Origin of the sequence: Arthrobacter sp. UNCCL28 (genome assembly GCF_900102805.1) — a bacterium.
Classification (GTDB): domain Bacteria; phylum Actinomycetota; class Actinomycetes; order Actinomycetales; family Micrococcaceae; genus Arthrobacter; species Arthrobacter nicotinovorans_A.
Map to the genome: position 1 here is coordinate 56,354 of NZ_FMWE01000003.1, position 115,343 is coordinate 171,696.

The 115,343-nt window shown below is 60.4% G+C and carries 92 protein-coding genes and 1 pseudogene (1 of these 93 cut by a window edge); 54 read left to right on the forward strand and 39 right to left on the reverse strand.

All coding sequences use genetic code 11. The annotated features are described in order from the left end of the window. Window positions 1-102 carry the end of a C40 family peptidase gene (locus BLQ01_RS22630; protein WP_139183462.1) on the forward strand. Its footprint begins 426 nt before the window's first position, so 102 of the gene's 528 nt are visible here — the last part of the coding sequence; its start codon lies off the left edge, out of view; the stop codon is at window positions 100-102. A gap of 114 nt (window positions 103-216) precedes the next feature. On the opposite strand, the gene BLQ01_RS08935 is transcribed toward BLQ01_RS22630, so the two are convergent. From BLQ01_RS08935 to BLQ01_RS08950, 3 genes are all read right to left on the reverse strand, one after another. Continuing rightward, the gene (locus BLQ01_RS08935; protein ID WP_139183463.1) at window positions 217-771 is read right to left on the reverse strand and encodes a hypothetical protein; all 555 of its coding nucleotides are present in this window, start codon (window positions 769-771) and stop codon (window positions 217-219) included. Next, window positions 761-2,068, reverse strand: coding sequence for a reverse transcriptase domain-containing protein (locus BLQ01_RS08940; protein ID WP_175493392.1), 1,308 nt, complete (start codon window positions 2,066-2,068; stop codon window positions 761-763). The genes BLQ01_RS08935 and BLQ01_RS08940 overlap by 11 nt, the downstream gene beginning before the upstream one ends. A 698-nt stretch (window positions 2,069-2,766) precedes the next feature. Then, a complete protein-coding gene (locus BLQ01_RS08950; protein WP_091551243.1) occupies window positions 2,767-4,479 on the reverse strand; it encodes an ATP-dependent nuclease in 1,713 nt (570 codons plus the stop codon). A gap of 256 nt (window positions 4,480-4,735) precedes the next feature. Between BLQ01_RS08950 and BLQ01_RS08955 the strand changes: the two genes are divergently transcribed. From BLQ01_RS08955 to BLQ01_RS08990, 8 genes are all read left to right on the forward strand, one after another. Beyond that, entirely contained in the window at window positions 4,736-5,035 is a 300-nt protein-coding gene (locus BLQ01_RS08955; protein ID WP_050684098.1) for a hypothetical protein, read from the forward strand. A gap of 12 nt (window positions 5,036-5,047) precedes the next feature. Beyond that, window positions 5,048-6,466: a type IV secretion system protein gene (locus tag BLQ01_RS08960; RefSeq protein WP_091551246.1), complete on the forward strand. Its 1,419-nt coding sequence runs from the start codon at window positions 5,048-5,050 to the stop codon at window positions 6,464-6,466. Continuing rightward, window positions 6,459-7,949, forward strand: coding sequence for an SCO6880 family protein (locus tag BLQ01_RS08965; protein ID WP_091551248.1), 1,491 nt, complete (start codon window positions 6,459-6,461; stop codon window positions 7,947-7,949). The genes BLQ01_RS08960 and BLQ01_RS08965 overlap by 8 nt, the downstream gene beginning before the upstream one ends. Further along, window positions 7,946-9,406: an ATP-binding protein gene (locus BLQ01_RS08970; protein ID WP_139183466.1), complete on the forward strand. Its 1,461-nt coding sequence runs from the start codon at window positions 7,946-7,948 to the stop codon at window positions 9,404-9,406. The genes BLQ01_RS08965 and BLQ01_RS08970 overlap by 4 nt, the downstream gene beginning before the upstream one ends. Window positions 9,407-9,894: 488 nt before the next feature. Next, window positions 9,895-11,205, forward strand: a complete 1,311-nt coding sequence (locus BLQ01_RS08975) for a type IV secretory system conjugative DNA transfer family protein (RefSeq protein ID WP_175493393.1) — start codon at window positions 9,895-9,897, stop codon at window positions 11,203-11,205. Then, window positions 11,202-11,702, forward strand: coding sequence for a hypothetical protein (locus BLQ01_RS08980; protein WP_091551253.1), 501 nt, complete (start codon window positions 11,202-11,204; stop codon window positions 11,700-11,702). Before BLQ01_RS08975 ends, BLQ01_RS08980 begins: the two co-directional genes overlap by 4 nt. 84 nt (window positions 11,703-11,786) lie before the next feature. Beyond that, on the forward strand, window positions 11,787-12,944 hold the full coding sequence (locus BLQ01_RS08985) for an ArdC-like ssDNA-binding domain-containing protein (RefSeq protein ID WP_175493394.1): 1,158 nt from the start codon (window positions 11,787-11,789) through the stop codon (window positions 12,942-12,944). A 52-nt stretch (window positions 12,945-12,996) separates the two neighbouring features. Further along, window positions 12,997-13,500, forward strand: coding sequence for a single-stranded DNA-binding protein (locus BLQ01_RS08990; RefSeq protein WP_091551256.1), 504 nt, complete (start codon window positions 12,997-12,999; stop codon window positions 13,498-13,500). A gap of 981 nt (window positions 13,501-14,481) precedes the next feature. Here BLQ01_RS08990 and mobF read toward each other — a convergent pair. After that, entirely contained in the window at window positions 14,482-18,048 is a 3,567-nt protein-coding gene (mobF, locus tag BLQ01_RS09005) for a MobF family relaxase (protein ID WP_091551261.1), read from the reverse strand. Continuing rightward, window positions 18,045-18,380, reverse strand: coding sequence for a hypothetical protein (locus BLQ01_RS09010; protein ID WP_091551262.1), 336 nt, complete (start codon window positions 18,378-18,380; stop codon window positions 18,045-18,047). Before BLQ01_RS09010 ends, mobF begins: the two co-directional genes overlap by 4 nt. An 801-nt stretch (window positions 18,381-19,181) precedes the next feature. On the opposite strand from BLQ01_RS09010, the gene BLQ01_RS09015 reads away from it, so the two are divergent. The 11 genes from BLQ01_RS09015 (at window position 19,182) to BLQ01_RS09065 (ending at window position 31,327) form a co-directional block, all read left to right on the forward strand. Next, window positions 19,182-20,246: a zinc-dependent alcohol dehydrogenase family protein gene (locus BLQ01_RS09015; protein ID WP_254779310.1), complete on the forward strand. Its 1,065-nt coding sequence runs from the start codon at window positions 19,182-19,184 to the stop codon at window positions 20,244-20,246. Window positions 20,247-20,295: 49 nt separating this feature from the next. After that, a complete protein-coding gene (locus tag BLQ01_RS09020; RefSeq protein WP_091551264.1) occupies window positions 20,296-21,780 on the forward strand; it encodes an aldehyde dehydrogenase family protein in 1,485 nt (494 codons plus the stop codon). A gap of 549 nt (window positions 21,781-22,329) precedes the next feature. Further along, window positions 22,330-22,857 (forward strand): nuclear transport factor 2 family protein, encoded by a 528-nt coding sequence (locus tag BLQ01_RS09025; protein WP_091551266.1) that lies wholly within the window; start codon window positions 22,330-22,332, stop codon window positions 22,855-22,857. A gap of 89 nt (window positions 22,858-22,946) precedes the next feature. After that, on the forward strand, window positions 22,947-24,080 hold the full coding sequence (locus tag BLQ01_RS09030; RefSeq protein ID WP_091551267.1) for a substrate-binding domain-containing protein: 1,134 nt from the start codon (window positions 22,947-22,949) through the stop codon (window positions 24,078-24,080). Window positions 24,081-24,121: 41 nt separating this feature from the next. Beyond that, entirely contained in the window at window positions 24,122-26,668 is a 2,547-nt protein-coding gene (locus tag BLQ01_RS09035; RefSeq protein ID WP_217638358.1) for an ATP-binding cassette domain-containing protein, read from the forward strand. Between the two features lie 4 nt (window positions 26,669-26,672). Continuing rightward, window positions 26,673-27,701 carry an ABC transporter permease gene (locus BLQ01_RS09040; RefSeq protein WP_254779312.1) on the forward strand — a complete coding sequence of 343 codons (1,029 nt, stop codon included), beginning with the start codon at window positions 26,673-26,675 and terminating at the stop codon, window positions 27,699-27,701. A 62-nt stretch (window positions 27,702-27,763) separates the two neighbouring features. Further along, window positions 27,764-28,117, forward strand: coding sequence for an EthD family reductase (locus tag BLQ01_RS09045; protein WP_091551269.1), 354 nt, complete (start codon window positions 27,764-27,766; stop codon window positions 28,115-28,117). Window positions 28,118-28,149: 32 nt separating this feature from the next. Further along, window positions 28,150-29,010 carry an LLM class F420-dependent oxidoreductase gene (locus BLQ01_RS09050; protein ID WP_091551270.1) on the forward strand — a complete coding sequence of 287 codons (861 nt, stop codon included), beginning with the start codon at window positions 28,150-28,152 and terminating at the stop codon, window positions 29,008-29,010. A 119-nt stretch (window positions 29,011-29,129) separates the two neighbouring features. After that, window positions 29,130-29,831 (forward strand): NADPH-dependent F420 reductase, encoded by a 702-nt coding sequence (npdG, locus tag BLQ01_RS09055; RefSeq protein WP_091551272.1) that lies wholly within the window; start codon window positions 29,130-29,132, stop codon window positions 29,829-29,831. After that, complete coding sequence (locus tag BLQ01_RS09060; RefSeq protein WP_091551273.1) at window positions 29,818-30,564, forward strand: SDR family oxidoreductase; 747 nt, start codon at window positions 29,818-29,820, stop codon at window positions 30,562-30,564. The genes npdG and BLQ01_RS09060 overlap by 14 nt, the downstream gene beginning before the upstream one ends. A gap of 136 nt (window positions 30,565-30,700) precedes the next feature. Beyond that, window positions 30,701-31,327 (forward strand): TetR/AcrR family transcriptional regulator, encoded by a 627-nt coding sequence (locus BLQ01_RS09065; protein WP_091551275.1) that lies wholly within the window; start codon window positions 30,701-30,703, stop codon window positions 31,325-31,327. A 3-nt stretch (window positions 31,328-31,330) separates the two neighbouring features. Here BLQ01_RS09065 and BLQ01_RS09070 read toward each other — a convergent pair whose 3' ends face one another. From BLQ01_RS09070 to BLQ01_RS09090, 5 genes are all read right to left on the reverse strand, one after another. Beyond that, entirely contained in the window at window positions 31,331-32,179 is an 849-nt protein-coding gene (locus tag BLQ01_RS09070) for a coenzyme F420-0:L-glutamate ligase (protein ID WP_302846717.1), read from the reverse strand. After that, complete coding sequence (gene cofC, locus BLQ01_RS09075) at window positions 32,175-32,915, reverse strand: 2-phospho-L-lactate guanylyltransferase (RefSeq protein WP_091551278.1); 741 nt, start codon at window positions 32,913-32,915, stop codon at window positions 32,175-32,177. The genes BLQ01_RS09070 and cofC overlap by 5 nt, the downstream gene beginning before the upstream one ends. Window positions 32,916-32,937: 22 nt before the next feature. Continuing rightward, the gene (locus tag BLQ01_RS09080; RefSeq protein WP_091551279.1) at window positions 32,938-35,562 is read right to left on the reverse strand and encodes a bifunctional FO biosynthesis protein CofGH; all 2,625 of its coding nucleotides are present in this window, start codon (window positions 35,560-35,562) and stop codon (window positions 32,938-32,940) included. Window positions 35,563-35,564: 2 nt separating this feature from the next. Then, a complete protein-coding gene (gene cofD, locus BLQ01_RS09085) occupies window positions 35,565-36,653 on the reverse strand; it encodes a 2-phospho-L-lactate transferase (RefSeq protein ID WP_091551281.1) in 1,089 nt (362 codons plus the stop codon). A gap of 157 nt (window positions 36,654-36,810) precedes the next feature. Beyond that, the gene (locus BLQ01_RS09090; RefSeq protein WP_091551282.1) at window positions 36,811-37,290 is read right to left on the reverse strand and encodes a nuclear transport factor 2 family protein; all 480 of its coding nucleotides are present in this window, start codon (window positions 37,288-37,290) and stop codon (window positions 36,811-36,813) included. Window positions 37,291-37,536: 246 nt separating this feature from the next. On the opposite strand from BLQ01_RS09090, the gene BLQ01_RS09095 reads away from it, so the two are divergent. The 4 genes from BLQ01_RS09095 to BLQ01_RS09110 all read left to right on the forward strand — a co-directional run bounded on the left by BLQ01_RS09095 (window position 37,537) and on the right by BLQ01_RS09110 (window position 40,822). Next, window positions 37,537-38,565: an MsnO8 family LLM class oxidoreductase gene (locus BLQ01_RS09095; protein ID WP_217638359.1), complete on the forward strand. Its 1,029-nt coding sequence runs from the start codon at window positions 37,537-37,539 to the stop codon at window positions 38,563-38,565. A 98-nt stretch (window positions 38,566-38,663) separates the two neighbouring features. Beyond that, on the forward strand, window positions 38,664-39,308 hold the full coding sequence (locus BLQ01_RS09100; protein ID WP_139183467.1) for a hypothetical protein: 645 nt from the start codon (window positions 38,664-38,666) through the stop codon (window positions 39,306-39,308). Beyond that, window positions 39,305-39,871: a flavin reductase family protein gene (locus tag BLQ01_RS09105; RefSeq protein WP_217638360.1), complete on the forward strand. Its 567-nt coding sequence runs from the start codon at window positions 39,305-39,307 to the stop codon at window positions 39,869-39,871. The genes BLQ01_RS09100 and BLQ01_RS09105 overlap by 4 nt, the downstream gene beginning before the upstream one ends. A gap of 24 nt (window positions 39,872-39,895) precedes the next feature. Continuing rightward, a complete protein-coding gene (locus BLQ01_RS09110; RefSeq protein ID WP_091551286.1) occupies window positions 39,896-40,822 on the forward strand; it encodes a nuclear transport factor 2 family protein in 927 nt (308 codons plus the stop codon). On the opposite strand, the gene BLQ01_RS09115 is transcribed toward BLQ01_RS09110, so the two are convergent. Further along, window positions 40,819-41,172, reverse strand: coding sequence for a MerR family transcriptional regulator (locus tag BLQ01_RS09115; RefSeq protein ID WP_091551287.1), 354 nt, complete (start codon window positions 41,170-41,172; stop codon window positions 40,819-40,821). The two genes, BLQ01_RS09110 and BLQ01_RS09115, sit on opposite strands and share 4 nt — an antisense overlap. Window positions 41,173-41,385: 213 nt before the next feature. Here BLQ01_RS09115 and BLQ01_RS09120 point away from each other — a divergent pair, with 213 nt between their 5' ends. The 4 genes from BLQ01_RS09120 to ribA all read left to right on the forward strand — a co-directional run bounded on the left by BLQ01_RS09120 (window position 41,386) and on the right by ribA (window position 44,745). Further along, window positions 41,386-41,835 (forward strand): cupin domain-containing protein, encoded by a 450-nt coding sequence (locus BLQ01_RS09120; protein WP_091551289.1) that lies wholly within the window; start codon window positions 41,386-41,388, stop codon window positions 41,833-41,835. 173 nt (window positions 41,836-42,008) lie between these two features. Beyond that, window positions 42,009-43,589, forward strand: coding sequence for an acyl-CoA carboxylase subunit beta (locus BLQ01_RS09125; RefSeq protein ID WP_217638361.1), 1,581 nt, complete (start codon window positions 42,009-42,011; stop codon window positions 43,587-43,589). 11 nt (window positions 43,590-43,600) lie between these two features. Further along, window positions 43,601-43,918, forward strand: a complete 318-nt coding sequence (locus tag BLQ01_RS09130) for an EthD family reductase (protein WP_091551291.1) — start codon at window positions 43,601-43,603, stop codon at window positions 43,916-43,918. A 155-nt stretch (window positions 43,919-44,073) separates the two neighbouring features. Next, a complete protein-coding gene (ribA, locus tag BLQ01_RS09135) occupies window positions 44,074-44,745 on the forward strand; it encodes a GTP cyclohydrolase II (RefSeq protein ID WP_091551293.1) in 672 nt (223 codons plus the stop codon). A 50-nt stretch (window positions 44,746-44,795) separates the two neighbouring features. On the opposite strand, the gene BLQ01_RS22870 is transcribed toward ribA, so the two are convergent. Genes BLQ01_RS22870 through BLQ01_RS09155 form a run of 4 tightly spaced genes read right to left on the reverse strand, consistent with a single transcriptional unit; the run spans window position 44,796 to window position 48,097 of the window. Continuing rightward, the gene (locus BLQ01_RS22870) at window positions 44,796-45,110 is read right to left on the reverse strand and encodes an EthD domain-containing protein (RefSeq protein ID WP_091551295.1); all 315 of its coding nucleotides are present in this window, start codon (window positions 45,108-45,110) and stop codon (window positions 44,796-44,798) included. 11 nt (window positions 45,111-45,121) lie between these two features. After that, complete coding sequence (locus BLQ01_RS09145) at window positions 45,122-46,171, reverse strand: MBL fold metallo-hydrolase (RefSeq protein WP_254779314.1); 1,050 nt, start codon at window positions 46,169-46,171, stop codon at window positions 45,122-45,124. Between the two features lie 2 nt (window positions 46,172-46,173). Further along, the gene (locus BLQ01_RS09150; RefSeq protein ID WP_091551296.1) at window positions 46,174-46,971 is read right to left on the reverse strand and encodes an SDR family NAD(P)-dependent oxidoreductase; all 798 of its coding nucleotides are present in this window, start codon (window positions 46,969-46,971) and stop codon (window positions 46,174-46,176) included. Between the two features lie 13 nt (window positions 46,972-46,984). After that, entirely contained in the window at window positions 46,985-48,097 is a 1,113-nt protein-coding gene (locus BLQ01_RS09155; RefSeq protein ID WP_254779315.1) for an alkene reductase, read from the reverse strand. A gap of 102 nt (window positions 48,098-48,199) precedes the next feature. Here BLQ01_RS09155 and BLQ01_RS09160 point away from each other — a divergent pair, with 102 nt between their 5' ends. The 7 genes from BLQ01_RS09160 (at window position 48,200) to BLQ01_RS09190 (ending at window position 56,010) form a co-directional block, all read left to right on the forward strand. Further along, window positions 48,200-48,856 carry a TetR/AcrR family transcriptional regulator gene (locus tag BLQ01_RS09160; RefSeq protein ID WP_254779317.1) on the forward strand — a complete coding sequence of 219 codons (657 nt, stop codon included), beginning with the start codon at window positions 48,200-48,202 and terminating at the stop codon, window positions 48,854-48,856. A 122-nt stretch (window positions 48,857-48,978) separates the two neighbouring features. Further along, a complete protein-coding gene (locus BLQ01_RS09165) occupies window positions 48,979-50,514 on the forward strand; it encodes a class I adenylate-forming enzyme family protein (protein ID WP_091551301.1) in 1,536 nt (511 codons plus the stop codon). Beyond that, entirely contained in the window at window positions 50,511-51,332 is an 822-nt protein-coding gene (locus tag BLQ01_RS09170) for a fumarylacetoacetate hydrolase family protein (RefSeq protein ID WP_091551957.1), read from the forward strand. The genes BLQ01_RS09165 and BLQ01_RS09170 overlap by 4 nt, the downstream gene beginning before the upstream one ends. Window positions 51,333-51,378: 46 nt before the next feature. Next, complete coding sequence (locus BLQ01_RS09175) at window positions 51,379-53,142, forward strand: acetyl/propionyl/methylcrotonyl-CoA carboxylase subunit alpha (protein ID WP_091551302.1); 1,764 nt, start codon at window positions 51,379-51,381, stop codon at window positions 53,140-53,142. Further along, window positions 53,142-54,011, forward strand: coding sequence for an HpcH/HpaI aldolase/citrate lyase family protein (locus BLQ01_RS09180; protein ID WP_091551304.1), 870 nt, complete (start codon window positions 53,142-53,144; stop codon window positions 54,009-54,011). Before BLQ01_RS09175 ends, BLQ01_RS09180 begins: the two co-directional genes overlap by 1 nt. Before the next feature lie 29 nt (window positions 54,012-54,040). Further along, window positions 54,041-54,520 (forward strand): MaoC family dehydratase, encoded by a 480-nt coding sequence (locus tag BLQ01_RS09185; protein WP_091551306.1) that lies wholly within the window; start codon window positions 54,041-54,043, stop codon window positions 54,518-54,520. A gap of 98 nt (window positions 54,521-54,618) precedes the next feature. Next, window positions 54,619-56,010 carry a class I adenylate-forming enzyme family protein gene (locus BLQ01_RS09190; RefSeq protein WP_091551307.1) on the forward strand — a complete coding sequence of 464 codons (1,392 nt, stop codon included), beginning with the start codon at window positions 54,619-54,621 and terminating at the stop codon, window positions 56,008-56,010. Between the two features lie 34 nt (window positions 56,011-56,044). On the opposite strand, the gene BLQ01_RS09195 is transcribed toward BLQ01_RS09190, so the two are convergent. Together BLQ01_RS09195 and BLQ01_RS09200 are read right to left on the reverse strand one after the other, a co-directional pair. Next, window positions 56,045-57,238, reverse strand: coding sequence for an acyl-CoA dehydrogenase family protein (locus BLQ01_RS09195; protein ID WP_091551309.1), 1,194 nt, complete (start codon window positions 57,236-57,238; stop codon window positions 56,045-56,047). A gap of 44 nt (window positions 57,239-57,282) precedes the next feature. Continuing rightward, window positions 57,283-57,759, reverse strand: coding sequence for a MaoC/PaaZ C-terminal domain-containing protein (locus tag BLQ01_RS09200; protein ID WP_091551310.1), 477 nt, complete (start codon window positions 57,757-57,759; stop codon window positions 57,283-57,285). 380 nt (window positions 57,760-58,139) lie between these two features. Between BLQ01_RS09200 and BLQ01_RS09205 the strand changes: the two genes are divergently transcribed. After that, window positions 58,140-59,402 (forward strand): MFS transporter, encoded by a 1,263-nt coding sequence (locus BLQ01_RS09205; protein ID WP_175493396.1) that lies wholly within the window; start codon window positions 58,140-58,142, stop codon window positions 59,400-59,402. 118 nt (window positions 59,403-59,520) lie between these two features. Here the strand turns inward: BLQ01_RS09205 and BLQ01_RS09210 are convergent, their stop codons facing one another. The 4 genes from BLQ01_RS09210 to BLQ01_RS09225 are packed head-to-tail and all read right to left on the reverse strand — an operon-like array spanning window position 59,521 to window position 67,131. Beyond that, window positions 59,521-60,969 carry an NAD-dependent epimerase/dehydratase family protein gene (locus BLQ01_RS09210; RefSeq protein ID WP_091551313.1) on the reverse strand — a complete coding sequence of 483 codons (1,449 nt, stop codon included), beginning with the start codon at window positions 60,967-60,969 and terminating at the stop codon, window positions 59,521-59,523. Beyond that, on the reverse strand, window positions 60,966-63,254 hold the full coding sequence (locus BLQ01_RS09215; RefSeq protein WP_091551314.1) for a glycoside hydrolase family 3 C-terminal domain-containing protein: 2,289 nt from the start codon (window positions 63,252-63,254) through the stop codon (window positions 60,966-60,968). Before BLQ01_RS09215 ends, BLQ01_RS09210 begins: the two co-directional genes overlap by 4 nt. Beyond that, a complete protein-coding gene (locus tag BLQ01_RS09220; protein WP_091551316.1) occupies window positions 63,251-65,767 on the reverse strand; it encodes a glycoside hydrolase family 78 protein in 2,517 nt (838 codons plus the stop codon). Before BLQ01_RS09220 ends, BLQ01_RS09215 begins: the two co-directional genes overlap by 4 nt. A 17-nt stretch (window positions 65,768-65,784) precedes the next feature. Next, a complete protein-coding gene (locus BLQ01_RS09225; protein ID WP_091551317.1) occupies window positions 65,785-67,131 on the reverse strand; it encodes an MFS transporter in 1,347 nt (448 codons plus the stop codon). 127 nt (window positions 67,132-67,258) lie between these two features. Here BLQ01_RS09225 and BLQ01_RS22095 point away from each other — a divergent pair, with 127 nt between their 5' ends. Both BLQ01_RS22095 and BLQ01_RS09240 read left to right on the forward strand, forming a co-directional pair. Further along, window positions 67,259-68,260 (forward strand): LacI family DNA-binding transcriptional regulator, encoded by a 1,002-nt coding sequence (locus BLQ01_RS22095; protein WP_175493397.1) that lies wholly within the window; start codon window positions 67,259-67,261, stop codon window positions 68,258-68,260. A gap of 146 nt (window positions 68,261-68,406) precedes the next feature. Continuing rightward, window positions 68,407-69,318, forward strand: coding sequence for an alpha/beta hydrolase (locus tag BLQ01_RS09240; RefSeq protein ID WP_254779319.1), 912 nt, complete (start codon window positions 68,407-68,409; stop codon window positions 69,316-69,318). Between the two features lie 210 nt (window positions 69,319-69,528). Here the strand turns inward: BLQ01_RS09240 and BLQ01_RS09245 are convergent, their stop codons facing one another. After that, on the reverse strand, window positions 69,529-70,560 hold the full coding sequence (locus BLQ01_RS09245) for a DUF4192 domain-containing protein (protein ID WP_091551320.1): 1,032 nt from the start codon (window positions 70,558-70,560) through the stop codon (window positions 69,529-69,531). Between the two features lie 453 nt (window positions 70,561-71,013). On the opposite strand from BLQ01_RS09245, the gene BLQ01_RS22785 reads away from it, so the two are divergent. The 6 genes and pseudogenes from BLQ01_RS22785 to BLQ01_RS09270 all read left to right on the forward strand — a co-directional run bounded on the left by BLQ01_RS22785 (window position 71,014) and on the right by BLQ01_RS09270 (window position 78,189). Beyond that, window positions 71,014-71,145, forward strand: coding sequence for a hypothetical protein (locus BLQ01_RS22785; RefSeq protein WP_302846716.1), 132 nt, complete (start codon window positions 71,014-71,016; stop codon window positions 71,143-71,145). 523 nt (window positions 71,146-71,668) lie between these two features. After that, entirely contained in the window at window positions 71,669-72,256 is a 588-nt protein-coding gene (locus BLQ01_RS09250; RefSeq protein ID WP_254779321.1) for an MFS transporter, read from the forward strand. 340 nt (window positions 72,257-72,596) lie between these two features. After that, window positions 72,597-73,745 (forward strand): alpha/beta hydrolase, encoded by a 1,149-nt coding sequence (locus tag BLQ01_RS09255; RefSeq protein WP_217638363.1) that lies wholly within the window; start codon window positions 72,597-72,599, stop codon window positions 73,743-73,745. A 408-nt stretch (window positions 73,746-74,153) separates the two neighbouring features. Then, the gene (locus BLQ01_RS09260) at window positions 74,154-75,047 is read left to right on the forward strand and encodes an aldo/keto reductase (RefSeq protein ID WP_302846718.1); all 894 of its coding nucleotides are present in this window, start codon (window positions 74,154-74,156) and stop codon (window positions 75,045-75,047) included. Between the two features lie 51 nt (window positions 75,048-75,098). Further along, entirely contained in the window at window positions 75,099-76,067 is a 969-nt protein-coding gene (locus BLQ01_RS09265) for an alpha/beta hydrolase (RefSeq protein ID WP_091551325.1), read from the forward strand. Window positions 76,068-76,074: 7 nt separating this feature from the next. Continuing rightward, window positions 76,075-78,189, forward strand: a pseudogene (locus BLQ01_RS09270) (glycoside hydrolase family 3 C-terminal domain-containing protein). A 253-nt stretch (window positions 78,190-78,442) separates the two neighbouring features. On the opposite strand, the gene BLQ01_RS22100 reads toward BLQ01_RS09270, so the two are convergent. From BLQ01_RS22100 to BLQ01_RS09330, 12 genes are all read right to left on the reverse strand, one after another. After that, window positions 78,443-78,631 carry a hypothetical protein gene (locus BLQ01_RS22100; RefSeq protein ID WP_254779323.1) on the reverse strand — a complete coding sequence of 63 codons (189 nt, stop codon included), beginning with the start codon at window positions 78,629-78,631 and terminating at the stop codon, window positions 78,443-78,445. A gap of 142 nt (window positions 78,632-78,773) precedes the next feature. Then, window positions 78,774-79,268 carry a DUF6644 family protein gene (locus BLQ01_RS09280; protein WP_091551328.1) on the reverse strand — a complete coding sequence of 165 codons (495 nt, stop codon included), beginning with the start codon at window positions 79,266-79,268 and terminating at the stop codon, window positions 78,774-78,776. Beyond that, complete coding sequence (locus tag BLQ01_RS09285) at window positions 79,261-80,031, reverse strand: hypothetical protein (protein WP_217638364.1); 771 nt, start codon at window positions 80,029-80,031, stop codon at window positions 79,261-79,263. Before BLQ01_RS09285 ends, BLQ01_RS09280 begins: the two co-directional genes overlap by 8 nt. Before the next feature lie 70 nt (window positions 80,032-80,101). Then, entirely contained in the window at window positions 80,102-81,121 is a 1,020-nt protein-coding gene (locus BLQ01_RS09290; protein WP_175493399.1) for an SDR family NAD(P)-dependent oxidoreductase, read from the reverse strand. A gap of 18 nt (window positions 81,122-81,139) precedes the next feature. After that, complete coding sequence (locus BLQ01_RS09295; RefSeq protein ID WP_091551331.1) at window positions 81,140-81,691, reverse strand: cyclophilin-like fold protein; 552 nt, start codon at window positions 81,689-81,691, stop codon at window positions 81,140-81,142. 763 nt (window positions 81,692-82,454) lie between these two features. Then, window positions 82,455-83,717 carry an IS110 family RNA-guided transposase gene (locus BLQ01_RS09300; RefSeq protein ID WP_091551333.1) on the reverse strand — a complete coding sequence of 421 codons (1,263 nt, stop codon included), beginning with the start codon at window positions 83,715-83,717 and terminating at the stop codon, window positions 82,455-82,457. A gap of 595 nt (window positions 83,718-84,312) precedes the next feature. Beyond that, a complete protein-coding gene (locus BLQ01_RS09305; RefSeq protein WP_175493400.1) occupies window positions 84,313-84,954 on the reverse strand; it encodes a GntR family transcriptional regulator in 642 nt (213 codons plus the stop codon). Between the two features lie 150 nt (window positions 84,955-85,104). After that, complete coding sequence (locus BLQ01_RS09310; RefSeq protein WP_091551336.1) at window positions 85,105-86,385, reverse strand: MFS transporter; 1,281 nt, start codon at window positions 86,383-86,385, stop codon at window positions 85,105-85,107. 558 nt (window positions 86,386-86,943) lie between these two features. Continuing rightward, window positions 86,944-87,930 carry a ketopantoate reductase family protein gene (locus BLQ01_RS09315; RefSeq protein ID WP_091551337.1) on the reverse strand — a complete coding sequence of 329 codons (987 nt, stop codon included), beginning with the start codon at window positions 87,928-87,930 and terminating at the stop codon, window positions 86,944-86,946. A gap of 28 nt (window positions 87,931-87,958) precedes the next feature. Next, window positions 87,959-88,750: an HpcH/HpaI aldolase family protein gene (locus tag BLQ01_RS09320; protein ID WP_091551339.1), complete on the reverse strand. Its 792-nt coding sequence runs from the start codon at window positions 88,748-88,750 to the stop codon at window positions 87,959-87,961. Then, complete coding sequence (locus tag BLQ01_RS09325) at window positions 88,747-90,237, reverse strand: aldehyde dehydrogenase family protein (protein WP_091551340.1); 1,491 nt, start codon at window positions 90,235-90,237, stop codon at window positions 88,747-88,749. Before BLQ01_RS09325 ends, BLQ01_RS09320 begins: the two co-directional genes overlap by 4 nt. A gap of 40 nt (window positions 90,238-90,277) precedes the next feature. Next, the gene (locus BLQ01_RS09330; RefSeq protein ID WP_091551342.1) at window positions 90,278-91,102 is read right to left on the reverse strand and encodes an SDR family NAD(P)-dependent oxidoreductase; all 825 of its coding nucleotides are present in this window, start codon (window positions 91,100-91,102) and stop codon (window positions 90,278-90,280) included. Between the two features lie 613 nt (window positions 91,103-91,715). Here BLQ01_RS09330 and BLQ01_RS09335 point away from each other — a divergent pair. From BLQ01_RS09335 to BLQ01_RS09345, 3 genes are all read left to right on the forward strand, one after another. Next, window positions 91,716-93,203 (forward strand): MFS transporter, encoded by a 1,488-nt coding sequence (locus tag BLQ01_RS09335; protein ID WP_091551344.1) that lies wholly within the window; start codon window positions 91,716-91,718, stop codon window positions 93,201-93,203. 62 nt (window positions 93,204-93,265) lie between these two features. After that, complete coding sequence (locus BLQ01_RS09340) at window positions 93,266-94,354, forward strand: zinc-dependent alcohol dehydrogenase family protein (RefSeq protein ID WP_254779325.1); 1,089 nt, start codon at window positions 93,266-93,268, stop codon at window positions 94,352-94,354. Window positions 94,355-94,387: 33 nt separating this feature from the next. Beyond that, the gene (locus BLQ01_RS09345; protein WP_091551345.1) at window positions 94,388-95,887 is read left to right on the forward strand and encodes an aldehyde dehydrogenase family protein; all 1,500 of its coding nucleotides are present in this window, start codon (window positions 94,388-94,390) and stop codon (window positions 95,885-95,887) included. A gap of 944 nt (window positions 95,888-96,831) precedes the next feature. Here the strand turns inward: BLQ01_RS09345 and BLQ01_RS09350 are convergent. Further along, entirely contained in the window at window positions 96,832-99,003 is a 2,172-nt protein-coding gene (locus BLQ01_RS09350) for a cytochrome P450/oxidoreductase (protein ID WP_091551347.1), read from the reverse strand. 356 nt (window positions 99,004-99,359) lie between these two features. Further along, window positions 99,360-100,172, reverse strand: a complete 813-nt coding sequence (locus BLQ01_RS09355; protein ID WP_091551348.1) for an IclR family transcriptional regulator — start codon at window positions 100,170-100,172, stop codon at window positions 99,360-99,362. A gap of 248 nt (window positions 100,173-100,420) precedes the next feature. Between BLQ01_RS09355 and BLQ01_RS09360 the strand changes: the two genes are divergently transcribed. From BLQ01_RS09360 to BLQ01_RS09375, 4 genes are all read left to right on the forward strand, one after another. After that, a complete protein-coding gene (locus tag BLQ01_RS09360) occupies window positions 100,421-101,260 on the forward strand; it encodes a hypothetical protein (protein ID WP_091551350.1) in 840 nt (279 codons plus the stop codon). 79 nt (window positions 101,261-101,339) lie between these two features. Further along, window positions 101,340-104,408: an FAD-binding and (Fe-S)-binding domain-containing protein gene (locus BLQ01_RS09365; RefSeq protein ID WP_091551351.1), complete on the forward strand. Its 3,069-nt coding sequence runs from the start codon at window positions 101,340-101,342 to the stop codon at window positions 104,406-104,408. Beyond that, entirely contained in the window at window positions 104,405-105,895 is a 1,491-nt protein-coding gene (locus BLQ01_RS09370; protein WP_091551353.1) for an NAD-dependent succinate-semialdehyde dehydrogenase, read from the forward strand. The genes BLQ01_RS09365 and BLQ01_RS09370 overlap by 4 nt, the downstream gene beginning before the upstream one ends. Window positions 105,896-106,873: 978 nt before the next feature. Then, window positions 106,874-107,239: a transposase gene (locus BLQ01_RS09375; RefSeq protein ID WP_091551355.1), complete on the forward strand. Its 366-nt coding sequence runs from the start codon at window positions 106,874-106,876 to the stop codon at window positions 107,237-107,239. Between the two features lie 510 nt (window positions 107,240-107,749). On the opposite strand, the gene BLQ01_RS09380 is transcribed toward BLQ01_RS09375, so the two are convergent. The 3 genes from BLQ01_RS09380 to BLQ01_RS09390 are packed head-to-tail and all read right to left on the reverse strand — an operon-like array spanning window position 107,750 to window position 111,693. After that, window positions 107,750-108,733, reverse strand: coding sequence for an extracellular solute-binding protein (locus BLQ01_RS09380; protein ID WP_091551356.1), 984 nt, complete (start codon window positions 108,731-108,733; stop codon window positions 107,750-107,752). A 30-nt stretch (window positions 108,734-108,763) separates the two neighbouring features. Next, a complete protein-coding gene (locus tag BLQ01_RS09385) occupies window positions 108,764-110,482 on the reverse strand; it encodes an ABC transporter permease (RefSeq protein ID WP_091551358.1) in 1,719 nt (572 codons plus the stop codon). Then, the gene (locus BLQ01_RS09390; RefSeq protein WP_091551359.1) at window positions 110,479-111,693 is read right to left on the reverse strand and encodes an ABC transporter ATP-binding protein; all 1,215 of its coding nucleotides are present in this window, start codon (window positions 111,691-111,693) and stop codon (window positions 110,479-110,481) included. The genes BLQ01_RS09385 and BLQ01_RS09390 overlap by 4 nt, the downstream gene beginning before the upstream one ends. A 734-nt stretch (window positions 111,694-112,427) precedes the next feature. Between BLQ01_RS09390 and BLQ01_RS09395 the strand changes: the two genes are divergently transcribed. From BLQ01_RS09395 to BLQ01_RS09405, 3 genes are all read left to right on the forward strand, one after another. Then, entirely contained in the window at window positions 112,428-113,186 is a 759-nt protein-coding gene (locus tag BLQ01_RS09395; protein WP_091551361.1) for an IclR family transcriptional regulator, read from the forward strand. 38 nt (window positions 113,187-113,224) lie between these two features. Then, a complete protein-coding gene (locus BLQ01_RS09400; RefSeq protein WP_091551362.1) occupies window positions 113,225-113,719 on the forward strand; it encodes an HtaA domain-containing protein in 495 nt (164 codons plus the stop codon). Window positions 113,720-114,113: 394 nt separating this feature from the next. Next, window positions 114,114-115,301 carry an MFS transporter gene (locus tag BLQ01_RS09405; RefSeq protein WP_091551364.1) on the forward strand — a complete coding sequence of 396 codons (1,188 nt, stop codon included), beginning with the start codon at window positions 114,114-114,116 and terminating at the stop codon, window positions 115,299-115,301. Window positions 115,302-115,343: the final 42 nt, after the last annotated feature.

A 115,343-nucleotide genomic window follows, 5' to 3' on the forward strand; every position in this document is an offset into this window, starting at 1 on the left:
GGCAACGGCATGATGTATAGCGCGCTCAACCCGTCCGCTGGGACGTTACTGCATCCGATTGACTGGAACCAGGGAAGCGCCTTCTTCAATTTGTTGGAATAGATGGAATGATGGAACACCGTGATACTTCCAACGCGGCCATGTGCGAGAGCCTCGAATTTTCGACGCTCTACCCCGAGAAAGACTCACCCTGGTGTGGCTTAGGCGCGCTAGATCTCAAGGGTCGAGAGCTGGCCTGACTGATGACACCGCCGCATCTGCAGCCAGTACGAACTTCACTCCGATTTCTGCACTGAGGGAACCAGATTCAGGACTCAGGCGGACAACCCTGCCCTGAATTTCTGAATGTAAAACCTTGGCAACCCTTTTTCGCATGTTGATCAAGGAAGCGATGTCCTTCGCCTGTCGATCAGTCAGGTTGCCATCCCCGTGAACGATGGCATTCCTAATATCGATTACAAGGTCCATATCTGCCCACATCGGCATGCTGGCCAGTTGGACATCAAAGCCATTCTTCAACACTGCATTTCTGGCGGGCCATGATTGGTGGAAAGCACCATTATTCTCCTTTAGGAGCGCCCTTCCAAGCGGAGTTGAGTCCACTTGGGACTCGGAAACGAGTAAATCTATGAAGCGATCCACCAATGCCTCGACCCGAGAAGCAACAGCGACAATCTGGCCGCTCACATCATTATTCCAATTTGTTCGGATCAAATTTAGTGATCTAATGGTATCTTCCGTAAGCTTATAGACGGAAGCATCAATCAGCATATGAGCTTCCCCAGTTATATGCGGCTTTCGAAAGCGCTGAGTCACCCTTAACGGCTTTACCAATCTTGGTCTCATTGGCTCCGTCGATCGACCCCACACAAGCGGCGATGCCTGCCCGGGTGACATCAGAAGCCTGCATGTAAAGATCAGTGAGTTCGTCCAAAGTTATCGCCTTTCTCCGTGACAGGAACCATGCAGCTTCCGCTCGAACCGTCTCGTGTCGGTCTCCCAGGAGTGGTTTGACCCAACTCATGAATTGCTCTTGCTGGTCGGTTTCGCCGGGTTCCAGCTGTTCGGCTAGGGCGATCATCCACAACTTTGCCCATGGGCTTTGCCGAGGAAGGTCGGAAAGGCGTTTCAGCGTGGACCAGTTTTGAACCATTTCCGACCGGCGGCGCAAATAGGAAATTGTCTCATAAAGGCGGATTGGCTCTCGTTCAACTATTGCAATGAGCCAATCATCGTTGACTCGCTCTGCAGCAGAGCGAAGACGCTTAAGAGCTCCCGGGCCGAAGTGGGCGTGCACACCTCGCATAGGTTTTTCCCCTCTGCTCCAGTCCTCAATCACGCGGCTGAGAGAGACAAAGTCAACGTCGTCTTCGTCGGGCTCGATGGAGTCGTCATCATCAATGAACGGTGTGTCATCGTATCCCATATGTTCGGTCTCAATTGCCCGGAGCTCTTCTTCAGCCTGGCTCCTAAATTCGCCGAAAGCAAGATTAATCTCTTCAATCTCATGAACCACACGTGACTTTGGACGTAGCTTGGTCTTCCCCTCGGCGAGTACTAAGCCAATGTCCCTGGCCATATCTACCGCGTATTCGATGGCATCGTGAGCCGAGCTTTGACTGTTAGCAATTATGCGAAAATCATCTACATATCTGTGCACGACGAAGCCCTTCCTAGCGAGTTGGCGCTCGAGCCTCTCGATGTAGACATCAGATAAGCGGTGGCTGGGCTGCATTGCTTGAGGTAGTCCTGATTTGCGAGGAAACATCTCGCACAACAGGTCTCTTAGCGCCGTTACTGCACTTGAATCCATAGTCTGAACTAGAAGCTCATCGGCTAAGATCTCATGGTCGACGTACTCATAGAATGCTGCGATATCAAAGTCTACAATGTAATGTTCTGCCTCTACGGCATCGGCAGTGCCGAACTTCCGGTGTACATCTATGTCGACGTCCCGTGATGAAGGGGGAAAGTGTGGTTCGAGTCGCCGAACTAGAGCCTCATAAAGAACGCGTGCCTCTGGTGGAAGTATTGTTATCGGCCTGGGACCATGACCCCTTTTCGGCATGGTGATTGTTTCGACGATTGGTGAGTAACTGGATGTAACTTGAGCGCTCGTGTGGCGCGCCAGTTCGACAGTTGCGTCACTAAGACAACGCTGCGAAATAAGTAAGGGCATCTGAGAGCCTGGCGGATTCACTGACCGTACTGCCGCTTCTTCTAGTGCTAGTTTGTCGACTAGTTGGCTTGGCAATTTCACGCGTTGTCATCCTCCATATTCAGTGCATTCTCGACGGTGACGCACTGTAGTCGGTGCCGACTCGAAGGCGGAGCCGAGCGGCTGTAGTGCGTCCACCGTATCCGTGGAACGTAGTCCGAAGCGCGGGGACACACGATTTGTCAAAAATCAGGGGTGGATCGGTGACTGGACATAGCCGCTTGCGAATAATCTTGACTGAGCGAACGTTCGATTGATCGCTTGCAGAGCTAAAAGTGGCCAGACTGGCGGAGCATGCACGTTAGGAGAAGCGCCAGCATGGTGTTTCGGCTGGCGAGGGAGTTCGGCAACCTGGTACCTGAGCAGCGTCGAGTACACCACTTCGCCGTTACGCGTTCCGAACTCAAGCAGAACAAAGACTTCGTGGTGAATACTAACCGGGCAGTGATCGGTCCCAGGCATGTTCCTTTGGGCGGAGGGGCGAAGGTGTTAGACCGCGGTGCGTAGCCGGTGGGCTCCGCACGAATCCACCAATCACTGGGTATGACTTAGTCTGTTGCCAGCTCGCTAGCTCGGTCCTGCTCCAAACGCTGCCGTTGGATAGCCAGCGCCTTTTCTAGTCCCATTAAGAAGTTTGTCCAAGGACCGGCCCAGGATTGGCTATTATCGAGTTCAGCGCGCTTACAAAGAGCGTTGATAACTGATGTCTTGTGGGACGATTTGACCTTGAAGGGCTCCAGGCCGCCCTGAGAGTCTTCCGAGAAAATCTCAAACCATGAGGGGTGCTCCTGATGAAGATCCTGAACCCAGGGATCCGGAAATAGACCCTCAATAGCAAACCGGTCGCGGACGGATAAGTAGTCCTGATTAGATTGGAAGGGGATCTGCTTCTGGCCAAAGTACTGCTGCAACTCGCGCCTTTCCTTTATTCCAGCTTCATCGCCATCAAATACAGGAACGGCTACTCGTTCGCGCCTGATAAACCCATAGTTAGCTCTTAGGAATCCCGAAAGGTGTTTGACCCCACCGAAATCCAAAAATTCGGCCATGAACAATAGTGGCAGTTCTGCGTCTGATATCGCATCTATAGTCTTCATTGCCCAAGGAATTAGATCTTTATCCGACTGACCTTCAACTAGAACATTAATGTCACTAAGATTGAAATAGTCGCTAAAGGCCACGCCCAAGGCCTGGCTGAGGTTCTCGGTTGCCTCACGGTAGTTACGGAACGCATCCACTCTTGTAGTGCCATCGACTAAAGATACGCCGCTGATGCGGTGAACATTGCGCGGAACAAACGCGAGGGCATGGGTGGTGATCAGGACCGTGGAATCTTTCCTCAACTGTTCGACAAGATCGAGCGCCGAGCGGGAAAGTTCAGGGTGGAGATATGACTCAGGTTCTTCCAGAAGCCAAATTGGGCTTGCACCTTGAGATCGTAGTTGTTCGGAGATCCAGATCAAGCTGGCGAGGAGGGCTACTGACTGCACACCTTGCCCCTTGTGCTGGATCGATGTCCTCGTGGGATCTCCTAGGGCAAAGTCGAATCCGGTTAGAAGCCCTTCAAGTGAGTTGTTGGGGAATCCAAATGATGCAACGAAATGAGCCAGCCCTGCCTTCATGAGAGCAGAATTGATTGTTCCGGCTACGGTTTCAAGTGAGCTTTCGATCTCTGAGACGTAGGGTGATATTGTTTCAGCTACCTTCTTCACCATGAAAGGCATCAATAGTTCCGCATTCAGCTGATCCATTGTTTTGGCGGCTGGAACGTACTGAACGGAGAAAAGTCCCAGGAGATCAGCCACTAGTTTTGACTGGAGTCGACTGAAGGCCGTTTGCTCGGCAGGTGTCCCTGTCTTCTTCGCATTCGGGAAAAACTGGTAGACAGGGTTATCACTCGGAGACATAACCAGGGAGAGTGTGAATTCCGCACTATCGCGCACTCTTACGTCCACAAACTCTGAAAGCCGGTCGTAAGCCGAGAAGATGGCACAATCGGGGTGATCTTCCTCGTCCACGCCGGCGAAGGTAGCTACGAGGCTTGTTTTGCCGGACCCGGCAACGAACGAAAGATCGCGGGCTTTGGTAAACCCAAATTTGTTGTCAGGGCCCGTGAAGAACAGCTCGACTGCGTGTAGGAGATTCGTCTTACCGGTGTTGTTTGGACCGACGAGCGTTGTACCTCCTTCGCCAATTGTGAGGGTTTGATCAGTCGGGCCGACTGTACGGAAGTTTCTTACACGCAGCGCCTTGAGCTTCAACGACTTGTTCCCCAGTTTCGGACGGGCAGATCTAAGACAACTTAGCACTTGGCGTCACATTGTTAGACCAGCGTCCGGAGCTGGCTCATCGAACCAGAGGCGCGGGAGCATTCTTCCGCTAAGGAGCGCTCCGTCCTTGCTAGAAGGCTATGAACTCTGGGGGCGCCGACGATGGCCTCGGAAATCATGTCGTTGCCTCCCTCCATCTCCATGAAGTCGTGAGCCCAATCAGCTCATTCCATTGGAAGACGACTGGATGGAGCACCAGATGGTACTGGCAGCGGTGGATCCTGGGATCACACCAAACGCGAACTTTCCTTTTCTTGAGTCCCTCAAGCAGATCGGCGGCGGCATCCTCGTCGGCGCCTTCATCGTCATTGCAATCGTGGCGATCATCGGAGCGGCGATGTTGTTGGCCGGCAAACTGAGTCAATCCTCGAGACTGGCCTCAGGCGGTGGGGTGATCCTGCTGTGGACAGGCCCAGTCGCGGCAATCCTCGGCGGCATCAACGGATACATACTCTGGTCTCAGACGGCCTTTCCGTTGGGCTTCTAGCCGCGCGCGATCATGCCTATCGAATGTGACCTCAATGGGTGGTGGCCGCCGGGCTGCGGACTGGTTTCACAAGCCAACGACGGCGTCCAAGGTTCCATCACTTCAATCTTCGCCACCGTCCTTCAGAACATCGCCTCCTGGATGTGGGGGTTCATCACTGGGGCTTTCCGCGTCTCCGAAGTCGACGATTCACAATGGGCTGCCATCGGCGGACTCACCAATTGGTGGGTCATAGTAATGATGACTCCGCTGGTGGTTGTGATGATCCTTCAACTCCTCTCCGGATTGATCAGCCAGCAACCACGCCGCCTGATTAGGGCGCTCGTCGGGGGAGCCGCTGCGGTACCTTTGGTTGCCGCAGCGGTTTACCTAGTGCAGCAGCTCACCCGAGTGACTGACTCTGCTTCGACCGCTCTTCTGGAGTCCATCGGGACAGATCCGTATGTCGTTTTCATGCGGCTCTTCGGCTTCGAACGAGCTCCCGAAGGCTCCGAGCGCGAATGGAACGTCATCTCCCTTGCGCCGGGCAATCAAGGCGGAGCCGTCGGTGGCGCGATAGTGACCGTAATGGCTGTCATCGTCGTTTGGATTCTGGCGTTCATCCTCATGTGCTCGATGATCTTCAGGACGTTCGCCCTCGCCGTCCTCGCGGCTGTCGCGCCGGTCGCCCTGATGATGATGCCTTGGGAGAAGTCAAAGGCTTGGGCCGGGCGGTGGTGCGAAGTCGTCGTCGCGCTCTTGCTGGCGAAGCCACTGGCGGCGACAGTACTGGCCGCGGCGATCAAACTATTTGCGGATTCGACGTCCTTTGCCGGGCTGGCGGCCGGCACTGTCGGTATGGTTCTTGCCTGCGGAGCGCCACTGATGGCGCTGAGGCTGGTGAGCTTTGCGGGTGGCGAACTCGCAGCCGCGGCTCAAACGGCAGGCGGCGGCCACCTTCTTGCTCGCAGCAGCAGCGTCGTCTCCAGGCAGTTCAGCCGACAACTCGGCGGCCGCATGACGATCGCATCAATGTTGGGCAGATCGTCACTAGCTAGACCAATTCCCTCAAGTCGCAGAGACATCCCCACGCGCGCGCTGGCACCTTCAGTGCCCCTGCCGCGAAGCCTGACGAGTACGACGCCGAAACTCACCTCAGGTGTAAACGCTTCGGCATCCTACGGAGCAACCTCTGCCCGCGGAGGCGCCGCAAGGAAGGACAACGTGGTGAGGGGAGAAGTCGTCACCGAGCAGAGTAAGCAGGCGTCGTCTGCGACACCTTCGCCGACGGGCCGGAACCCGGCCGCCGGACCGCCTAGGGCAAACGCCCCCACAACCCCTCGGCAGCCCGAAGTGCGAAGTCCCGGCAGCGCGCTGCCCACATCCCAATTGCCGCCCATCATGCCCAAGGCTTCTGAGGGGCACTTCCCTCCGGAGAAACCCCATGACTGAAGACACGCGCGCCCTTGAGGCCGTCAAATTTCCCCGATACGAGCGCCGTGGCATTTTCATGGGGCTCAAGTGGTACCAGCTCTTGTTGCTAGCCCTCGGTATCCTGACCGCGATTATTGCCTCTGCGGCGGGAGGTCCTGTCGGACTGACAATGATGAGTCCCATCTGGTTGCTACTCATGCTCATGGGAGTGCTCCAGCACGCTCGAATTCCTTATCCCATCTGGGTCAGCCTCATCACACTGTTCTTCGTTCGAGTGATCCTGGGGCAGACCCGCTACCTCGCCCGCCCCGAGAAGGCGCTGAAAGCGGGAAAGCTTGCGCTGCCAGGCGGACTCGGCAGCCTCAAGCTCCAGATGACCAGCCGTGGAGAGTGCTTCATCGTCGACCCTCAGGGTAAGGAAGCGACCGTCGTCTTGCGTTGTACCACCAGGTCCTTCGCTCTCCTCGACGACGATGACAAAGCGTGGGCCGCCCAGGCATGGTCGCGTGTGCAGGCGGGACTCGCGCAACGCTCGGACATAGCAAGAATCGCCGTGCAGGACTACACGGTTCCGTATCCATCGTCGGCCCTCCAAGATTTCTATGACCACACCATCGTGCAAAACGGCGGCCGAACTGGTGGCAGTTCGTGGGGCGAGTTGGCGTATCAAGACTTGATAGCTGCAGCTGGATCCGCCATGAGCCACGACGTCTTGTTGTCCGTTGTTGTGGATACGGCTAAGTCGAGGAGGCGCATCAAGGAATCGGGCGGAGGGGTAGCCGGACTCGAACGTGTTCTGCGCTTGGAAGTACAGGCAATCACTACATCCTTGGCAACTCATGGAGTGCGGGTAGACGAGTGGCTTTCGGAGTCCCGGTTACTTGAAGTGTTCAGGGGTTCCTTTGATCCTGAAACGGTCTCGCGAGGGTCGGCGAAGAATGACAGCGAGCCGCAGCATGACCAGCGGACTGGGAGGCGGCGACTGAGTTCGAGCCCCATGGCCGTAGAGGAGCACTGGACTTATCTCCGTACGGACTCTGGATTCCACCAGACTTTCTGGGTCGCAGAGTGGCCCCGGCAAAAGGTGTATCCCGGATTCCTGCACCCGCTGGTTTATGTCGGCGACTTCCGGCACACCGTCACTCAGGTGATTCGCGCTGTGCCCACCTTGGAGGCGCTGCGGGACATCCGATCGGCCCAGGAAGCTCATGAAACCCGTCGCAGGATCAATGCCCGGTTCGACCGGCCCACGACCAGGGAGCAGCGAGCCGAGGAAGAAGAGGTCTCGCAACGCGAAGAAGAAATTGTGGCTGGTCATGGCGATGTTCGTCCGACCGCCTTCGTGACGATCACCGCGGCGTCCTTGGAGGATCTTGCCCGACACCGCCATGAACTCGAGTCCGCAGCAGCCGGTGCTTTCGTTGAACTTCGCTTGCTTGCAGGGCAGCAGTGGGCAGCATTCATTGCGGGCGGACTGCCTCTGGGAAGGGGATTGCGATGAGCCTCAAGAACCAAGAGGTGACCTATACGCCGTCGGGCACTCGCGCCGAACGCAAGAGTCTCAGAAAGGCGACAGCCGCTGAGTCATTGCCACAGAGGCGCAAACTCGGACAGCGGATCGATGAAGCCTTGGAACGGCGCGGTGAACGCGAGCGCCTTGTCGGTGATTGGGGGAGCAGGGAACGGCAGTCACTATGGGGACCGCATCGACTGCGGCCGGCACCTCACCGCGCCTCGACAATGACCTTCGCGGCGGCCTACCCCTTCATCACGGAGTCAGGACTTGGCCACGAGGGAACGTACATGGGAACTGACGTCTTTGGTTCGGGAGCCTTTTCTTACGATCCGTGGATCCTGTACGACAAAGGAATCATCAGCGGTCCATCGATCGTCGTGATTGGCACTGTAGGCACAGGCAAGTCAATGTGTGGGAAGTCGCTGGTTGCGCGCTCCATAACGCTGGGACGGAAAGCGGCTGTCGCATCGGACCCCAAAGGCGAATGGGTCTCGGTGGCCAAGGCGGTGGGCGGCAAGGTCATTTCCGTAGGTCCTGGGCGCACGGCACGGGTGAATCCTCTGGATGCTGGTCCACGGCCCAGGTCGCTGTCCGACACCCAGTGGAAGGCTGTCGTCCGGCAGCGGCGTCGGCAACTGATAGTGGCCCTGGTATCTCTCATGCGTCAGGGCACACCGTTGCATCCCGTTGAGCACACCGCCCTCGACATGGCCCTCATGGAAACCACCGCGGAAAACTCGACGCCGACCCTTCCTATGGTGCTGGACCACCTCTTGAGTCCTTCCGCAGAAACGCTCGCGCTTGTCGGTAAAGACGGCGGCGCATCGGTCAGTCACTCGCTGCGGCGCACGGTATCCGGCGACTTGGAAGGCATGTTCGATGCGCCGTCCACGGTGGCCTTCGACGCCGACGCGCCAATGATGGTCATGGACACGTCCGCACTCATCGGTGCGTCCGAACAGGCGTTATCCCTTGCCGCAGCCTGTAGCGCGACGTGGCTGGAAGCAGCAGTGACAAACCCCGACGGCGGCAAGCGGCTTGTGGTGTATGACGAGGGTTGGCGGATGCTCGCAGATCCATACATGTTGGCCAAGATGAGCGAGCAATGGCGCCTTGCGCGAACCTACGGGATTGCCAACCTCCTCATCATGCACAAAGTGGCTGACCTCAACGAGATCGGGGACAGCACCAGCGGTCACCGTCAGAAAGCCCTGGGGCTGCTGACAGAAGCGGACACACGCATCATCTATCGCCAGAAGCATGACGCCATGCGCCTGACCAAGGAAGCCCTGGGCCTGACCGAAGCTGAGTGCGAGCATGTTGAGAACCTGCCCAAGGGCGTCGGGCTCTGGAAGGTCGGAAACCGGTCATTCATCGTTGCCAACAGAGTGACCACCGACGAGCTGGAAGTCTTTGGCACTGATGACCGGATGCACCTGTGAGGAGTCGGCCGGGAAGCAGCAGTCCCTTGGTCGCGGCAGGACTCTGGGCGTTGACCGGCTATATGGCCTTCTGCCTGTTGGTCCAAGCAGCTGCACAGCTTGCTGGCGCTGTGCGTTGTGGCGGCAGGCCGCCGTCGTTCTTTAGCCCCGCTGCAGGCATTGGTCTGATTGCCGGCCGTTCGGACTGGATTCTAGGTACCTCCCGAAACTGCACCTTGGACATGGCTGCAGTCTGGTGGATTGTGGGAGTCGTCCTCACGTTGCTTGCGGCGCTCGCCGCTGCGTCGGCCCTCGCGTGGAGAACCTGGAAACAGTCCGGCGCGTGGCTACGGCAGGACATCCTGAGCAGGGATGGCGTGGCTGGCCGGGCAGAGATACTTCGGGACTTCGGAGCCAGAGCGGTTCGCAAGCGTGGGCGATACACTCGCCCGGGCCTCAGCAAGCCGAGCATTCACGATGTTTCGTGGACACTTGGGCGCTCCCGCGGGGTGACCATCCATGTTTCCACCGAAGAGTCGATGGTCATTCAGGGGGCTCCTCGCTCGGGCAAGGGCCTATACGTGGTCATCAATGCGATTCTCGATGCGCCCGGTGCTGTTGTCACCACATCAACGCGAGCTGACAACCTGGTGGTCACGATGCGAGCGCGGATGTCTGATGGGCGGCCGGTTACAGTCTTTGATCCTCAGGGCATGTCGGGTCTGCCAACGACGCTGCGCTGGTCGCCGGTACGTGGTTGCGGTGACCCCGATATCGCAACCCGACGGGCTCTTGTGATCACTGCAGATACAGAGATGAAGGGCGAGAACGCCGCGTGGCAAAAGCGCTCGCTGATCGTGCTCCAGTGCCTGCTCCATGCGGCAGCGCTGTCAGGGGAGGGCATCGCAGCATTCCGCAGATGGTCGTCCAGTCCGGTGTTGGCCAGGGAAGCGCTGGATATCCTGGGGCGTCCCGGCGCGGCACTGGGGTGGCAGGCAGATCTGATGGGGATCTTGGAAGACGACCCCCGGAACACTTCCAACTCTTGGATTGGTGTCTCAGCAGCCGTGGCTCCGCTTTCATCTCCGAGGGTGTTGGCGGCACTGAACCCAGAGGACGAAGCTCAAGAGTTTGACCCCAAGGACTTCATTAGGCAGCGGGGGACTCTCTACCTGATTGGCACACGCTCTGGAGCGGCGGCCGCTGGCCCCTACCTGTCCGCTCTGATCGACGACATCGACAACGCCGCGCGAGAGCTGGCCTTCGTCGCATCTGGAGGCCGACTCGATCCACCGCTTTCCCTGATTCTCGACGAAATAGCGAATCTGTCGCCGTGGCCCGGTCTGCCTGTGGTGCTCTCTGATGGTGGTGGTATCGGCATCTCGACGCTGGTGGTTCTGCAATCCCTTTCACAGGCGCGGAGTGGATGGTCGATCGAGGAGGCGGCCACCATCTGGGATTCCGCGATTATCAAGGTGATTTTTGGCGGAGGTTCGGATGAGCGTGACCTGCGCTCGCTGGCGGGTCTGCTGGGGGAGCGGAGCCTGATCCTAAACACTCGTTCCTGGTCCTCTCAAGGACGACAGGACGGCGAGCAGATTCGAGAGAGTCCGGTGATCCGTCTGGATGAGATCCGGCGTCTTCCTGTTGGCACGGCGCTCATGCTTGGTCGCCGCACGAGGCCGATTCTCTTGGACCTGCGTGACTGGCATAGGCGGAAGGATGCCGCTGAGCTAGGGCGATCGAAGTTGGAGACCGAGAGAGAGCTAGCCGCCGGCCACCTGAGTCGGCAGGAAGCGAACAACGAGGCTGACTCATGAGTACCCAGGCGGACGATTCTGACTTCGAGGTGGGGCGCGTATCTGACTTGGATGATGAACTCACGGCGGAACTGTTCCGTTCCTCGTTCCAGCCCTCGCCGCGCAGCGTCGGGGTGACCCATCGGTGGCGGGATATGTCATCTACGCAGGCGGAGGTGGTGTGGCAGGGCCTCTTCGATTGGGTTCGGTGGCTTGTTGCCACTTATCAGCTGACGACGTCAGTGGTGCCGGACTGTTGGTGGCGGCACTCAGAGATAGTGGCGGAGCTGTATGCGCTTCAACGGGCGGAAGCGGCGTCCTTCACGTCAGATGACTCGGGATTCGGTCCACTGGCGTTCCACGAGAGGCTGCCCCACGGCGTCGAACGTCTCCGATCCCACACTCGGACCGCCGGGTGCGTCGGGCTGCAGGCCCATAAGGAACCGGTCGCGAGGATTGTGCCGGCCGAGCCGGACTTCGACGACTGGAAGCTGGGCACCCACCAGACCCGCATCTGATTTCGTCATGCCGTTGCCAACTTCCATCGACATGAACAGGTGATCCCTTTCTAGGGCTGTCTAGAAGCACGAAGGATGGCTGTCGTGGCCTCTGCATCTGAACTGAATGCTGACGCAAGCGGGGCTGAAGAAGCCGCCGCGCCGCCGTCGATCGCACGCCTGTCACCCGAGGAACGCATAGCCGAACTGACCAGGGGACTCCATACAGCCCTTGAGGAAGCCATTGATTCGCCCATGCGCTGGCAAGTTCTGCTCGACGCGTCCGCAACCCTGTGGCGGTACTCCGGAGGTAACGTCGCCCTGCTGATGATGCAGATGGCACAGCGCGGTACACAAGAGCCGACGCTGGTGGCCGGCTACAAAGAGTGGGCCCGGCATGGGCGAACGGTTCTGCGGGGAGAGCACGCGCTCTGGGTGATCGCGCCCCGGACGGCCTCGATGCAGGAACTGATTTTGCCTGACGGAAAGCGCAAGCTCCTGCCAGCGAATCAGGCTGCACCTGATGATGCTGTCAGCAGGGGCAAGAAGAACGTGATCACGGGTTGGCGCGGGCAGGCGGTCTTTGACGTCACCCAAACGGAGGGCACGCCGCTGCTGGTGCCTCGTGCTGATGCTCACGGTGGGGCGGACGTGGGTGACCTGTGGAGTTCCCTGCGGGAGGTTGCGAAGGAACACAGCTTCCGGGTTGAGGTGTCGGGATTTCAACACGGCTACACCAGTGGTTATACCGACTTTGAGGCTCGTCGAATTCAAGTCGGTGCCTGGATGAACGACGAGGAGCGGGTAGCGGTTCTTGCCCACGAGCTCGGTCACGTCCTTCTGCACGGACCGGACGACCGTCTGGGGCGACTGTATGGCAGCAGCGCGAACCATCGCGGCCTGGCAGAAGTGGAAGCCGAATCAGTTGCCTATACCGTCCTGCGGGCCCACGGCATCGATCGTGGACCGCAATCAGCGTCCTATCTCGCTGGCTGGGCAGACGCAGTGATAAGAGCGGAGAAGGACTTGAAGCACGGTTCCGCAGATGGCTGGGTGCCGACGTCTCGAGTCGACATCGCGAAGTCCGTGCTGGGGAGGGTGACCGGGGCTGCCAAGGGGATCCTGGCGGTCTCGGATCCTCCCGGGTTCGGGGGGAAGTTCGCTGCCGCCAGTGCTGACCGGACCGTTGCGGACAATCCGACGTATGCCGGCGTCCCTGGACCGAACGCGTCATTGAATGGTCCCGAGATTGCTGGTCCTTGAACGCACAGGTGTCCGTCGGGAGAGGCCCGTGGACTAAGGAAGGTAACCCATCATGAATACAAAGATCCCCATCACTATCACGGGGAACCTGGTCGCAGATCCCGAACTGACCATCGGGGAATCCGGCACTCCGCACGCGAAACTCCGCGTTGCCGTGAACCAGCGGATTCAGAACCCAGATGGCACCTGGCGAGACGGCGAACCGGTCTTCCACAACGTGTCTGCGTTCCGGATGCTCGCGGAGAACGCTTCTACTTCTCTGAAGAAGGGTGACCCTGTGACGGTATCGGGAGAGCTTGAGTTCCGGTCGTACGACAAGGACGGGGAACGACGTGAAGCTCGGCGGATCATAGCCGACACCATTGGGCCGGACCTTCGCTTTGGCACTGCGACGTATCAACGCTCGGCCCGAGCGGTCGCCGAGCCCGAAGCCGCTGTGGAGGCTGCAGGGCCACAAGCGACGACGGCGACTGGCTGGCCCGCGTACAACGTGACGACGAAGGGGCCGGTGGCGTCCCCTTTAGACGGAGCTCCGGTGAATGACATGACGGTCTGACCCATCTTCGCCGTTTCAGGCCCACGCCTCCCTCGGGGAGGCGTGGGCTCTTTTTATGGGCGGGAGCCGCGTTCGAACATATGTTCTAATCTTGTTTGTATGAGACCAAAGCAAGACTCCATCGCTTTCGCCCGCATGATGGCACAAATAGACGCCGACAATAGCCACCCCAAGCCTGACGACGGCAAGATCATCGAGCTGGAACCTGGTAGTCAGCCTCTCGTTCGCGTGGGGGAGATATATGGTCGGGCGATCAAATACACGAGGACGTTTGGGCTGGTCGAGTGGGTGGATGACCGCCGGATCTATCACGTTGAGTGGTTCCCGGCGGGGCAGGTTAGGCGCGTGGACGAAGAAACGTGGAGGGGGCGGCCGCTGTAGGTTCTTGGTATCGGCTTCCTCTGGCACAGGTCGGTAAGCGAGTGTTAAATGACAGCCGGAGTTGGCGAAAGTGACTACACGAGTGGCGCCCACGCCAAGACATGGTCGCCGCTGATGCGATACGTCTCGGGCCAGGGAGCTCCCGGTTGCACCTGCGCTGGATCTGGTCGAATCAGCAGAACAGTTCCGGGCCAGATGGGCTCGGGGAGGGCTTCGATCCATGCTGGTTGGATGTAGTCGAAGTGATTCCACCTGATGGTGATCCAAGAGCCGGTCGGCTGCAGAGCGTCTACGGTAAGAACTGTAACCTCGGTTGTGGTCCCACCGGCCGTCTTCAAGCTCTCGATCCGCTTCCATTGTGCAGCGGTTTCGTCCTGCCACTGCCGTTGGCTGCGAAGCCGTTGGGCCCAGAAGAGCACGACGACTACACAAGGAGTCGTGAGGGCGACTAGCACCCAGGCCGTCCCGGAAATCGTGAGGCTTAGAGCCGTCAGGATTACGGCAAGCACCAGCGTCACTGCGCTCGCCACGATCAGAGCGGATGTTGCTACTCTCGGCCTGAGGACTGGGTTCATCTGCATACTTGCTCCAGCTTCCAGTTTAAAGCTGCCACCCCGCGCTTGTCAGGCTTATTGGGGAGTCGAACCCATACAAGTTACCGGCATCTTTCAGCCCTGACTCTGGTGTGGCGGCTTGGGTGATTTCTTGCCGTAGGTGGTCCCACTGCGCTCGCTGTTCCCATTCCCAGTCCGCCGGAGTCGGACCAAGGGCGAGCGCCGCGCTATTCACGCCCCACCGATCCCGGTACACGGCCACATCACGGAGCATTGCGGCCGACTCGAACGGATCTGCACCCGCCTCGATGTCTTTTCGCAATAGTTTGGCCCATTCAGGATCATCGAGTAGAACCGCGTTGGCGACGTGCTCCGCACGGTTCCCAATCCGCCGTCGTACTTGGGCCAGCAAGACTGCAAGGTCTGCGCGGTCTATCGGCAGCTGCTCAGTCAACGGATCGATGGGCGATGGGGGCATCGCCGAGCAGAACCTGCCAAGCCGGGCGTGGGCAACGGCGGTCAGGTCCAGCGCATTGGCTTCTGAGCCCAGAGTCTCGTTCAAGGCGCGATGGGCTCCAAGGCGACTGATGTTGTTGGCACGTCGCCAGGCAGCGACGGCGGCGCCCCAGGCCGGCGACTCGCGCATCTCCTCAGCGCGACCGGGCATGAGGGAGTCGATAGCCTTTACGAGATCCATACCCGCAGCGATTTGAGCCAAGTAGTCGTACTCGCGGCTCAGACGCTCGAGGCTGTCGGCGTGCTGCCGTTCGAAGTCCCGTACCTCGTGAGCCGTTCGCTCCGCACCTTCAGCAGCAAGGACCTCGCCAAGGATCACCCGCCAGCTCGAACGGGCAGTCGGGTCCAGGATTTCGTCCTCGTCCGGGTCGTTCTCGCTGACGTAGGCCGTGTTGGAGTGCCGGCCCCGGGTCATGCTGACGTACAGCAGTTCCCGCGTGAGACGGCCAGGGGTCACTACGGTGTGGCCGGTGTCGACAGTGAGGCCCTGACTGCGATGGGCCGTTGTGGCGTAGCCCAGCTCCAAGGATGACTCCACATAACTGCTCTGCAAGAGTAGGGCAGCTCCGGTGTCTTTGCGTATCGCGTTTAGAACGCCGTGGCGTCTATCGACTCCCGTGACTTCGAGCAGCGCCCCATTGCGAAGGAACTCACCACGATCGTCGCGAACGGACCTGTCATTTCGACGCGCAATGACGATGTCGCCGAAACCGGCTCTCAGCCCGTCCCGAAGGACCACGGTACGTTCCGCGTCCACGGCGCCCAGTCTGACCCGGTCGGCCTGGGCCCGTTCATTGAGCATTTGGACGGTCTCGTTATCAGGAGCTATCAAGACCGAAACTCGGCCAGCCAGAATGTCCGCATGCCAAGCGGAGTAGGCACGGTCGACCATGTCCGAGTAATGGCCATGCAGTATGCGATCGTGTTCCTCGTACTCTGCGAGCACAGACGGACGTCCCTCACGAAGCCCGAGGGAGGCTGACCGTTCCCACGGATCCTTGAAACGCCAGATCGTGCTCAACTGGGCAGCCTTCCCCTGCCGATCAAGCCAACCAAGCACACCGCCGGCATCGATGGAATCGAGCTGGGCCGGATCGCCAACCAAGAGGAGCTTGGCGCCGGCTTCCGTGGCTTGGCGGACCAGGGACGCGAGTTGGAGCGTTGAGACCATGGAAGCTTCGTCGACTATTACCAGCTGGTTAGGCCGGAACAGCCATTGGTTCTGTTCGGCGGCCAGACGGGCGACCTCCTGTTGAAGGCGGCCAACGATTGGGCCCCTGGTGGCCGCTGCCACACGGAGTCGATCGTCCGCTCGGAAGAACCGCCCTGCCCGCTCGGCCGCACCGGCCCCCACAGATTCATGCAGCCACTTGGCGACGTTCTCAGTGACCATTCGCAGCTCCGAGCCGAGAACCTCGGCGCTCGCAGCAGCCGGTGCCAAGCCAACAACGCTGCCCAGCCCATACGATGCCTCCCATGCTGCTTTGACTGCGCCAAGGGTGGTCGTCTTTCCAGTCCCGGCCGGACCGACGATAGCGTCGAGCCTGCTGGAGCTCAGCAGGACCTCCGACGCTGCTGTCAGCTGATCATCGTGCAGGGGGGACCCTTCGCCTTTTCTGTAGGAGGTGAGCGTCTGGAAGGCGAGCTCGACCGGCACGGTCGGACCGCCGCCGTCGTTCTTCGCCGCCAGGATTTCGTCCTCAAAGGCGAGCGTCGATTCATCGGTGTAGAGGCGTGACCCGTGGAAATCGAAGACGCTGCGTCCGGCGAATCGCAGATCATCGGCCGCATCCGCTGGGACGCCGTAGCGGTACCGGTTGAGGGGTACAGATTGAAGCTCGGCCGCTGTGGCCACGGCCTCGATCAGCGCGTTGCGGTCGGCGGGGGACGCGCATCGGATCTCAGCGCACACGCGCTCACCCTCGGCGATCAGGTTCCAACGATTCCAGGTTGAGCGCTTGGCCGCCACACGTTGTCGGGTGACAAGCCCGACGGCTGCTATCCAGTCGTGTGCAAAGTCGCCAAGGCGAAAAGGACGTGAGCGGGAACGCTGGATGGTGGCAGCCACGACTGACTCGGGATCGAAGTCCTTGTTCTTTGCTCTGTCGCGCCACTGTGCGGACAGAGTTCGTAACGGTGACGGCTCAACGTCTTTGGGAGTTCGCGTCGAGAGAGTCGCTTGCTGGCGCAATTTCACGATGGTTGTCGCTGTCGGGCGAGCTCCGTGCTCCGTGGTCCACTGTTTGACCAAGCGATCGGTTTCGATGTCGATGAGCCTTGAACGGTTGGAGAATTCGCGGACAAGGGCTTCAGAGATGCCAGTGAGTTGCTGGCTTGGATTATGTGTGTTTTGCGCTGGGACTCGGATGTCGGTGTCCGTGCCGAGGCTGGTGTGCAAGGCATCGAAGAGCAGCCCGTTGTAGTGTTCGCTGGCGGCGACGACGGCTTTGTATAGGGAGCGGGAGTCCAAGGTGACCCATGCACCGTCCGTGACGCGCTGGACTCGGTTCGCGATGACCAGGTGGGTGTGGAGCTGAGGGTCGCCGGCGCGGGATTCCCAATGGTCGAAGGCTGCGGCCATCACTCCTCTAGTGCCGACGTGAGCAACTCCGTTTCGCCCGGATCTGGTGTTGATGACCTGATCTTCCATCCAGGCCAGTGTTGCTTCGATGGCTTTGTGGTGGGTCTGAAGGATCTGCTCTTGGAGGTCTCGTGGGCTGAGCGCCCACAGCGTGGAGACTGACTTCGGGACGCTGAAGGTGAGGTCGAAGCCGGCGACGGCGTGCTTCGTCGAGTTGTGATTGCTGGGCTGTTGGTTGATCGGCGGCTGCCCGTGGGGTCTCCCTAGCGGTTCCTTGCTGTCGGGGTGGGTTGCGTTTTGGAAGATGGAACGCCCGTCAGCTTCAGTTACTTTTTCGCCTGATGTCCGGGCAATGCCGCGGAGTCCGCTACCCAGCCAAAGACCCTGAGGTGTTCCGGTTTTCACGTAATAGCTGATGGTGTCCGGGGGAGTAGGGGAGACGTCGTCCAGCATCGTGGACTTGAACAGGTACTTGAGCCCTGAACGTACGGAGAGCCTGGCAATGGACATTGTCATGGCCGTGTTCCCGAGCGAGTCTTGGATGGCAGCCAGCCTCGCCGACGGAGGAGGTCGAGTGTCACGGGGTCGAGGGCGATGCCCTTAGCACGCGAAATTTGGAGCAAAACGGCGGCTACACGGGCGAGGTCTTGGACGTTCGTTCGCTGGGCTCGCTTCAGGCGCAGGACTTCGTTGTGCAGGAGGCCGTTCTTGGTTTCCAGTTCGTCGTAGATGGCATGCAAGCGTTCCAGTTCGGAGGACTGCGATCGCAGCTCTGTTAGGAGCCGGTCAACGTTTTCGTTGTATTCGGATTCGGAACGCGTCTGCTGTTTGGAGTTCTGCCTGTTCACACCAGTTCATGTAGTCCGTACCCACACCCCGCATGATTTAACGGTCCGCTTGCCTTGGATGCCAGAGGTGTGAGAACGGGTGTGAGAACGGGTGTGAGCAATGATGATGTGCGGTGGGGCCAGGAAGATCACTCACGAGCGAGTCTGTTTGGGGCGTGACCTGTTGGACTGGCCAAAGAAACTGAAGCGCCAAGCGAGCAGGCTGTGGCGCGGTTTTTGTACGCGCGGAGGGGACCTGTTGGAGTGGCCAAAGAGACTGAGATGTCGGCGAGCTTCTGCCTCGGGTCCGCCGGAGTCAACTTCGCCAGGGCTAGTCCAGACAATCGGGCCATAGTTCCTGTGCCTCGGACCACGTAAATGAATCCGAGCTCGGGGTGGCCGGCCGGCGGGTCTCGCAACGCGCGCCAGATACGGTGGGGCCGTTCGCAGGCATTAGGGACTGGGTGAGCGTTGTCGCAGGCGACTGCATACCTTTGAGCGGCCATCGGCCCCTGGGAGTGCTGCATGATTCTATGCGCTTCATGATCTGACACCATCCTTGGTTCGAACCTGCGATAGCCTTCAGCGATTTCGCCAACAGATATGAACGAACGCTTGTTCATATCTTAGAATTTTGCTTCATGGCCGTCAACCCCCTGAGTGATGGCTGTCGGCTCGAAGGCGCGGTTCTGCCTGGTGTGCCAAATACCGCCGACAACCCTATTCCAATTGACACCGTGTGAGACGCAGGTAACAATATCTATAGCAAACAAGCGATTGTTCGCCCTTGTGATCAAAGGTGATCTGGCCCTAGGGGCCAAGATGGAGAAGAAGATGAAAGCACTAGTACTCACCGGCTTCGGCCAGGACCTTGAAGTGTTGGACGTGCCGGTGCCTGAGGTGACGCCCAAGGGCGCATTGATTCGCGTCGAAGCGAATGGCATTTGTCGCAGTGACTGGCACCTGTGGATGGGGGACTGGGACTGGCTCGGTCTAAATCTCGAATTGCCTCACGTCATGGGACATGAGTTCGCCGGGGTCGTTGAAGAGGTCGGTGGCGAAGTCGGCCGCTACAAGAAGGGCGACCGAGTGGTCGTCCCTCATGCTCACGGCTGCGGTGCTTGTGAGTATTGCTTGGCGGGCCACAACAACATCTGCGAAAACGTATCCTTTGCCGGAACCAATTACTGGGGCGGCTACGGCGAGTACGTACAGGTCCCGGACGCCGACCGGAATTTGGTAGCACTTCCCGACAATGTCGACTTTGACGCTGCCGCCGGCCTCGGATGCCGCTTCATGACCGCCTTCCATGGCGTAGTTGACCAGGTGCAAGTGAAACCGGGCGAATGGGTGGCCGTCCACGGGTGCGGTGGCCTCGGCCTGTCGGCCATCCACATTGCGGCCGCCATGGGGGCCAATGTCATCGCTGTAGACATCAACGAAGACTCACTCGCTCTCGCGAAGTCGTTGGGTGCGGTGGCCACCGTCAATGGACGTAACGAGGACCCGGTTACGGCAATCCGCGAAATTACTCAAGGAGGCGCCCATGTGGCGGTGGATGCCTTGGGCATCTCCATCACCTGCCAGGCGGCCGTCAACAGTCTGCGAAAGCGCGGCCGCATGCTTCAGGTCGGTCTGACCTCCAAAGAGGAGAAGGGCATGATTGCTTTGCCCATCGACAGCATCGTGCTTCAAGAACTGTCCATCGTCGGGTCTGCGAACATGCCAGTCTCCCGGTATCCGGACATGATGCGCATGGTCGAGCGGGGAATCCTTAACCCGGGCGCGATGATCACCAATCGGGTGGGGCTTGAGGAAGCTGCAGGCATTATCACCTCCATGGGTGAGTTCAAGGGTACGGGCGTCAGTGTCCTTAACCGCTGGTAAATACGAGTCTCACGGCAACAAACAACGGCATCACTGAAAGGCTGCAGCAATGAAGATGATCATCAACGGAGAGAGGCGGGACGCCCGAGACGGCGCCTTCTCTGAAACACTCAACGTCGCGACCAACGAAGTCATCGACACGATTCCATCGTCAACTGTGGAGGACATCCAGGAAGCGCTGGAGCACGCCCAAGAAGGTGCGAGGGTTTGGTCGGAAACACCCGCGCACCGACGATCCGAGATCCTCACCAAGTTCGTCGCTGCACTTCGGGAGAACATGGATGAACTTGCCGTCTTGCTGGCCGGCGAAAGCGGCAAGGTTCTCGCCCACTCTAGGAATGAGCTGGAAACGGCCGCTCGAATATTCGAAGGATTTGCGGAAGAGTCCAAGCGCATATTTGGCCAGTCGATTCCGTTGGACATCCAGCCTGGCCTCGAGGGTGACCTCCTCATCACCAAGCGTGAACCACTGGGTGTCATTGCTGCGATTCTTGCCTTCAACTTCCCTGCAGAGCTTTATGCGCAGAAGGTTGGCGCTGCTCTCGCTGGAGGCAATGCTGTGATCGTCAAGCCGCCCCAGGATGATTCGCTCACGTGTATCCGAATGACGGAGCTGCTTCTGGACGCCGGCGTACCGGGGTCCACGCTGCAGATTGTCACCGGATCAGGCTCCGTTTCTGGCGACTACTTGTCCCGAAGCCCCTTGATCAACGGGCTAAGCTTCACCGGAAGCACAGCGGTCGGAGAGCGGATTGCTGAGAACACCGCCCGCAACGTGGTCCGCACTTTCTTGGAGCTCAACGGCAACGACGCGTTCATTGTGTGCGACGACGCAGACATCGACTTGGCGGTGCAGCACGCGGCCATCGGTCGCCTTTACGGCAACGGCCAGGTATGTGTGGCCACCAAAAGGATCTTGGTGGAAGAATCCAGGTACAAGGAGTTCCTCGAAAAGCTCACGGCCCAAATCCAAGGCAAGAAGGCCGGAGATCCCACCGACCCTTCGACTGAAATAGGGCCCCTTATTAACGAGCGGGCAGCGAAGGATGTCGAAAGTCAGATCCAGCAAGCCATCTCTGAAGGTGCGACTCTCCGCCTCGGAGGCAAGCGTGACGGCGCATTCGTCGAACCCACCATCCTTGAAATCACGAGGGAAGTCGGTATCGCAACCGATGACGAGATCTTCGGACCAGTTTTCTCGCTCCTACCGTTCCGCGGTATCGACGAGGCAATTGAGATTGCGAACTCTTCTTCGTTCGGGCTGGGCGGCGCGGTCTTCTCAGCTGACTTCCACAAGGCCTTCTACGCTGCCGGAAAGATGCAGACAGGAATGGTTTCCATCAATGGTGGCAACTGCTACCGCCCGGATGGCAGCGCCTTTGGTGGCTACAAGAAGAGTGGCATCGGCCGGGAAGGCTTCCTCTATACACTTGAGGAGTTGACGCAGATCAAGAGCATCATCATGCGGGGAATTCTTACGAGTCCGTTGTCTCAAAATTCTGCAACTGGGACGGAAATTATTACCGGCGATTAAGCCGGGCAGGCTGGCTGGCCCTCGGGCCAGCCAGCCTGGAACTTAATTCTCTGGCTCATAAACAATTTATCGATGAATTAATGTCCTATGAGATCTGTGCGGGATCGCAGTTTTAGGCACCTTTGATTCATGGACGTGTTTAACTACTTCATATTCACTGGTGTGCCTTCAGCGACTTGAACTTAGGCTCACTCAAATCCTGCCCGACACGCCCATTCCGTACGAGTTCGTCGTCTGGCTTCGATCATGCGGCTACGGGCAGAAGCTTGTCCTGGCCGTGGTGAAAATCCTCTATTTTGGACCCTGAGATGACCATGAAATGATCATTTCAGAGGTCCATTTGCTATTTAACGACCGTTGGCTTCGATCTCTTCTGTTGTAGAAATTTTCCTCAATTTGAGCATTGACAAAGTGGCTTGTATCACAGCAAACTAGTGTATGTTCGTATCGAGTCAGCCTGCTGGATTGTTCTGCCAAGGCAAATATGAGGCGTGCAATGGAGCAGCCTGAGACGCAAAGTCTGCATCTCAATTAGAAGAGGCACTGAAAATGTCAACCGAAGTAAATGAAAACCGCACTACGAGTCCGTCCATTGAGGAGCTCACTCGACGGCTCGTTCGACTTGAAGATGTTCAGGCAATCGAGAAGCTGAAGTACACGTACGCCGGCTACTGCGATGATTCCTATAACCCCGAGGGCATCGCCGCCCTTTTCGTTGAGGACGGGCGTTGGATCGTAGACGGCGAAGGTGCAACCCTAGTCGGACACGACGCAATCCGCGGCCACTTCACAGCCCTTTCCGAGCGAATTCCGTGGGCCCTTCACTTCGTAATGGCCCCCAACATTGTCGTGGCCGAGGACGGACTGAGCGCCAAAGGTACCTTCTACCTGCTGTGCCTGTGCACGATCGAACAGACAGAGGATCCCTCGAAGAAAGACGCAGTCGTCCTCACTGTCACGTACTCGGACAAGTTCGTCAAACGAGACGGCACCTGGTTCTTCGAGGAGCTGATTGGCCGCACCCACCAAGTGTCCAACTGGGACAAGGGCTGGGTTGAGCAGCAGTTCCGGGACTAGTCCTGCGGAAGTTCCGCCGCGCTATACGCGCACGACGTCGACGCAATGGTGCGTCGTCGCCTAACCACTCTTTTGTCAAAGGAACCATCATGAAGAGCTCACGAAATTCACGGCGCACGGGCGTTGTGGCCGCAGCGGCAATGACCGCCCTGCTTTTTTCTGGCTGCACAGTCGAAGGCCCGAACGCAGCAGCACCTGGCGCAGCTGGCACCCCAGGTGCTGCGAGCTCCGGAGGCGCTCCAATTCCGGTCGACCAGATGTGTGGAGACCGACCGATCAAGATCGCACACGTTGCCGGTTTCGGCGCCAACTCTTGGCGTAAGATCACGGAGGCGGAGCTCCGGGATGAACTTTCCGCATGTAAGAACGTGACTGTGGACTACTCACAGGCTGACGGTGATTTGCAGAAATACATCACTGCCATCAACTCCTATTCCGCCCAGGGGTACGACGCCATTGTCACCTATGATGACTTCGGCAGCCAGGCGCTCAGTGCACTCTCCAACGCCAAGAAGGCCGGTGTGGTCGTCGTCCCCTACATCGCCGATCCGGGCGGAGAGGTAGGTGTCGACTACGACGGTTACGTCGCCTACGATTTCAAGACCGAGGGCGACACCATGGCCAAGTGGCTGGCGAAGCAAGTCCCGGCAGGCGGCAACGTCATCTTCACAGGCGGACTTCCCAGCGGCAGCCCATCCACGGTTGAACTCCTCAAAGGCATTGAGGCCACAAACGAACAGCTGGGCGCATTCAAGATCGCAACCCCGGAACCTATTGCCTCCAGCTGGGATCCTGCGTTCATGCAGCGTGCAATGTCAGGCGTGCTGACAAAGTTCGAAAAGATCGACGGCTGGGCCTCTGACTATGGCGTCGCTGATCTGGGTGGCCTTCGTGCCATGGTCAACGCCAACCGTCCCATTCCTCCACTGGCGACTTCGGCGACCGACAACGAGCTCGGATGCTTCTGGCTGGAAAATAAGGACAAGAACCCGAACTTCCAGCTTCTCACACTGGACGGCACCACAACGGTAGTGCGAATTGCCGGACGCAAGGCCTTGGCTGCTCTGAACAAACTCCCGGACAACGAACCCGAACTCTTCCAGCTGCCGACTTTCGTGGACACTGCCAACGGCAAGCTGCCGACCTGCAATAAGGACCTGCCGCCGGACGCAGACCTGTCTTCCGCCCTGACACCTGAGAAGTTGAAGGCAGTCTTCCAGTGACCTCCTCACTCCATGGAACCGCGAGAAGGGGGACCACCGTGATGCCACAGGATCCGCAAAAGCTGATCGGGAAAGAACCTGATGCCACCACCATGGCAAACGATTCGGTCGTCTTGAGGCTGGAAGGCGTCGACAAACGATACCCCGGTGTTCATGCTCTCAAGAATGTCTCTCTTGAGGTAAGCAAGGGGGAGGTTCATGCCCTTGTCGGAGAAAACGGTGCTGGCAAGTCCACCTTGGTCGGCGTAGCTGCGGGGGCCGTTTCACCGGATCTGGGCTCTGTCCAGATCGGCGGTGCGTCCACGGACGCCCCCAATCCTCAGTGGAGTCGGGAACAAGGGCTCGCGATTGTGTACCAGGAACCTGCGTTGCTGCCGCATCTGACAGTGGCGGAGAACATGCGATTGGGGATGCCTAAGAACCTGCGCCCGACAGTAAGGGGCCAGGTTGCCTGGGCTGAGGAAGTTCTCAGCAGTTGGAAGAACGTCGCTTCGATTGATCCGCGGGACCTGGTCAGTAGTCTTAGGCCCGATGCCAGGTTCGTTGTCGAAATCGCCAGAGCCATGGCAGAGGATCCCAAAGTCATCATTCTGGACGAACCAACTGAACATCTCCTCCCCGCGGCAGTCGACGAGCTGTTTCACCTCATTGACGCCGTGGTTCAGCGCGGCGGGTCTGTCGTCTATATCTCGCACAAGATCAACGAGGTGAAGAAGGTCGCGAACACCATTTCGGTACTCCGGGATGGTGCACTGGAAGGGACCTTCCCCGCACAGGACATGACCGAGCAGGACATCGTGAACCTTGTCGTGGGCCATCAGAAGTCCCGCGAGTCCGCCAGCGTGTCGTCGCTGGACGCGTCAGCACCCACGCAGTTGAAGGTCGAGGACCTCAGTGGGCACGGCTTTTCCGGCCTCAATCTGGAAGTTCGGAAAGGCGAAATCGTGGGGTTCGCCGGTATCGAAGGCCAGGGCCAGCGGGACGCATTGCGCGCCCTCGCGGGGCTGTCCCGCAGCAAAGGGTCGGTGACTGTTAACGGGGTCAATGTGAGGTTGGGCAGTACGACCAACGCGATGCGCGATGGGATTGTCTACCTTCCCCATGACCGGCACAACGAAGGCATTTTCTCGCGGCTCAGCCTTCGCGAGAATTCGTCTATTGGCTCGATTGCACAGCTCGCCCGCGTGGGAGTGGTGAGCTCCCGTCGTGAACAGAATTCGGTCATCAAACAGTTCGCTGCCCTGAGGGTCAAGGCCCCGTCTGCCGAAGTGGACATTGACACGCTCTCAGGCGGCAACCAACAGAAGGTGGTTCTCAGTCGCGTGTTGCTGGGAGGCTCGCCGATCCTGTTGGCCGACGAACCAACTCAAGGTGTGGACGTCGGAGCCCGCGGAGAGATTTATCAGATTCTACGCACGGCGGCGGCAGAGGGGGCGTCCATCATCGTTCTGTCGTCGTCGGCCGCCGAACTCGAAGAACTGTGTGATCGTGTTGTCGTCTTCTCTCGAGGACATGCAGCGAAAGAGCTGGTTGGTGAAGAGGTTTCCGAACGTCGGATCACGGAGGCTGCCCTCACAGCGAGCCAGCACCGCAGCACAGTCCCCCGGGGCAATCAGCCTGTGAAGAAATGGAAACGAAAACTCGCCGAGAACGATCTCATGCCGGGCGGCGTCCTTCTCCTCGCTACTATCGTGCTCGGAATCGTCGCCGCCTCTCAGAGCAGCTTCTACATGACGCCCAGAAACTTCGGGCTTGTCCTGCCTTTGGTCGCTATTCTCGCTTTCTTTGCCATCGCACAACAATTGGTAATGATGGTCGGTGCCATCGACCTATCAGTCGGGCCTTTGGCTGGTTTCCTCGTGGTTCTGGGGTCCTTTGTTCTGTCAGAGTTCCGGTCGCCAGTAGGAATCGGACTCGGGATACTCATTGTCACGCTCGCGGCCGCAGCCGTAGGGGTGGTCAATTGGTTCCTGACCACGGTCGTGAAAATCACCCCTCTGATCGCCACGTTGGTGACGTTCACTGCACTCCAAGGATTCGCGTATTTACTGCGGCCACTTCCCGGCGGTCGAATGGACCCGATGTTCACCGGCTGGGTTACCTCAGCCTGGGGTTTCATCCCATGGATGCTCATCCTGGCCATAGCAATAGCCCTCGTCCTAGAATTCACCCTGCACAAGAGCCTCTTTGGTATCCGTTTGAGGGCCGTTGGCTCAAACGCAGCAACGGCCAAGAAAGTTGGTGTTAAGTCCAACCTGGTGGTCCTGGCAGCATACGTCGGTTGCTCGGTGCTCGTGGTCCCTGCATCGCTCCTGCTCATGGCCCAGGCGGGAACGGGAAATGCCAGTATCGGCGACAGCTACACGCTGGCGAGCATCGGAGCCGTCGTTCTGGGCGGCGCCAGTATTTTCGGAGGCCGTGGTTCGTTCCTGGGTGCCATCATGGGGGCCATTCTTGTGATCCAGGCGAACACGGTTGTTCAGTTCCTGGGACTTCAAATGTACTGGCAGCAGTGGTTCATCGGTGGACTCACTCTTGCCGCAGCGGCCTTCTACTCCAAGACTCGCGCTCTTTCGGAACGGATATAGAGCTATGACAATCACGGTCGATTCCGCGCCAGCGCGGACATTCTCAGGCACACTTCGTTCCGGTGCGGGGCAGGTCATGCGCTCACCGATCCTCATTGCAACGGTCGCTCTATTCCTGCTGAGTTGGTTGTTTGCACCCGGAAGCGTATCGAGGAGCTCCATTGACTCGCTGCTGCCTTTCGCGGCCATCTTAGCGATCACCGCCATTGGGCAGACATTGGTAGTGATGCTCAAAGGCATCGACCTGTCGGTTCCGGGCATGATGACCATGGGTGCGTTGGTCAGTACCCAATTTGCAGCCAAGAATTCGGACAATGTGGTCCTCGCCCTAGTGGTCGTCGCTCTTATTGCGGTGGCAGTGGGTGTCATCAACGGACTCGTTATCGCCGTGTTTTCCGTGACGCCCCTGGTTGCGACACTCGCCATGAACGCTATCCTGTTGGGCGCCGCGCTGGCGTACTCAGGTGGCACACCGACGCGCGCTCCTCAATCCGTTTCCGACTTCGCACTGGATAAAACGCTCGGAGTGTCGAATACGGTGTGGCTTTCGGTCCTTCTGGTCATCGTCGTCGCTCTAGCTACGAGACGCACCGTCTGGGGCCGGCGGCTGGTAGCCGTTGGCGCCAACGAGTCGGCTGCCAGGATCGCAGGGGTGAGGGTCATCACCTTAAAGGTCAGCGGATATGTCGCGGCCGCGCTCTGCTACAGCGGTGCCGGTGTCCTTCTGGCGGGGTACATCAGCACGCCAAACACGAATGTCGGCAATCAATACTTGTTGCCGGCCATCGCTGCCGTCGTCGTTGGCGGTACGGCCCTCAACGGCGGTCGCGGAAGGATCCTGGGCACAGCGATAGGAGCGCTTTTCCTCAGCCAGTTGACCCAGCTGGTCCTGTCGCTGGGCGCGCCATCGTCAACTCAGCTACTCATCCAAGCGGCAGTCATCGCGGTGGCTGTCGGCCTTCAGTCCGTAAGGGGCAAGACCCTCTTGGGCGGCCTGTTCCCTCAGTGGCAGGCGCGAAGCAAGCTGACTTAGCAAAACTCCACAGCTAGAGCCGACTCATTGGCGAGGAAAGTTCACAAACGAAAGGAATAGCAATGTCTGAAAACGGCCACCCGATTAGGACGATGGCCCTGCTTGGCCGCAAGCCGGGGATGTCATTCGAGCAGTTCGGCACTTATTGGCGGGATACGCACGCTCCCTTGGCGTCGAAAGTTCCAGGTGTGACGCGCTACATCCAGCGCCATATTGTTCCGGACACCGGCAACGGTGAACCTGACAACGAATTCGGCATAGATGGAATCGCCATCCTCGAGTACGAGAGCGCTGAAGCGATGGAAAAGGGGTGGGCCACAGATGCCGGACAGGCTGCGCTTGCTGATGTACCCAACTTCCTTGGCAAACACTCGGTGATCGTACTGAGCGACAACACCGTCGTCGACGAACTCTGAGACCAACCCCTTTAGAGAAAGAACTGATCGCAATGGATATTGGTGGAGTCTATTTCTTCACGGACGAAGGCCCGGACCCCGTGAAATTCGCACAGGAGATGGAGGCGTTCGGCTTCGAATCCCTGTATGTCCCAGAGCACACCCACTTTCCCACCTCGAGGAAGACGCCCTATCCGGCTGCCTACGGGGGTGGGGAACTGCCCAACTTTTATCTGCGTACCTACGATCAAGTGGTCACGCTTTCCTACATCGCTGCCACAACCAAACTCAACATCGGCACGGGCGCATGCCTTATCGCGCAGCACGACCCCATTTCAAAGGCGAAGCAGCTTGCAACTCTGGACCATTTGTCTGGAGGGCGGCTAACGGTTGCCGTGGGCTTGGGCTGGAACGCGGATGAAGCAGAAGCCCACGGTGTTATATGGAAGCAGAGGTTCAGTATCGTCAAAGAGAAAGTCGCAGCAATGCGGGCGCTGTGGACTGAGGATGAAGCCAGTTATGAGGGCAAACATGTTCACTTGGCGCCGAGCTGGTCATGGCCCAAACCGCAGCAAACAGGTGGTCCAGCTGTGTTCATCGGAGGTGCCGGACCCACTACGTTCAAGCACGCTGCAGAGTGGGCGGATGGCCTCTACATCGTCCCGCCGCCAGATGACCCCACGCTTGAAAAAACACTCCCCAAGTTTTGGGAGGTCGTCGAGGAATCCGGGCGCGACCCCAAGACTATGCGCGTAGCAGTAGCATCTGCACCGCCGGATCCAAAGGTTCTTGAGAAGTATGCCGAACTAGGTATCGAAAGGGCCGTTCTCTGGATCGACCCGACCGACCCTGGCCAGGCCTTCCAGAATCTGGAAACCGCGGCTAAAGCCATGCAGGAATTCCGCCAACAATAAAACAGCGCGCACTTCAGCGCCTGTTAGCGGCACCTGCTCACGTCTAGATCCGGTCATCTCGTTTCCGACCGTCAAGGGTGTGAGTAGGTGCCCCATACCAACGAGCTTCTAGGAACATCATGCAACTCGAAAATGCACCATTGCTTAGGATCGGGATCCTCGGCGGAACTGGCGCCCTCGGCGGCGGCCTCGCCTTCCGATGGGCTGCGGCGGGCCTCCCGGTAACTATCGGTTCCAGGAACGAACAACGTGCTGCAGAGGCGGTGTCCAGAATCACCACCGTCTTAGACCGGCCGCATTCCCTGGAAAGCGCCGGACTCGGCGAGTGTGCGTCCACTGCGGACGTCATAGTGATCGCCGTACCGTGGGACGCTCACGAGGAAACACTGACCCAAATCCGCGACCAAGCCCGGGGAAAGATCGTCATCGACGTCGTGAACCCTCTGGCTTTTGATAAAGCCGGCGCCTATGCACCCGCGGTTCCCGAGGGCAGTGCCGCCCAGCAGGCGCAGGCTCTGCTGCCGGATTCACACGTCGTCGCGGCCTTTCACCACGTTTCGGCAGTCCTTCTCGCCGATCACACAGTAGAAACCGTGGACACAGACGTCATGGTTTTGGGCAACGACCTCGAGAGCACCAAGGCTGTACAGGAGCTGGTTGACCTGATCCCGGGCATGCGGGGAATTTTTGCTGGAAAACTCCGGACAGCGGCCGCCGTTGAGGGGCTTACGGCGAACCTCATCGCGGTAAACCGTCGCTACAAGACACATGCCGGCATCGGGCTGACCAACGTGGGGGTGGCGGCACATGCCACGGCTTGAAGGGAAAGTAGCACTGATAAGTGGCGCTGCCCAAGGCATGGGCGCCAGCCATGCACAGGCCATTGTTCAGCACGGTGGCAGCGTGGTAATCGGCGATGTGGACGACGAACGCGGCAAATTACTTGCCGATTCGCTGGGTCCACAGGCCCGCTTTGTTCACCTCGACGTCCGGAGCAATGCAGACTGGGATGACGCCGTCGCTTTCGCGGTCAGGGAATTCGGACGCTTGAACGTCCTGGTCAATAATGCCGGGGTGCTGAGGCACAGCGGCATTCAATCGTGTACGGATGATGAGTGGGACCTGGTGATCAGCATCAATCTCACCGGCGCATTCAAAGGGATCCGTGCCGCCTCTGACGAGCTCACGCGGTCGTCGCCTTCATCAGTCATCAATATTTCCTCGACGGCAGGGCTCAAAGGGTTCGCAGGCTTTGCCGCCTACGGCAGCTCCAAATGGGGTCTGCGCGGTCTGACCAAGAATGCTGCCATAGAATTGGCACCCCACGGCATCCGAGTCAACTCGGTCCACCCTGGAAACATCAAGACACAGATGATCGATGGCCTGTATATGGACTTCAGTCATGTGCCTCAAGGACGGGCAGGCAGTGCAGAGGAGATCAGCAATCTGGTGATCCTTCTGGCCAGCGACGAAACGTCCTTCTCTACGGGCAGTGAGTTCGTGGCTGACGGTGGAGAGACCACCGGGCTGCCGGCAATCGCTACTGCCGACTAGAGTGAAACCCGGCGTCCCCTCGTTGAGTGCCGAAACAGGACGCCGGGTTTCTGACACACGAGCGATCGCTTGACAGATCCAAAACTAGTGTTTGTGCGTTAAAATTGGGAAATCGACGAGACGATAGGGTGGGTCAATGGTTGCAACGGCGGAACGCGGAACGGCTCAAGCTATCCGCGAAGAGGCAGCAAAGCTCTTCTTCGAACGTGGGTATGATGCGACGAGCCTGCGGCAGGTGGCCTCGGCCGTGGGCCTAATGGTCGGCAGCCTCTACAACCACATCGACAGCAAAGAACACTTGCTGCTCCAGATCATGGGCGGGATCATTGATGACCTGCTGGACAGTGCCCGCAAAGCTGTGATGATCGACGGCGATGAAATCGATAAGCTTGAAGCCGCTCTCGCCGCCCATTTGACCTTCCACGCCGAACGCGCCCAGGAAGTATTCATCGGGAATGCAGAACTGCGCTCTCTATCAGAGGGCGCACGGCAAGTGGTTATCGAAAAACGCCATGAGTACGAACTTTTCCTCCAAGAACTGGTTGAGGCCGCTGGACGGGCCGGACTGGCTGACGTTATTGACGCGAAAATACACGTCTATAGCTTCGTCGCCCAAGCGACGCACATCGCCAGCTGGTTTAAACCTGGCGGCCGAATGAACCTGGACGAGATAGTCGCTATCTACACCAAACTAGCTCTCCGTGAACTTAGCGTTCCCGACGCCGACGCCAGGGTTGATAACCGGAGCCGACTCGCTGGCTGAGGCCTAGCCTTGGATCCCGGGCATGTCGGTCTCTACCTTCATCCTTGAGCGAACGCCGTCTTCATAACCATTCGAATAGGCCTCATCGCTGCCGAGCCGGAACATGTCCTGATTGGCGGACCGAATTAGACTTCGTGCCGATCCTGCGTCTACATCCATGTCTTCCAAAACAAGGTGAGCAAGACCACGCACGAGGGCGACAGGACATCCTTTTGACTTTCCCTTAACCAGGTCCGCTGCGCCAGCGATTTCATCGGCAACGGCTGCGGCAGATGCGAGCAGCAGGTTTCCGTGTGAGTCCTTGGTACCTCGGTAGTCGTCAAGCACGCGTAGACCGGACGCTCCAATGGCTGCGTCTGTTTGCCCTTCTCGCCATGGCCTGCCGAGTGTGTCACTGATGATCACCCCGAGGGTGACGCCGAACAACTGCCGCAGTTCGGTGCAAAGGCGTCGTGCTGAGGCGTCAGGATCCAGAGGAAGTAGCAGAACGGTGCCTTCGGGAGTGTTGCTGTTGTCGACTCCGGCCGCCGCCAGGACGAGTCCTTGTCGATTCTCGACTATTCGGGTTATGCCTCCGGGGTAGGGGCGGCTGGCTACGAGTCGAACAGTCTCGGCGGTGATGGCGGCCTCCCGATCATCGGCGGGCACTAGGCGCCCTTCGGCTTTGGACACGATTTTGCTGGTGACAACAAGGATGTCGCCGTTTTGAAGACCCTCGGTTGTGCTGACCACCGCATCGCCAATGATTTGGGCGAGGTTGTCACTCTTGGATATCTCGGGGATTCCTTCGAGGGCAGTAACTAGTAAACCGGGCATGGCTTCCTTTCTGTGCTGATTTCTGAGATTCTCAATGCGTTCCGCGGTTGCATGCGGTTCCCATCTGTTCGAACAGCCCCGATGTGAGAAGTGCGGCCTTGGTGTGCCGGCCCACGCCGATTTCGGCAGCGGTCGCCAGATCGTCGATGGTGTCGACATCTGCCCGGAGCGTGGACTCGTCGGGGATGGCTAGCAAGTGGTGGCCCGCCAGCAGGTGTTCGCGGAGGGAGTCACCACCGAACATGGCGCGGACGCGCATTCCCGGCAAGGCTGTGATCATTGTGGAACCGGTGCCTTGCCTATCCGAAACGACGGATCGTCCGAGCATCGCTGCGCTCTGGAGCGCATCGTCGAGGTCTTCGGCGGTGAGGCTCGGCAGATCTGCTGTCAATGCGGCTACTGGCCCCTCACTGCCCAGCAGCCGGGCAAAGGCGAAGCCGGCTTCAACGGCTGCATTGAGACCAAGTCCAGGGTCTGCGAACATCCTGACCTTGGAATTTGCGACTACGGCGGCCGGATCCGACGAGACGATAATGACACGCCTGACGTTTACTGCCGCTGTCGCTGCTTCCACCGTATCGTCAAGAAAACCAAGTGCGAGCTCGCGTTGAAGGGAAGGGCTGACCTTCCTTGACCCCGTCTGGGCCCGTATTCGGCTCTTGGCCTGGGGGCCGCCTTTGAAGGGCACTATGAGTGTCCATTCGCCGCTCCATTTGGCTGGTGCCGCGTGGAAACTGTCGGGAGAGGCCGCCGAGGCTGTGCCGATGGTCATGATTCGGGTCCTTCCGGAAGGGCTATTTCAGAGAGACCGGCAACAGTCGAAGACTCTTGCCGGTAGCCGCGAATCCCTTATGGGCGTTTTGTCGGGCTACGGCGAGGCGTTCCTGTGACGGTGTTCCGTAGGTTGTGGTGCGTTGAACGGGAACTCTGCCAATCGCTCGGATCATGTCCTCAAGTTCGGACACAGTCTTCTCGGAACCATTGTCAGCACCAGCCATGCGGCTGATGGTTTCTTCCATTAAGGTCCCGCCGAGATCGTTAGCCCCTCCCTGGAGCATGTGCTGGGTCCCGGTGGTACCGAGCTTCACCCACGACGTTTGGATGTGGTCTATGCGACCATGCAACATCAAGCGGGCGACGGCGTGAACAGCCCTGTTTTCCTGCATGGTCGGCCCAGGTCGGGCGATGCCTGCCAGATAGACAGGTGCATTTGTGTGGATGAACGGGAGAAGCACGAATTCCGTGAACCCGCCCGTCTCGTCCTGGATGCGGGAGAGTGTTCGCAGGTGCCCTACCCAGTGGCTGGGGTTGTCAACATGCCCGTACATCATCGTCGAACTGCTGCGGATACCGAGCCGGTGTGCAGTGCTGATGATTTCGATCCATGTGGCTGCGGGAAGCTTTCCCTTAGTCAGCAACCAACGGACCTCGTCATCAAGAATTTCCGCGGCGGTGCCGGGAATGCTGTCAACACCGGCAGCACGGGCCTCGAGCAGGAAGTCCTCGAAGGACATCCCAAGCCTGGTGGCGCCGTTCACAATCTCCATGGGGCTGAAGGCATGCAAGTGAATGTCTGGCTGGCGCTTCTTCACCTCGCGCGCGAGGTCGAAGTACGCTGTCCCGGGCAAATCCGGATGGATGCCGCCCTGCATGCAGATTTCAGTGGCGCCGATCGCCCACGCTTCATCGACGCGGTCGCCTACCTGTTGCATTGACAGGGTGTACGCGTCGGCATCTGTGCGGCGTTGCGCGAAGGCGCAGAAGCGGCAGCCGGTGTAACAGACGTTCGTGAAATTGATGTTCCGGTTGACGACGTAACGCACCTCATCGCCTACGGTCTGCGCTCGAACATGGTCGGCCAGGGCGGCAAGGGCTTCCAGCTCGGGTCCGTCGGACGACAGTAGTCGGAGGTAGTCGGCGTCGGATAGTCCGGCCGGGTTGTTTTCAGCCCTGGCGAGAGCCTGGCGGATCTCTTTGGTTTCCCTCCGGGTAGGGGAGTGGACTGGCTGGTGATTGCTCGCGGCGTCGTCGCGGATCGCCGACCAGTCGCCGTAGATGCCATCGAAATCGCTCCTCCGGTCGCCGGTGCGTCCGATCGTGTCAATTTCGGTGTGGAGGTTGACCCTGCCTTGGCCGACGGTAGTCCACTGAACGTCGGGATCCTGCCACGGGTGGCCTTCAGGACTGAGTCCTTCAACAGCCAGGCCGTCAGGGCCGGCAAGGGCTCGAACGTGGGGGAGGACGCGCGGATCAAGCCAAGGATCTTCTTCTCTGACGTAACGCGGGTGGGCGGTGAGCCGTTCGCGGAGTGTGAATCCGCTGGCCGCCGTCAGCCGTGCAAGGTCGTCCAGGTGTGGCCACGGGCGTTCCGGATTGACGTGGTCAGGGGTGAGTGGGCTCACCCCGCCCCAGTCGTCGATTCCTGCGTTGATGAGGAGTGCCAACTCGTCGGCGTCCGTGAGGTTTGGTGGTGCTTGGAGCCTTAGCTTGGGGCCCAGAATCAGGCGCGCGACGGCGACGGCCGCCACGTACTCTTCGGTGCCGAGGTCCGGCGTCGACATCATTGCCGTCGCGTCTTTGGCGCGGAAGTTTTGGACTATAACTTCTTGTACGTTGCCGTAGCGGCGGTGCGCGGCCCGGATGGCGAAGATTGCGTCGACTCGCTCGGCGTAGTTTTCGCCGATTCCGAGCAGCACACCCGTAGTAAACGGGACACTGGAGCGACCCGCATCTTCCAGAACCCTGAGCCTGAGTGCCGGTTCCTTATCAGGGGACCCATAATGGGGCCCGGTCTTTTCGGACCAGAGCCTTGTGGCCGTGGTCTCCAGCATCATGCCCATCGAGGGGGCAACCGGCTTTAGTCTTTGAATTTCTTCCCATGTCATGACTCCGGGGTTCAGATGAGGCAGTAGTCCTGTCTCTTCCAGAACTCTGACCGCCATTGCCCGTACGTAATCCAGCGTCGAATCGTAGCCATGGGAGTCGAGCCATTCGCGCGCCGCGGGCCAACGATCCTCAGGGCGGTCGCCGAGGGTGAACAAGGCTTCTTTACATCCGACTTCGGCGCCCTTCCTAGCGACATCGATGATTTCGTCGGGAGACATGAAGAGGCCCTTCCCGGCCTTCTTGAGTTTGCCGGGAGTGCTGACGAACGTGCAGTAGTGGCAGCGATCCCGGCACAAATGGGTTACGGGGATGAAGACTTTCCTTGAATACGTGATGATGCCGACTTGACCGGCCTGCTCCAACCCAGCATCGCGCACCCGCGATGCAGCCGCCATGAGTCGCTTTAGATTTTCTCCCCGGGCGTGAAGTAGTGTTTCTGCCTCGTCGGCGTTCAACGTGACTCCGTCATCGGCCCTGCGGAGCGCACGTCGCAGGGCGCTTTCGGAGGGGACAAACGTTTCCATCGCGGTCATGATCAGACTCCAAAGCTGGGGAGAGGGGTCTTGCGGTCCGGCTGGCCAGCAAGGGATTTGATGCGGGATTTCCGGGCACGTGGGAGTGGTAGAGATGCGGCCAGGGCCAATGTTTCGGCAGCCATGGTCGCGGTGGTTTCTCTGTTGGTCATCCACAGAGGAACTGCCGCGCCGCGTATACCGTGGTCGTCAAGTTGAGGGAGAAATACGGCGTCGGCCTCGTCGACGAGCCATCCATCGAGAAGCCCGCCGTTGCTCCGGGCTCCGTAGGAGGCCGCGACGCCAAATGCTGTGGGGTCAACACCGTTTGATTCCAGGCATTGCACAGCCATTCCACGCACTGCTGATCCGCCGATGATCGGGGATATTCCAATGACCGGGGCTGCCGCGTTGCCCAAGGCCTCGTGAACGCCCGGCACGGCCACGATCGTGCCGACCGAAACTACGGGGTTCGACGGTGGGAGAATGATGATGTCTGCCGTCTCGATGGCGTCGACGACTTCGGGCGTAGCTCGCGCTTGCTCCAGCCCCACCTGAACGAATTCCGACACAGGAATGCCAGCGCGGTATCGAACCCACCATTCCTCGAAATGGATCAGGTCCCCAACCGCATGCTCTGCCGTCGCTTTGGCCAGGCGGACATTCGTCTCGACTGGCTGATTGCTCATGGGAAGTAGCCTGACGCCGGGATTCCAGCGGCGACAGAGTGTTTCCGTTACCTCGGTAAGTGTTGCACCCTCGCGCAACATGTCCGTGCGAATGATGTGCGTCGCAAGGTCCAGATCGCCCAGGGTAAACCAATCCCAGCCGCGACCGTATGCGCTGATTTCGGTCGCTGTCCGATCGCTTTCGTCACCTCGTCCCCACCCTTGGGCTTCGTCGACACCGTTGCCGAGCGTGTACATCATGGTGTCCAGATCGGGACAAATTCGGAGTCCGTTCAACCACATATCGTCGCCGGTGTTGCCGATGACTGATACGACGGGCAGCTCCGTACGGCGTTCATGGGAGACGGCACTCAGGTGCGCCAACAACCCGCGGACGAACCGGGCACCCCCCACACCGCCAGCCAGTACCGTGACTCTCTCCATCGAAGCACCTCTCACCCGAAACACCCCGGGACGTCAGTGTCACCAGGGACGAACAATCGCTTGTTCATTCTCGATAATGTTACCTGCGTCTCACGGGGTGTCAATCGGCGGGTATCCAAAGGAAGGTCGCGGACCAGTGGGCTGTCGGCGTCTCGGCCTACTGCCGAGAAGGGAGCTCGAGTTGATCACCCGGTAGGCCGCCGCCGGACGTCCGTGTTGGCCAAGTGATATCGAGTTGAGTGCGGCTGATGCGCCAGGTTCCATCCTCATGGCGATATTCATCGGCGTAGGTACCAAGCAGGATCCAGCGATCCTGGGCCGGGTCGGTCTGGAGATCCACCAGGTATGCCCGCCCTTGGGCCGTGTCCCTTCCCGTGAATTCGATCCAGTGATTGGTAATTACGTGATGGAACGGATACGTCCCCGTTTTCGCTGTGTCGTATTCGGTAAATGCTGAGCGCATGCCTTCTGCTATTGCCGACCGCCCGCGCCAGGCGCCCCGCCCGGCGTCGCAAATACCATCGACGGTAAACAGCTCGCCGAGGAACTCCACATTGTTGGTGTCGAGCAAATGCGCGTACTTGATCCGAAGGTTTCTAATCTCCTCGATGGCCAGAAGCCTTTCAATGTTTTCCATGTAGCCCTCTACTCGTTTCAGCTGCCGGCACTGGGTTGCAGTGCGCGGTTTCGGGATGTCCTTCGCTGGTGAACGGTATCCCTTCACATCAATGTGAAGGTCAAGATCGCGGGGCTGTAGGTAGTCGCCCCCAACCTTTCCCGGTGGGAGTGGGGCATGTCAGTCCAGCGTCGATTTGACCTTCACATGGATGGCAAGGTTTAGCGTGGTGAGCAACGCAAATGAGACACGCAGGAACTGGAGAATATGGTGAAACTAGGCGTTTTGGATTACGCACCAATCGATGAGGGGGCGACGGCCTGGTCCGCACTACAGGCTTCGACACGGCTAGTGCAGGCTGCAGATCGGCTAAACTATTCGCGCTTTTGGGTCTCGGAGCACCACGGCATCGAGGCAATGGCGAGCGTGTCGCCCGAGGTCCTCATCGCCCATCTGGCGGGCGCTACATCTCGAATCCGCGTCGGCTCGGGGGGCGTGATGCTCCCGCATTACAGCAGCGTGAAAGTGGCGGAAAATTTCAAGACCCTCGAAACCCTGAACCCGGGCCGTATCGATCTAGGATTCGGTCGTGCACCTGGAGCAAACGGACAGTTGAGCGCTGCCCTGAACGACGAGAAGTCTGGGCTGCGGCCATATCCAAAAAAGGTTGCCGATCTACTGGGATTCGTCACAGGCCACCATGCCTCGTCCTCCCAGTACGCAGGAGTCGCTGCTACACCGGATGGTGGGACGCTGCCGCTCCCGTGGGTGCTCGGTGCAAGCGGGTCGACGGCGGAACTCGCCGCCGCGAACGGAATTGGGTTCACGTTCGCGCATTTCATTAACCCCAGTGGTCGCGGTGTGAAAGCCGTTGAACAATACAAGAGAGAGTTTCGCCCCAGTGCCTTCCTGACCGAACCTGCGGTGATTGCCGCAGTTTTTGTGGCCGTCGGGCAAAACGAAGCGGAAGCCAAAGACCTTGAGGATGCTTTCCATCTTTGGCTTGCACGCGCCGAAAGCGCTTTTCCGTTTCCTCGGATACCCTCCTTGGAGCGCACCCGCCATCACTCATGGAGTGCGGCAGAACTGGCCGCCCGCGAACGCAATCAAGGCCGCGTATTGGCAGGCACCGCAACGCAGGTTGCTGAGGCGATACGGGCACTCGCCCACAATTACGGGACGGAAGAAATCATGGTCAACCCCATGATGCCGGGCGAGAACCGGAGGCTTGCGGCTTTGGAATCTCTCGCCGCTGAGCTGGCCCTCCAGGAGTCGGCGGTGTTCTCGCAGCCATGACAAGCACGCCACATAAGTTCCACGTCGCACTCTCGCTCGCTCACCGCTGGTTCTCATTCCTTGAGACTCCCGCCGGGCGTGTTGAGCAGCATCTTGACTTGTTTGCCAATGACGTCCAATTAACCGGCCGCCGTGGGTCGATTCGATTTGCCCGTGGGTCCAAAGAACTCGAGCAATGGTTCCGGGATGTACCCGACGAGTTCAGTTCGCACCGCATCATCCATTCCTCGTGGAAAGCCGGAGACGGCCATAATGGCAAACTCGACTTTATCGTCGCCTATCAATCACCGGCACAAGATGGAACTGTGAGCGGATCCATCATCAGCTACGAAACGATCATCTCCTTCGCAGATGACCGGCCGCGTTTTCTGTCCCTCGACAAAACGCCGATCCTTCCCAACCCACGAATGCAGTATTCCCCAACTTGGGCCGAACACCGGGTTCTCGGATTTGTGCATGCCGTACTAGGCAGGCAAATTGCGTGCCAGTCAGCAGCAGAGGCCTTGTCAACCGGAGCGTCTGCCAATTCAAGGGTGGACGTGTGGGCCCCGGTGCCGGAACTGTCCAGCGAGATTGATGCTTTCCTGACGATCGGAACGCCAGAAGGAAACCTCCTTGGGGCGGAATGGAGGTTTCAAGATGACGGCGATTCCGACTTCCCGGCACCGCTGCGGATTGAACCGCTCCGCCGCATGACAACCCGGGGCGAAGAGGCGAACGACGTTTCGAGGAGGATTTTTTGAACCAACGACTCGAACTGACCCATGCCGACTACTCTTGCCATCGTCCGAGGCCGCATGCTGAAGACGTCCAGTCAATCGGGGCAGGGCACCGCTATGTCTCAGCCGACAGCTTCAGGGCAGCCATGGGCCGTGTAGCAACACCAGTGTCCGTTGTAACAACCTTCCGTGCCGGCAAGGCCTACGGCAGCACCGTCAGCGCGTTCTTGTCTCTCTCACTTGACCCTCCCATGGCCCTGGTCTCTTTGGATGCCGCATCAAGTCTTTTGTCATCCCTCGAAGTCGGCAGTCCTGTCGGCCTCAACGTACTGGCATCCAACCAGGGCGAGTGCGCCATGCGGTTCGCCGTAAAGGGCCCGGACAAGTTCAAGGGCGTCGAATGGAAGCTGACCGCCGGCGCCCCGCGCCTCCCGGGCTTGCATGTCTGGATGGCAGGCCGCGTTTCGGAGATCGGACCGGCAGGTGATCACGTGCTTGTCCATGTGGGCGTTGAAGTGGCTGAGCCAGGGCAGGGCTCGCCGTTGACATATTGGCAAGGTGCATTCGGTACCCATGCCGCGTTCTAAATCATCCAAAAAAGGAGCTTGACCATGAGCCTTAGGGCCGACGTGTTAACCGTCTTGGAGTCGTTCGTCAGGGCATGGGATTCCGGTGACGGGGAGCTGCTGGGCAATGCCTTTCACCCCGCTGCGTCGCTCCGCAGCAGCGCACACGGAAACGTCATCGGGGGCCGGGGTATCGCAGACGCTCTTGCGGCCGATCGTGGCGCTGCCTTGCCGCTTGGGCTGACCACAACGAACGTCTACCTGGCCGGCAAGCCGAACCATGTCATACTCACCGCCTATGTCTTCGGCCATGCGACTGATGACCCTTCGAACACGCCGCGTGTTTTCGGATCGACGCTCCTGGGCGAACTCAGCCCAACGGAACATGGCTGGAAGTTCGATGAACTGAAACTGTCCATACCGTGGACGGATGGCGATAAGGGCAGGTTCGCGCATTGGCGGATACCTTCCAGTCAAGGATGGAAGCTCGGCGACCCCAGCCCCACCATCGTCAGTGAATTGGACTCACCTTGGGCCAAGGGAATGCCGGCCCTTCCTTCCTCCGACCCCGTTCAGCAAGTCGCGGACGCATACACACGCTACGCGTGGGCCATCGATCAGGGAGACATCCACCTCCTGCAGGGTTGCTATACCGAAGACGCCTTTGGCGAGTTCCCGCCCATGGGCCACCGCGACGGACGCCACGAAATCATTGGGCAACAGAAGGAATTTCGTCGCACGTGGCCATGGATGCAACACTTCGGCCGTCCACTGAGCATTGAACTCTCCCAGGACGAATCAACGGCCCAAATGATCATTGGCCGGGTCATGCCGCAACGGCCGCGGACACCGGAGGGGCGTGACCTTTACGGAGCCCACTACAAACTCGACCTACGCCGCGACATGGCCGGATGGAGAATCTCGTACTTTGACTATCGGCCGGGCTGGATTGTGCCGGGTGAGGAGCACTAGGCCGCCGACGACAGGAACTTCTCAATCCTGTCACGGTGTCGCGACAAGGAGTCGATTCTTTCGTCGATGCTCGCCAGCTCTTTGCGGAGTCGGGTTGCCAAGGGGCCGTTGGGTTCCGCGGAAACATCAATGTCCTGACCGTCGAGGCAAGGAAGAGCGCACCGAATGACTTCGGTAGGCAGCCCGGCATGAAGTAGCGAGCGAATCTGCCTAACAACTTCTACAGCGGTGTCCGGATAACAGCGGTAGCCGTTCGAGGCCCTCGAAGGGTGGAGTAGATCCTGCTCTTCGTAGTAACGAAGAAGTCTCGTCGAAACACCGGTGGCCTCGGACAGATCACCAATCTTCATGACGTTTCCTTTCAGGGACGCTCAGGTTACCTTCACATGCATGTGAGGCATGCCCTTGTCAGGATACAGCAAGGCAATGCGATGATCACGGTAAACGAACAAACGCTTGTATTGACCGAGTGGGCGTTCGGCTGGATACTTGCCTAAAGGACGTTCGACGCTAGCGAGGACGATCCAAGACCGTGCCACCGATGCCACTTGAAAGGACGAGCGATGACAGACGTCGCCTTCGATATCAACAAGAACACGGACATCTTCCGTGTTCACCGATCTGCAGATCTCCAGGCCGCTCCGGGACAAACCCAGAACGCGCGCCGCATCTCCGGCGTCAGCAAGGAAAACAGTGCTGCGGACAAACTGTGGTTTGGCAAGGTGTACACCGGACCCGGCGAGATCTCGGATCCGCACCACCATGGCGAAGCCCAAACCGGAGGCTACGTGTTCAAGGGCCGTGGCTTCATCCGCTACGGCGAGCGTTACAGCGAAATTGTCTACCTTGAGGAAGGGGACTTCGTCTTTGTGCCCCCGTTCATGCCCCACATTGAAGGGAATGCGAGCCAAACCGAGGAGCTCATCTGGATGACGACCCGAACGCCTGACAATATCGTGGTCAACCTCCCCGACCAGGACGTTGCTGACTTGGCGATTGACTACAAGTCCTGAGGAAGAATCTCTCACCACAGGAAGGGCCGCTCCGTATCTTCGGGGCGGCCCTTCCTGCTAGCCATTGTCGTGTAGCCATGGCAGATTTCTGCGGTTGAGACTAGACGAGCGAGCGCTTGTTCGTATACTAGTAGGACGTAAGTATTTATCTGCTGTTTCAACTGGAGGCCCATATGAGCACCACCACGATCACGGAAGCCGAGGCGCCGACGGCGGCTCTCGAAGCACCGACCGTGCACGAACTTCTCCAGGAGAAGCTTGCCGAGGCGAAACTCGGTGGTTCAGAGAAGAACCGAAAGAAGATCGTCGATTCCGGCAAGCTCTTGGTCCGCGACCGTCTCGCCCTGCTTTTCGACGATAACGAGTTCATCGAGGACGGGCTCCTGGCCCGCTTCGAGGACGGTCTCCCGGGCGACGCGGTCGTCATCGCCTTTGGCCGGGTCGATGGCCGTCAGGTTTGTGTCATTGCAAACGACTTCAGCGTCAAGGCGGGTACCTGGGGAAACAGGACTTTCGAAAAGATCACTGCAGCCCAGGAAAAATCGAATGCGGCCGGAATCCCGCTCATCTACCTGTTCGATTCCGCAGGTGCCCGCATCGACGAGCAGTTCGAGAGCTTCGCGGGCCGCCACGCATGGGGCAATATTTTCTACAATCAGGTCCAGATCTCTGGCCGGGTACCCCAAATCTGTGCCCTTTTCGGCCCATCTCCGGCTGGGTCAGCCTACGTTCCAGCGCTTTGCGACATGACCATCATGGTTCGTGGCCACGCGACAGCCTACTTGGGCTCTCCCCGGCTGGCTGAAATGGTAACTGGGGAAAAGGTAACCCTGGAGGAAATGGGTGGGGCCGAAATGCACTGCACGGTTTCCGGACTTGGCGATGTTCTCGTCGAAGACGACGCAGAAGCCATTGCCGCCATTCGCGTTTGGCTCAGTTTCCTGCCGGCCAACTGGGAGCAGGCGGCTCCGGTTGCTCCAGCTGTGGAACCGCGGCCCGGACGCACACTGCAGGAGATCGTTCCGCTTCGCGAGGCGGAGGTGTTCGACATGGAAGAGTTCGTCGAGTCCCTGGTCGACGAGGGTAGTTGGTTCCCGTACAAGGAACTGTTTGCTCCCGAGATGCTGACGGGGTTCGCACGGATCGGGGGACGCCCTGTTGGCCTCGTTGGAAATCAGCCCAAACACATGGGCGGTTCCATCTTCCCTGACTCGTCCGATAAAGCCGCACGCTTTATCTGGATCTGCAACGCCTACAACATTCCAATTCTCTTCCTGGTGGACATTGCCGGGTACATGATCGGATCTGCCGTCGAGCGACAGGGCATCATCCGCCATGGCGCAAAGATGATCTTTGCAGTCTCCGAGTGCCGCGTTCCGCGAATCACCGTCTTGGTACGCAAGGCGTATGGAGGCGGTTACCTGGCCATGTCCGGTGCCCCGATGAACCCGGATGCGGTTATTGCCCTTCCCACGGCCCGCCCTGCGCTCATGGGACCGGATGCAGCAGTCAACGGTATCTACTACAACCAGATCCACGAGATTGACGACCCTGAAGAGCGGCAGAAGTTCATCACGGAGAAGCACAACGAATACGCCGAAGGCATCGACGTATTCAAGATCGCCAATGCGAATGCTGTGGAGGCCGTTGTTCCGGCCAATGACCTGCGGGCAGATCTGATGGTTCGCCTGGACCTGTACGGTCGGCGCAAGGCCGTCCCCGTCGAGCGGCGTCAAGCCGTAACACCCGTGTAAGGAGGGCGAAGATGATCAAAGTCGTGGCAGTGCTCACCTCTAAAGCAGGCATGAGCCGGGAGGATTTCCTCCACAAGTGGAATGTCGAACATCCGGTCTTGGTCCGAAAGCTTCCTGGGCTTAGGCGGTACAGGCAAAACCCCGCGATCGAGCATGCCAAGGAGTGGCCCTTCAGCGGAATGGCGGAACTCTGGTTCGACAGCGTGGCCGATGTCAAGAAGGCTTACGCCGGCGACGAAGCCAAGGTGCTTTTTGAGCATGAGCACGGATTCCTCGATGACATGCGTTGGTTCCTGGCTGAGGAGCACGAAATCGACCTCGGCGTATGAAAAACGGAAGGACTGGGTCCCTCGACCCGGTCCTTCCGTTTCCAGCGTTGCAGGTTCCAGTTAAGTGGCCCTGCAGCCCGCCCAGAATTCTTGATCGACGAGGATCAGGCTGTTGCGCAAATCTTCCTGTTCCCCTTACTGAAATGAGGAAGCCAATGTCGGCTTTGGAAGTAAGTACTGATTCGCCGTCTGCGCGCGAACGATACCCAGTTCACGGTGGACCGGTCGTCGCCCTGCCCACCGCTTTCGGATCCTTCAAGGCTCAGGCCTGGACAGACGGCGTCACCGGCACCGAACACTTGGCAGTAAGCTCCCTGAGGCGGGGAAAAAGGGGAGCCCCTCTAGTAAGGCTTCACTCGGAATGCCTCACCGGTGACGTCTTTGGATCTTATCGGTGCGACTGCGGAGAACAACTGGACCTGGCTCTCGGCATGATCAGCGAGCATGGGGGCACGCTGCTCTACCTACGGGGCCAGGAAGGGCGTGGCATAGGCCTGGCCAACAAGATGAGGGCCTATGCACTGCAGGAGGCCGGATTTGACACCGTGGAAGCCAACGAACGACTCGGCCTTCCTGTGGATGCGCGCCAATACGAAGCAGCAGCGCAGATCCTCATGGCAATGGGCCTCCGAAAAATCCGGCTCCTCAGCAACAACCCAGACAAGCAAAAACGGTTAACTAGCGCGGGACTTGTGGTGCTGGAAATGGTGCCCACGGAGGTCCCGTTCAGGGATCAGAACATTCGCTATCTGAAAACAAAGAGGGAGCGGATGGCCCACCGCCTCGCGCTCGAGCCCGTTTCCGCCTCCCCGCAGGCGAAGGCCTGAGTGAAGGCGGCACGAAGGAAGCTAAGACCCGGTGACTACCGGAACGCTCGTCACCGACGAAACGACCATGGCAGAAATGAATTTCTTCGCATCCTCGAGAACCCGCCGTCCCGGGGGCCCGAATAGGCTTCCGAAACTTCCGCCAGGCCAGCAAACACGAATTCCACGACGCCGTCGACCTCTATGTCTGGAGTGGGGTAGTCCTGTCGTCCGGATACTGCAGTCACATGATGCTGGGTGTAGGAAATGATGTGCGGTATTTGCCTCACCATCGGGGCGTGGACATTCAGCCAGTATCGTTGGAACTCTTCCCGCGACATGCCGGGCTTCTTCTGCAAAAGCGTAATTTGCCGAATATGTGTCATCTGTTCTTCCTCTAGATCTGACTCGCTGATGGCCGCGGGCTAATTAGAGGTAATCCCTCCACCCCATGTGAGTTGCCAGTCGTGCGGAGATACTGGAGATGGGCGGCTGTCTCACTCAAGGCAAGCCGAAGTTGGAGGCCGCCCAATGACTCGAACCCCCTCGACCAACGCAGTCTCTTGGCAATGCTCCATACGGAGGGCTGCCGCTGCGCTTGGATCAAGGCCGCAACTTCGTCAGATCTGGCTAAAGCAAGGGACCTAAGCTCTTGAACCCGTTGCGCCAGGCCCTTGAAGCGGTATTCATGCGCCGGAAGCACCTCTAACTCGTTGTCCCCTTCGAATCGATCAAGTGACTCCAGACAGCTTCGCAGAGGGTCGGGATCACCGCGCATTTCCAGCGAGACATTCGGCGATATCCGGGGAAGGACGTGATCTCCGCTCATGACCACGCGGCGATTGTCGTATTTTAGGCAGATGTGGCCGGGCGTGTGGCCGGGGGTTTCCACAACGGTGATCTTCTTTCCGGTTCCCGGTACGAAATCCCCGTCACCGACCCGCAGGTCAGCGTCCGCCAGCATTTTCAAATGCATTAATCCGTCTACGTCCAAGGCAGCTTCGTGAATCCGGTCTTCCGGGACGCCCCATGTGCGCATCCGGGCGCAATCCGCTGCGCTCTCTCGACCAGGATCTTCAAAGGCTGAGATATACCGTCTTTCAGCCCTGCCCAGAATCACTCCCGCTCCGGATGCCTGCCTAAGCCAGCTAGCCATTCCCAAATGGTCGGTGTGGAAATGGGTGGCCAGAATTCCGGTGATGTCCCGTACTCCGACTCCGGCCGACTTTAGGCCTACCTGGAGGTCCAAACGGCCCTGGGGGCTGTCGAAGCCGGGGTCAACGACAAGGCAAGCATCGCCGTCGACAATGATGTACGCGAGCGTGTACCGCATTGGGTTATTCGGGAAAGTGACTGGCACGGACCAAAGGTCCTCCGCCAGCCGCTCCACGGGGGGAATGACTTTGTCGAGCCATGCCTCGCGCTGGACGGTTCCAGTGATTTCCACCGCTAGCCCTGAGCTGGGTCAAACAGTCGGAATACCTGCGTGGCACCGCCGTCAATGATAAGGTCGGCACCGTTGATGCTCCGCGCGTCTTCCGTTAGGAGGAAAGCAATCAGGGCGCCGATTTCATCCGGCTCGACAATCCTGCCCGTAGGAACTTTCGAAGGAACCTGATCGCGTACTTCTTGAATGACCATGGGAGTGTCAACGACGCCGGGACACACAGAATTCACGGTAATGCCCGTGCCCCAAAAGTCCATGAGCAGCGACCGGGTAAGGTTCGAGAGCCCTGCCTTGGATGATGCGTAACTCGGATATGGGTAGCCCGTGGTTCCCGCGATGGACGAGACATTCACGATTCGGCCCCAGTTTGCTGCCAACAGGTCTTCCGCAAATGCTCGGATGAGGGCAAACGGGCCCACTAAATTGATGTCGATGGCACGGGAGAAGGACTCTACGTCATGGTCCAGGAGCATCTTCCTGTCCAGGATTCCCGCAGCGTTGATGAGTGCATGGATCTCACCCACGGTGTCTTTGACTTCCCGCCGGAGCAGTTCGACGTCGTCCTGCTGCGTGACGTCCGCGGCGAACGCATAGGCTGTGAATCCTTCGGCGCGAAGCTCGTCTACTGCTGCCCTGCAGCGTTCCAGATCCAAGTCAACGCACACAAGGGTGTGCCCCGCCGCGGCTAAGCGTTTGTTGATTCCGAGGCACATGCCTCCGGCCGCCCCTGTTATCAGAACATTGAGTCCTGTTCGGGAGGCGGGCGGCACGGGCAGGTTGGGCTTCACGTCTTGATTCATCTTTTCGTCAGGTTCAGTTTGAGGAGTGCAGCTCGGGGTAGTCGGTGTAGCCAACAGGGCCGCCGGCGTACAGGCCTTCTTCACGAAGTCCGCTGAGGTTGGCGCCCACTTTGATCCGGCTTGGCAGGTCTGGATTCGCAATAAACAGGCGGCCGAAGCCAACCAAGTCTGCTTTCCCGGAACCCAGTACGGAGGCTGCGCTCTGGGGAGTATGCCCTCCGGTGACAATGACGGGACCGTCAAAGAGTTCACTCAGCTCGGCGCTCTGCAGAAAGTCTCCGTCGGTGGGTGCATCCGTTGCGCCCGCGATTCCTGGTTCAACCAAGTGTAGGTAGGCAAGTCCTCGGTCGTTGACGCCACGCACCAGAGTGGAATAGAGGGTTCGCTTGTCAGGGTCGGATACATCCATCCAGTCTGACGCAGGAGAAATCCGCACCCCGATGCGATTTACAGGGATGACCTTGCTGACGGCTTCAATGACCTCGAACAGGAATCGAAGCCTGTTCTCAACGGATCCGCCGTACTGGTCTGTGCGCTGGTTGGAACTGGAATTGAAGAACTGGTCAAACAGGTATCCGTTGGCTGCGTGGAGTTCCACGCCGTCAAAGCCTGCCGCCACAGCGTTGCGCGCAGCGGCAGCGAACTGCCCGACGATTTCGGCAATACCTTCGTGTGTGAGCTCCCGAGGAACCTCGAAGGGAACGGGGCCATCCGGGCTGCGGTACTCCCAGCCGGAAATGGCTATGGGGGAGGGCCCCAACGGAGGGTATCCATCAGGCTGCACGCAGGAATGTGCCTGACGGCCAACATGCCAGAGCTGAGCGTATACGACTGCACCCTTCGACCCGGCGGCGGCGACAACCGGCCGCCATGCTTCCACCTGTGCATCGGTGTAGAGGCCTGGGACCTGCGCATACGCGGATCCCTGAGGTGAGACGACGGTTCCCTCGCTGATGACCAGGCCTGCGCCGGCCCGTTGGCGGTAGTACTCGGCCATGATCGGCGTGGGGACGCCGTCAGCTTGAGCACGACTCCGGGTGAGCGGAGGAAGAACGAATCGGTTAGGAAGTGTTTGGCCGCCGAGGACCACAGGTTCAAATAGTTGATCGAGCAAGACACACCTCATTGTGAAGGAGTACGATCGTTCGTACGTTCATAACAGTGAACGAGGTTGTGGGACGAAAGTCAACACCCGCTCGACCGGATCGCGACGAGTCCGGTCCGGCGATTGGCCGACCTGGCCGATAAAGCAGAAGGGCGGAAACTAGTGACAGCAGTGAGTGAACGGAACAGTGCTGAGGTAATCCGGGCAGAAGCGGCCAAGCTGTTCTTTGACAGAGGCTACGACGCCACCAGCCTGCGCCAGGTCGCTGCGGCAGCCGGCCTGAAGGTGGGCAGCCTCTATAACCACATCGATAGCAAGGAACATCTTTTGCTGCAGATCATGGGCGGGATCATGGACGATCTGATGGATTCGATACGTCGGGCTGTCAGGGTGGACGGTGATGCCGTGGATAAGATGCAGGCTGCACTGGCTGCCCATCTAAAGTTTCACGCCGAGCATGCCAGGGAAGTCTTTATTGGCAATGCCGAGCTGCGATCCCTGTCTGACGCCGCCCGCGAGGTTGTGATAGCCAAGCGGAGTGAGTATGAACTACTCCTCCAGAAGCTGGTCGAAGAAGCGGGTTGGGCGGGACTCGCTGATGTGAGTGACGCGAGGATCCATGTCTACAGCTTTGTTGCTCAGGCTACCCATATCGCTGGCTGGTTCAAACCTGGAGGCAGGATGTCCTTGGATGAGATCGTCGCCATCTACACCAAACTTGCCTTGCGGGAACTGCGCGTGGAAAATGCCGATGCCCGCGTTGATCTCACGCCTAAATGAACCTTCAAATAAGCTCGGGGCGTTGCCAGAACAATCTTTCGGACGTACGCTTGTTCGTATTAGCGAAGTTGCCAGTGTGGGCGCTTCCGTGATCTGCAGAATTTCGTTCCAGAGAGGCAACGATGCGAACTATTGGAGACTGGATTCGCCTGAACAGTCGACGCAATCCCGCGAGGGAGGCTTTCGTCGGCGTCGATGGCAGAGTCACATTTGGTGAGGCAGCTGAGAGGGCTTGGCAGCTGGCAAGAGGGTTGCGGGCTTCCGGCGTTCGGGCCGGGTCCGGCGTCGGCGTCTTGGCCGGCAATTCGGTGTTCAACGCTGAGGCGTTCTTCGGGGTCGCCGCCGCAGGAGGGGTCTACATCGCCTACAACTGGCGGTGGGCGCCAGCCGAACTCGCAGCCGGGATTCTTGAGACCGAAGCAGAAGTCATCCTGGTGGAAGAGGCACATCTTCCACTCCTCGAGCAAGCGCTGGAGATCGTTGCAGAAAGTTCCGGCAACCCACCGCTCATTATTCGCCAAGGCCTCGAAATCGATTCCCTCCGCGTTGGTACAGGGCCGGTGGACGACGTTGTCACCCCGGAGTCCCCTTTGTGCATCATTTACACGGGCGGAAGTACGGGCACGCCGAAGGGTGTGGTTCTCTCGCACAGGTCAGCTTTGGCAAACGCGATCAACGAAATGTACGACTGCGGTGTGGGAAGCCGTGAGAACGAGCGCGGCTTGATTGTCACACCGCTTTTCCACTCGGCGGCTCTCTTATGCTGGCTCGTTCCGCACTTCATTGCAGGGGCTACGAGCGTCATTGCGGAGAAGTTCAGTGACGAATCGGTAGTTGACCTCGTGGGGCGTGAAGCCATCACCAACACGTTCATGATCCCCAATATGATGCGTCGTTTGATGGACGGCGGAGTGCTCCAGGATCCTGCCATCCGCAAGAACCTCAAAAGCGTCCACACCGGAGCGGGGCTCCTCCGAATGCCTGACAAGGAACTCTTTACCGAGATGCTTCCCGGCGCCGAACTCTATTTCCGGTATGGACTCACCGAAGCAGGGCCCATGGTCACCCGTCTCAAGCCGTCCAGCATGCTGGATCCAACCGTGGACGGTTCCATCGGTACTGAGTATCTGCTAGTGGAGGCCCAGTTGCAGGATTCTGACGGCAACGAAGTGAGGGCGGGCGAACTTGGGGAAATCTGCGTGAGGGGTCCGGGCCTAATGACTGGGTACTACGGACGCCCTGAGGCCACCGCCGACGCCATGCGCGGCGGGTGGCTCCATACTGGCGACCTTGCCACGCGTGATGATCGTGGCTTTTTCTACTTCCGAGACAGGTTAAAGGAAATGATCAAAACCGGTGGCGAGAATGTCTATTCGGCAGAGATCGAACAGATCCTTCACCTCCACCCGTCCGTCTTGGAAGCGGTGGTGGTCGGCGTACCTGACCCGAAGTGGGACGAGGAAGTCCGGGCTGTCGTCGTGCTGCGAAGCGGTGTCCAAGCCGACGCGTCTGAGCTCTCCGGTTTCCTTCGCCAGCACCTCGCCGGCTACAAGATTCCAAAGAAGATGGTGTTCGTGCGACCCGAAGACCTGCCCCGGTCGGCCGCAGGAAAGTTGGTCAAGAGCCAGCTCAAGGCGAACTTGGGGTGGAGCGCATGAAGATTGCAACTATCCGTACAGAGGACGGAACACGCGCCGCAGTACTCGACGGCGGAAAATTGGTACCGCTTGAATTCGAGGACGTTGGATCCTGGCTGCAGGCCGGCTCTCCGGATTGGTCGGATCACGTTGCCGGAACACCGCTTAGCACTGAGGAAGCGGATTTCGCGCCAGTCGTTCCACGTCCCGGCAAGATCATCTGCGTGGGCCTGAACTACCGCGACCATATCTTGGAGATGGGCCGCGAACTGCCCGAATACCCCACACTCTTCGCGAAATTTTCCGACTCACTTATCGGCGCCCACGACGACATTGTGCTTCCGCCAGGTTCATCGAGCATCGACTGGGAAGGCGAATTGGCGGTCTTCATTGGCACAAGCGTCAGCCGCGCCGACGAGGCTCAGGCGCGTAACGCCGTCGCAGGTTTCGCCGTGGCGAATGATGTCTCGGCACGCGACTTCCAGCGGCGAACGCCGGAATGGCTCCAAGGCAAGACCTTTGATCGTACGACTCCTCTGGGGCCGTACCTCGTCACTGTCGACGAAACCGGAACAGAGCCGGACCTGGACATCAGTTGCGCCGTGGATGGCATTACGAAACAACATTCACGTACCTCAGAACTCGTTTTTGGTCCTCTGGCACTCATTCAATACATCTCTGCGATCACCACCCTGCGCCCCGGAGACGTCATCCTCACTGGAACTCCCGGCGGAGTTGGAGACGGACGAAACCCCAAGGAATTCCTTGACCGTGGTTCCGTGCTTGAAACAAGCATCAACACGCTGGGCGCTACTGCCAACCGCTGCATCGTCGAGTAATGCCCGGCCGACGCTTCCGACTACTTACCCATGACAAGGAACACCCATGTTTAGTAAAATCCTGATCGCCAACCGAGGCGAAATCGCAGTCCGTGTCATCCGGAGCTGCCGGTCCCTCGAAATTCAGTCTGTAGCCGTGCATTCCGAGGCCGACTCCGGATCCCTTCATGTGCGCGAGGCCGATCAAGCGGTGGACCTCGGCCCGGGGCCGGCAAGTGAAAACTACTTGAACATCGAGCGCATCATCGCTGCCGCACTCGAGACCGGAGCGGAAGCCATCCACCCGGGATACGGATTCCTCTCCGAGAATGCCACGTTCGCCAAAGCCGTGGTGGATGCCGGTTTGGCCTTCATCGGCCCCAGTCCCGACGCGATTTCGACGATGGGCGAGAAAGTCGCCGCGAGGGCAGTGGCCATTGCCGCGGAAGTTCCGCTCGCCCCTGGATCCAAGGAAGCCATCACAGATGCCGCGGACGTCATCAGCTTCGGCGCCGCCCACGGTTACCCGGTCCTCGTCAAGGCATCAGCCGGTGGCGGTGGCCGAGGCATGCGACTGGTCGAATCCGAGGAGCAGGCAGAGGAGGCTGTGGCGGCAGCCGTGCGCGAGGCTACGGCGGCCTTCGGCAACGGCGAGGTCTACTTGGAGCGGTATCTCACCACTGCTCGGCACGTTGAAGTGCAGGTGTTCGCGGACAAGTTGGGCAACACGGTTTACGTCGGTGACAGAGACTGCTCCGTGCAGCGCCGTCACCAGAAACTTATTGAAGAGTCACCCGCGCCAGGCCTCTCCGCGGAACTCCGGGCAGCCATGGGGGCGGCGGCCGTGAGGCTGGCCGAATACGTCGGCTACGCCGGGGCCGGCACTGTGGAGTTCCTGGTGGAGGGCGAAAACTTCTACTTCCTGGAAATGAACACGCGCATCCAGGTGGAGCACCCGGTCACCGAGATGGTGCACGGTGTGGATCTCATCGCCGAGCAGATCCGGGTAGCAGCAGGCGAGGAGCTAAGCATCCGCGACCGGCTCACCCCGCATGGAGCGGCTATAGAAGCACGCATCAACGCCGAGGATGTGGCCGGTGGGCTCTTCCTGCCGTCCCCGGGCCTTATCGAAGAGCTCACCGCTCCTGAGGGTGAAGGCCTTCGCTTTGATAGCGGTTACAACAGTGGCGACGAGGTGCTGCCGTACTACGACAGTCTCATCGGCAAGCTCATTGCCTATGGGCCGGATCGCGAGACCGCACTATCCAGGCTCGAAGACGGTCTTGAGAGGCTTCTTGTTCGAGGAGTTTCCACCACGGTCCCGGCTTCCCTCAAGGTCGTGCGACATGAGGATTTCCAGGCTGCACGTTTCACTACCCGCTGGCTCGAAGAGTCGGTGGATTTCTCGGAGGAACCTGAGGACGAGCCTTTGGCGCGCAACGAGGTGGAAGTTGGCGGAAGGTTTTACATCATTCCGCAGTTCTCCGACCGCCCTGGCTCGGTAAACAATGGCAGCCCCGCTTGGTCCGCACCAGCCGCAGAAGCCGCTGGAGGCAGCCAACGCCCGCGAAATATTCGCGCCCGTGGCAAGGGAAAGGCCTCAGACGGAAGCGTCAAGGCACCCATGCAGGGAACCATCATCAAGGTCAACGTCGAGGAAGGCCAAGCAGTCGCAACCGGCGATGTCCTGTTCGTCCTTGAAGCCATGAAGATGGAGAACCCCATCCAGGCACCCGCGGCCGGAATAGTAGGCCCCATCCACGCAGCCGTGGGTGACTCGATGGCAGCCGGAACCTTGCTCACGCAGCTCGTCCTGGAAGGAGCCAACTAATGAAGCCCTACCGCTCTATCCTGTTCGTCCCTGGCCACAAGCGAAGCTGGATCGACAAAGCCTTGGCCTCCGAAGCCGACGCCATCATCATCGACTTGGAGGACTCTGTTCCGGAACCGGACAAAGCTCTGGCAAGAGCCAACGCGCGGGACGCCCTGGGCTCCCACGTCGCAGACAAAGGCATCCTTATACGCCCCAATGCCTTGGATACGCTCCACTTTGGGCAGGACATCGCAGAAACGACACACCGAAACCTGACCGGCTTCCTGCTGCCCAAGCTCTTCTCACGCGATGATGTGGTGCGCTTCGATGCCTTGGTCACGGCCGCCGAAATTCAGCACAACGTGCCCAAGGGAACTGTGGAATTGATCCCATCCTTGGAAACGGCTGCTTCCATCAACAAGGTCGATGAGATCCTGGCCGGTCCACGGGTGGGCGGCGTCATGGCCGCGGCCGCCAAGGATGCAGACGTGTCCCGCGAGGTGGGCTTCAGCTGGACAGCGGAAGGAACCGAAACCCTCTACCTGCGCAGCAAGGTAGTCCTGGCTGCCCGGGCCGCAGGGCTGCGCAGTATCGTTCTCGGACTCTGGCAGGAAGTCAGCAACATTGACGGGCTCAGGCGCTTCGCGGAGGCCAACAACGGACTTGGCTACACGGGCCAAGTGCTCATCCATCCGACACATGCTCCCGTGGCCAATGAGTCCTACGGCTTGTCACCAGCAATGCGCGGATACTACGAGGGCCTCGTAGAGGCCTTCGAGGAAGGCCAACGCCATGGGCACGGCGCCGTCTCCTACCGCGGAGATCACATCGACCTCGCCCACGCCAACCACGCCCGCCAGGCCCTCGCCTTCGCTGGCCAAAACTAACAACCCCACACCTTCAAAGGAGACACATCATGGCCGGAATGTATTTCGAAGACTTCCAGGTAGGCGAAGTAATACGCCACGAGGTCACCAGGACCGTCACGGAGACTGACAACCTGCTGATCACCGCGTTGACCATGAACGTACAGCCATTGCACCTTGATGCCGAATTTGCCGCAAAGAGCATGTACGGCAAGCAGATCGTCAACAGCATCTTCACACTGGGCCTGGTTACCGGCATCCCCGTCCAAGACACGACACTGGGCACAACCTTGGGCAATCTCGGGTTCCGCGACATCGAATTCCCTAAGCCTGTTTTCTTCGGCGACACCCTGCGGGTTGAAACAGAAGCATTGGACAAGCGCGTGTCCAACTCCAGGCCCGAAACCGGAATCGTGGGCATCGAACACCGCGGCTACAACCAGAACGGCGACGTAGTCTGCGTGGTTCGCCGCACGGCACTGATGAAGAGGCGGGAAACGGCAGACGCAGAGGTCTCAGCCAGCGCGTAGCTCCTCCACTCCATTCCACCCTTCATAATGAAGTGCAGGCCGGTCAGCAGAAATGCGGCCGGCCTGCACTTGTCCTAGCCGGAAGCAATATCTAACAAATGCCTTTTCTGAACCGACTCCAGAAGTGGGCCGACCTCTGTCCTGATGGCACGGCCGTCGCTGTCGACGGCCGTGGATTCACTTGGTCGGAGCTTCGTGGAGCAGCAGAAGAACTCGTCCCTGACACCCCTGAAACATACGTCTTGGCGGAACCGAACACCGCTGAGTTCGCCGCACTCTACTGTGCTGGCATTGCCGGAAGCCGACGGGTTGCCGTTGTGGATCCGGCATGGACAGCACAAACGCTGGAGGAGATCGCGGGAAAGCTTCCGGGACCAACATGCGTTGAAGACACCGTGTTGGAAGACGGCGACGCGGAGTCGACGTTCCTCATTGGCTTCACGGCCGGCACCACAGGAACACCGAAGGCTTTCACGCGTTCACGCCGGTCTTGGCAGGCTTCCTTCGACTCTTCCATTAGGTTCTTCAACCTCAGGGAGGATGACAGGACACTCGCACCCGGCCCGTTGTCAGCCAGTTTGAACCTTTACGCCCTTTCGGAGTGCCTTTATGCGGGTGCTGAATTCCACACTTTGCGAAACTTTGATGTGGGGGAGGCGCATGAGGTCATCGTGCATCACGGCATTACGCGGTTGGTAGTCGTCCCCACTACGCTCCGACTCATCAGCGAGCGAGGCCTCATGGCTTCGGTGGATGGCTCCGCCATCAGGACGATCATCTGTGCCGGTTCCAAACTCGACGCCCGGACACTGGAAGCCGCGAGACGTTGGGCACCCAACGCCACAATCTTCGAGTACTACGGTGCCGCCGAACTCAGCTTCGTGTCTGGCCGCGGCATTGGGTCAGGGACAGCCCTCGATGCGGCCGGCACGGCCATTGGGTCGCCTTTTCCTGGTGTCGAAGTACGGATACTCGACGACAGCGGGAAGTCAGTCCCGGATGGAACGCCAGGCAATATCAGCATCAGAAGCTCCATGGTGTGTGAAGGCTTTCTTTGGGGCGACGACTGTGACGCCTTCCGCCGTTTTGGCGATCACTACACCGTGGGTGACAAAGGGTTCCTCCAAGGCCCCGAACTGCATATCCTCGGCCGCGACTCGGACATGATCATCACTGCGGGCACGCACGTCTATCCGCACGAGGTTGAACTCGCTTTGTCCTCCATGCCTGGTGTTGAGACTGCTGTAGCAGTAGGCGTGCCGGATGACATGGCCGGCAGCCGCGTCGTCGCAGGAATCGTTGCGTCCTACGGAGGGCTCACCGCGACCTCGGTGAGGACGGGGCTGGAGGAATTACTCAGCAGTGCGAGCATGCCGTGCCGTTACTATCTCCTCGACGAATTGCCTGTCTCCGACCGTGGAAAAATCAACCGACGGACGCTGCTGGAGTGGATCCGGAACAACGATCACAGGGCGCGTCTGCTCCGATAGCGGAGCGGACACGCCTGTGGCTGCGAATCAGTGATCAGTAAGAGCGCGGAAGTCCTAAGTGTTGCTCCCCAATGTAGTTGCGGATCATGTCATCGGTCAGGGGAGCAAAGGTGTATAGTCGTGCGTCCCTGAAGTATCGCTGCATGGGCAGTTGTCGGAGGAATCCCCAGCCGCCCATTGCCCGCATTCCCACGTCGGTGGCAGTGGTGGCGGCATCTGCGGCGGCGAGTTTCGCCATTGCCGAAAGGGTCTCGTCTGCTCCCGCGTTCTGATCTGAAGCCGTGGCCGCTTTCTCAAGTAGCAGCCGGGCGCTCTCAACTTTGACGCTGGCGTCCACCAGCTTGTGCTGCAGGGACTGGAACGCCCCGATGGCTCTCCCGAACGCGTGCCGTTCCTTGACGTATGCCACGGTGTAATCCAGTGCGCCGCGGGCTATACCCAACGCAACGGCTGCTCCGTTGAGACGTTCTCCATTGAGAGTGCCCAGAACATGGCGGAAGCCATGGTCCACTTGCCCGAGAACCAGCCCGGCGGGGACGTTCACATCCGTGAATTCAATGTCGCATTGTTCAAGCGCGCGGATTCCCATGGTGTCTATGGGCTCTGTCCTGATTCCAGGAGTGTCCCGAGGCACGATAAACATCGTTATTCCGTCGATCGCGGACCGCTGGATGTCCGTGGTACGTGCAAGAACAATGAGGTAGTCCGCGTCGGAAGCCCCGCCGATCCATTTCTTGGCCCCGTTGATCAGGAACGATCCGTTGGGTTGTCGGACTGCCCTGGTCGTCATCGCTCGTGCCACGTCGGTGCCACCCGCCGGCTCACTCAGAGCGAACGACATTCGGGCATCCCCGGCGTGCAGCGGTGCGAGAAAGGTCTCCTGCTGGTCGCGGTTGCCGAACGTGTGCAGCAGTTCGACGCCCATGTACTGGACTACGAAGGAGACGCCCATGGACGTGGCGCGGGCGCCGAGCTCTTCGAGCACCACAGTCTGGCTGCGGTGCTTGGCCTTACGGCCGCCAATGGTTGACTCCAACTGGACGAAGCCGGCCGTGGCCAAGGCGCGGAAGAGCTCGACGTCGTACGTCTCGCCTTCGTCATGGGCCGTTAGACGTTCCGCGGAGACGTGTTCGTCCAGAAACTGAACCAGGCGAGTGCGTAGCTCTTCCGGAGACTCGGAAGCGTCCGACGCGCTGTGAGTTCGCCCGATGGGTGCGGTGACGCTCATGTGAAAAGGCTCCTTTGCGTGATGGGCGGTGGGGGATTGCTGTCCTAGCGACGCTTGATCAGGAAGCTGCTGGAGAACGTCATCACTGTGCTGCCGTCCTGCTTTACCACCGTGTAGTCGATGGTCCAGAGTCCGGCGTCCGGCTTGCTTGTTTCCCGCGCCTCGCTGACCAGCGCTTCCACCCGGATCGTCTCACCGATGAAAACAGGCTTCAGTGCCCGGACTGATTCCAGTCCGAGCCAGGCAATTACGTGGCTGAAGTAGCCGGTCTGGGTCATCAATCCCAAGGCAACGGACAAGGTGAGTGGCCCGTGGCCAATTCTCTGTCCAAATGGGGTTTGCGCGGCGTATTCCTCGTCCAAGTGGAGGGAAACCCAGTCGCCGGTCAGGCCGGCCCATTGCACCAAGTGCGCCTCTGTGATGGTGATGCCGGGGCTTTGGATTTGGTCGCCCGTCACCAGGTCGTCCCAATAGTGATCCGGGCGTCCCTTGACGACTCTGTCCTGGACCTGCTCAGTCATATTTTCTCCTCGTGTCCTATGGCTTCATGGGCTTCGTTACCCATAGAAGCTCCTCACATCTTATGCGAATGAGCGTTCGTACGTATAGAGTTCGGCAGTTTATAGGGCCACTCTTGCGTGCGATCCACATCACACTCTAGACTGCGAACGAACGCTTGTTTTTTAAGCATCCTAAATGTCCGGCCCTGGAAGGCGGGGAGCGTGGAGCTCCCCGAACTTTAGTGGACCGAGAACGTCACCGCTGACGCCCAAGTCTCCATACACTTTAATTACCCAAGGAATGAGTTCCAATGTCGGAATTGTCCAGCCCTGTTCAATCATCGCCACCGGCCGCGGGTGACGCGTCTACATTCCACCCCCGGACCGCTCGACGGGCCGTAATGAGCGGTACGTTCGGCACTGCTTTGGAGTGGTTCGACTTCGCCGTCTACGGAACGTTGTCCGCGACGCTGTTCCCGCAACTTTTCTTCCCAAGCTTCGATACGAACACCGCCATTCTGGCCTCCTTCGCCACCTTTGGAGCAGGCATGGTGGCACGCCCACTCGGCGGCATCATCTTCGGCGCCTTGGGCGACAAGATTGGCCGGCGAAACGTCCTGATGTTCACCCTGGTGCTCATGGGACTGTCCTCCGTCTTTATCGGTTTGCTCCCCAGCTACGCTGTGGCCGGCATCCTCGCGCCAACTCTTCTGGTGCTGCTGCGCTTTCTCCAAGGATTCGCCCTTGGCGGCGAGGCAACAGGAGTGCAGGTGCTCGTGGTGGAGCACGCACCTTCCGACCACCGTGGGCTGTACGGAGGAATCTTGGCGACGGGATCGCCCCTTGCCCAGACTTTCGCATCCCTCACTCTCACCGGCCTGGCCGCCTTCCTGTCAAAAGACGACTTTGCCTCCTGGGGCTGGCGGGTTCCATTCCTCATGGGTGTGCTGCTCCTCGTGGTGGGCGTGTTCATTCGCCGGCGAGTAGAGGAAACCCCCGCTTTCAAGGAGAGCCAGAAAAAGGCTGCTGAATCAGCAGTTCCGCAGGAGCGTGCTCTGGCCGTGATCATGAAGAAGCCCGGGACCGTCATCAAACTCGTTTTGTCTTGGGCTGCATCTGCAGGGCTCTTCTGGATCAGTGTCACCTACGCCGTGAACTACCTGACAAAGGAGCTCGGCTACGACAACTCGATCACCTTCGGCCTGTTGCTCATGGCAAACCTTGTCTCAATACCCGCCGCCGTCCTCGGTGGCCGTCTCAGCGACCGTATAGGCCGCAAAAAGACCTTCCTCATCGGCTTGGTCATGCAAGGCATCGCCGCGGGAACGATGTTCCCGATCATGAATTCCATGAACTTCCCGGCCAGCGCAGCGATCATTGCACTCGCGCTGTGCGGCATTCAGGTGACGGCGGGCACGCAAGCGGCGTTCTTCTCGGAGTCACTGCCGACGACCATGCGCTACACGGGTTCGGCGCTGGGCATGACCATGGCCGGGCTGCTCTTCGGGGCTCCGATCCCCTTCATTGCGGCATGGATTTTCCAGAACACGAGCAACGGAACCTTGGCCCTGACCTGTATCGGTCTCGGGCTGGTCGTCATTTCAATTATCGCCACCTTGACGCTGCCGGAGCGCTACAAGCAGTCGCTCCACGAGGAACACTAACCTGGATCGCAGGCTCCAAGACGGGCCTTGCCAATGAGGCGTCGCGGGCTGCACAGAAGATGCAGCCCGCGGTGTCGTCGTGCAGACAGAACCGGGATGAGAAGGCGCCCTGGTTGGATCAGGCTTGAACAGGAATGCTGGTCTCCAGCTGTGCAAGGAACTTGTTCGATGTAGCCTGCTTGGGGTAGTCCTGGGGGTTCTTGATGCATTGTGGGCACCAGTGGCCGGCTGTGAGGATGAGCCGGGGGCTGCCCTGGAAAGAGTGCCCTGCCGCGCACTCCCATTCCAGTGGGGTGGTGACGTCGCCGGTAGTCATGGAGGAGGATGTCAGCGTGCCGCCGCGGAAGTCGGCTGCGTCCTTCATGTCCGCGAGTGTCCAGCTCGACGGGTCCTTGGCTTCGTCATAGCCGTGGTCCAGGAGTTGTGGTTCTTTGTCAGGCCTGGGCGGCCAGAAGGTGGACCAGTCACCGATGCTCTCCCATTCCTGTCTGGAACCGAAGTAGGCATCGATCTTGGCTGTGTCGTTGGCTTCAATCCAGGCCATCGTGCCGCGTGGCTTTTTGGTCAGCGGTTTCATTACGAGATGCTTGATCAGTGGCGCAGGGATTTTCCCTGCGAGCCGCACCCCGGCCGGTGCCGCTGCGAGAGCACGGTCCAGTGCTTCCTGGAAGGTGTCTTTCCGGAAGGGGACGAGGGATTCCAGCACGTCGGAGTCGGTGTACCAGAATCCGTGGAAGTTGCCGGTTGCGAACCAGTTCCGGTCGTACCATTTACGGACGTCTTTGACACCCATTGCTGCGGTCATGCTGGTTTGGAGGTCCCAGTTGGTCAGGCGCCATGATTCGCCGCCACCGATGTTGTAGATACCGCCCCAGAACTCTTCGGGGACGCCGTCTTCGCAGATGTTGGCCAGCAGGCGGGAGGCGTCCTCAACGGAGACCCATTCCAGGACGCCGCCGAAGGGGGTGTGGGTCATGATGGGGTCCCTGATTTCCAGGATTCCTGGGTGGAAGATGCCGGTTTGGCGCAGGGAGACGAAGTTCTTGAGCCCTGAGTCAATGAGTTCACGTTCTGCGATGACTTTGCTTTGCCCGTATTCGTCATAGTGGGATACTCGCAGGGGGTCACCGATGCGTCCCCAGTGATTGGGCGGGTTCCGGTCACCGCTTTGGGCGACGGTGCCGACGGTGACCAGCCGGACGGCGTCGGGATCCGGCTGGCTCTTCACTGCCCGGATGACGTTCCTGGCGCCGCCGACATTGACCTTATGTGCCAGCTCCGGGTAGTCGTCAGCAAACGGTGAGACGACGGCGCCGGTGTGCAGGACGTAGTCGGCTCCGGTGACGCAGGACAGCACGGTGGGGTAGTCCGTGACGTCGCCATAGACGACGCTGAGGCTTCCCATGTCCTCGAAGGTGCGGATGATCGTGGTGTCTTTCGGGGTGGGAAGGACCAGGGCAGTGACGTCAAACCGGTCGGCGCGCTGTGCGAATTCCCGCAGGATGTACTGTCCCCAGTTCCCGGTGGCACCGGTCAGGAAGACCTTCTTTTTCCGTGTTGATGTCATCGGACCGGAGCCTCCCTGATGGCGTGGATCAACTGTTCCAGCGCTTCCTCGGGAATGCTGATGCCTGGGAACTTGACGAACTGGTTCATGGGCATGGAGTAGGCCATTTTCAGGCCGTCCTGCATCCCTTCGGCAGCTGCGCGCTGTTCCTCGGTCAGCGATGCCGTGATGCCCTCAATGAGCAGGGGACCGGCAATCGGATGCGTGAACCATTCCTCGACTGTGGACGTGAGGCGTAATGAGATGGAGCGGCCAGCGTCCCCGTCAAGGCTGATCGCACGTCGGGCAACGATATCGCTGGCGCTGCGTCCAATTTCGATCGCGTACTCGCCCGGTGTGACGGCCCAGCGGCTGTCGGTGACGTCGTAGTGGGCGAAGGCGCGGCGGTCCAGGTCGAAGGTGAGCGTGCGGGACTCTCCTGGTTCGAGCGTGACCTTCTGGAAGGCCCGGAGTTCACGCACTGGTGTTTGGACCGGTCCTTGGGGTGCAGCCACATATATTTGGGCGACGTCGGCTCCTATGTAATCACCTTCATTGGTAACGGTGACGTGAACCGTCGCCTGGTCCGTGCCACGCACGGCCACGCTGAGGTCGGAGTAGGTGAAGGTGGTGTAACTGAGACCATGTCCAAAGGAATACCGGGCTGGTATGTCGACTGTTTCGTGGTATCGGTAGCCGACTAGGACGCCTTCGCCGTAGCGGACATGGCCTGCCTCGCCCGGGAAGTTGATGAACGAGGCAGAGTCGTTGAGCCGGAACGGAATGGTTTCGGCGAGCCGGCCCGAGGGGTTGGTGCGACCGGTAAGGACATCGGCGATGGCTCCGCCGCCCGCCTGGCCCAAAGCCCACCCTTCGAGGATGGCCTCGACCCTATCGTGCCAAGGCTCGAGCGTCACAACTCCACCGTTGGACAGGACAACGATCGTGCGGTTGCTGACGGCCGCGACGCACTGGATGAGGGCTATGTGGTCTGCGGGCAGGTCAAGGTTGGTGCGGTCGAATCCTTCGGATTCTTCCTTTTCGTCCAGGCCGACGAAAACGATATTGACGTCGGCTCGGCGGGCTAGAGCCGTGGCTTCTTCCAGCAGGAGAGCGGAGGCTTCCGTGCCGTTGTCTCCGTAACCGGGGGCGTAGTGCACGTGATCCTCGCCAAGCGCCGCGCGGAGCTCGTCGAGGGGGATGTCGACGCGGGTTGGGTTGACGTGGGAGCTTCCTCCGCCCTGATAGCGGGGCTTCTGGGCGAACTCACCGAGGACTGCCACCGCGGTACCGGGCTGGAGGGGGAGTGTGTTGTTTTCGTTGCGGAGCAGGACGATGGAGCCTGCGGCCGCCCGGCGGGCCAAGGCATGGTGGGCCTCAATGTCGAATTCAGCAGAGTCACCGTATTCCATTGCCGTGAGCTGCTGCAGCTGCGCTAGCCTTTTGGCGCTGGCGTCAAGTAAGGCAGGGTCGAGGCTGCCGTCCTTGACTGCGGCAATGATTTCGGCCGTGGTGGCGCCGTCAGCGCCGGGCATTTCAAGGTCCAACCCTGCCTTCAGGGCCGCGACACGGTTGCTGACGGCGCCCCAGTCGGAGATTACGGCCCCGGCGAAGCCCCATTCGTCACGCAGGACGTCGGTGAGAAGCCAGGCGTTTTCCGAGGCGTAGAGGCCGTTGATGCGGTTGTAGGAGCACATCACGGTGGTCGGTTTACTGTCCTTGACCACGCGTTCGAAGGCGGGGAGGTAGATTTCGCGCAGGGTTCGTTCGTCCACGTCGGAGCTGATCCGCATGCGGTCCGTTTCCTGGTTGTTGGCTGCAAAGTGTTTGACGGACGTTCCGACGCCCTGGCTTTGGACGCCGCGGACCCAGGCAGATCCCAGTACCCCGCTGACCAGCGGGTCTTCTGAGAAGTACTCGAAGTTCCGTCCGCAGAGGGGGGATCGCTTGATGTTGATGGCGGGGCCGAGGAGGACGTTCACGCCCAGGGAACGGGCTTCGCGGCCCAGCGCCTGACCGACTTCTTCGGCTAGGTCCGCGTCCCAGCTTGAGCCCAGTGCTGTCCCGGGAGGAAAGCACGTGGCGGGCAGACTTCCGTTCAGTCCCAGGTGGTCCGCTTCGCCGTCCTGGCGGCGGACGCCGTGTGGTCCGTCGGTCAAAACCATCGAGGGAACCCCGGAGACGGAGGCAGTGGACCAGAAGTCCCGGCCGGATAGGAGCGTGGCTTTTGCCTCCAGGTTGAGGTCAGCGACGGCATCCTGTGCGCCTTGACCGGTGGTGCCGGCATTGGTAGCGGAAGTGGTCATGCTGGTACCTCGTTCTTTGCTGTCAGGACGTTCTCGATGGCTTCGGTTAAGCCGGCGGGGCTCATGGGGATCATGCCGAGCATGTCCCTGATGCTGATGTTTTTCGCGTCGGGGTTGTTGGCGTCCAGCGGGACTCCGGGGAAGAAGGAGGAGAAGGTTTCGGCGAAGCTGTCCCACAGGTCTTTATCTTGGGCCAGGACTCCGAAGGTGGTGTCCAAGCTGTATTCAGGGGTCTCGTTGCGTCCTGCGGGGATGTCATAACTCCAGCGGTGTTTTCCGGGGCCCACTTGCTCTTTCAGGTTTTCCGGATGCAGGGGGAGGACAACGTCGGCGGTTGCACCATCAGGGACCGTGACGTCGACCGTGACTTTGTGGTCGGCGATGCGCCAGGAGACGGCGGCTTCACCGAACGGTGTGAGGTGGCGAGCCGAGGCGCTGGTGAGGTCCCCGCCAGGTTTGGGTGCTATGAGGATTCGTTTGTAGCCGGGTTCGGCAGGTGCAAGACCTGCGACGGTGCGGTGCATCCAGTCCGCGACCGCGCCCAAGGCGTAGTGGTTGAAGGATGTCATGCCGCCGGGGTTGATGGTGCCGTCGGGGCGCATGGAGTCCCAGCGTTCCCAGATGGTGGTGGCGTCCATAGTGACCGGGTAGAGGAACGAGGGGCATTCGGTGTTCAACAGGAGCTTGTAGGCGTCGTCCAGGTGCCCAGTCTGTGTCAATGCGTCGCAGAGGACGGGGGTGCCGACGAATCCGGTGGAGATGGTGTGCTTGGCCTTGGCTACCAGGTTGGCGAGCATGTCGCCGGCGCGTTCCTTTTGCGTGGTGTTGAGGATGTCGAAGGTGATGGCCAGGGCGTAGGCGGTGGCGGAGTTGTTGGCTAGGCGTCCGGACGGGGTGACGTACTCGTCCAGGAAGGCCTCCTTGACCTTAGCGGCGAGCCGTGAGAACCGTGCGTTGTCTTCGCTGTTGCCGAGGATGGCGGCGGTTTTGGCCATGACGTCGGTGACGCGGCAGAAGTATGCGGCGGCCACAAGGTGTGACTCGGTTTTACCGCCTGATGGGTTTTCCGCCGGTGCGTCCGGGTCGAGCCAGTCTCCGAACTGGAAGCCGGAGTCCCACAGTCCGTCCGGGTTCAGGAGGCCAGCGACCTGGTCGGTGAAGTCCGTCATTGAGCTGTAGGCGTCTTCCAGGATCTGCCGGTCCCCGTAGGCCTGGTAGAGGGTCCAGGGCAGCAGGACAGCTACGTCGGACCACACGGCTGTGGTCATCGGTGCGGCGTGGGTTTGAAAGTCGGGGACGACCATAGGGACGTAACCCTTGTGCTGTTGCTCAAGGGCCAGATCGCGCAGCCATGATCCGAGGACGCCCCGAACGTCGTAGAGGTAGGCAGCTGTGGGACCGAAGACGTTGATGTCGCCGGTCCAGCCCAGCCGTTCGTCGCGCTGGGGGCAGTCGGTGGGGAGGCTGACGAAGTTGCCCTTCATGGACCACACGGTGTTGCTGTGGAACTGGTTCAGCAGAGGGTTGGAGGTTTCGAACCATCCGGTGCGTGCCATGTCGGTGTGAATGACGACGGCGGTGAGCTTGTCTTTGGTCAGTTCTCCGGGGTAGCCCTCGATTTCGGCGTAGCGGAACCCGTGGAAGGTGAAACGCGGTTCCCAGCTTTCCGGGCCGCTGCCTCGCAGCGTGTACTCGTCTGTTGCCTTTGCCGTGCGCAGGGGTCGGATGCCCAGCTCGCCGCCGTCGAGGACCTCGGCGTGGCGGAGGGTCACCGTGGTGCCTTCCTTGCCTTCAACGTTTAGCCGGACCCAGCCGACCAGGTTCTGGCCGAAGTCGGCGATGGTCTTGCCCGTGGGGGTAGTGATGAGCTGCTGGACCGGGATTTCCTCGATGCGGCGGACAGGTTCCTTCGTCGGGGCTTCGAGTGTCGTCAGGTCCCAGTCGATGACTTCCACCAGCGCCCAGCTGGAGGCATCGAACCCAGGGGCAGACCAGTCGGGCTGTTCCTTCCGGGCGTCATAGCGTTCGCCGTCGTAGATGCTGTCGAAGAGGACCGGACCGGGCGAGGTGCGGAACTCCTCATCGGTGGCAACGATCTCGATATGGTCGCCATAGTCGAGTTCGAGCTGCATGAACAGGCCTGGCCGGTCAGCGAAGATGTTTTTGCTTGGTCCTGCGCCTTCCCAGCCGAGCCGGCCCCTTGCCCATCCTTCCCCGACCATCCCGCCCAGGGTGTTGGCGCCGTCAATGATGAGTCCGGTGACGTCATGGGTGCTGTAATTCAGGCGGTGACGGTAGGTGGTCCAGCCGGGTGCGAGGACTTCGTCGCCCAGGCGTTGCCCGTTGAGGTATGCCTCTACAACTCCGAGCGCCGTCACGTGCAGCGTTGCCTGTCGGACACTGGCGGAGTGAAAGTCGCGGCGGAACAGGGGTGCCGGCTGGGGGTGTTCGGACTGGTCGTCGGGTGCTGCCGGGGCGATGAATCTGGCGGACCAGGGGAGGGAAGGGCTCATGGAAGTCTTTCTGGTTTCTAGCGGACGGACTTGATGCGCAGGACAAAGAGCCCGCCGAGCAGGGTGATGCCTGCTGCCACCAGGTAGAGCAGGGTGTAGTTCTTTTCAGCACCGATAGCCCCGATCGTCAGGAAAAGGGGAGCGACCAGGGGCGCAGCTGCCTGGGGGATGGAGGTCGCGAATCCAGTGATTCCCAGGAAGCGGCCGGCGTTGGTCTTCTTCTCGGGCAGGACGTCCAGGAGAAGGGCTTGGTCCACGGCGGAGAAACCGCCGATACCGATCGAGGTCAGGACTGAGCCGACGATGATGATCGGCAGGTCATGGGCGAAGGCCATGATGACAATGCCGGCCGCGAAGACCAGCGCCGCGGCGAGCACAATCGGCTTCCGGCGGCGGATTTTGTCTGAAAGGAAGCCGCCACCAATCGCTCCAAGAGTCGTGGCGAGGATGCCGATGCCGCCGACGGATGCGATAACGCCGGCGATCTCCTGCAACGAGACGCCGAGCCGGGATGCCAGGAAGAACGCCGTGAATGTGGTGTTCAGGGTCAGACCGAAGTAGAAGAGGAAGCGGGCGAGCCAGTTCCAGCTGAAGTCCGGGTACTGCTTTGGGTTGTAAACGTACTTCGAGGCGATGAGCCGGATGCTGAGCCTGTCCTCAAAAACCAGGTTTTTGCTGGATCCTTCGCGCCCTAGGAGGACAAACAATGCACAGAAGAGGACTCCGGCGATGCCTGGTACGAGGAAGAGCAGCAGATTGTTGGTCATCAGCGAGCCTGCAGCTACAACACCGATAACCGGGCCGATCTGAGTGGCGAATCCAACCAGGCCGGAGACTTTCCCGCGCTGGGATTCAGGCAGGCGGTCAGCCTGCGATGCGTTCAGACCCGCCAGGGCTTGTCCCCAGCCGAGCTGGGCCAGGATCCAGCCCAGGGTCAGGACCGCCATGTTGTCCGCGGAAGCCATCACCATAAGTGCGAGAACGCCGATGATGGTGCCGCCGATGATGAACGGACTTCGCCGGCCCAGCGGGGTGCGGGTTCTGTCGCTCAACGTTCCCAAGAAAGGGGCGGTGATCATGACGACCAGCGATCCTGCTCCAAGGATGTAACCGAGGTTCTGTTCCTGGCCTGGCGTGATCTGGCTGACCTTCACCGACAGGGAGATTGCCATAGGGGTGATAAACGCGATAAAGACGCCCAGCTGGGCCAGGACCATCAACCAGATGTATTTCGCGGATACCTTGGGCAGGTCTGCGCTCACTGCAGGCACATGGTGGACGGCTTCTTCATCCGTGTGTCCGAGCACGCCGGTCACTGGTGAACCGGTGGCGGGCGCCACGGGAGGTTTCTCAGGAGAGATCATTAGGACTCCATTGTCAAAATTGAAGTGGGGAACCTCACTAGTACGTACTAGTGAGTGTGGGTATGATGCTAGCAAGGGCCGATTGCGTCTGGCAAGAGGTATTTGTAACGATTCAAGGAGTGTGGGTTTGACTACTGCAACGGGGCGTCGGGTGACAGCTGCCGATGTGGCCAGGGAAGCGGGCGTTTCCCCTGCCACGGTTGGCTTCGTCATGAACCGGACCAAGGGCCAAACTATCTCCGAAGCGACTCGGGAGCGGGTTCTGTCAGCAGCCCAGGAGCTGAACTATAAGCCGCATCATGCGGCACGGGCGCTACGCAGCGGCCGGAACAACCTTGTTCTGCTGGTCCTGCCTGATTGGCCCCTAGAGCATAGCCTTCGCACCAACCTCGAAGTCCTAACCCAGGAGCTTGGCCGTCACGGCTACACCCTGGTCACCTATACGCCGCTTGCCGACAGTGCCGCCACGCCCCTGTGGGCCATTCTCGAACCGGCCGTTGTCATCGGCTATGGACAGTTCTCCGACGGGGACCTGGCGGACATGAAATCCGTGGGGATTCAAAATATCATCCCGGACCGCGCCTCCGAGCAGCTCTCCTCGGACTTCACGTCCGGGCCGAAACTCCAGACCGAATATCTCCTGGGGCTCGGCCACACCCGGCTGGGCTTCGCCCATCCCGCCGACCCGCGGTTGGAAGGCTTTGTTGACGCCCGGCTCCATCTCGTCCAGCAGGTATGCAGGGATGCCGGGATTCCCGCCCCCGTCGTCAGGCAGGTCGATTTCCGGGATGGAACGCATACCTCAGCCGTTACGGAGTGGCGTGACGCAGGTGTGACCGGCGTGGTTGCGTACAACGACGAGACGGCGGTGGACGTCGTCGCGGCGGCAGTGCGACAGGGGATTCGAGTCCCAGAAGAGCTCTCCATCATCGGCCATGACGATTCCCCTTTGGCCGCCCGATATCTCCCTTCAATTTCCAGCGTTGGCGTAGACATGGAACAGCTCGGTCTCTTTACCGCCGCTATCGCCTTGCATCATGCAGAAGGGCATCTTCTGCCGGACGCGCCCACCAATACCGCGCGGATAGTGCCCCGCGAATCGGCTGCTCCTTTGGTTCCGGACGCCTGATCTCTTGCCGTGCCCTCCGCGCAGGTTGACAAGGACCGGCATTTCGGCTGTAGATTGGGCAACCACTAGTACGTGCTAGCAGCGGCTGGATATGCTCTTACGCAATGCAAGGCATGTTCTGCTGCGGAATTATCTAAGGAAACCCGGTGTCCAAGAAACCTGATCCTCGCTCCTACACACGTGGCCTTGACATTGCCGATGAACTTATTGATGGCAGGCACGGTCCCATTCCGGTCCGGAGGTATGCGCCGGGGATCGGAGCTGGTCAGGACAAAGACCCGCTCATCTGGCTGCACGGCGGGGCGTTCAGCTGGGGAGGGCTGGATCAGCTCGAGTCCCACGCGGTCGCCTGCGCGCTGGCGAACGAAGGTTGGCCTGTGGTCGCCGTTGACTACCGTCTGGCCCCTCCCTGGAGTTGGATACGGAAGCCCAAACCCGGAATATTGCCCGGCATACGGTTCCCTGTGCCATTGGAGGACGTCGTTGATGTCATCCACGCTATTCGCAACGAGGTGCCGCGGCGCCGCCTCGTTCTCGGCGGGGCAAGCGCAGGCGCCTGCTTGGCTGCCGCCGCAACCCTCCACTTGCGGGACGAGGAAATGGAAGGGCCTGACCGGCTTGTTCTGGCCTACGGCACCTTCCACGCCGCCCTGCCAGCACTTACACCGGAGATCAAAGCCAGAGTCCGTGGCCGCCACGGAATAGCGCAGTTCAACCGAGCAACGGTGGAACGGATGAACCGGAATTACGCAGGATCCCCGGCAGCCATGTCCGACTTCCACGCCTTTCCGGGTGGCGCCAACCTCGCAGGATTCCCGCCGACCCTCATGCTGGATGCGGACCACGACACGCTCAGGGCATCAGGTCAGGCATTCAGCGATGAACTAAAAGACGCCGGTACAGCCATTGAGTACAGGCTCGTCGCGGACTCGCGTCACGGTTTCCTCGACAAACCCGAAACGCCTGCGTTCGCAGAAGGCATTAGACGTATGCAAGTCTGGCTCAATTGCTCACGGCGTGACGAGGCGGGAAATGGGGCATCCTCCGCCGAGGCATAACCGCTTTCAGGCGTTCACGCACAGCCGCTGCCGACATTCTCAACCGTCGACAGGGACTATGCCGTAGCTGCCATCGCCAGGCCGTCGGACAGTCCCCTGCCGGGAGGACAATCGGCATCAATGTGCTAAGGACGGTCGCGGGTCTCGATAGCTCGCGGTTGGAGGAGACGCCACCTAGTTCGTCGTGAGCACAATTGTCGGCTGTCACCTTCAGGGCATGTCGAGCCGAGTTTTGTAGGCGGTGTTTTTGTTGGTGTTCCAGCCGGCGATTATGCCTGCTCCGAGCATTTGTTCGGTTAGGCGTGCGAAGCGGTAGCCGGGGTCTGTGTCGAGGGCGAGTTGCATGTATTGGTGTGCTTTGGATCCTCTGCCTTCCCACCAGTTGATGTAGCCGATGGTGGTGAGAATCGGGGCGGCGTGTTGTGGGCTGGTTCTGGTGTAAGCGTGGAGGAGCAGTTGTTGTGCCCATTCGACCCGTGACCATCGAGGTGCAGCCTCGGTTTGGGCGAAGAGGATGTGTTGGGGCGGTTCATTGATGCCAGGGATGTCTGCCATGAGCCGGTCTCGTATGTGAGGGAACTGGAAGTTCGCGATCAGGTTGGCGCAGTCTTCGTCGGTCGGGAAGTCGTTGTTGCCGAGCATGCCCGTCCAGAGTTGGCTGGCTTGTAGCGCGGCTTGACGGGGTGCCTGCGCTCGGATGGTGTTCATGCAGTTCTCGACGGCGACGGCATGGTCTGCTTCGCGGGTCGGCGTTGGGAGGATGATCCGATTGGTGGGTTCTATGGTGCTGCCGCGATAGATGAATTCGGCGTTGACCCGGCTGGATTCAGTGGTGCTGATGGGCAGGCTGATGTTTTGTCCGGGTTCGCTGTCGTAGGGGGAGTAGGCATCGTCGCTGACGAAGATACCGTCGCGGATGGTGATGCCGTTTTCTGCGAGGACTCCGGTGAGTGCTGCAATGGTTGCTGCGTGGGGTTTGGGTTGGCCTGGTTCGCAGTGTTGTGAGGTGTAGAGAGCGAAGACGATGCTTGTCGCGCTGGTGTCACTGGTGAGGTAACTGGTGATAGTCCTGGCGTAGGGGAGTTCTGTTCCTTGGTGTTGGGGGAGATCGATGCGGAGGGTGGCGCCGATCTTGCCCTTGTCCAGGGTGATGCAGACCAGGCTTTCCTGGGGCCAGAACCCTAGGCTGTGCCCTATGAAGCTGAGCAGGTCGGCCGGGTCTTTGATGGTGAGCGCATTCATTGTCCTGTTCCTTTGCCTTTGTCTGTTCTTTGTGGTCGTTTGTTCCGTGTGTCCCTCTGATGGAGGCCTATCGCTGGATCGGGGCTGGAGTGCAACTTTTGGGACCGGGCAGGATGGGAGTGTTCGGGAGGAGATAAGCGGCACAGGAGCGCCGGACGGAGATTTCGATCCGTAGCCCGCTTGGGAGTGCCCTGGTTGTGCGGAGTGCCCGCCCAGAGGGGATCGCGATATCAGACTGACAAACAGCGTTATTGTTTCTGGCTATTCATGGGTTGCCTGACGCGCGGCTGCATGACGTGAGCTGGCCTATTCTTGCGCATTGCCATAATTTGGCGGGATCGCCGCGGCGGATGCTTCTAGGGACTCTGACCCTCAACGTTCGGGGTCTGGCGTGGAAGTTCCTGATAGGCAGTGGTTCCCCAATGCCTTCGCCTAGAAACAGCCGGACCGGACATGAGACAACCCGGCGGTCCGCGAGAATTCAACCTCCGCTTGCTGGTCTCGGATCTCGACGGCCACCACTTCCGCCGCGCCATCGTCGACTACATGGCCCAGCTCCGCCTCACGGGGTCGACCTATCCGTAGGTGTTCTCCAACCGCGACATCACCCTTCACGCCACCCGATACGGGCTCGCACCCCTCAACAGCCCAAAAAGTGAAACTGGGAACGGAATAGGTCAAGGCCGGCGGGCCGCGGGACGCCATAGACATTGGCCGCGGTATACGCCGTATGCTTGCAGCCACACAACTGAAGTTTGCCCTGTCCGGATCGGCCTATCCGTACAGGGGGAAAGAACTCGGCCTGCGCGAGGTGGCGGTCATCCCGGCCGCTCACCGACGGAATCCTTACTTCTTCCATGGCGCAGAATACGGCGGCCTTGTACGCGCCAGCTTCGGTGGGCTGGTGTCACCGCTCCCGGCCCCACATTGGCTTCCTGGCAGCGAACCTCGTCACCGCGTTCTCCACGGACATTGTGTTGTCCCTCGGCGCGCGGCCAGTTGCCGGTGGGTTCTCCGGCCTCCTGTGGGGCATGCTCGCGGGTTACGCCCGCCGGATCACGGCTCCGGCGTACGCGGGGCGTCCCTTGGCACCCCGGTTGGACTTGCCGTGGGTGCACCGTTCGGCTCCTGGCTGGGCACCACCTTCGACTGGCGCTGGTCCTTTGGCGTCCTTTCGATTCTCACCGTCATCACGGTTTTGCTGGCTCTTTTTCTGGTACCGGACGCGTCTGGCCAGCGCGCTGCGACGCGTGTCCCGCTGGTGCGGGTGCTCGGCATCCCGGGGGTCGCCGTCGTGCTCGCTGTCATTGTCAGCTGGATGCTGGGGCACAACATCCTTTACACGTACATCGGCTCCTACCTCCTCACGGCAGGCCTTCCGGTGTCGGTGGATGTTGCGCTTGTGGTGTTCGGGGCGGCGGCGATTGACGGGATCGCTATCACCGGTGCTGTGATCGACACGGGCCCTCGGCGCCTGGTTCTGCTGGGCCTCGGTTCCTTTATTGCCGCCGGCGTGTTCTTCATCATTGGCCAGGGATCCGTAGCGGCGGTGATTGCCGCGATTGTGCTGTGGGGCGTTGCTTTTGGCGGGGCGGGGGCACAATTGAAGACGGCGATCAGTGCCGCCAGCGGGGACAACACCGACGTCGCGCTCTTCCTCACCATTTCCGGACGACGCACTGCATTCCCCAGCTAATCATGAGATGCACATGAAGCTCAGCCGCAGGACACTGCTGGTGCCATTCCCCATCGGGGCGAGCCTGCTGCTGGCGTCGTGCACTGCAACGCCAACGGCGACGCAAGGCCCCCACTGCCGAGACTCCGCATGTTGCGGGGCCGAGCGGTCCGTCAGGTGCTGCCCTCCTGCCGGAACATGAACCTCAGGCCCCGACACCTGAGCTGGGAGTTCGCTCAGGGGGGCCCTGCCGATACCCCTTTTAACCGGGGCTCCCTCGCGTTTGTGAATCATGGTCTGCTTGAAAGTGCAGAGGGAGACTTCGATTTTGGTAAGCGCAGATTACGAGGGTGACGAATACATGACTACGAACACTGACGGAATCAAGAAAACTGCCATCCGTGCGGCTCTGACGGAGGACGCTGTCTCGCGTCGGGGGCTGATGAAGCTGACGGGTGCCGGTGCTGCCGTGCTCGGGCTGTCCGGCGCGGCCGGCATGGCAACGGCCGGTGCCGCCAACGCGGCGCCCACAGGATCCCGCAATGATTTGGAGCCAGGGGACACTTCCAACGGTGCGGATAACTTCTACACCAGTGAACAGGTCACGGTACGGAAGATTTCATTCAAGAACCAGTACCAGATGAAGGTTGTGGGCAATCTCTTTGTCCCGAAAAACCTGGACCGTAGGCTGAGCAACCCGGCGCTTGTGGTGGGCCATCCGATGGGTGCCGTGAAGGAACAGAGTGCCAACCTCTACGCCACCAAGATGGCTGAACAGGGCTTTGTCGCAATGTCTTTCGATTTGTCCTTCTGGGGCGAAAGCGAGGGGAAGCCCGGTAATGCCGTGTCCCCGGACATTTACGCTGAGGATTTCAGCGCAGCAGTGGACTACTTGCGGTCGCTGGCCTTCGTGGACAAGGAGCGTGTTGGTGCGATCGGTATCTGCGGCAGTGGCAGCTTTGTTCTCAGTGCGGCAAAGATCGATCCGCGCATTAAGGCGATCGCCACGGTGAGTATGTACGACATGGGAGCGGCCAACCGGGACGGGCTCCGGAAGTCCGTGTCCTTGGAACAGCGCAAGGGGTTCATCGCCCAGGCCGCCGCGCAGCGTGATGTGGAGTTCGACGGCGGCAAGACCGCCTACACGGGCGGTACCCCCGAGGTGCTGACTCCGGACTCGACCGACGTGGACCGGGAGTTTTACGACTTCTACCGGACCGCCCGTGGCTGGTGCCCTAACACCACAACGCACCCTGCTTTGGCCACGAACACGAAGTTCATGACGTTCTATCCGTTCAACGATATGGATCTCCTTTCGCCGCGCCCGCTGCTGTTCATCACCGGCGATCAGGCCCATTCCCGCGAATTTAGCGAGGAAGCCTACCGGCTCGCCACCGGCCCGAAGGAACTGGTGTACGTTCCCGGCGCAGGGCACGTGGACCTGTACGACCGCACGGGCCTGATTCCGTTCGACAAGCTCACGGGCTTCTTCCGCTCGAAGCTGACCTAATAGGTACTAAGCCCGCACGCAGAACTGGTCCCCGGGAGCTGGACTGAGAACTTCAGTTCCGGCTCCCGGGGGAGCACCTTAGTCAGGTGTGGGCCAGGAACTTCCCGCGGCTCTGATTCCCGAGCTGAGGCGAGGGAGGCTATCGGTGCCAGGCCACCCTTTGCACCCGTCCGGCTGCCCGGACCCGCGGATGCTGTCGTCGGCCGTTGATACAGGCTGGGTGCCGAACCGGATGGGGGCCGTCTGCGCCGGACGACATCACCGACCGGCCGTGCCCGAAGCGGGCACGGCCACCTGAGTGCTTCCGCGGCTCAGCACCGCCAGATCCCACTCCCCACGAAAGGAAAGGCCTTGCAGGTTGTCCCCTTCGGAACCACCGACCTGAAGGTCCCGAACGTCGTCGCCGGCATGATGCGTATCGGCGGCGACTCCAACGAACAGATCCGCTCCCTCTATACAGCATCCCGGGAAGCGGGGATCGACTTCTTCGACCACGCCGACCTGTACGGGTTCAACCACCCCGGCGGCGGCCTCCACTTGTGCGAGCGCCGCTTCGCCGAGGCCCTGAGGCTGCGCCCCTCCGAGCGCGAGCAGATCGTCCTCCAGACCAAGACCAGCATCGTCGACGAACCATGGGGATACGATCAGTCCTACGAGCACATCGTGTCCTCAGCCGAGGACTCGCTGAAGGCGTTGGGCACCGACTACCTGGACGTGCTGCTGCTGCACCGCCCCGATGCGCTCGTGGAGCCCGAGGAGGTCGCCCGAGCCTTCGACTACCTCGAGAAGAGCGGGAAGGTGCGCGCCTTCGGGGTCTCCAACCACACACCGCGACAGATTGACCTGCTGAAGACCGCGGTGACCCAGCCGATCGTGGCGAACCAGGTGCAGCTGTCGGTCACGCACTCCACGCTCATCGCCCAAGGGCTGTCGTCGAACATGGCGGGCCAGAACGACTCGATCACCCGCGACGGCGGCGGGCTGGTCGACTATGCCCGGATCCATGGGATCACCCTGCAGGCTTGGTCGCCATTCCAGAGAGGATTTCAGGACGGCGTCTTCCTTGGATCGCCCGATTACCCGGAGTTGAACGCCGAGCTCAGCCGACTCGCCGCGAAGTACCATGTGACGCCGGTCGCGATCGCGGTGGCGTGGATCACCCGCCACCCCGCTGGCATACAAGTCGTCCTCGGCACAACCAAGCCCCAGCGCGTCGCCGACGCCGCTGCTGGATCGGATATCCCGCTGACCAGGAGCGAGTGGTACGGGCTCATCCAAGCTGCCGGCCACAACGTGCCCTAACCCTCCGACCACCCAGCATAGATAAAACACAGAGAACACGGAGAACACCCCATGACAGCACTGCATGAAGGCGGGTACCGCTTCGACCTTGACTCCGAGGTCACCCGCACCCCTGTCCGCTACCTCAACCGCTACGGCATCGAGATCGCCGCAGACCTCTACCTCCCCACGGGCCTCGATCGGTCCACGAAGCATGCGGCCGTGGTGATCGGCCCGCCGCACAGCGCCGTCAAGGAGCAGGCCCCCGGCGTCTACGCCAATCAGCTTGCGAAGCGTGGCCTCGTCGCCCTCGCTTTCGACCCGTCGTTCAACGGCGAGTCTGGCGGCGACGCCCGACGTGTCACCTCCCCGGAGATCTTTGCCGAGGATTTCAGCGCGGGCGTCGACTTCCTCGGCACCCTGCCCAACGTCGACCGCGAGCGGATTGGTGCGCTCGGGGTCTGCGGCAGCGGCGGCTTCGCACTGTCGGCCGCGCAGATCGACACCCGCATCAAGGCCGTGGTCACGTCGGCGATGTACGACATCTCCGGCGTCAAGCGCGAAGGCTGGGAGCACGCCGCCACCGACGATGATCGGCGCGCAACCCTCACAGCGCTTTCCGAGCAGCGGTGGAAGGACGTCGATGCAGGCGCTCCAGAGGTCGTCCGCGCCTTCCCTGCCGAGCCCGCCGATCAGGTTCCTGAGGGCCTCGACCCTGGAGCCGCGGAGTTCTTCGAGTACTACGGCACCGAGCGCGGCCATCACCCCCGCGCGATCGGCGGCTTCACCACCACCAGCGATCCTGCGCACATCAACTTCGGGTCCCTGCGATCGCTGCATGACCTCGCGCCGCGGCCGATCCTGCTGGTCACCGGTGAGAACGCGCATTCCCGCTACTTCAGCGAAGACGTCCACGCCCAGGCCTCAGGTCCGAGTGAGCTGCTCGTCGTTCCCGGTGCGCGGCACATCGACCTTTACGACCGCAGCGACCTGATCCCGTTCGATGCGATCGCAGCCCTCTACGCGGAGAGCCTGGTCTGAGGCGGGCATGGGTTCTTTCAACCAGCTCACGCTCGAGGAGAAGGCGTCGCTGACCAGCGGTGCCGACTTCTGGACCACTAAGCCCATCGAGCGCTCCGGGATCCCGGGGTTCATGCTGACAGACGGTCCCCATGGGCTGCGCAAGCAGGCCGAGGAGTCCGATCACCTGGGACTGGCCGCCAGCGTGCCGGCGACCTGCTTCCCGCCTGCGGTGGCACTCGCCTCGTCCTGGGATATAGAACTCGCCGAGCGCGTCGGCGCGGCTATCGGGCTCGAGGCGGCCATCGAGGACGTCGCGGTCGTCCTCGGGCCGGGGATCAACATCAAGCGGTCTCCGCTGTGCGGCCGCAACTTCGAGTACAGTCCGAGGATCCGGTTGTCTCCGGCAGACTGGGCGCAGCGCTGGTGCGCGGCATCCAGTCCCGGGGCGTCGGCGCGTCGCTGAAGCACTTCGCGGCCAACAACCAGGAGAGCGATCGGATGCGCGTCTCCAGCGACGTCGATCCGCGACCTCTGCGGGAGATCTACCTGCGGGCGTTCCAGCACGTTGTGGAGCATGCCCGGCCATGGACGGTGATGTGCTCCTACAACCGGATCAACGGCGTCTACGCATCGCAGGACCCGTGGCTGCTGACCGAGGTGCTCCGTGAACAGTGGGGCTTCGACGGTCTGGTCGTCCCCGAAGGGAGCGGTCGAGGACCGTGTGGCCGGCCTCGCTGCCGGCCTCGACGCCGCGGTCGCGTGCGTGGTCGGCCTGGCCCGCCGGGCGCAGGAGCGCCCTGCCGCTGCCGGTCCCTTGGACGTGGATGCGCATCACGCCCTGGCCAGGGAGGCGGCGGCGCGCTCGATTGTGTTGCTGAAGAACGATGCGGTGCCCGGTGAGGATCCCGTCCTTCCGCTGCGGCCCGCGGAGCCGATCGCGGTCATCGGCGAGTTCGCCCGCACTCCGCGCTACCAGGGCGCGGGCTCGTCCCAGATCATCACCACACGGCTGGACGACGCGCTCACCGCGATCGTCGACGCCGCGGAAGGAGAAGTGCGATTCGCCCCAGGGTTCGCCCTCGACGGTGGCGGCGACGCCGCTGGGCTGGTCGAGGAGGCGGTCATCGCTGCTGCGGCGGCGGATGTCTCCGTGGTGTTCCTCGGCGTGCCCGCGCAGGACGAGTCCGAGGGCTACGACCGTGACGGGATCGACCTGCCCCGGACGCAGCTGATGCTGCTGGACGCGGTGCGGCGGGCCAACCCGCGCACTGTCGTCGTGCTCTCCAACGGCGGCGTCGTGGCGCTGCCGTTCGTTGACGACGTCCCGGCGATCCTTGAGGGCTGGCTGCTGGGACAGGCCGGAGGGTCGGCGACCGCCGATGTCCTCTTCGGGGCGGTCAACCCCGGCGGCAAGCTCACCGAGACCATCCCGCTGCGGCTGGAGGATACCCCGGCTTTCGGGAGCTTCCCCGGCGAGCTCGGGCACGTCCGCTACGGAGAGGGCATTCTGGTCGGCTACCGCTGGTATGACGCCAGGACGTTTGACGTGGCGTTCCCCTTCGGCCATGGGTTGTCCTACACGACCTTCGCGTACAGCGGCGCAGTCCCCGCTATCGACGAGGGCGGAGACCTACGGGTCGAGGTCCGGATCACCAACACCGGCACCGTCCGGGGACGGGAGACATTGCAGGTTTACACCTCTCTCGCGTCGTTGCTCGTGCAGCGCCCACCAAGGGAACTCAAGGCCTTCGCGGTCGTGGACCTCGAACCGGGCGAGACCGAGTCCGTCGGGCTCGTCGTGCCGCGCCAGGATCTCGCCTACTGAGACGTCCGCGTCGACGACTGGATCGTAGAGGGCGGCGAATACACGGTCGAGGTCGGCACGTCCAGCCGCGACATTCGCAGCCGGAGGAGCATCACGGTGGCCGGCGACGACGTCTCCTTCCCGCTGACAATGGCCTCGAGTATCGACGAGGTCCTCGCCCACCCGAAGGCGGGGCCCATCCTGCGGGAGGCCATGGGAGACAAGTTCGATGAACACTTCCTGCGGATGATCGGCCCGAACCCGGTCGGACGCTTCGACGGGCTGCCGCTGCCGCTCGCCGAGATGGAGAAGCTGATCGCCGACGCGTCGAGTTGACGGCCGAGGAACGGGAGACGCGGAAGGGCCGGGACCACCGATCGTGGCCCGGCTCTTCTGCGCAGCGACCGGGGGACTGCGGTCCCGAGCCTTGCAGCGTCAAGCCCGCGACGTGCTTCTTCGAAGATCGAAGGCAGCCAGGAATCCTGGCTACCGGCCAGGACGTACCTCTGATTTGAACCGCCTGCGACGAGGAACCCCCGAGGCCGGTCGGCCGCGGGGGTTTCTCTATGTCATCGTCGAATTCGTAGCGTCACTGGGCAGTGGCGGGGTCGACAATGGCGACGTTCGCGTCGGCCTCGGCGAAGGCTCGGACGCTGGACGCGCCCATACCTGCGCAGCCTCCGGTGACGAAGGCGTTCTTGCCGGTGAGGTCACAGGTGAGTTCGGTCATGTTCTCTCCCGGCAGTGTGTGGGCGTCGATAACGAAGCGATAGTGCACGTCGGCGGGCGAGACAATGCGGTCTTTTGCTGAACAGCTCCGCGGGTGCGCCGTCGGCTCGATGCCTCTGCGGGCGTGGGTGTTAACGTTCAGACAGTACTGGTTGTGTCCCTGCACGCCGTTGTTGCCCGGCGCGGGTTCATCAGATATAGGCCAGGAATCGTCCCGCGAAGATCACGCCCGTCCACGCCGTCATCGATACGATCGCGGCGATACGGGCCGCGACTGGTGCCGTGACGGCGTCCGTCCACTCGTCGACCCGGCGATAGGCGCCGCGGTGGAACACGAGGACGTTCAGCCCGGCCAGAAGGAGGAGCCCGAGTTTCCATGGTGCAGCGTCGGAGCCGGCGACGCCGACTGCCTGCGCGCTGAACAGCAGGATCCCTGTTGCGACGGCAATTGCCAGTCCGAGGTGGGACACGGGCAGGAGGTAGCGTGCGGTCTTCGTGACGGAAACCAGGGAACGCCCGGCGCCCAGCAAGCGGAGGTCAAACGCGAAAGCAGGGCCGACTAGCACGGCGATACCGAGGATGTGCAGGCTTTCGATCGTCGCATACATGAAGGGAGTGGAACGTACAGTGTCCCCAAGTGCGGAATCCTGCAGCCAGCGCAGGATCGGTTCAACGCATTCAGGCATCCTGGTTCCGTTCATCGTCGCGGGTGCGGCGGCGTACGTAGAAGGTGCCGGCCGCGACCGCCACGACGACGACGGAACCGAACACCGCCCAGACGAGCCACGTCTGCGTGCCGCTGCCGTTGTCGGCGTTGCCGGCACCCTGTGCGGGAGGGGTCAGCTCCGTGGGATCCTCGACCGTGGACGGCACTCTGGTGGGTGGGCCGCTTGCCTGCGCTGTGCCTGGAAGCGGTGCCCTGACAGGAAGCGTGTTGCCGATTACCTGGTTGACGGGCGCATTGCCGTCTCCATACCAGAACGCGACCGGCCGGAAGAGTCCGTCATCGGTGCTATTGATGTATCCGACGCCCTGGAAGCCCTCTCCGACCTCCAGCGTGCGGTCCAGGCCATTGCTGCTGGACCACCACGGCGGGGCGATGATGACTTCAAGCTCATCGTGGCGCCCGTCATACGCGAGGGCGGCCTGGATTCGGACGCTGTCCTCCGGGCCCGACAGGTCTTCCGGAATCGGCAGCTCAGGTGTGTTGGCCGGCAGCTGCGCATCCAGCGTCACATCGAAAAGCGAATGCGGATCGCCCCAGTTCCCCTCGGACGAGACGGTGCCGGCGATGTAGACGAGGTTGTTTGTCTCGAAACCGTCCCAGCCGTGATGCGCGGCGGCCGGTGAAGCCGGGACCAGCGCCATGGCTGCGGTGACGAGGAGGGCCGCCGCCGAGCCCAGAAGGCCGCGACGACGTGGTCGTTCGGTGTGTGTGGAGACGGTCATGGTTGTCGATCCTTAGTTGTGTTGAGTGGGTATGTCTCTCGTCCGGCGGGGCACGGACCGGAGCGCAACCTTATGCGGGGAATGCGACGCCGGTCCGCTCGGCGTAGGCGGCCAGCAGCTGGCCCTGTGCCTGGGTGTCGTGCACGAGCTCGTTCACGCGCGTCTCGACTTGCTGGTGGAAGAGGAACCCGCCGGTGACGTCGCTGCCGGGCTCGATTCCCTCGGCGAGCCAGACCTGGGTCATGTAGCCGTCGCGCAGGCTGTCTGGCGTAGAGGTGTTGCCGTTGTGGAAGCCCATCAGGGTGGGGATCCAGCCGGGCGCGACGGCATTGACCTGCCGGTCGGGCCAGACGCGGGCCGCAGCCATGGCGATCATCGCCATGTGCAGCTTGCTGTCGCCGTAGCCGATACCGTTGCCCGAGCGCACCTCGTTGAGCTTCAGGCTGCCGCCGAGATGCAGGTCGGAACTAAGGTAACTCAGCTGCTGCGGAGGGGTCACCAGCGCGGTGAGGAGGTAAGGCGAGAGGGAGTTGGAGTTGAGCAGCTCACGGTCGGAGAGGCCGTACTCCCCGGCGTTGTGGATGATCGCGTCGAACCCGCCGAGGGCATTGATGTGCCCGGCCAGCGCCCGCGTCTGCTCGAGGTCTAGCAGGTCGCCGACCACGACATCCTCAAGGCCCGGCAGGTCCCGGCGCACGTCGGCTGCGCGCTGCTTGTTCCGGGCGTGCGCGACCACGGTATGCCCGCGTTTCAGGAGATAGGCGGCTGCGAGCTGTCCGGCACCGGCGGTGGACCCTGTGATGAGGACGCGCTTTTGCTCGCCGCCCTTGAGCGGCTGCACATTCTGGTCGATCCACACCAGCTCGTCGGCAACCTGCTGCGTGTTGTATAGGCCGACCCCGTACCGGTCGCCCTGAGCGCGTACCCCGTTAATGGGAGTCTCAGCCGGGTTGGACGCAGAGCCCATGGGCACGGGCGATGAAGAGTCCTGCCGTAGAGCGCTGGTACAGCCTGCCAGAATCCCCGCCCCAAGCGCTGCTCCGGACAACAGGAGAGCGCGCCTGGTCAGAGACGTCGTATCGAGCGTCATCCTCGTCATTTCCTTCATTCAGCCAGCCACCGCGATGGTGACCTGCTGCCCGTCCAGCAACTTGATCTGGACGATGTCCTCGCTTTCGCCGATCTTGGTCAGGTCGTTCGAGAAGGTGTTCCCCTCGGCGTTGTAGAAGAATCCGAGGTTGCCCCACGGCATGTAGGAGAACAGGTCCCCGGCTTCGGGGTTCAGGCCCTCGGCATCGGCGAAGTCCCATTCCCCGGTGGGGGTGGCAACCTTCTCTTTACTGCCGTAGTCGGAGAACTCCAGGGTCATCGGCAACATCGCGATGAAGGAACGGGTCGTGGGGTTGTCCTCCACGATGACGACCTTGACGACCACCTCGCCGGCGCTGAAGTGCACGACGGTGCCCACGACGCCCGTACCCGGGACAGGGGACTCCGACGCGCGAGATGAGGGAGCGGCGGAAGACTCGGCGCTTCTGCTCGGCGACGCGGCCTCTGTGCGCGGAGGCGTCGAGCTCTCATCTGCGGGCGGTGTGCTGCATCCAGCGAGGAGCAGCGGCAGCGTGATCGCAGTGTAGGCGGCAGTTCCGGGCAGTCGCATCGTGGAGTCCTTACAGGTCGGTCGGAGCACTACTCCATCCATCGAACACGGAGAAGCCGCACAGCGGGAGTCCCTATCAAGAGGGGTACCAAGAGGGACTCCCACCCCTACGATCGCCGGGTTCCATTGATATGTGCGTGAGTAGCAAGAGCCGGGAGTGCTCGTCGCTCCCGGATCGTACCGAGGGCTGCAACGACGATTCAGTGGCGTTCAGTCCACGAACCTAGAAAGGCCCACCATGACGTCCATAAAGTCCCGTAAATCGACGAATGCGATTCATGCCGGTCGCGGCCTTCAGCGCCGTCACGCTGAAGTTGAGGGGAGGCGCAGCAGCGAGGGGGACGGATACCGCCGGAAGGCGTACCGATAAGGTCCTGGCCAAGCGTCAGTGGTAACGGCGGGTGGTCGGATTGGAGTTGTTCGACCGGCCCTTTGGAAGCCGTGTTCTAAGGTCTCTGGCCTTATTCCGGCGGGAGGCTGCACGAAGACCGAAGGGTGTCACCGAGCAGGCAGTCGGTGCAGACGGCAGCGCTTACGCTCAATCGCCCTTGTACAAGGGCGTCGGACACCTGTTGGCCTCTTCTTTCGGTGCCCAATCGGACAAAAAGAAGGTGTGGACCGTGATGCTCCTATTCTTGTCAATGGTCGTTGGGCCAGGCGCCGCTTAGGTTAGTGTGGCCTCCACTCCGGCCTCATGGGTTGCTGCCGCGTTCGCTGCGCAACGTCGGGGGCCGCCTTTGACCCCGGGCCTCGGTGTCCACGGTCAGGTTGGAAGCGCCCGGTTCACCGGTTGATAGGGTGTCTGCGCGTGTGCGGGGGATTGGTTGTTGAGCCAGGTCTGGTAGCGGTGGTGGGCGTCGTTGTCGTGGGAAAGTCCTCGTTCCAGACGGGACAGTGTGGTGGGCCAGACGCTCAGGGCATCGGCGGCTTCTTGGAGGGTCAATCCTTTGGTTGCGCGTGCTTTCCGGAGGGTGGCGGCGTCGGGAGCGGGACGCGGGTGTTGGAGCTGGGTATAGATTTCGCGGGCGACGTAGCGTTTGAGGCAGCGCATGATTTCTTTGGTTCCTTTGCCTTCCTCGCGTCGCCTGGCCACGTAGGCCCGGGTTTGGTTGTCGTAGCGCATGCGGACGAGCACTACGCGGTGGATGGCTTTGTTGGCCTGTCGGTCACCGGCGCGGCTTGGCCGGTGCCGGGTCGTTTTGCCTGAGGAGGCGGGGATCGGGGCGACGCCGACCAGGGCGGCGAACTTTGCCTCCGTGGTGACGCGTTCGGGGTTGTCTCCTACGGTGACGAGGAGCTGGCTGGCGACGTCGGTGCCGACGCCCTGAATGTGGCGCAGCATTGGTGCGTGGAGGGTGAGGACGGTGTCGAGTTCGGCGTCGATCAGTGCGAGCTCCTGGTGCAGGTGCCGGTAGCGGACGGCGAGCCGTTTCAGTACGGTCGCGGTGCTGGTCAGGGGTTCGGATGGGGCGCCGGAGGGTCGTGTCTTTTCTAACGCGGCCATCAACGCCGGGCTCGTCATGGACCGGTATCTGGCGCGGAGGGTCTCCGGTGCGGTTGTCAGGATTGTTTTCACCTGGGCCATCACCGCGACGCGGGCCCGCATTGCGGTTGCGCGCTCGGCCCGCAGCACCCGCAGGGATTCCACTGCACCGTCCCGGGATTTCGGGGTGACGCGTGCCCTGCCGGAGAGCACCGATTCGGCGGCTTGATAGGCATCGAGTGGATCGGATTTTCCCCGCAGCCGGCGTGCCTGCCGGCACGGGCGCATCACTTCCACCACGCGGATGCCCTTTCGGGTGAGCACGCGTGAGAGTTCGGCGCCGTAGCTGCCGGTTCCTTCCACACCGGCGGCGAGAACGGAACCGAAGCCGGTGATGAAGTCGATGATTCCCTGATAGCCGGCTCCCGCTGCCGGGAATTCTTTGTCCGCCAGATGTTGGCCGGTGTCGGTGATGACTCCGACGTGGTGGGTATCGGCGTGGGTGTCGATCCCGGCGATGACTTTCAGATATTCCTTTGTCATGATGAAACTGCCCTGACCTTTGGAAGCGATGGGAAAAGGGCACGCCGGCCGGATGGGCAGACAAGACAGTAATGGGACTCTTCGGAACAAGCTCCTATGAGGTCATGTCCACTTGGCCGTCGCGTTTACTGCGGCCGTGTTGTGGTGGACAGATCATTGTCAAGACAACCCTCAAGCGGGCGTCAGCCACACTTCGAGCCACACCGCAACACACCCAATTCCATCCTTACTGTCCACACTTAAATCTCCTTTATTGAGACTGATCACAGCCATTCCCTGCCCCTCGTGGGCCTACATCTACCCATCGCATGTAAGTGGCGCGAGCGACATGACGCACATTCGCAGGCGCACTATCTGCGGGGCCATGGCACGTGGGTGTTCAGCCGCCACGGTCGTCGAGTGCTTTGGGGGAGGCCTGGTCGGCAACGTCGACGCGTAACTACGAATGAATGGGGGAGTGTCCCGGCGCAGGTTGCGGTCCCTGCCAAGGCCGCCGGAGCATTGGGAGTTCACGCGCTGGTCGGCTGAGCGTATCGAAGCCGACCAGTTCGACGATAAGGGCCCATATGTCGCCCTGACCGCGAATACAGTCGTCCTAAACCGAGAGGTGATGGTGGAGGGCGGCGCGGATTTCGGAGGGTGAACCCGTCGAAATGAGTTCGGCCATAACAAGATGATGGTTGAGAGTGCTTGAAGCAGGATATGCCTGTTTGAGATTCGTCATGCAAATTAATGATTCGGTCGCTAATGTCGTGTATGCGCGAAGCAACCGCGAATTACGGGATTCCTTCACGAGAGTGGTGTGGAACTCCAAGTCGAGCTTGAAAACGCCGTCCCAGTCATTGGCGGCAGCGGTGTCCGCCAATCGCGTGCCTATCTCTGTAAGTTGAATGGATACCTGCTGTCGGCGATCTTTAGACTGCGCTGCGATGATTTCTGCGGCGCTTAGCTCTAAGATCTTGCGAACGCTATAGATTTCGTCGACGTCCTGTATCGAAAGTTCGACGACGGACACGCCCCGGTTGCGCTTCCCCACCAGCAAGCCCTCCTGGCTCAGGCGCTGCAATGCTTCTCGTAGGGGGCCACGGGACACTCGAAGCTGGTTTGAGACGAGAGTCTCGTTGATCTGCTGCCCTGGTGCAAAATACCCATTTACAATGCGCTCACGCAATTGATTCGCGATCGTAATCGATGTTGATTGGGAAGGCATGGCGGACAGCCCCGGTTCCTTGACCATCTCACCTCCTTTGAACTTTTCGTCGTCACCAAACCAACCGCTCGGTTTAGCACTGCTTGTTCCCCTGCGGACGCCGTGACGCTCCGCTGTTCCGGACCGTCCTGACTGCCCTTCCTGGGTTGAGGATTCGAAGTTTCGCATTTGCTACACCTAGCCGAAGGTGGTTGTGACTTGGCAGGGTGGGACAACATCGGATTGGCGGAGCGAGATCCAGATCCAGCATGCAGCGACCAAGGTGAACAGGCCTGCGCCTAACAGGGCCGCGGCGGTCGAGAAGTGATCAGCTGTGAATCCGAGCGCAATCGCAGCGATCGGGCGAAAACCGGCGAATGCTAGTGTCCACACAGCCATGACGCGCCCGAGCATTTCGGGTGGGCACCTTAGCTGAATGGCAATGCTGAACGCTGTGATCCCCGCGACCATTCCAGCGCCTCCTATGGCAAACAAGCCTGCGACGACCGGTAGTGATCCTCCGCACGCCGCCAGCGGGAGCGTTGTGGCTAGGACTAACATGGACAGGCAACCATGGATGCTTGGCGTTCCCCTCTTTTGCATGAGCCGGTGGACGATGACCCCGATTAGACCTCCAAGGCCGAAAGCGCCTGTAATCACACCTCCCCCCGCCCCGGGTTCCCCTAGGCTGCTGGCAATTACTGGGGAAAGGGTCACTGCAGCCTCAGAGCCGGCCCCAATGGCCGCTACACCACCAAGGCAGGCCAGTAGCGGCTTGTCGGACCAGACAAACCGCAGGACACCCCGAATTCGAGAATCCTTGGCTTGTCCGAACCCCATAACTAGGTGGCGTCGAACCAACCTGAAGCAGGGAACAATCAGGAGCATGCTTGATCCGAAGATCAGCAAGGTATACGTCGGGCCCAGAGTGCTTATAGCCAAAGCCCCCAAAGCGGGGCCGATTGTCCGGGCGAGCGTCGTCGGGACAAAGTTCAACCCCACAGCTGCAGGGAGTTCGTCCGCGCTGACGAGCATAGGGACAATCGACTGCATGGCGGGGGCAGAGAGCGCCAGACCCACCCCAAAGGCCAACGAGGACACCAAAAGTGCTGTGGCGTTCACAGCGGGGCCCACGTCCGAGAAGGCAAACCATGACGAAAGACCGAGACATGCGACACCGGAGATTAGCGAGCCCGCCACGATCTGTCGCAGGGGACCGTATCTGTCGGACATCCTGCCGCTGAGGAGTGACAGGCCGAACTGGGGAATCATAAGAGCGGCTCCGGTAGCTCCGGCCCAAGCGGCAGATCCCGTGAGTTGGTAGGCCATGATCACCGTGACGAGGGTGACGGCCCAGGTTGCGGTCAGTATTACAAACTTGGCCCAGAAGACGACGCCGAAGGACGGGTCGAACATCAGCCGGAAGGAGCCGCGCGGTTTAGAAGCTGAAGTTCTGGAGTCCAAGACCTCGTCATACATACTTACCCCTTTATCGTGCTGCTACGGGTACTGCCTCGGGTTCTGTGTCTTGGGCCTTGCTAGTCCGGCTCGGCAGGCGTGTCATTGCCTGGATGCTGGTTTGGTGTGGAAGCCGGGACCTCCCGGTTGCGAGAAGGAGGGCCCGGCGGTTTGGCTGCGCCGGCGAACGGGGGATTTCACCCTGCAGGTCGGCACCCCGCATGTTTCAGGAGATGTCGTTTAACCTGCAAATGGATGTTTCTTCTCTGCAATCAAAGGCCCGGCGGATATCGCCTGACACGGGAAGTACCCAGACGACACGCGCGTCATGGGTTAGGACATCTACCGTGGCTTCGTAAGGGAGATGAGTCGACTCCGAGACGGTGACGCGGTCGCCTGGCCGCAAGCTCGCCCAGTTTTTCCGTTTCATGTGCGCTTTTGGCAAGACCAAGTGTCCTTTCGGTGTGTTAGCTGTTGATTTCGTCTACGGTCGGTGAACCCTGGGTCGCTCGACCGCACTGCTTGGCCAAGCCATTGGAAACATGGGAACAATCCTGGGCTAGGGACGGGCGCCCAGACTCATCTGTTGGTGTGGCGATACTGACCTGCGGCGCGGGCCCGCTGGGTGGCCAGTTCGATCACCAGATCAAGGTTGGGGGTTGGGACCTGCACGAGTTCGGCCAGGTCGAGGGGGACACGGAACATGGCGTCGATTTCCATGGGCCGGCCAGCCTGCAGGTCCTGGGCGATGCTCTGGAGATGGCTGGACTTCGCCAATTTATTGAGACCTTCATAGGGGTCGCCCGGATCACAGCCAAGGCTGTGGGCTATGGCCGCGCCCTCGGCTGCCATCGCCTTGGCGGTGCCGGCGACGGCGGGCTTGTCGAGGACCTCCTTCATCGGCGAGCCGGTGAGGACGGCCAGCGAGCCGCCGATCAGGTTCATTAGCAGTTTGGCCCAGACAGCGTCACGGATGTTCGGTGTGACAGCCGTTTGAAGGCCGCTGGGGCTTAAGAGCGAAGCTAGTGCGTCGAGCCTTTGGTCCGGGCGGCCGTCGGGACGGCCGATGATTAGGCGGTTGACAGGGTTCTCTGCTCGAATCACTCCTGGGGCCATCACGCTACAGGCGGTGTAGGCCACCGCGCCCACGGCACGCTCTGGCCCGATGTGGTCCCAGAGTGCCTGCTCGGGGTCCAACCGTTGAAGGTGGGTGCCGTCCAAGGGTCCGCCGTGGGAGTGGAAGTACCACCAGGGAATGCCGTTCATGACGAACAGCACCAGGCTGTCCTTGTGGAGGAGGGATCCGACGTCCTTTGCGATGGTCGGCAGAGTCGGGGCCTTTACCGCGACGATAACGATGTCCTGGGGTTCCAGGTCGCCAGGCCGGTCGGTGGCAATCGGGTGGGAGATCAGCGTCCCGTCCTTGGTTTCCACCCGCAGCCCGTTTCGCCGGATCGCGGCGAGTTGTTCGCCGCGGGCAATCAGCGAGACCTGCGCTTCGCTGCCCGCGAGCCGTCCGGCGATGTGCCCACCCACCGCCCCTGCGCCGTATATGCAGATTTTCATGTGTGCTCCCTGCTTTCGTGACTACTTATCAGCCGAACTGTTTACGTTTTTGTGCCGCGGCGCCGCTGAGGAAGGTAATGTCGTTGCCTGTGGAGACAAACCCCGCACCGAGGTCCAGGTATTGGCGGACCAGATCCGGCCGCCCGCCAAGGCCGCCAATGCCCACCGCCTTGCCATTCACGCGGCACGCGTCAATGACCTGAAGGAACGCCTTGTGCACCTCGGGGTGGTCCACCTGCCCCGCTGCACCTAGTTCGGCGCTGAGGTCACTCGCACCCACGAGGAGCATGTCGACTCCGTCCACGGCCGCAATATCCTCCACCGCGTCCAGACCGGCCCGGGATTCGATCATGGCCACCACCATGGAGGCCTGATCGAGCTCGCGAATGGTCTGATCAGCAGGCAGGGATCGGTAATTGAGCTGGGGCGCCGCACCGGAAAAGGAGCGTACACCCACGGGCGCATGTTTCACGGCGCTAACGGCAGCACGTGCTTCATCGGCGGACTGCACCCCGGGCACGATGATCCCCATGGCTCCGGCGTCCATGACCTTGGCGATGAAGAAAGGGTCAGGGCCCGGAACGCGAACGAGAGGGGTGACACCCAGGGAGTTGCAAGCCATGCAGATTTGGCCTGCCGCCTCCAGTGGAAAGGTGCTGTGTTCCAAGTCTATATAAACGGACTCGAAGCCAGCCGTGTGGGCGATGGCTGCAATATCGACGGTCCGCACTAGTCGAATGGTCATTGAGAAGACTGGCTCACCTCTGGACAACTTTTCCTTGGCAAGGTTGCGCAGCGGGGGAGTGTTTTCGTTGTTCATTTGCTTACTCCTGATGTGTCCGGCAGCTCTTGGCCGGCCCGAAAGAGTTCGGGCAGCGCTTGCGCTTCGTCCGGGAATCCGTACACGGACTTAATTTCGAGGTATTCTTCCAGCCCTATCCTGCCCATGGAGCGGCCGATGCCGGACTGCTTGTACCCGCCCATGGGAGTGTATGAATCGGTGGGGGCCCCGTTGTAGCTGATGCGTCCGGCACGCAGCCGGTTCACTATCCGGTGGGGATTCGTCCGGTGGCCGCCGAAGACGTAGCCTCCCAGTCCGTAGGGTGAATCGTTGGCGATGCGGATGGCATCGTCCTCGTCGCGGTAGGGCAGGACGGCCAGGACGGGCCCGAAGACTTCCTCGCGGGCGAGCGTCATGTCCGGTGTGACGTCAGCGAACACGGTGGGTTGGATGAAGTAACCTCGGTCGAGGTTTTGGGGACGTTCGAGGCCTCCGGTGACGAGGCGCGCACCCTCATCGATACCGGTCTTAATGAGATCCCTGATCGATTTGTACTGGCCGGCACTGACGACCGGACCCATCGTCGTCGAGCTTTCCAACGGGTCACCGAGGCGGTAGCGGCGCGCCTCGTCGATGAGGAAGGGCAGCACTTCTTCCACCTGGCTTTCATGCACCAGCATTCGGCTGGGGGCATGGCAGGACTGCCCTGCGTTGAAGAAGCAGCGTTGGATGTTCCATCGCGCTGCCTGCTCAAGATCAGCGTCGGGCAGCACAATGTTGGCTGACTTTCCGCCAAGTTCAAGGCTGACCTTCTTGACGGTACCTGCGGCGGCGGCTCCTACGAGCTTGCCCGCAGACGTGGAGCCGGTGAAGGAAATCATGTCCACGTCCGGGTGGCGGGACAGCCTATCGCCCACGTCGCGACCGGTGCCGTTGACCAGGTTGAACACGCCCGGAGGCACGTTCGCCTCGTGCAGCACCTGGGCCAGAAGCGTGCCACTCGCGACGGAGTTGAGGCTGGGTTTGGCAACGATTGTGCACCCGGCGGCGAGGCCATAGATGAGTTTGATGACGCCAGTCTGGATCGGCCAGTTCCATGGCGAAATCAGCGCACAGACGCCTATCGGCTCGCGACGGATTATAGCGTTGCCAATACGCGACTCCCATGGGTAATCACGCAGGATATCGCGGGCCACCCTCATGTGCTCCGCTGGGCCGGTGACCTGGGCGCTGTTACCGATAGGAATGCCGACCTCACGTGCGATCAACTCGGAAAATTCATCGCTGTACGACTCATACACGTCGATGATGCGGTCGATCAACGCGATTCGGTCCTCCACCGGGGTGACGGAAAAGCTTAGGAATGCGCGCTTGGCTGCCGCGACTGCCAAGTCCGCATCTGCGGCGGTTCCCAGCGTCACCCGGGCAAATGCTTCCTCGCGGGTAGGGTCGATAAGCTCTACTTCGCGCGGCGCAATCGGGTCAATCCAGCGACCGTCGATGTAGAGGTGGGGGTAATGCCTCATAAGTGAGGTCTCCTCAGAATGCGTGGGGATGATGGGTGGGTCAGCTGCTGTGGGTGTAGCCGCCGTCGCAGGCAATCGTCTGGCCAGTGATGAACGTCGAAGCCTGGGTGGTCAGGAAAAACATGATGCCCACTAGATCGGTAGGCACCATTCCCCGCGGGATGCACTGTTGAGAAACGGCCCGCTCACGGCCCTCGGCGGTGGGATTGACAGCCCGCTCAACTTCCGTGGCCACCATGCCCGGCCGGACGCAGTTGACAGTGATTCCATGGCTTCCCAGCTCTCGGGCCAGCGAGTTAGTCATACCGATAACTGCTGACTTGGACGTGACGTAGTGCAGGTAGTTGCCCACGCCACGGGTCACGGCATCCGATGAAATGTTAATGATGCGGCCGAAACCCGCCGCGCGCATGTGGGCAGCAACGGCCCTGATGCACAGGTAGCTCCCGGTGACGTTGACCTTCAACACCTGTTCCCACTGTGCCAAGGGGATCTCATCGAAAGGCCCCTTCTCAATGGTCGCGAAGATCGACGCGTTATTGATAAGGACATCGACCCGGCCCCATTTCTCGATGACAGTGTCGACCATCATCGCAACGGACGTCTCCTCAGCCACGTTAACCTTGATGGCCAGCCCGGTTCCCCCGGCGTCCTCGATCTCCTTTACCACGGAGACCGCCTTATCGATGTCCAGATCAGCTACAACGGAGAAGGCACCCGCCGCGGCGAACTGGCGAGCCAACTCCCGGCCAATGCCTTGGGCGGCGCCGGTGATGATGACCACCCGTTCCTGGACGCTGAAGTCTCGTGCCGAGGCAGGCACGCCGGAGTCCTTTGGGGTGTGAGTCAAGGCGGTCGTCGTCATAGTCGATCCTCATGCATCGTTAGAAGGGCGGCAGTGCCGGTGGCAACAATTTCTAGCAGGAGCATGCGCCTTGGCCAGCGGTGGGAGCGATGTCAGCGAATGCGTCCGCTCTTAAAGATATCCCGCATTCTGGGATAACGTCAACGTCTATTGAAAAGGCTGCTACTTTAGGCCCGGGAGGAGGCCGAGTCCCGCACCCATCAAGACGGGCGCCCGGGTTGGGGTCCTGCAGGTCCGATCGACGTGCCAGCATGGGATAGGCAACGTGCGTCTGAAGCCAGTCCAAAGTATTGACGATGTCCCACAATGCAGGATACTGTCGATACAAGATAAGCTGTGAGTCATGGCACATACGCCGACGATGAGCCCAGCTGACCCTGGACCGAGGCGGTTCGTCCACGTCCAGAAGGGGCTCTTCATCGGAACGCCACGAAGCTGTTCAACAACACACTGTTGTGTTCCCGCTGCTGGTACAGCGAACACCAAACCAAAGGTATTAAGACGCATGACCGAACAATGTCGATCGCTCCCCGTTTCCCATTCCCGCCGACCGCCCACTTATCGGTGGGCTTCACGGGCTGCTTCGACCCGTCACTACAGGAGGCGCTGACCGATGAGTACGCATGTTAACGCGGGCCCCCGGCTCGACAGTCTTCCGATCGGCAAGTTTCACCGGCGTTTGGTGCTGCTGGTTGGCCTCGGAATGTTCATCGACTCGTTCGACAACACGCTCTCCTCTGCAGTTTTGGCATCTATGCTGCCGACCGGATTCTCCACACTCGAGTTGAACTCGCTCTTCCTGTCGGCAACGTTTGCCGGACTCGCCATCGGAGCAGCCTTCGCCGGCTGGCTCAGTGACCGAATCGGACGCGCTTTCGCTTTCCAATTCAATCTGGCTCTTTTCGGGATTCTCGCGCTGTGTTCGGTCTTTGCACCGAACATGGAGGTACTCATCGCCCTGCGATTCATTATGGCCATCGGCATGGGCGCCGAGTACGTGATCTGCTGGGGCATGATCGCCGAATTCATTCCGAGGGGCCACCGCGGCCGTTACCTGGGCCTACTCGGGGTCTTCGCCGGTCTCGGTGTCTCGCTGTCCTCCCTTGTCGGGTGGCTGGTTATTCCCGTTCTGTCCTGGCGAGGGATGTTCGTTATTGGAGGCGTAGCTGCGCTGATCATCTGGTGGATGCGCCGGAAGATGCCGGAGTCCCCGCGCTGGTTGGAGTCCCGCGGCCGGTACAAGGAGGCCGAGACTGTCATGCAGAGCATCGAGAAGGAGGCCGGCGTCCCGGGCCAGCAAGTGCGCCCGGCTCCGCAACAGTCCGAGGGTGCAGGCAGCGTGAAAGCTGACTGGGTGCCCATTACGGTGCTGTTCTCACGCCCTGTCATCCGCCGGACACTGATGGCGCTGCTCTTGACGGTAACCTGCCTGCTCGGTTCCTACTCCATCACCGGTTGGATGCCCACGTTCTTCGTCAAACAGGGCATGACCGTGACCTCGTCCCTGGGATTTAACGCTGCCATCATGTCTGGTTACGTTGTGGGACCGCTGCTCATGGTGTTCTTCACCGACCGCATTGGTCGGCGCCGGAGCATCATCATGCTGGGCACGCTTGCGGCGATCTTTGCCAGCATTTATCCGTTCATGCAAGAGCCTGCCTTAATCATTGCCATCGGCTTCATCCTGGTCGCCATGGCTGCGTCGTTCCTGACCTTCTGTTCCGGAACGGCCCCGGAGTTCTTCCCAACCGCCTTCCGTTTCCGTGGCAGCGGCTTCGCCCAGACAGTCGGCCGCATCTGCTTGATCTTCTCGCCATTCGTAGTTCTGTGGCTGTTCACCAATTACGGCATCGTCGGGGTGATCCTTGCTGTCTCGGGAATGTACGTGGCGGTGACCCTGATCTACGCCCTCGCCCGTGTGGATACCTCTGCCGAGGCGTTAGCGAAGATCGCTCCGGAGGGCGACACGGCTGACATTCCGGCGGATTCCGGTGCCGTCCATGGCCAGGAGGGAGGATCGGGTTCTCTGCCCGTTTTGCCGCATCCAGGGGGCTCGGCGGTCGAGCGTCACCGATTGACTCGTCCATCGCTAAGAAAGTAGCGGGCCAGATCACGACCCGGCCCGGGACATGATCTTCCCCACGGGGGAGTTCGGCACGATAGTTGCATTTCCCCACCTACGGCGTCGTCGGCGCCGTCCTTTTCCTGAATAACGAAAGCGTTGACATGAAAGCCGTTGTTTTCCTGGGCGAAAGTAAGCTCGAGATCCGTGAATATCCCGACCCCTTGCCAGAGCCCGATGGAGTGGTCGTTCGCATGAAAGCCTCGGGCATGTGCGGGAGTGACCTCCACCACCTCCAAGGGCCACTGCGCACAGGACGTGAACTCGTGATCGAAGGGCACGAGCCGTGTGGCATCGTCGAGCTCGTCGGTGACGCCGTGCGGCCTACCGAGGCCAAGGTCGGCGATCGCGTCATGATTCACCATTATGACGGGTGCCGCACATGCCAGTACTGTCGGTCAGGCTTCACGCAGTACTGCCCGAACGCGCGCACGATATACGGGGGAGATGGCGATGGTGGCCATGCGGACTTCATGAAAGTTCCCGCTCATACGCTCATCAAGCTGCCCGACTCGCTCTCGTTCAAGACCGGCGCGGCCATCTCGTGTGGCACGGGAACGGCCTTTGCAGCGATCAAGAGGGCAGGCCTGTCCGCCGACGATACCGTGGCGATCTTCGGGCAGGGGCCCGTGGGCCTGAGCGCCACCGTGCTCGCCAAGGCATTCGGTGCCCGGGTTATCGCCGTCGATATCGAACCCTCGCGGCTGGAGATGGCCAAGAAGTTCGGTGCGGACTTCGTCGTCAACTCAAGCCATCAGGACCCCGTGGCCGCTGTTCGCGAGCTGACGCGCAATGGTGAAGGCGCGGATAAGTCCATCGAATGCAGCGCCAACACCATCGTGCGCCGCCAATCTATACAGGCACTCCGCCGTTGGGGAACTGTCTGCATGGTAGGAGTCTTCGGCAAGGTGGAATTCGACAGCGAGGAACTCATCCAGTTGCAAAAGACAGTTGTGGGTTCGCTGACCTTCAGTAAGAACCAGCAGGAGGAGTGTGCCCAGTTCGTAGCCGAACGCGGGCTGGATGTGGAGTCCCTGTTCACCAACGAATTCCGCTTGGACGAGGCCGAAAGGGCTTACGAGCTGTTCGATCAACGGAAAATCGGCAAAGGCGTCTTCGTATTCAACTGACGGAAACTCACGAGGTCACTTGAGAGGAAAGCAATGACCACAATCCAGCCGGACTTCGTTCTGAACGAGCAGGCCCAAGGCTTCTTGTCCCGCGACGTGCACCATCTCTTTATCGACGGCCAGGGCACTCCCGCCGCCTCCGGACAGACACTGACCACCACAAATCCGTCAACCGGAGAGGTCCTCGCACGGTTCGCCTCCGGCGCCCAGGCCGATGTTGACCGGGCGGTCCTCGCTGCACGCAAAGCATTCAAGGGCCCCTGGAGCACCTGGACCCCTTACGAGCGTCAAGCATTGCTGACACGCGTCGCCCAAGTCCTCGACCAGAGGCACGAGGAGCTGATCCAGATCGAAGCGATGGACATGGGGGCCCCGGTCTCAAGGCTACGCAACACAAAAGCCTCCCTGATGAAGATGCTGGCATTTTTCGCCTCCCAGGCGATGAACATCTCAGGGGAGACGCTGATGAACGGTGTCCCCGGCAACGTCACCACGATGACGTTGAAGGCGCCAGTAGGAGTCATTGGCGGAATCATCCCTTGGAACGGCCCGCTTAACAGCCAGTTCTGGATCATTGGTGCTGTCCTGGCCAGCGGATGCACCGCCGTGCTGAAGCCAGCCTCAGAAGCCTCTATGTCGGTGCTGCGGGTTGCCGAGATCCTGCACGAAGCCGGCGTGCCGGCGGGCGTCATCAACGTCGTTACCGGCCCTGGAAGGGAAGCCGGCAATGCGCTGGCGGCCCACCCTGACGTAGACCGCATCGCTTTCACAGGATCCACTGAGACCGGCCGGCGGATCATCGAGGCGTCCACCGTAAACATCAAAAAACTGCAGCTGGAACTGGGGGGCAAGTCAGCCGACATTGTTTGCGCGGACGCGGACCTGGACAAAGCGGTGCCGGGGGCGGCGATGGGAGTTTTCGCCAACTCAGGCCAGATCTGTTTCGCCGGCACCCGCGTGCTCGTCCATAGGTCCATCGTCGATGAGTTCACCAAACGGTTGCTGACGTTCATGGAGACCCTGCGCGTCGGACACAGCCTGGACGACGCCGCCACCATGGGCCCCGTCATCAACCAAACCCAATTGGACACTGTGCTGTCCTACATCGACATTGGCAGGAGCGAAGGTGCCGAACTGCTCTATGGTGGCCAACGAATCGGCGACGAACTCGGGAACGGATACTTCATGCAGCCGACCGTATTCGGCGGCGTGAACAATGAGATGCGGGTCGCCCGCGAAGAAATATTTGGACCCGTTCTGTCAATACTCCCGTTCGATGACGTGGATGAGGCGATCGCCATCGCCAATGACAGCGAATACGGTCTCGGCGGAGCGGTATGGTCACAAAGCCTGTCCACGGCTCTCCGCGTGGTCCAGGGCGTGCACACAGGCACGATGTGGGTAAATTGCTACGGCCACATCGACCCGCTGGTTGGATTCAGCGGCACGAAGCTCAGCGGGTACGGCTACAAGGGAACTGCCGCACATATGGACACCTACCTTTACACCAAAAGCGTCTACATGCAGCTGTGAAGTGGTGACATGAAAGGACCAGCCGGCAATGAGGGTTCCCAGAAGCTGGCTGTCCAGACTAGGTTCCTCAGCTGCGAGGGCCTGGGCACGGTATGGCACCGGGCTCAGGCCCTCTTTCGTGTTGTACCAGTGATCTCTTCTTCTGACGAACAGTTCTCCATGACGCGTTGTCGTAGCAATTGCCCTTGCGGAACATTGGACCGCGCCGGCACCCTCGACGAGGGTGGGCAAGGAATTGGTCCGAGTGCCCAGCGTCTGCTGACCGGGCTTCGGACAGGTCAGGGCCTCACGCAGGGAATGGTCGATGAGTGCCAGGTTCGGCGAGAGCCTGAAGAATAAGAGAGAGCGCGCAGCCGCTCGTTCTCCCGCCACAACTGCTCAAGCTCGGGCAGTTCCACAGGCGGCGGGGAATCGGGTTTCCGCGGTCTGCCTCTGGGCCTTGGCCGCAACCCGTCTTTCACTCTCCAGACGATACGCCCGGACCCACTTTTGCAACAGCTCCGGGAAGGCCCAGACCGGCCTCCACTGCCAGATCCGGCCGGGCTCCCATGAGGAAACCGTTCGGCCAAGGCCAGCTCAGCAGCACTCCTTGCCATGAATCCTCCACCACCCATGCAGTGCCCCTAACCGGCACACCAGGCCTTCGAGCGAACGAGCCACCACCGATACCTCTCTAAAACAAGCGCTAGAGCCGCCTCTCGCTGCGCCTCAGACAATGAACTGCCTGCAACGCATAAAACTGCTCCCCGGAAGTCGGAACTGAATTGCGCAGTCCAACGTCCGGGGAGCAGCGGGCGAGTACAGGAAGCGTATCTCCTTTAGTCGCGGCCATTGAAGGAAGTCACCCGCTCTGGCCGGCTTTGGCCCGGGTTACCTTAGACATGCCGCCAATGAGGGCGATGACTTGGGGCCGGCACGCGTTTGGCCGGTGGCAGGTCATCGAGTTACCAGTCGACCACCAGGCGATCGGTCATGGACTTGGAGACGCAAGCGGCCATAAGTGTATTGGATTCCTGTTCCTTTTTTGAGAGGAAGGAGTCCCGGTGATCAGGAACTCCCTCCAGAACATTCGTGATGCAGGAGCTGCAGGTCCCTTCAAAGCACGCACCGGGTATCGTTACACCCACCTCAGCGCAGGCATCGATTATGGACTGGCCGGGCTGCACGGAGACATCGAGGTTGGATCTCTCGAGGTGCACGGTGAATGCTTCATGCGATCCCGCCGCTCCCTGACGGGCACCGGGCTTGGGCGCAAACCACTCGGCGTGCAGGTCCCTTCCGGCGCGGTTGGCGGCCTCCTCAAGGCCTATAAGGAAACCCTGGGAGCCACACGCATAGATTGCCGCTCGTTCATCTGTCGTGGAGATGACGGAGTCGAGGTCGGGGCGTCCCTTTTCGGACGTGAAGTGTACCCGCGTCTGCCCATATCGCTCGAGCAGATCGAGATAAGCGAGCCGGGATTTGCTCCGCCCAACGTAGTCCAAGCGCCACGGGATGCCGCGCTGCTGGGCCGCTTCAATCATTGGCAGGATGGGTGTAATGCCGATCCCGCTCGCGAAAAAGTGGTAGCTTTCTGCATCTTCCAGCGCGAAGTTGGTACGCGGCCAGCGGACCCTGACCTTATCGCCTACTTTCAGTCTGTGGATCATCGCGGAGCCGCCGCGCCCGTTTTCCTCGCGCAACACCGCGATCCGCCAGTGGCTTCGGTCTGACGGTCCGTTTACCAGTGAGTACGACCGGACAATGTCCCCGGGCAGCACCAGGTCGACGTGTGCCCCAGCCGTCCATTCGGGAAGCTCTGCGCCCTCCCTGGTGCGCAGCTCAATCTCATTAGTGAGATCGGCTACGGGGCGGACCGCAGCAATATTCATGACCATCTCGTTGTATCCGGCCCGTATGACGGTGCCGGTCAGGTCCAGGGAGCGCGGAATGAAACGGACGGGGAGTTTGGCCGGGCCGAGATGAGTCCACGTGCTCCACTCTGGCTCACCGGTCAATTCAAAGTCGTCTGTCATGGAGAGCAACTCTTCGACGGCGATGCGCAGCTGCTCGCGTGCGAGAGAGGCCCCTACGCAGCGATGCGGGCCGAAACCAAACGCGATGTGGGGATTTGGCTTGCGATCAAAATCCACCTGGTCAGCGTTCTCGAACTTGCGGTCGTCGAGGTTCGCCGCCGATACCATCAGGCCAACCCGGGATCCCTTGGGGACCACTCGTCCCTCAATTTCGACATCACGCGTTGTCTTGCGGCCAACGAGGCGGACCGGTGTCCACACGCGCAGCATCTCCTCGATCGCCTGAGGAATCAGCTTGGGCTCGGCCCTGAGCCGCTTCTGGGCATCCGGAGTCGTGGCGAGATGTCGGATGATGCTTCCGAGCATGTTAGTCGTCGTGCCGTGACCAGCCTGGAGGAACAACCGGATCGTGCCCACGATGTCATCATCAGTGAGCCGCTTCCCGTCGACCTCCTCATAGATCATGGCGCTGATGACGTCGTTCGGGTCGTGCGGCGCCTTCTTACGGGCCTTGAGGACCCCGTAGATGTACTCGTAGATCTCATCATTTGCAGCCTTGTGCGTCGCAGTATCACCTGCCGCTCCCGCATCGATAATCCGGTTGATCGTCGTTTTGATGCGCTCCGCGTCCTCGACCGAGATGCCAAGAAAAATGCATTGCACCTGGATCGGCATGAAAAAAGTAAAGGAGGCCACCGCGTCGGTCTCGCCCAAGGAAACGCACCGCCCGATCAGGTCACGTGCGGTCCTGCGGATCACCGGTTCGATGCGACGGATGTATTCGGGCGTGAAGAACCTGTTCAGCAGGTCGCGGTAAGCCGTGTGGAAGGGCGGATCAACTTCAGCGGGTGCCCTAGGGGGTCGATCCGGGGTAGTGGCGTCAGGAATCGGGGTCTTCTGTGCACTGGTGAAGGTATGCCAATCCAGAGCAGCCTCGGTCACGTCCTTGAAGCGTGTCAAGGCATAAAAGCCTTCAAATCGATCGCTCCAAGCCACCGGGCACTCGTCACGCAACCGGGAATAAACGGCTCGCGGATCACTATGGTTCTCCGGTGCGAGAGGATCCCAGTCCTCAGATGGATCCGAAATTGGGGACGGCATGAAACTCACCTTTCCTTGGCGTTTGACGTCATTGTCGCCCGGTCAGACATAGTCGAGATCCGGGCGTTCGGGTCGGCAGGAACTCTTCCAACGGTGAGATCTTTTAGTCTGGAGCGCCTTGCCTATAAGACAGGTGAAAGTGCTTCTGCTCACCATCGAGCATATCCCGCATTGTGAGATAACGTCAATTGCCCTTCGCGAAGTGCGGTGACCAGTTTGCCTGCGCTGGCTTGGTTAAGCACTAGCCCTGACCAACTTGGGAGCAGTTTCTATTTTGTGGATTTGGATGTCATCGGCTACCCCGCCCCCGAGATACGCTGGACGGCGCGGTTCACTCGACAGTCCTGTAACCGCGGCTAGGAGTCGCGCTGGTTTTCCATCATCCGTTCTGAGATGGTCGTCGCTGCCTGCTTGACGGCCAGGACTGCGCGCTGGACGTCGACGTCCCGCCGTTGGTGCTCATCCCAGGCGACACCCACGCTCCCAAGTGCTGTCTTTTGATCGGTGAGGATGGGAGCGGCGACGCTGTAGACCCCGGGGTTGAACTCCCCCCTGGTCAAGAGGTAGCCGTCCTTCTTGATTTCACCTAGGGCCGCACGAAAGTCCTTCCATGTGCCGCCCAGGCCGGCGTCCCCAATCTCCTGGCCCTGACGGGCATAGATTGCTTTGAGCCGGTAATGCGGCAGATAGGCCAGGATGACCTTCGAGACCGAACCCTTAAACAGCGGGCGCCGCTGCCCACGGCTGAACCGGTTCTCCGGGCTCGTCGGTGCCCGGGCCTCGCCCACACACAGGACCGCATCACCATATGCAGTGCACAGAAGAGCCGAGTGCCCAATCCTGTCCACCAGATCCTCAAGCACCCCACGGCTTGCCAGCAGCAGCGGGTCCGTCAGTCGAATCCGCAGGTCCATCTCGATAATCCCCGGGCCGAGGCTGTAGAAGCCGTTGCGAACTGAGGTGAGCAGCCCCGCATCATGCAGAGTCTTGATGTAGCGGTATCCCGTCGACCTGGACGTCTCCAAAGCGTCGATGATCGCAGCCGTTGACCACACAGGTTCGGACTCGCTGAACAGGTGCAGGACGTTGAGCATCTTAGCCAAGCTGCTCGCACTGTCCGAGCCCGCAGCTACATCGCCTTCACCGTGCGCCAAATCGCGTTCTTTCATGATTCTGAGCCCATCCTTCTTATCCTGACCCGGCAAGCGCCACGCTCTTTAGTCGATCTTAAAGTCTCGCAATACAGGACGCCAAAGACCAGACGCGGTAGAAATCCTCTCTACTCTTGAAGGATATCCCGCCATATGGGATACTCTTAATACGGTTCCTGGCCCGGCACGGATTGCAGCGGGCGGGCCGGGTTCCATCCATCGGCTCTTGCCGGGGATGACATCGACTTTTGTGAAGGAGCAAGAGAATGCGCGTCAGCAAGTCAGCCGAAACAGACAGCGAACGAGTCGGAACAATGCGTGAGGGAACGCTGGACCAGAAGCACCTGCTCTTCGGTGAAGACGGTTCGCCAAACAACTTTGACCTGAACATGGGCCTCACCGGCAGCGGCGGCTGGGGAACTCCCAGGCACCGGCACAATTTCGACCAAATTCGGTACGTCATTGAGGGCAGGCTGCCCTACACGGAAGAGGACGTCCTGGAACAGGGATGGGTCGGGTACTTCCCCGAAAGTGTTTACTACGGCCCGCAGGCGCGTGCCGAGGGCCTTCGGACGATGGTCCTGCAGGCTGGCGGCGCAAGCGGCGGCGGCTACCTCAGCGTGGCCCAGCGTGAAGCAGGCAACGCCGAGCTGGCCAAGACCGGGGAGTTCAAGAAAGGCCTCTACCACTACACCGATGCCAACGGCGAGGCACAGACCATAGATGGCTCGCAGGCGATCTTCGAGCACGCCACCGGGCGCAAGCTCGAGTTCGCGACACCGCGGTACCAGGACGTCATCGCCATGAACCCCGAAGCCTACGACTGGCTCCCCTCAGCCGACCAAGGTGTTTCACAGAAGTGGCTGGGAAGCTTCACCGAACGCAACCTGCGAATCGGATTCCTGAAACTGGAAGCCGGCGCCGTGTACCAGGCAGGCCAGCACCCCTCCATCGAAATCCTCTTCCAGATCAAGGGCAAGGTAACAGCCGGCGGCGAAAAATACGGGCCCGAAACCGGCTACGAATTCCTGGCCAACGAAGGCCCCGTACCCCTCGAAGCCATCGAACCCACCGAGTTCCTCCGCGCGGTACTCCACACCTTCTGAGCCAACACGGGGCAACACGGGCCAATCCGGCGCCGTGTTGCCCCGCATGTTGCCCGCTTTAAGAGAAAGAACTCAGCTCATGACCCCTTCGGCTAGCCGTCCGCTGTTGCACGGCCCCGAGCCGTTGCCACACCGGACCTTCATCGTGGGCCCATCAGCGGACCCATTGGACGGTGCCGTCGTCGAGGATTCCAGTCCGGTGACGGCGTTGCTCGGCAAACTCGCTGAGGCAGGGGTTCCGGTGGACGCCTCGGCGCGGAGGCTTTCTGAGTATTCCTACGACGCATCAAACTACCGGGTTCAACCACTCGCGGTCGCGTTCCCCCGGACCGTTGAAGATGTCGTCGCCGCGGTGGCGTCCTGCCGGGCCACCGGCATCCCCCTCATTGCCCGAGGGGGCGGGACGTCCATGGCCGGTAACGCCGTCGGCCCCGGGCTCATCCTGGACTTCTCTCGGCACATGAACCATGTATTTGCCATTGATGAAGCGACCGGGACGGTCAACGTAGAGCCTGGCGTCATCCTCGCGTCCTTGTCCCGTGAGGTGGAACAAGCCACGGAGGGCCGCTGCACATTCGCGCCGGACCCGTCGTCAAAGAACCGCGCCACGGTAGGTGGAGCGATCGGTAACGATGCCTGCGGCAACCACTCGGTCCGCTACGGGCGCACTTCGGATCATGTATCAGAGATTGACCTGGTCACCTCTGATGGAGCGCGATTGACCGCGACTGAGACAGGACTGCGGGCCACGCATCCCGATGACTCGTTTTCTGTCGCGAGGGCAGAGGCTCTCGCGACTTCCCTAGCCCAAATGGCGCAGGAGAACCTGAGCACATTCCGTCTCGAATTCGGCTGCATTCCCAGGCAGGTTTCCGGCTATCACCTCGAGAATCTCCTGCCGGAAAAGAAGTTCAATATCGCCCGTGCCGTGGTCGGTTCCGAGGGGACGTGGGCCATCGTTGTCGGGGCCCGCATGAAGCTCGTGCCTAAACCGGCCGCGGCGCTGCTCGTCTGCCTTGGCTACGAGGACGTCGTCGACGCCGCCCGCGATATCCCCGCGATCCTCGAGTTTTCGCCGGCCGCCGTCGAGGGCACCGATGAAGCCATCGTCGACACCATGAGGCATCGTCGTGGACCCAATTCGGTCCTTGGCCTGCCCGAGGGGCGGGCATGGCTCTTCGTGGACCTCGATGGTGACGACATCAACTCCGTCCGCGCCCAAGCGGAACTGCTGCTCACCCGGCTGGCCCAAGACGGCCGGCTCGTGCAGGGCCGTTTGGCCCCCGACCCCGCTGAGCGTGCTTCGCTCTGGCGGGTCCGGGAAGACGGGGCCGGACTGTCCTCCCGGCTCGCCTCGGGCGGAGAGTCATGGCCGGGCTGGGAGGACTCGGCGGTCGCGCCCGAGCGGCTTGCCGACTACCTCGCTGACCTCCGCGGGCTCCTGGCCGAGCACAATCTCACCGGAGTGATGTACGGACACTTCGGGGCCGGGTGCATGCACGTCCGCATCACTTACGACCTGCGCAGCGAGGAAGGCCGCGAGGTTTTCCGCACATTCACCCGGCGGGCCGCGGAACTCGTTGTCCGGCATGGTGGCTCGTTGTCCGGCGAGCACGGTGACGGCCGTGCCCGGTCCGAACTTCTGCCCCTGATGTACTCCCCGGATGTGATGGCCGCTTTCTCCGAGTGCCGACGCCTGTGGGACCCAGTGGGCATCCTTAACCCGGGTTCCATGACCGATCCCGACCCCATGGACGCCCACCTTGCCCTCGCAGGTATTCCGGACCGGGAATGGCGCACTAGCTTCGACCTGCGCCCGGTGGGATCCTCCGGGACAGACCCGTGGGTTCAATCGGTCCAGGGCTGCATCGGCGTTGGCCGGTGCCGAGCAGACAGTGGCGGGGTGATGTGCCCGAGCTACAAGGCCACCCGGGACGAGAAGGATTCGACACGAGGTCGTTCCCGGGTCCTGCAGGACATGGTCCGGGGTGCGCGCACGGTCGAGGAGGGCTGGAAGTCGGAGGAGGTCCGGGAGGTGCTGGACCTTTGCCTGGCGTGTAAGGCCTGCTCGACCGACTGCCCGGCAGGGGTGGACATGGCCACCTACAAGTCAGAATTCTTCGACCACTACTACCGCGGCCGCCTGCGCCCGCTGGCACACTTCTCCCTGGGCTGGCTCCCGCGATGGCTTAAACTGACTGGCCGCATGTCGGGTCTCGTCAACGCCGTACTCGCAACCCCACTGGGCAAAGTCGCGGCCGCGGCGGGCGGGCTTACCACAAAGCGCGCACTTCCGCGGTTCGCCGGCGCGGGGGAGTGGCGGCGGGAGGTAACCAACGCAGGCATCGGCGCAGCCAGCCAGGCCGACAGCGGGGACTCAGTAGTCCTGTTTGTGGACACGTTCACGCGGGGCTTCCGGCCCGAGGTCGCCGGCGCTGCCGCCCGCGTCCTTGCCGACGCGGGCAACACAGTCGAATGCTCGGCGGACGCCTGCTGCGGCCTGACATGGATCTCCACTGGTCAGCTTGGTACCGCGAAGCGGCTGCTGTCCCGGGCCGCGGAAGTGCTCGATGACGGCACCGACCGGCCAATCGTCGTCGTCGAGCCGAGCTGCGCTGCCGCTCTCCGTAAGGATTTGCCTGAACTCGTTCACACCGAGCAGGCCAAGCGGGTCGCCGCGCGCGTGCGCAGCTTCGCCGCACACGCCGCGGACCGAGTGGCCTCAGGATGGATACCCTCCCCGGCAAGGCCCGCACCTCAGCAGGCTGTGCTCCAGACGCACTGCCACGAGTACTCGGTCTTTGGAGCTGCCGCCCAACGGACCACGCTCACGGCGGCCGGCGTGGCCCAGGTCATCGATGCAGACGGCTGCTGTGGCGTGGCCGGCAACTTCGGCTTCGAAGCCAACCACTACGAGGTCAGCATGCAGGTTGCCGAGAACGCGCTTGCCCCGGCGCTCAGGGCCACAGGTCACGACGTCGCCGTACTTACTGACGGATTCTCCTGCGCCAGGCAAATCGACCAGCTCGACGCCACAAGACCCGGCCTGCACCTGGCCCAAATCCTCGACCCAGGCCCGGGTACCGTGCCTGGCTCGTCTTCCACCACAAAAGACCACCACACGAAGGAAACAGAGGAACTCCCATGACCACCAATGTCAGCGACCCCAGCGTCTCAGAGCGAGCACGCGAGGTCATCGCCAAAGTCAGCACGGGCCTCTTCATCGACGGGAAGTGGGGCGAAGCCGCCTCCGGTGCCCGCTTCGACGTCATCAATCCCGCGACCGAGGAAGTCATCGCCACCGTGGCCGACGGCGGTCCCCAGGACGCACTGAGGGCCATCGAAACCGCAGGCCGCGTCCAAAAGGACTGGGCGAGGACCAGCCCCCGTGAGCGAAGTGAAATCCTGCGCCGCGCCTACGACCTCGTCATGGCCCGACAGGACGACATCGCCCTCATCATGACCACTGAAATGGGCAAGCCGCTCGCAGAGGCCAAAGGCGAGATCGCGTACGCCGCCGACTACTTTCGCTGGTTCTCAGAAGAAGCCGTTCGCATCGGCGGCGACCAGACGACATCCGGCGACGGCAAGACCCGTATCCTCGTCTCGCGCGAACCAGTCGGCCCCTGCATTCTCGTCACCCCCTGGAACTTCCCGCTCGCCATGGGGATGCGCAAAATTGGGCCGGCCATCGCCGCCGGCTGCACGATCGTGTTCAAGCCCGCAGCCCTCACACCGCTCACGTCCCTGGCTCTCGTGGACATCCTGGCCGAAGCAGGGCTCCCGGCCGGGGTACTGAACGTCGTATGTACGACGAAAGCATCCTCGGTGGTTTCACCTTGGATGTCGAGCGGCATCGCCCGCAAAATCAGCTTCACTGGCTCTACCGAGGTTGGCGTCCGCCTGCTCGAGCAGGCTGCCCAGCACGTGATGCGCTCGTCGATGGAGCTGGGAGGCAATGCCCCCTTCCTCGTCTTTGAAGACGCCGACCTTGACCGTGCTGTAGAGGGAGCGGTTGCGGCAAAAATGCGCAATATGGGTGAAGCGTGCACTGCTGCCAACCGGATCTTCGTCCAACGTCCCATCGCCGAGGAATTCGGCCGCCGACTCGCCGCACGTCTGGGTTCCCTCTCCGTGGGCGACGGTATCGAGTCCGGGACCCAGGTCGGCCCGCTCGTGGAGGACAAAGCCCTGCGAAAGGTCCAGGAACTAGTCGACGATGCCGTCACAAAGGGCGCCAAGATCCTCTGCGGTGGGACCAGGCCAGACCGCCCGGGCTACTTCTACTCACCCACGGTCCTCACAGATGTTTCAGCCGAGTCTTACCTCATGACTGAAGAAATTTTTGGCCCAGTGGCACCCGTCATTGCGTTCGACACGGAGGAAGAGGCGATCGCCCGGGCCAATGACACCCCGTTTGGTCTGGTGGGATACCTGTTCACCCAGGACGTGGACCGTGGCTTCCGTGTAGGGGAAGCCCTTGAGGTCGGCATGCTCGGACTAAACACCGGCATTGTCGCTAACGCTGCCGCTCCCTTCGGGGGAGTCAAAGCATCGGGCTTGGGCCGCGAGGGCGGGCGCGTCGGTATTGAGGAGTTCCTCGAGTACAAGTACGTAGCCGTTCCCCGGACGTAATGTGCTGTCCGCCAGGCCGCGGCCGCCAGACCTTAGGTCTTTGAGCGGCGAAAAGGCACCGCTCAAAGACCCAGGGTCCTCGAACCGGTCACTGGGATCGCCGCAGAACTGCCACCACCTCGAGTAACCTGGCCTCCAGGTTGGATCCGGCGTACCACCGTACGGAAGTTTCCGTCAATCGGCCCGCGAGTCTGCCGATGGTTTAACCGCCCTTGGCGGATAAGAATTGCTACGGCGCTCTGAGTCTGACGCCGTGGTTGCAGCCGCTTGTGCAGCCGCGTGGTGCGGGAGGAATGAGACCAGGACCTCTTTGAATTGGTATCGACCACCCGTCAGCAACGAGAATAACTCTATGTCTTGTTCCGCTGGCCGGTGTTGCACGCACAGACGCGCTACTCGGTGTCGAGGCATACGCCAGCTCCGTCACGGCGACCGGAAGTGCCTCGTCCTGGGCGTCGAGATCGGCGAGGAGGTCACTGGCTGTCCGGACTGCGACGTCTTTGCCGTGAGGCTTGGCCGACGGCGGGTTCGGCTTCATGACATCCCCTGTTTCGGCATGCGAGTCATGCTGTTGTGAGCCAAGCGTGTCCGGCACTGCCCGAGAACGACCTTCACCGAGGACCGTGCACTGGCAGGTCCGAGAGCGAGACTCACTGCCCGCGCTGTGGCCTGGGCGACGAACGCGTTGGGCGGATTGAGCATGTGTGGCCCCACACAGATCCGCCCGACACCGGCATGGTAACCGGAGATCGTGGACCGCACCGCGACGAGAACGGCGTGGGTTCATGACAGGTTGCCGGACCTCATCGCGGGCCGCCCCGGGAATGCCTACGCGGACTGGCTCACACTCCGCGGTCCTATATTCACCGCGGGGATCAAGACCGTCGCGGGCCGCGGAACCCGTTCCGCGGCCCGCGACGAACTGCCCGGAGCCATCATCGTCCTGGCCGCCTTCCACGTCGTCAAACTCTCCCGGCCATGGTGGATGAAGTACGTCGCCGGGTCCAGCAGGACATCCTCGGGCACCGCGGCCGCAAAGGTGACCCGCTCTACGGCATCCGCCGGACGCTGCAGATCGGCGCCGAACACCTCACTGACAAGCAGTCCCCCAGACTGGACGCGAAATTCATCGCTCGGGACCCTGACCACGAAGTCACTTTGGGCGTGGAATTGCTATCAGACCGCAATATTTGTCACGCCCGGCCTGATCGGGGCAGGAAACTCGTGAACGAGGTCATTGCATCGTTCCCGTCCTGCCCGATCCCGGAAGTCGCTTGCCTCGGCCCGGTCATTCAAACAACGGAAGACCACGTCCTGGCCTACTTCAACACGAACGGCGCCTGAAGCAGTCCCACAGAGGCGATCAACGGCGTCAGCAAAACCAACCCGCAGGATAGCGCTAGGCTTCCGGAACTTCACCAACTACCGACTCAGATGCCTACTCGCAGGCGGCGGGCACTGGTACTACCGGATGAAACAGACCAACCGCGCCTAATGCGAAGGGCCGGTTAGCCATTTCCAGGCCCAGGGGTCTGTGAAGAATCGGATGCTACGGACAGTCCGCCTGAGCTCACCATCAGCCTCATCCACCTGCGGAGACTGCCCTGGAACCATGCTTGGATCATCGAGCGGGGAGTCAGGCTCCACGAGCCAACAGGGCGACCACACGTAGGCGTGGCGCGGCTGGGTTATCACCCCCGGTCGATGGCTTCCGCTCAATACCGCCACTGGCGGGCCGCTCAGGTTTCCTTCACCGAGCCGGAATAGCGACACAATGAGCCTATATTGAGACATGCGTATGGCCAGCCTCCCTGACTTTCAAAATCGGAGAGGCTGGCCACGCAGAGCCAAGTTTTACCGGAAAATGGTGTTGAAACGCTCACCCCACTTAGCAATAACTTCTGGAGTTATCTTTTTGGGATCGAGAATCTGCATCTTACTGACGTCGATAGCACCTTCAATGCCGTCCAGTGGGCTACCACCGTACCCGCCGCCGTTGAATGCTTTCTGACCTTCAGGGGACATGTAAAAATCCATGACCACTTTGGCCGCGGCTTGGTTCTTCGAATTATTCAGGATCGCCGAATAGAAGCTGACAGCAAAGCCGTCTTCCGCCAGCCAGTAATCGACAGGCGCTCCCGCCGCCTGAAGCTCAAGGATCGGCGCTGGCGACGACATCATTGCGACACCAACCTCACCCGATCCCACCGCTTGGGTAAGGGGAACCGTAGTTGGATAGAACACGGGGTTTTGAGCTGCGACCTTTTCCAGGAAGTCTGGCCCGTTCTGGTCCTCAAGATACTGGAGGTATCCGGACATCGAGACATCGATGCCATCCCGGAATCCAAGAGTTCCCTTGGTTTCCGGAGCGAGGAGCGAATCCCAAGAGTGAAATCCGTTAGGGAACTTGTTGGTATTCCATACGATGTAGCTGTGAGGGTTAACCCCGATGGCAGGGACTAGACCTTCGATTCCCCAGAGCGGCCAGTCAGAGGCATAGTCGCCCTTAAGGAGGTTCTGTTCGTTGTCGACGAACCACTGCTGTGAGGTAGAGATAAAGATGTCTGCCCCGGCAGATCCACTGTCCATTTCGGCTTCGACGCGAGGGATGAGGTCAGGTCCACCTCGTGTGATTTTCAGATCGATTTCCGAGTGAGCCTTTTCAAACGCCTTTTCGAAGCGTTCGTTCTGAGTGGGGGTGGATGTTGTGTAGATCTGCACAATTCCACTAGGCCCGTCTGAGCTAGCGCCTGGGGATCCACCACTGCATCCGGTGAGGGCCAACGCAAATACTCCGACGGTAATAGCACCTTTTGCAGCTCGACCAATACGTTTCATAACTATCTCCTTTGATTCGTTAAGTACTAATTACATCTTTTCGAAGGCTCGGCTCCCGCCGAGGAGCACGCCGAGTATTACGCCGATAGCCGTGATAGCTGACATGAAAAGCGCCATGACTGCGACTTGTGGGTAACTGCCGCCGGCGAAGGCATCAAAAAGCAGCACAGACAGGACCGTGACATCAGGTGCGCGCAGAAGAAGGGAAACCCCGAACTCATGAATGATCAGGATGAACATAATGACCGTTGATGAAGCGATGCCTGATCGTGCAAGCGGGATGATCACCTGTAGGAACGTGCGCATCTGGCTTGCGCCTGACACGTTGGAAGCTTCAGTGGTGTGCCTACCGATCTGCACAAGGGTCGCGAGCTGGTATCGCACGGAATAGGGGATCATGAGGATCGTGTAGGCAGCAATGAGGCTTCCGATTGAGCCGTAGACACCCGTTTGGGAGAACACAAACAGGAATCCGAAACCCATGAGCGATGCGGGAAGGGTTAACGGCAGGTTTGCTGCAGTGTCCATCACGCTCCCGATGGGTGCCCACATACGGTCTCTGTTGTAGAGCCCGATCGCGATAACCATGCCTACTGGTATGGAAATAAGCACTGCTGATACTGCGGCGACAAGGGTTGTTTGTACTGAATCCCAGAAATCGGAGTCCTCCAACACAGTTGTGAAGTGTTGAGTGGTAAACGAGTCCATCGAAGGTGTTCCAGTCCAGAACTGTGAGAACGCCACGACGACAGTCGCAAGGATTGGCAGGATTGCCGCGAACAGGGCGAACAGAATGATGATCGTCGCCCCGACCACATTTGTGACGGTTGTGGGGTCTGCTGCCTTCGTGGAACTGATTGTTCCCACGAATCTATTCTGGTTCCCTACCGCTCGCCTTTGGAAAACCACAAGGAAAATCGCCACAACGATGAGTGGTGTGCCGAGCCCCGCCACAACCGGGTAATCAACGGGGTATTGCTCCGTCATCTCGAACATTCTGGTCGTGATGACATCTAGGCCCTCACGCCGCCCAAGCATCAGCGGGCCGGTGAACTGTCCGAGCGCAAGAAGGAAGGCAACAACTGCCGCGTAAATCAGGGAGGGGCGCAGTAGTGGCAGAGTGACAGTGAAGAGTGTGCGCATACTACCGGCACCATTGACCCGAGCAGCCATGGCGTAGTCGTTACCGAGGTTCCTTAAGCCGGTATAGACAAACAGGTAAACGAAGGAAGTCAGGTTAACGCCGGTATAGACGATGATCCAGGAAGGCTGATAGACGTTGATTGGACCTGTCGTTCCATCGAAGAACGGTGTGGCTCGCAGAATACTGTTGACGTAGCCATTTTCCGGGGAAAATAGGAACACGAATCCGACAACGTGGGCGACTGCCGGGATCACCATCGGAGTGATCGGCAGGAAGGACAGATATCGTCTTAGCTTGGGCGAGAGGGAGTGCATACACAATGCCAGAAGGACGCCGAGAACCATCGCAACGGCAAGAGCTCCGACGCCCAGGGTGAGAGTTGTCCAGAGCATTTCGCCGTAGTCACGTAGACCCATTGATTCACGGAGGCCCTTTGCGTTATCCGTAAAGGCACGAATCTGCAGAGGTAGGGCCGGCAGAAGAACAGCGCCCAGCACAACGACGCTGACAATAACCCATGGTAGCTGAGGCTTTAATTCGCGTAGTCGGGCCGCCGGCTTGCGAGGGGGAGACGTTTTGTTGATGACCTGCTGATCGACAGTCATGATCGAACCCCAACGGAGCTAGGATCAAACCACTGACTAACAAGCTCACCCGCAGCGTCATAGCATAGGGCGTCATGTAGGTCGATGCCAATATCAACCTGGTCGCCCCCCACAAACGCCTGGGCCCCGTTTTTTACAGCGGCGAAGAGACGCGCCCCCGCTGAGTCAACCAGACATTCGAAACGTTCTGTTCCGGGAACTACTTCAAGAAGCTCACCATGAGTTAGCCATACAATCGATTCTCGTTCATTTGCGGCTCGCTCGAGAGCTTGATGACGCTCTCGCAGAAGTACGTTGTGATCTCGTAGGCGCAACGTGTAAGGGCCCGACAGGCCAGACGCCGCACGTACCTTTAGCTTTTCTCCACGGTAGAAAGCAGCACCGGAGCTATCGACATCGATCTCCAGTTTGTTCCGGGCGCCGAGGAAGTCGGCCACGTACTCGGTCGCGGGTCGGTCGTAAACCTCGTTGGGTCGGCCAATCTGTTCGATAAGCCCCGCATTCATCACGGCCACACGAGTGCCAAGGGCAATAGCCTCGTCCTGGTCGTGCGTAACATGAATCGCAGTGAAAGCCAGCTCCCGGTGCAGCAGCCGCAACTGTGCCCGCAGCTCGATACGCAACAAGGCGTCCAAATTGCTCAAAGGTTCGTCCAGCAGCATCAATGAAGGCCTAGCAGCCATAGCACGTGCAAGTGCAACACGCTGCTGCTGACCGCCACTGAGCTCAGGCGGGTAACGCTCAGCCAGCTGATCGCACTGGACAACCCGAAGGGCTTCCTCTACACGGCCTGACTGTAAGGCTTCCTTTTTCCCCTTAGCCTTCAATGGATACGCCACGTTCTGCTTCACCTTCATATGCGGCCACAGAGCATAGTTCTGAAAAACCATCCCAAGATCACGCTTATGCGCCGGGGTGAAATGACCCGTATTTCCATCAAAGATCTCACTTTTACCAAGGACCAAACGACCAGAAGTGGGCCGCTCCAACCCCGCGATACACCGCAATAGTGTGCTCTTCCCACACCCGCTAGGGCCGAGCAGAACCAAGAACTCCCCATCAGCCACCTGAATATCGATGCCCTTCAACACGGGCACCTCGGTGCCGCGCCTCTGGAAAGTCTTCGTCAGTCCTTCAATGGAAAGACGCGTCTCATGGCCCAAAATCCCACCCGTAGGGGTGGTGTCGGCATCGGTGACGACATTGGTCATCTCTAAATCCCATCATCAGAATACGAACGTCTGTGTTCAGTGTCACATAAGGATATCTCATGGAGTGGGATTTTGTGAATGGGTAGAGAGGGGCCCATTTAGCCAGCTCGACGCCGGGCGCGGGCGGCCGGAACTGCTGGAGTGCCTGTGGAGTCACCACTCACCGGCCTGAGCTCTGGTGTCGCTCTCGCGTTGCCCGTCGTCGTCACCTATGCGGAAGGCGTTGCAGTCAGCCTCCTCAAATGACTGCAACATGAATCCGGGCTTTGCCCGAAGCTTCGAGTTGGATAACGGCTTAGCGGAGGGTGGCCTTGCGCGATGGCTGCTCCGTAGGCGGAGGGGGCGGGACGGTCAGAGACCTTGCCGTCTGGTGCGGGCTACTGATGGGCGCCAGCACCACCATGTCCGGCGAATCCGCGGACTTCATGACTAAGAACGAATCTTCCGCGCATAACTAGCCATTCAGCTACAGCAGTTGAATCAATTGTTAGGAGCAAACCCTTGGGCAGCGCCGGCCACACCTCTGGCGCGCGGCGGGATGTCATTGTGTCTATAGGGTTTCGAACCAGACTTAGCCATATCCTGTATTGTGAGACTTAATCAATTTTGAAAAGGCAAGGTGCGTTTTGTCGGCTAACACAAACGGGAGGGCGAGGACTCTGGCTGTAAGTGGGCATCCGACTGGCGCCGGCGAGACGGCGGCAGCTCCAGATAACGCAAACAGTCTTGCCAGAATGCTTCACATCCTGCACCTGTTCAGTGAGTCCGATCCCGTATGGTCAACGGCTGCGATCATCGACGCTCTGGAGACCTCCAGGTCGACGGGATACCGCTACATCAAGACACTGCACGACGCGGGGCTGCTCACCTCAGTTCGCAACGGCTTCTACAGCCTCGGCCCAGGGATTATCGAGATGGACCTGCGGATTCGACTGACGGACCCGCTGCTGCTGGCAAGCCGTGGGGTGCTTGAGGATCTGGTGGACAGGATTGGGCACTCGGCTCTTCTGTGCACTGCATATGGTGATGCGGTCCTGTGTGTGGGCGAGGCCCGGGCACCGAAGAGCCCGGAGAACCGGTTCAGCCGGGGACGTCGGCGCCCACTGTTTAAAGGGTCAGTGTCCAAGGTAATCCTGGCGTACCTGCCGCATTACCGACTCAAAGCAATCTACGCCCGTCAGGGCCAGGAGATTGGGAACGCCGGCCTGGGCGGCACATGGAAGGACTTTCGTGCGGCCCTGGGTGAAATCAAGAAGGACGGCTACCTCTTGACCAAGGGAGAGTTCAACCCCGGGGTCTACAGCGTCGCCGCTCCCATCCTCACCGACCAGAAGACAGCACTGGGCAGCGTGTGTGTCGCTTGGGACGAGAACAAGCGCCGTGACGTTGACGTCCAGCACGCAGTCCTCGCCGTCAAGCAAGCAGCAACGGCCATATCAGAACGCCTAATGGAGGAAGGCCGCGCTGATGGCCCTATAAGCGAGGTGCCATGAATGAACGCACTCGAAATGCCTAGTAAGGAGATCACATCATGACTGATGCCCGCCCCGATGTAGGCCTCGTCTGGGGAGTGAAAACGAGTTTTCTCAACTATCTCGGTCACACCGGTGACGCTACTACCACGGTGACAGGCTCAGCGGCTCCCACCGCTAGCGGTAAGTTCTACTTTGCGCCAGCCGTTGCCCCTCCTGTTGACACAACAGAAGAGACTGTGACTCTAAGATTCCTCGGGGGAGTGCAATTCCACGCGCACTTTGGGATGCTGCGAGTGGAGATACAGGATCCATGGGTTACTTTTTCAGCCGAGGGTTCTCGTCTAAGCATTGCCCTCCACGAACCGGCCAAGGAAGCCGTGAGGATTCCACTCCTCTCTTTGGAGCCCACAGTACCGACTGTTGCGAGCGGAGTCGCAATGTGGACCGGTGTTCCTTCTCGCCTCACCACGGAGGGCAGGTTCATCTTCCGCGACTTTTATCCCGCGGATGAATCATTCGATCCTTTGACCATCCGCGCCTTTTCACAATAGGACTGACGCGGCATCTCCGTTTGACCAGCACCTAAAACGGCCCGTCGTCCTCGAGTTCACGCTGCGACTGCACCCAAAGGAAGCGTCCTATACATGCTGCTTATATAACGGTAGGTCCGGGGGTGCCGCGCGGGAGCGGACGTATCGATTGCACTGAAGTGCCAAAAAGCTGCGTTTTGAAGGGGCCAAATGACAAGTCGTGAGTCTCGAGCGAACGTGCGAACGCTGCCAGTTGCTAATCCAGGCGATCACCCAGACTCGGGTGCTGCGATGTACACAGGCGAGAGCCGTTCCGTTCGTCGCAGTGAAGGCAGCCAATGCTAACTAGGTTTAACAGTGTCGTGATCAACCTATTCGCGGCAGCGCTGACTCCGTGAAGAATACCCAAAACCCGATGGATCTGTGGTTGCAGACGGCACTTACCCAAGCGGCATGGCAGGGAGTCCGGGTAATCATGAGCTACCAGGCTCTGGCCGTTACAGGAAGCGCAGTCTTTGTCGGGCTACAGTCTGGCGCATTCGCCCTCGCGGGGCTCCTTATCGCGCTTCCGACGGGCAGACTGGCGGACAGATTCGGCTGCGCAATTGTGTGCTCTCTCGGGCTGCTCATAGCAACGACTGGAACCGTTGCAGCCCTTTTCTTCCCTGTTTCCATTGGCCTTCTGATAGCTGCCCTGCTCTTAGGGGCAGGTCATGTCGGCCTCGTGGTGGGACAACAGAGCTTCGCTGCGAAGCTCGCGACGGGGGGAAATACTGACACGGCGTTCGGCACTCTCACCGCTGCCGCCTCTATCGGACAGCTCATTGGACCACCAGTAGTCGCTACAGTGGCCGCAATGGCCACGGCCGATATCGCCAACCCGAACACAGCACTTGGCCTGATGATTTGTCTCGGTTTCCTGATCCTGGCGATGCCATCTACTATCCGGTTGTCTGGCCAGGAACGGCTCCTTCAGTCCACCCGAAAACAGGCCACGCGGGGCAACCCACCTATTCCACTTCAGTCGGTCCTACGTGTCCCCGGGATGTGGCAGTCACTCGTCGTCAGTGGGATCGTGTTTGTGTCCGTTGACCTGTTGAGTTCCTTCCTTCCCGTATGGGCGCAAGAACGCGGCGTACCGGCTACAATCGTGGGCCTGCTGTTGGCTACCCGCGCAGTTGTAACGATATCGAGCCGTATTGGCATGCCATGGCTACTCGATAGGTTGAAACGAAAGTTTATCCTGATAGCGGCTATCGGTTTGGCCGTTTTCGCTCTTAGTGCACTCCCGCTGGTTAACCAATGGTGGGCGTTTCCACTGATGTGCCTGATCGGCATCGGACTCGGTTTGCCACAACCGCTGACCATGACCTGGGTTGTCTCGCTGGCACCGCGCAGCTCACGAGGAGCAGCGCTGGGGCTCCGCATGACCTGCAACAGGCTTGTCCAGGTTTCCCTGCCGCTAGCAGTGAGCACCATCGCCGTCCCCATAGGCATTGGGGCCGTCTTCTGGAGCGCCGCAGCCTGCCTTGCTTTCGCAGCGGCGATCTCTGTAGGTGCCCACATGCCCGCAGTTCAGGATGACGCCGACGACCCCGGATAAACCGTGAGGAGCAGCATGCTTCTCCTGCAGCAGTGATGCTGA

What these genes read in the sequence shown, in the direction of transcription:
- BLQ01_RS08935 (WP_139183463.1), bottom strand. Translation starts at nt 771, where the DNA reads ATGCTGATTGATGCTTCCGTCTATAAGCTTACGGAAGATACCATTAGA.
- BLQ01_RS08940 (WP_175493392.1), bottom strand. Translation starts at nt 2,068, where the DNA reads ATGCCGAAAAGGGGTCATGGTCCCAGGCCGATAACAATACTTCCACCA.
- BLQ01_RS08955 (WP_050684098.1), top strand. Translation starts at nt 4,736, where the DNA reads ATGGAGCACCAGATGGTACTGGCAGCGGTGGATCCTGGGATCACACCA.
- BLQ01_RS08960 (WP_091551246.1), top strand. Translation starts at nt 5,048, where the DNA reads ATGCCTATCGAATGTGACCTCAATGGGTGGTGGCCGCCGGGCTGCGGA.
- BLQ01_RS08965 (WP_091551248.1), top strand. Translation starts at nt 6,459, where the DNA reads ATGACTGAAGACACGCGCGCCCTTGAGGCCGTCAAATTTCCCCGATAC.
- BLQ01_RS08970 (WP_139183466.1), top strand. Translation starts at nt 7,946, where the DNA reads ATGAGCCTCAAGAACCAAGAGGTGACCTATACGCCGTCGGGCACTCGC.
- BLQ01_RS08980 (WP_091551253.1), top strand. Translation starts at nt 11,202, where the DNA reads ATGAGTACCCAGGCGGACGATTCTGACTTCGAGGTGGGGCGCGTATCT.
- BLQ01_RS08990 (WP_091551256.1), top strand. Translation starts at nt 12,997, where the DNA reads ATGAATACAAAGATCCCCATCACTATCACGGGGAACCTGGTCGCAGAT.
- mobF (WP_091551261.1), bottom strand. Translation starts at nt 18,048, where the DNA reads ATGACAATGTCCATTGCCAGGCTCTCCGTACGTTCAGGGCTCAAGTAC.
- BLQ01_RS09015 (WP_254779310.1), top strand. Translation starts at nt 19,182, where the DNA reads ATGGAGAAGAAGATGAAAGCACTAGTACTCACCGGCTTCGGCCAGGAC.
- BLQ01_RS09020 (WP_091551264.1), top strand. Translation starts at nt 20,296, where the DNA reads ATGAAGATGATCATCAACGGAGAGAGGCGGGACGCCCGAGACGGCGCC.
- BLQ01_RS09025 (WP_091551266.1), top strand. Translation starts at nt 22,330, where the DNA reads ATGTCAACCGAAGTAAATGAAAACCGCACTACGAGTCCGTCCATTGAG.
- BLQ01_RS09030 (WP_091551267.1), top strand. Translation starts at nt 22,947, where the DNA reads ATGAAGAGCTCACGAAATTCACGGCGCACGGGCGTTGTGGCCGCAGCG.
- BLQ01_RS09035 (WP_217638358.1), top strand. Translation starts at nt 24,122, where the DNA reads ATGCCACAGGATCCGCAAAAGCTGATCGGGAAAGAACCTGATGCCACC.
- BLQ01_RS09040 (WP_254779312.1), top strand. Translation starts at nt 26,673, where the DNA reads ATGACAATCACGGTCGATTCCGCGCCAGCGCGGACATTCTCAGGCACA.
- BLQ01_RS09045 (WP_091551269.1), top strand. Translation starts at nt 27,764, where the DNA reads ATGTCTGAAAACGGCCACCCGATTAGGACGATGGCCCTGCTTGGCCGC.
- BLQ01_RS09050 (WP_091551270.1), top strand. Translation starts at nt 28,150, where the DNA reads ATGGATATTGGTGGAGTCTATTTCTTCACGGACGAAGGCCCGGACCCC.
- npdG (WP_091551272.1), top strand. Translation starts at nt 29,130, where the DNA reads ATGCAACTCGAAAATGCACCATTGCTTAGGATCGGGATCCTCGGCGGA.
- BLQ01_RS09060 (WP_091551273.1), top strand. Translation starts at nt 29,818, where the DNA reads ATGCCACGGCTTGAAGGGAAAGTAGCACTGATAAGTGGCGCTGCCCAA.
- BLQ01_RS09065 (WP_091551275.1), top strand. Translation starts at nt 30,701, where the DNA reads ATGGTTGCAACGGCGGAACGCGGAACGGCTCAAGCTATCCGCGAAGAG.
- cofC (WP_091551278.1), bottom strand. Translation starts at nt 32,915, where the DNA reads ATGACCATCGGCACAGCCTCGGCGGCCTCTCCCGACAGTTTCCACGCG.
- BLQ01_RS09080 (WP_091551279.1), bottom strand. Translation starts at nt 35,562, where the DNA reads ATGACCGCGATGGAAACGTTTGTCCCCTCCGAAAGCGCCCTGCGACGT.
- cofD (WP_091551281.1), bottom strand. Translation starts at nt 36,653, where the DNA reads ATGGAGAGAGTCACGGTACTGGCTGGCGGTGTGGGGGGTGCCCGGTTC.
- BLQ01_RS09090 (WP_091551282.1), bottom strand. Translation starts at nt 37,290, where the DNA reads ATGGAAAACATTGAAAGGCTTCTGGCCATCGAGGAGATTAGAAACCTT.
- BLQ01_RS09095 (WP_217638359.1), top strand. Translation starts at nt 37,537, where the DNA reads ATGGTGAAACTAGGCGTTTTGGATTACGCACCAATCGATGAGGGGGCG.
- BLQ01_RS09110 (WP_091551286.1), top strand. Translation starts at nt 39,896, where the DNA reads ATGAGCCTTAGGGCCGACGTGTTAACCGTCTTGGAGTCGTTCGTCAGG.
- BLQ01_RS09115 (WP_091551287.1), bottom strand. Translation starts at nt 41,172, where the DNA reads ATGAAGATTGGTGATCTGTCCGAGGCCACCGGTGTTTCGACGAGACTT.
- BLQ01_RS09120 (WP_091551289.1), top strand. Translation starts at nt 41,386, where the DNA reads ATGACAGACGTCGCCTTCGATATCAACAAGAACACGGACATCTTCCGT.
- BLQ01_RS09125 (WP_217638361.1), top strand. Translation starts at nt 42,009, where the DNA reads ATGAGCACCACCACGATCACGGAAGCCGAGGCGCCGACGGCGGCTCTC.
- BLQ01_RS09130 (WP_091551291.1), top strand. Translation starts at nt 43,601, where the DNA reads ATGATCAAAGTCGTGGCAGTGCTCACCTCTAAAGCAGGCATGAGCCGG.
- ribA (WP_091551293.1), top strand. Translation starts at nt 44,074, where the DNA reads ATGTCGGCTTTGGAAGTAAGTACTGATTCGCCGTCTGCGCGCGAACGA.
- BLQ01_RS22870 (WP_091551295.1), bottom strand. Translation starts at nt 45,110, where the DNA reads ATGACACATATTCGGCAAATTACGCTTTTGCAGAAGAAGCCCGGCATG.
- BLQ01_RS09150 (WP_091551296.1), bottom strand. Translation starts at nt 46,971, where the DNA reads ATGAATCAAGACGTGAAGCCCAACCTGCCCGTGCCGCCCGCCTCCCGA.
- BLQ01_RS09155 (WP_254779315.1), bottom strand. Translation starts at nt 48,097, where the DNA reads ATGAGGTGTGTCTTGCTCGATCAACTATTTGAACCTGTGGTCCTCGGC.
- BLQ01_RS09165 (WP_091551301.1), top strand. Translation starts at nt 48,979, where the DNA reads ATGCGAACTATTGGAGACTGGATTCGCCTGAACAGTCGACGCAATCCC.
- BLQ01_RS09170 (WP_091551957.1), top strand. Translation starts at nt 50,511, where the DNA reads ATGAAGATTGCAACTATCCGTACAGAGGACGGAACACGCGCCGCAGTA.
- BLQ01_RS09175 (WP_091551302.1), top strand. Translation starts at nt 51,379, where the DNA reads ATGTTTAGTAAAATCCTGATCGCCAACCGAGGCGAAATCGCAGTCCGT.
- BLQ01_RS09180 (WP_091551304.1), top strand. Translation starts at nt 53,142, where the DNA reads ATGAAGCCCTACCGCTCTATCCTGTTCGTCCCTGGCCACAAGCGAAGC.
- BLQ01_RS09185 (WP_091551306.1), top strand. Translation starts at nt 54,041, where the DNA reads ATGGCCGGAATGTATTTCGAAGACTTCCAGGTAGGCGAAGTAATACGC.
- BLQ01_RS09190 (WP_091551307.1), top strand. Translation starts at nt 54,619, where the DNA reads ATGCCTTTTCTGAACCGACTCCAGAAGTGGGCCGACCTCTGTCCTGAT.
- BLQ01_RS09195 (WP_091551309.1), bottom strand. Translation starts at nt 57,238, where the DNA reads ATGAGCGTCACCGCACCCATCGGGCGAACTCACAGCGCGTCGGACGCT.
- BLQ01_RS09200 (WP_091551310.1), bottom strand. Translation starts at nt 57,759, where the DNA reads ATGACTGAGCAGGTCCAGGACAGAGTCGTCAAGGGACGCCCGGATCAC.
- BLQ01_RS09205 (WP_175493396.1), top strand. Translation starts at nt 58,140, where the DNA reads ATGAGCGGTACGTTCGGCACTGCTTTGGAGTGGTTCGACTTCGCCGTC.
- BLQ01_RS09210 (WP_091551313.1), bottom strand. Translation starts at nt 60,969, where the DNA reads ATGACATCAACACGGAAAAAGAAGGTCTTCCTGACCGGTGCCACCGGG.
- BLQ01_RS09215 (WP_091551314.1), bottom strand. Translation starts at nt 63,254, where the DNA reads ATGACCACTTCCGCTACCAATGCCGGCACCACCGGTCAAGGCGCACAG.
- BLQ01_RS09220 (WP_091551316.1), bottom strand. Translation starts at nt 65,767, where the DNA reads ATGAGCCCTTCCCTCCCCTGGTCCGCCAGATTCATCGCCCCGGCAGCA.
- BLQ01_RS09225 (WP_091551317.1), bottom strand. Translation starts at nt 67,131, where the DNA reads ATGATCTCTCCTGAGAAACCTCCCGTGGCGCCCGCCACCGGTTCACCA.
- BLQ01_RS09245 (WP_091551320.1), bottom strand. Translation starts at nt 70,560, where the DNA reads ATGAATGCGCTCACCATCAAAGACCCGGCCGACCTGCTCAGCTTCATA.
- BLQ01_RS22785 (WP_302846716.1), top strand. Translation starts at nt 71,014, where the DNA reads ATGAGACAACCCGGCGGTCCGCGAGAATTCAACCTCCGCTTGCTGGTC.
- BLQ01_RS09255 (WP_217638363.1), top strand. Translation starts at nt 72,597, where the DNA reads ATGACTACGAACACTGACGGAATCAAGAAAACTGCCATCCGTGCGGCT.
- BLQ01_RS09260 (WP_302846718.1), top strand. Translation starts at nt 74,154, where the DNA reads ATGATGCGTATCGGCGGCGACTCCAACGAACAGATCCGCTCCCTCTAT.
- BLQ01_RS09265 (WP_091551325.1), top strand. Translation starts at nt 75,099, where the DNA reads ATGACAGCACTGCATGAAGGCGGGTACCGCTTCGACCTTGACTCCGAG.
- BLQ01_RS09280 (WP_091551328.1), bottom strand. Translation starts at nt 79,268, where the DNA reads ATGCCTGAATGCGTTGAACCGATCCTGCGCTGGCTGCAGGATTCCGCA.
- BLQ01_RS09285 (WP_217638364.1), bottom strand. Translation starts at nt 80,031, where the DNA reads ATGACCGTCTCCACACACACCGAACGACCACGTCGTCGCGGCCTTCTG.
- BLQ01_RS09290 (WP_175493399.1), bottom strand. Translation starts at nt 81,121, where the DNA reads ATGACGCTCGATACGACGTCTCTGACCAGGCGCGCTCTCCTGTTGTCC.
- BLQ01_RS09295 (WP_091551331.1), bottom strand. Translation starts at nt 81,691, where the DNA reads ATGCGACTGCCCGGAACTGCCGCCTACACTGCGATCACGCTGCCGCTG.
- BLQ01_RS09300 (WP_091551333.1), bottom strand. Translation starts at nt 83,717, where the DNA reads ATGACAAAGGAATATCTGAAAGTCATCGCCGGGATCGACACCCACGCC.
- BLQ01_RS09305 (WP_175493400.1), bottom strand. Translation starts at nt 84,954, where the DNA reads ATGGTCAAGGAACCGGGGCTGTCCGCCATGCCTTCCCAATCAACATCG.
- BLQ01_RS09310 (WP_091551336.1), bottom strand. Translation starts at nt 86,385, where the DNA reads ATGTATGACGAGGTCTTGGACTCCAGAACTTCAGCTTCTAAACCGCGC.
- BLQ01_RS09315 (WP_091551337.1), bottom strand. Translation starts at nt 87,930, where the DNA reads ATGAAAATCTGCATATACGGCGCAGGGGCGGTGGGTGGGCACATCGCC.
- BLQ01_RS09320 (WP_091551339.1), bottom strand. Translation starts at nt 88,750, where the DNA reads ATGAACAACGAAAACACTCCCCCGCTGCGCAACCTTGCCAAGGAAAAG.
- BLQ01_RS09325 (WP_091551340.1), bottom strand. Translation starts at nt 90,237, where the DNA reads ATGAGGCATTACCCCCACCTCTACATCGACGGTCGCTGGATTGACCCG.
- BLQ01_RS09330 (WP_091551342.1), bottom strand. Translation starts at nt 91,102, where the DNA reads ATGACGACGACCGCCTTGACTCACACCCCAAAGGACTCCGGCGTGCCT.
- BLQ01_RS09335 (WP_091551344.1), top strand. Translation starts at nt 91,716, where the DNA reads ATGAGTACGCATGTTAACGCGGGCCCCCGGCTCGACAGTCTTCCGATC.
- BLQ01_RS09345 (WP_091551345.1), top strand. Translation starts at nt 94,388, where the DNA reads ATGACCACAATCCAGCCGGACTTCGTTCTGAACGAGCAGGCCCAAGGC.
- BLQ01_RS09350 (WP_091551347.1), bottom strand. Translation starts at nt 99,003, where the DNA reads ATGCCGTCCCCAATTTCGGATCCATCTGAGGACTGGGATCCTCTCGCA.
- BLQ01_RS09355 (WP_091551348.1), bottom strand. Translation starts at nt 100,172, where the DNA reads ATGAAAGAACGCGATTTGGCGCACGGTGAAGGCGATGTAGCTGCGGGC.
- BLQ01_RS09360 (WP_091551350.1), top strand. Translation starts at nt 100,421, where the DNA reads ATGCGCGTCAGCAAGTCAGCCGAAACAGACAGCGAACGAGTCGGAACA.
- BLQ01_RS09365 (WP_091551351.1), top strand. Translation starts at nt 101,340, where the DNA reads ATGACCCCTTCGGCTAGCCGTCCGCTGTTGCACGGCCCCGAGCCGTTG.
- BLQ01_RS09370 (WP_091551353.1), top strand. Translation starts at nt 104,405, where the DNA reads ATGACCACCAATGTCAGCGACCCCAGCGTCTCAGAGCGAGCACGCGAG.
- BLQ01_RS09375 (WP_091551355.1), top strand. Translation starts at nt 106,874, where the DNA reads ATGGTGGATGAAGTACGTCGCCGGGTCCAGCAGGACATCCTCGGGCAC.
- BLQ01_RS09380 (WP_091551356.1), bottom strand. Translation starts at nt 108,733, where the DNA reads ATGAAACGTATTGGTCGAGCTGCAAAAGGTGCTATTACCGTCGGAGTA.
- BLQ01_RS09385 (WP_091551358.1), bottom strand. Translation starts at nt 110,482, where the DNA reads ATGACTGTCGATCAGCAGGTCATCAACAAAACGTCTCCCCCTCGCAAG.
- BLQ01_RS09390 (WP_091551359.1), bottom strand. Translation starts at nt 111,693, where the DNA reads ATGACCAATGTCGTCACCGATGCCGACACCACCCCTACGGGTGGGATT.
- BLQ01_RS09395 (WP_091551361.1), top strand. Translation starts at nt 112,428, where the DNA reads ATGCTTCACATCCTGCACCTGTTCAGTGAGTCCGATCCCGTATGGTCA.
- BLQ01_RS09400 (WP_091551362.1), top strand. Translation starts at nt 113,225, where the DNA reads ATGACTGATGCCCGCCCCGATGTAGGCCTCGTCTGGGGAGTGAAAACG.
- BLQ01_RS09405 (WP_091551364.1), top strand. Translation starts at nt 114,114, where the DNA reads ATGGATCTGTGGTTGCAGACGGCACTTACCCAAGCGGCATGGCAGGGA.